Below are 112,002 nucleotides of genomic sequence, written 5' to 3' on the forward strand. Positions count from 1 at the left end.
GCGTCCGAAGCTCTGGCCCGATGGGCGCGGCGCCAGGGTGACCTGATCGTCAAGGGCGGCGGCATGATCGGCCAGGGTGCCGGCCAAGTATGGCAGGGCATGAAGGGGGCCGGCAAGGTCGCCGCCGGCGTCGCGACCGGGGCGGGTGTGCTGGGCATTGCTGGCGGCATGCTGATGAGCCAGCTCGTCGCGCCGGCGGGTGAATTCGAGCGGTTTGCGACGATCCTCACCACGTTGCAGGGGTCGGCCCAGGCGGCCCAGGCGGCACTGGCATGGATCTCCGACTTCGCCGCCAAGACACCCTATGACATGGCCGGCGTGACGGATGCCTTCGTGAAGCTGCGCGCCTATGGTCTCGATCCCATGAGCGGCCTGCTCAAGACGCTCGGCAACACCTCGGCAGCGATGGGCAAGCCGCTCATCCAGGCCGTAGAAGCGATCGCCGATGCGGTCACGGGCGAGTTCGAGCGCCTCAAGGAATTCGGCATCAAGGGCGCGGTCGATGGAGCCTATGCGGTGTTCGCGTTCACCGCCAAGGATGGCTCACAAAAGACCATCAAAGCCTTGAAGAACGACCGCAAAGCTATCGAGCAGGCCCTGGCGTTCATTTGGAACAATAAGTACGCCGGCGCGATGGACGCTCTCTCGGCGACGTGGGAGGGCATGGTCTCCAATCTCGCCGACCAGTGGTCGCGCATCCGGCTGATGATCATGAATGCCGGCCTTTTCGACTGGATGAAAGGCCGGCTCGGCGACATCCTCTCGACGATTGACCGCATGACGGCCGACGGATCGCTCCAAGCTTGGGCGAAGGATATCTCCACTACCTTGATCGCAACCCTGTCGAAAGGCTGGGAGGTGGCGAAAGGCTTGGGCGCCGCGCTCGGGACGCTGGCCAAGGGCGCCGAGCAGGTCGCCACCGCCATCGGTGGCTGGGAGAACTTCTCCTATCTGCTGATCGCCGCCGCCTTCGCCGGGCCGATCCTCAACATCGCCTCGGGCCTGTTCCTGATCGCACGCGGGGCGTGGGTCGCAGGCTTCGCGCTGATGCGCGTGATGGCCGTACTGTCGCTGTCGTCGACGCTATGGGCATTCTCGGCCGCGTTGCGCGGCGTGGCATTGGCCATGTCGCTCGCATCACGGGGCGCTCTCTTCCTCGGCGCGAGTCTGATGGCGACGCCGATCGGCTGGATCATTGCCGGTCTCGCGGCGGTCGCGGCGGCGGCTTATCTGATCTATGCCAACTGGGACAGCATCGGCCCCTGGCTGGCTGAGAAGTGGGAACAGATCAGGCAGGTGTTTTCCGACGCCTGGAACTGGCTCGCGGCGCTGGACTGGCCAAGCCTGATGCCGGATTGGGACTGGTCCGCGATCATCCCGGATATCAGCCTGCCCAGCTTCTCCTGGTCGAGCCTGCTGCCGGACTGGGACTGGTCGAGCATCATCCCCTCGCTGCCGGATTTCGGGTCGTGGTTCGGCGGCTCGAAGGATACCAGCGCCGTCACGAACGCGCAGGACATGGCGCAGCTCGCCCGGCAGGCGGAGGCGGCGAACAAGCTGATCGCCGGCATCGGCCCGGCGGCTCAGGCGGCGGTGCAGGCGGCATCTTCGGCCCTCTCGGCCGCGTCGTTCCATTCGCACGGCGTCGCGTTGATGGAAACGCTCGCGGCCGGCATCCGCGCTGGCGCCGGCGCGGCGGTCGGCGCGGTCCAGGGCGTCACGCAGCAGATGCGCGATTACCTGCCTCATTCGCCGGCCAAGGTTGGGCCGCTGTCCGATCTCGACCGCGTGCGGTTTTCCGAGACGCTGGCCTCGGCCATCCGGCCCGGTCCAGCGGCTGCGGCGGCGCGCTCAGTTGCGGCCGGCATGCGTGGCGCGCTTTCGGATATCGCCCCGCGTTCGGCCGGCCTGCCGATCGGGACGGCCGGCGCCGGCGCGGGCGGCGGTGTCACCGTGAGCGTGCAGTACAGCCCGAGCGTCACGGTGCCAGCCGGCACCACCCAGCAGCAGGCAGCGAGTTTCGCGCAGCAGCTCCGGGATCATGCGGACGAGCTGGCTCGCATGGTGGATGAGGCTGTGCGCCGTCAGAAACGACTGGAGTATTGAGACATGATGTTGTGGCTTGGCGATATCGCGCTGGGTGTCGGGACCGGAAACGGCGCCCTGACCGGGCCGACCGCGCTCAGCGAGGAATACGCCAATTCCTATGCACGCCACGACGTGCTGCGGGGCAAGCCGGTGTTGCAGTACATCGGGCAGGAGCTGGACACGCGCGAGTTCACCTTCTTTTTCGACGAGGGGTTCTGCAATCCGCTCACCCAGTGGGCACTGCTCCAGTCGGCCTATCTGGCGCGTACGAGCCTGCCGCTGATCGCCGCCGGCGGCTTCGACGGCCGCCATTTCGTGGTCGAAAAGCTCGGCCGCGAGGTGCTCAAGACGACGCGAGCCGGGCGCGTGGTGCGACTGGAATCCACCCTCTCGCTGATCGAAGCGCCTATCCCGAGCCTGCTGTCCTCCGCGCTGTCTAGCGCTGCGCGCACGGCCTCGGCGCTCGGCACAGTCGCGACAAAGGCGCTGGCGCTGAGGTGATGGGAGGTCCGCATGGCCGAATATCTTGAGCACCGCACGAGCGATGGCGAGCGCTGGGACCTGCTGGCGTTTCGCTACTATGCGGACGTGTCGCGCCAGGGCGAACTGATCGCGGCCAACCGCGACCTGTTCATGGACGATATGCGGATCCCGGCCATCCTGTCGGCCGGGCTGGTTCTGCGGATCCCGATCCGCGAGGCGACGGGCTCGGCCGAGGCGACCACCGGCCAGCTCCCGCCCTGGAAGAGGTGACCCATGGAGCCGCGCGCGCCCCTGTTCCGCCTGACCTATGCCGGGCGCGATATCACGTCCGAGTTTTCCCAGTGGCCGGTCGAGATCACCTATACGGACAACCACCACGGCAAGGCCGACGAGTGCACCGTAAAGGTCCACAATTCCAACGGCGCCTGGCTGGACATCTGGGAACCGCAGAACGGCGACGTGTTCTCGCTCGACTACGGATACGAGGATGGCGCGCCGGTTCCGGCCGGCGAGTTCACGGTCGACGAGAGTGGTGCGGATGGCGATGCCGGCGGCGACACGGTCGATTTCAAAGGGCTCGCGGCACCCAAGACCAAGGAACTACGCACCGAGAAGCACAGGGCCTTCGAGCAGCAGTCGCTTTCCGAGATCGTCGCTAAGATCGCCAGCGAGCATGGTTTCCAGCTCGAAGGCGAGATCGAGGATCTAGACTATGAGCGGGTCGACCAGAACGGCGAGCGTGACCTCGCCTTTCTGACGCGGCTTGCCGAAGAGACCGGCCATTTCTTCACGGTGAAGGGCAAAAGGCTCGTGTTCACCTCGCGCAACGCGCTGCGCTCGACCGAGCCGGTAAAGACTTTCGATCGAGTGCGCGATTTTCGCCAGACGCTGCTGCGATACAGCCTGCGCGACGCCGATCACGTGGCGGCGGCCAGAGCCGAGGTTCGCTACCAGCATCCCCGACGCAAGAAGGTGATTTCGGGATCGGCATCCTCGGCCGACGATCTGGGTCTCATGACCAATTCCGGCGACGTGGTGAAGCTGGACGTGCGCGTCGAGAACGAACAGCAGGCCGAGCGGCTCGCCAAATCCAAGCTCGACCAGAAAAACAGCCCGAAATACTCCGGCTCCCTCGATATGGTCGGGGACCCACCGATTGTCGCCGGCGTCGTGATCGGCCTGACCGGTTTTGGCAACAAATCCGGCAAGTACCTTGTCACAAGCGCGAAACACAGGAAGGCACGGAGCGGCTACACCACTTCGGTGGAGATCGAGGGGCTGACGGACAAGCAGGCGTCGGACGGCAAGGCGGCGAGCGCCTCGCCGAAAACCAAGAAGAGCGGCGCCTCGGCGGTCGGCTCGACGTCCAGCACCGGCACAAGCCTCGGCGTGATGGGCGCCGATGGCGTGATCCGGCAGGAGTGACACCATGTATCGAACGGGGATCGTTACCGAGGTTGACGGCAAGAAAGGGCTGGCGCGGGTCGAATTCCGTGACCGCGACCAGGTCGTGAGCTGGTGGCTCAACGTCAACCAGCCGCACGCTTCGGCCGGCAAGAGCCGCGTCTATTCGATGCCGGATTTGGGCGCGCAGGTGAACTGCCTGGTCGATGCGGGTGGACAGGAGGGCACCATCCTCGGTGCGTTTTATTCCGACGAGGATCGGCCACCGATCGAGGATGCGAAGCACATGCATGCGGCGCTGGAGGGCGGGCTCGTATTCGACTACGACCGGGCCACCGGCAAGCTCACGCTCAGCGCGCCGGGCGGGATCGAGCTGGTGGCGGGCGACTGCTTGATCAAGCTGAAGCCCGGCGAGGAGATCGAGGTCCGCTCGCCCAAGCTCACCGGCGGGCCTTCCTGATGCCGGGTATCGCGGTCAAGTCGCTCGACAGCGCCGGCGGCGCGCACCTCGCCGGCGGGCAGGATTGGATGACGGTCGAGGACCAGCTCGTCGTGGTGCTGGGCGATCCGGTCACGCCACACGGCGACCCGCCGCACTCGCCGCTGCCGATCATGGTCGAGGGATCGGAGTGGTTCTTGATCGACGGGGTGCCGGTTTGTCGTGCCGGGCACCGCGCCTCCTGTGGCCACGCCTCATCGGGCCGTGACTGGTTCCTGATCGACGAGTAGCGCTGCGACGTTGTCGCGTCACCCGATCGCGCGCGCGCGGGCATTGTCGCGCCATGCTCGACCGCTCAACCATCCGCCATGTGCATTGGCAGCTCGCCCTCGGCCAGACCGAGCCGGCGGGCGGCGGCATCGTGACCGGGTACGGTGACATCGAGCAGGAGATGCTGACCATCATCCTGACGCCGATCGGGAGCGTGCCATGTAATCCGCTCAAGGGCTGCAACCTCCTCGCCTATATCGACCGCCCGCCGGCAGAAGCGCTGCCGCTGATCTCACGCGAGATCTGGCTCGCGGTCACGACCTGGGTGGCGCGCGTCGAGATCCAGCCGGTGGAGACGCGCGCCATCGCCTTCGAGCATTTCGGGATCACCGTCCCGTGGCACGTGAAGGGCGATGTCGCCGCCGAGATCCGGCGCACCGAGGTCGGCGTCAGCTACTCCGGCGGCGCACTCACGGGGGCGCTGCTGTGAGCCTCGATCCCCGCTTCGTCTACGACCTGGACACGCTGGTCGCCGCCGGCGAGCCGCAGTTCTTCTCGTCCGACCCGCTTTACTACAAGGGACTGCTGGTCTCGAAGGCCGAAGCGATCATGAACCGGACCCTCTATGAGGGGCAGGTTGAGATGTACATGATCGAGGTGATGGCCTACGCACTCCAGGTGCGCGGGGCCGAGCAGCAGCTCGCCGTCATCCAGCGGCTGCTGCCCTTCGCACGAGGTCGATATCTCGACCTGCTCGGCGCGCGGCTCAAGACGTTCCGTCTCGCTGCATCCACCGCCCGCCTGATTTTGCGCTTTACCCTTTCCGCTCCGCGCCCCTCGACCACCATTATCCCCGCCGGTTCGCGCGTCAGAGCCGGCGGCGCCGGCGGACTGTTTCTGACGGACGGTGATCTGCTGATCGCGCCGGGGGCGCTCTCCGGCGATGTCCACGCCACGGCGGCGGTTGCCGGTATCGCCGGCAATGGCGTGCCGCCGGGCTCGACGCTCGGCATGCTCGATCCCGTCGCCGGCGTCGAGGCTGCAACGGCGGTCACCCTCTCTGATGGAGGTTCCGATCAGGAGCGGGACGACCCGCTGCGCGCCCGTATCGCCGAGGCGTGGGAGCGCATCTCGCGCGGCGGGCCGCGAGCGGGTTACCGCCAGCTCGCCCTGGGCGCGCATCCCGACATCCTTGATGTCGCAATCATCCGGCCGCAGCCCTGCGACATCGACATTTATGTGCTGACCGAAGAGCTGCCGTTGCCGGCCGCCGTATCGGCCGCCGTGCTTGCCGCCTGCGATCCGCTGGAGGGCCGGCCCGAGGGCGATGAGGTGACGGTCTACCCTGCCACCGCCGTTTCGTTCGAGCCGACCCTGCGACTCTGGGTTGATGGTGACAGCGCCGCGCTCGCTGCTCAGGCCGAGGCAACGGCGCGCGGCGTGTTCGCCGCCTGGCGCCGCATGCTCGGCGCGCGTGTCTCCACCGCTGCGGTCACGTCGCCTGCAAAGCAGATCGCCGGCATCGTCGAGGCCGAAATCGACGGTTACAGCTACAGCGCGCTCGGTGAGGACGAGTTTGCCGTGCTGACCTCCCTGACCGTCGTGGTCGAGGAGGCGTGACATGGAGCGCGTCTCGATCCTCAAATTGATACCGCCGCCGCTCGCGCGCGATGAGCGCGTGCGCGCGTTGCTATTGGCCTTCGAGCAGGCGCTCGACGAACTGGACGCCACCGACCTCATGTTGATGGATCCAGCGACCGTGCGTGAGGGCGCGCTGCCTTATCTCGCCTACGAGCACAGCCTTGACGAGTTCGTCGGGCCGGGCCTGCCACCGCCGATCATCCGTCAGATGATCGAGCGCGCATGGGATCTGCATGAGCCCAAGGGCTACGGCGCCGGCATCCTCAGTGGCATTGCCATGCTCGGCTATGAGGCCGACCTCACCCAGTGGTGGCAGGAGAGCCCGCCCGGCGTTCGCGGAACCCACCGGATCGAGGTCGATGTCGACCAGCCCCTGTGGCCGGACCAGCCCCTCGACGGCATCGAGGCCGTGCGCGCCATCTGGCGGATGATCCACGCGATGCAGCGCTGGAGCCAAGATCATGGTCTGCGCGTCGTCAGCGAGATTGCCGCCCCGCGCCCCATCGGTGTGGCGGTGCTCACCGCCGCGCACGTTCAGATCGAACCTTTCGAGCCGTCTACGCCCGAGATCCTGACAACATCCTGTTCGGGTGTCGGGATCGTCATGGGCTTGTCGCTGTCCGTCGACCCGCATCAGGGAGCGCTCTCGTGAGCCAGCTTTATTACGGCCTCGTCACCAATACCGGCCTGGCCAAACTTGCCGCCAGCGCTGCCGGCGGGCCGTCGTTGACGCTTTCCGCCATGGCCTTCGGCGATGGAGGCGGAGCTGAAACCGCGCCAACTCCGGCGGCAACAGGGCTCGTCAACGAACGATACCGCGCACTCCTGGTCGAGAAATATCCGCACCCCACCAACCCCAGCATTCTCTACGTCGAAGGCATCATCCCGCCGGGCGTCGGCGGCTGGACACTTCGCGAGGCCGGCATCTATGACGCCGATGGCGACCTGATCGTCATCGCCAAGATGCCCGCGCTCAACGTGGCGCTGATTTCGGAGGGCGCCAGCACCGAAGGCGTGGTGCGCCTGCCGATCGTGTTCGATTCCGCGTCATCGGTGCAGATCCTGATCGACCCGACCGTGCTGCTGGCGACGCAGGGTTGGGTGCTGGAGCGCGTGCTCGCACGGCCCTTCATCACGGTCGACAGCGCGACGATCACCGTGCCGCCAGCCACGCCGTCCGCGCACGCGCTCTATCTTGTGCCGGCAGGTGCCACGGGAGCCTGGGCGGGGCAGGGCCACACGCTCGCCTATTACCTTGGAGGGTGGCGGTTCCATGCCGCGCCCATCGGAAAACGGGTGGCGGCGAGCGATACGGGCAAGGTCTACCGGCGCACGGCGGCGGGGTGGGAGGCACTGTGGGTAGAGGCCGAAGTCTCGACCCTGTTGACGGCGGCCGGCCGGGCCGCGCCTCACAGCGCCGATGCGCGACTGGTGGAGGTTATCCGCGCCCAATCGCTGAACTACCGGGTGGCGGGCGGATCGGCCAATGCCCTTACGGTTGCTTTGGCGCCCGCGCCTGTGCCGGCACTCAATCCAGCGCTGACCGGGATGCCGCTCCGTCTCAGGATCGGCTCGAACAATACAGGACCGGCGACGCTGAATGCAGGTCCCGGAGCATTGCCGATCGTCACGCCGCGTGGCGTGCCGATCGCCCAGGGCGACCTCATCGCCGACGCCATCGTCACGCTGATTTGTACCGGTACGTCGTGGATGCTGGTTGGCCCGGCCTACAGCGAATTTCCGCTGCGCCAGAGCGTGAGCCCGGTGCTCTGGGTGAGACCGGATGGCAACGACGCGAATAACGGATCGGCAAACACCGCTGCAAAAGCGTTCCAGACGATCGCGGCCGCGGTGCGCTACGGCGCGAGTAACTTCTATCTGCCGCCTGGCGTCTCCCTGATCGTGCGCCTCGGCGTGCCCGGCACCTACGCCGCGCCGGGTGAAACCGGCTTCAATGGCGGAACGCTGGCCATCATCGGCGATCCAGCGAACCCCTCCGCCTACCTTATCGCAGGCGCAGGATCGACTGATTATGCGGGCGTCTTGACGGCGGCGCACGGAGATGTGCTGCTGCAAGGCGTGCTGGTGCAGAATACTGCCGCGATCTGCAGCGCACTGGCATCGGTCATAAATCGCAACCTCGACATACAGAACGTCGTGGTCACGGCAGCCGTCGGTGCGTCACCCAGCCTTCTGCTGGCGTCCGGCGGCACCGTAAACATCCGGGAAGGCTGCTCGGCAGTCGGCTCGGCGCAGAGCCTGTTCACGGCTGCGAACTCCGGCGCGATCAATCTGCTTCATAACTTCACGATCACGGGCGTGCAGAGCTACGTCGGCGCTCTGTGCGTGGCGACCGATCTCGGGCGTTTCTCGGTGCGGACCGGGTCGGTCGCGGTGCTTGGCTCGACGGTCAGCACGCCCCGCTATTACGCCAATCTCAACGGCATCATCAACGTCGCTGGCAACGGCCCGAACTATTTCCCCGGCACCATCGCTGGCGCGGTGAACGAAGGAGGTCGTTATGTCTGACTATGATCCACGTCGTTGGTTCTGGACGGCCGAGGATGGCCGTGTCTATTCGAGCGCGGCCGGCGGGCTGGTGGCGAGCGATGATGTCGCCTATGAGGCAGCCGTCGCGGCCGGGTTGTGGACGCCCTGGCCGCGCGACGACGCCGGCAAGCAGACAGAGGCCGCCCTCCAAGAGGTACTGGCACCTTATGGCCTGTACCTCGATCTGGCCGCACTCAAAGCCGCGCTGCTCGCCGGCATTGACGAGGCCGCCGAGCACGAGCGCATGCGGTACGTGACTGCCGGTGCCGGTCAGGCGATGGAGTACCAGCAGGCCGCTGCCGAAGCCGAAAGCCTGCTCGCGGCCATTGCGGCCGACCCGGAGCATGAGCCGGCCTCTGCCGCTTATCCGATGCTTGCCGCGTCGATCGGGATAGACGGCGAAACGCTCGCAGCGGTCGCCATCACCGTGGCGGCCATGCATGCGCAGTGGCGAGCGATCGGGTCCGCCATCCGGGCCGCGCGCCTCGCCGCCAAGGCGGCCGTCATGTCGGCCGACACGGCCAACGCCGCGCGCGCGGCGGCCGTTGTCGCGTGGCCGGGCGTCGGGGTCTGATCCATGGGCGTCGAACTGCTGGTCGTCCTGGGAGAAGTCGGCCGCGAGGTGCGCTGGCCGCTGGGTATCACCGTCGCCCCCGGCGAGGTGGTCGAGATGGAGGTGCGGCTCGCCAGCGGGGCGGTCCGGCTCTATTCGACCGCGCGGGACGAAATCCGCGTCGAGTTCGATCCGACCACGATCGTGGTCCCGATCGACGCGGCCCTGCAAGCCGGTGTCGGATCGAATTCGGTTGTCGATCTGTACTGCTGGGTCGGCGACACTCGGAGCAAGCTCGACGCTGGCCGCGTGCGCATCGTGCCGGCCGGCGTCGCCGCAACCTATCGACCAATGGTGGCGGGCGAGTCGGCCATGAGAGGGCCGCCGGGTTACATCCATCGTGGGCCGTGGACGGCGGGCTCCTTCACGCCGCCTGAAGCTGTGAGCCATCTCGGCTCGACCTGGTACGCGCTGCGGGCCACGACCCAGGAGCCGGGCCCGGAGGCCACCGACTGGAGCATGCTGCTCGATGGCACTGGCGCGGCGGCGGACCGGCAGGCGGCGCAGGACGCGGCGGAGGCTGCTGCGGCTGCTGCTAATGTCGCCGGTCCGGCGGGTGCTGCGGCCGTAGCGGCGGCGGAGATCATCCAGCCGCTCGCGGTGCAGGTGGGCGCGGATGCGACGGCCGTTGAGGTGGCTCGTGGCGAGGTGGCCGGGAATGCGGCGGCGGTTGCGAGCAACAAGGCCGCGACAGACGCGGCCCGCGACGATGCGGTGACCGCAGCGGCCAACACGAACGCCAATCTCGACGGCGGGCCGGTGTTTATAACCGAGGCCGAACTGCTCGCCTATGTGCCGGCGGATCGCAAACCGGCGACTCTCGCGGTCAATAGCGGCTCGCGGCGGCGCGGCGTCTATCGCCGCACGGCCGGGGCATGGCCCTCGACGCCCGAGAGCGACACGCTGCCGGCGGTCGATGGCCGCACAGCCGTGCTTGAGACGGCCGTGCGGGTGGATGCCGAGATCCCCGGCATCATGGCTGCTCTCTCAGGCCCCAACGGCGAAGCGACGTGGATCGAGGCTAACGATCAGGACGGTGGCCCGACCGACGAGTCGGCACAGATGATGGCGCCGCCGTTACTTGCGACGGGTCTTTTCCCCGCCGATCAGGAGTACGAGGGCGCCGAGGATCGCTCCATGGTTATGGGGTGGGCGAACCCGGTGACGAAACGCATCGAAGTCATCTCGCCGCATTTCGATCTCGGTAGTGACGGCCGGTTCACCGAGGCGGCGCTCCGCGACATCGCCGCGTCAATGAGCGCTCTCGGGTTGAGCGGCGGGACGGATATCCGTTCCGATGGGACGTGGCGCCATCCCGACACGCTCGACTTGGTGCCGACGCTGGCGAACCCTCTGCAATGGGTCGGCTGGGGCTCCAGCACCATGGACGGCCTGCACTCGTCTCTCACAACGCTGGCGGCGGCTTGGGGTGCTGCATTCTACGGCGGCGGTCGAGGTGGCGAGCTGAATGATCAGATTCTCGCGCGCATGGGCGCCGTCCCGCTCACTCTGTCGGCCGTCACGATCCCGGCATCGGGACCGGTCGCGGTCGCAGCGAACATCGGCGACGGCTATGCCGGGCCGGCCACTTACAGCGGGTACCTCGCGCTTGCGGGCGGCGCGCAGCTCGCCGGCACGCTTGGCAATGACGGCTCGGGCGGGCGTATCTTCACACGCGCACTAGCCGGTGACGCCGTGACCATTCCGAACGGCACGCCCTTTGTCCCCGATGCGGCGCGGCTGTACCGGGATTCCACGGTCCTGCTGAACCTGGGCAAGAACAACCTCAACGACGGCTACGCGCTTGAGAGCATCGTTCGGGGCAATCGCATCGCCTATGCGTGGCTCTCTCCGCTGGTCAAGCGCGTCCTGGTCATCGGCCATCCGCCGAAGCGTGACGACACGGCAGGGTCTGAAGGGATGCTGCTCTATCAGGCCGTGCGCGACTATGAGATGGCGCGATACCGTCAAGATTACATCGACGTCGGCGGCTATCTGTTCAGCGAGCTGATCTGGTCTCACCTCGGCTGGATCAAGACCGAAACTGACATTGCTGAGCTGGCGGCCGGCAAGCTGCCCTCCCGTTTTTTCGCTGACTATTTGCATCTTCAGCCGTCGGTGCGATCCGCCATCGTCACCTATCTCATCAAGCCGCGCATGATCGCTCTCGGCTGGTACGGAGCCTGACATGACCTTCATCCTTCAAGCCAAGAACCCGCCTGCAAACCCCGTTCGTTTCCTCCCTGATCTCGGTCGCGGTCTGCTGTTCGACTTCGACGCGCGAACTATCGATGACGCCGAGGACGGCGAACCAGTCTCAGCCTGGGAATCCGCGCGCGGTGACGCTACGGGCATCAAGACGCTGGTGGCCGCTGACTCGCCCCCCACCTACAAGGCGGACGCCATCAATGGCCTGCCGGCCCTGCGCTTCGGCAAGTCGGCTGGCGACGACACTATGACGGCGGTCGGGGACACGGACTATCCCGACTTCACGGTCTCGATGCTCTTTCGGTTCGACGAAATCGGGGCCTTCATCAATACCAATGGGACGCAGGTGCTCAATGGCACCTCGTCGGGTCGCTACCTGGTGATCCGACCCTCGTCAGGCGGCGCGCTCTATGTCGGCGCAGGCCAAAGTGGAATCAGCATGGGCTCCGTGCTCTCGGGCACCGAGACCGCATGGCACCTGCTCACCTACTCGTTCAGTAACACCGAAGGTGGCACGCTGCGCCGCAAGCTCGATGCCCGGCCGATCGCATCGTCGACTGGCCACACATCGACCGGAACGTCGGGCATCCTGCGCCACCTGCGGATCGGGGCGCCAGGCGCGCTGTCGGCTACCGAGATCGCGCGGTTCCGCGGCTCCAGCCGCATCTGGCGTGACGACGAATTCGAGGCCTGGCACGCCAAGGCGCTCGCCGAATACGGGTTGGCCTGACCGATCGGTGGCGAGGTCCGGCTTTCGCCGGCGCGGGGCTGTTTTGCCGACGAAACCCGCGAGCAGTGCAGACGCATAACTGCCACCCCGCCCCGTGCTCTGGTGAGCGGTGACGAGGTGCAGCATGTGGGTTTAATTTCGAGTGAAGGATATAAGATGCCGATGTGGCGCGCTGCTTTTTCGCGCCGATGCCGGCGCCCTGAAGGGCGCTGTCGAGATCAAGTGCCGCCGCTGCGGCACGCTCAACTCATTGAGGCCGATCGAGCCCACCACCGAGCGCCCCGAGCGTCAGTCCAATGGAGACGACGCATGCGGTTTCGTTGTGAGAAAATAGGTCGGGCTACTCTCTATCTAGGCGATGCTCTGGAGATCCTGCGCGAGCTGCAGCCGGGCTTCGGCGGCGTGCTTTCCGACCCACCTTACTCAAGCGGCGGCGCGAGCCTGTCCGCCCGAACGCAAGTGACCTCGGCTAAGTACCAGTCCAGCGCGCATCGTGGCCTTTACCCTGAGTTCGTCGGCGACACGCGTGACCAGCGCTCCTATCTGGCCTGGTCAACTCTTTGGCTCGGCCGAGCGCGTGATCTGGTCCAGCCCGGCGGGATCTGCGCGACCTTCACCGACTGGCGCCAGCTCCCCGTGACCACCGACGCGATCCAGTGCGCCGGCTGGATTTGGCGAGGCGTGGTGCCGTGGGACAAAACGGAGCGCGGCCGGCCTCAGCAAGGCCGCTATCGAGCGCAGGCGGAGTACGTGGTGTGGGGATCCAACGGTGCGCGACCGTTGTCAGGGCCGGTCGCTCCAGGCGTGTTTCGCATGCCCGTGCCGGCGCAAAAGCACCATATCGCTGGCAAGCCGGTCGAGCTGATGACCGGACTCCTGTCGATCATGAAGGGCGCGGTGCTGGATCCGTTCATGGGTTCCGGCACGGTCGGCATTGCATGCGCCCAACTGGGACTGGACTACGTTGGTATCGAGATGAGCGAGGAGTATTTTGAGATCGCGTGCCGGCGGCTGCGGGCTGTGGGTGGTGCCTGAGTGACGTTGACTCCCGAGTGCGTTTGTTCTGTTTATGTTCTCATGACAGACGGCGCACTCGGGATCATCTGCATTGAATGTACCTGCGGCCGCCGCACATGGGCGCACGCGTCCGAGCTGGGCTTTCGTAGCGACCAAGAGCTTAAGGGCCGGCTTAGCTGCCGGAGTTGCGGATCTCGGGACGTGATGATCACGCGCCCCGCGCAGGTGCTATGTGAACCGAAATTCGAGGTTCATTTGGGCTTCAGGATCGAAGAGTGGGACCACGCGGCGGATCGCCCGAAGCACCTTATGGCGCTTGCTGAGAATATCTCGGTTGCGCACGCGGCTTTCGAGGCCGCTCGCAAGGATCGTCCCGAGCGCTATGTTCTGCTGAGGCAAGGCACGCGTGTAGTTACGGATAGCTTCAGGGACGAAGAGGCTCAGATGTGCGGACGGTTCTCTCAGCATTATACGTGGCAGCAAATCCACGCTTTCAGCCAGCCTCTTACGCTCTCCGGCCCGCCGCTCAATCTTGAGCCTCGTTACAATATCAGCCCGACCCAACAAGTCGGTGCTTTGGTCCCTCAGTCCGATGGATCATTGGCCTATGAGCGGAAGCGCTGGTGGCTCGTGCCTGGATGGTGGAGCAAGACACTGCGCGAGGTGCCCGCTACCTTCAACGCGCGGGCCGAAGGCATCGAGGCTAAGCCCATGTTTCGCGACGCTTGGAAGCGTCGGCGATGCATTATTCCGGCGAGCGGTTTTTTCGAGTGGAGCGGCCCTAAAGCCGCGCGCCTGCCCTGGTATATTTCGGCGGCTGATGGCGGGCTGCTCGGCATGGCGGGGCTGCATGACACCTGGACGGATCGTGAGACCGGGGATGAGGTGCAAAGCTGCACGATCATCACCTGTGCGGCTAACGCATTTATGAGCGAGATCCATGATCGGATGCCCGTCTTCCTCGCCCCGGCGACCTGGGAAAGCTATTTGGCTCAGCCTGATCTGGATACGCTAAAGCCGGCGCCGGAGGGACTGCTCCAGCGCTGGCGCGTTACGTCAGAGATGAACAGCAATCGTTTTGAGGCGCCGGCGGCCATTCAGCCCCTCTAAGGTGGCGGCCGGCTATGAGGATTGCTGCAAAAGGCAGCGGCGATCACTGCAAAAGATGCCGGCGCGCTATACCCGCCTGGGCCCGAAGGCGAAAACCCTCCCGGTCCATCGGCCCGAACGGCGCCCAGGCCGCGCCGGCCCAGCCGTAAGACGTGTCTCGCGCGACATCGACGCCGGAATAGAAATAGAAGTGCGATGGCGGGGTTTGGTCGCTCAGCTCATCGGCGACGGCAGGCATCGCAAAACCGCCCGCCGCAAGCAGGCCGATAACCAGCGCATCCTTCGCACGCCGGCGCGCCCGACGCATCGCGGTACCGCCTTGTGCTTCGCGGGTGAATAACTCGATACCTCAGCGGAACACAGGCAGACGGTTGTACTCAATCAACCCGTGATTGAGCGCCTTGCGCCAGACCGTGCAGAAGCTACACATTTCGTCGCAGTCGGGGCCAAAACGGCACTCAGACCGGCGCGGCGGCGAGATGTTCGACAGGAATGCCGACCCGCTCGCAGATGATGCCGGCGATCATCTGCCGGTGGCAGTGCTCCGGATGGCGCTCATAGCACAGAAGGCAGACCCGCCGGCCCGCGCTCACCAGCGCGGCCAGTTCGTCCATCTGCGCCCGTGCCGTCGGCGTTTCCAGATGCGCGCTATAGATACGGTGCAACTCGCCAAAATGTCCGGTACGCGCCGCCTGCCGGCCCTCGGCCGGCGTGCCGAGCCCGCGCAGATGCAGATAGCCGATGCCGATATTGGACACGCCCGCCGCCAGCAGGCTCTTGGAGAAGCCGGCGCGCCGCGAGGCGGCCACGGCGCGGACATCCACCAGCAGGTCCACGCCAGCGCCCGTGAGCGCATCGAGAACCGAGGAGGACGAGACCTGCTCATAGCCGATGGTGAAAAGCGGGCCGGGGACTGACATGGCTCAGATGTGGCAGAGCCCGCCGCCCTTGTCGAGCCGCAAGCCCCTTGCGGGAATCGCGCGAATCTGTGGACGTTTCACCGCGCCACCACCATCACCCCTTCACACGGTGCTAGAGGCTTGAGGCTGCCGGCCGCCGGGCTGGTGACGCGAGCGACAGGGACGTTTTGAGCGGCATGAAGATCGGCATCGATCTGGGGACCAACACCACCGGCCAGCCGGTGCGGCTCGATCTCGAAGAACTGCTGTCCACGCGCCTGCTGGTGCAGGGCAATTCCGGCTCGGGCAAATCCCACCTGCTGCGCCGCCTGCTGGAACAGAGCGCCGGCCATGTGCAGCAGGCGATCATCGACCCGGAGGGCGACTTCGTCGGGCTCGCCGAGCGCTACGGCCATGTGGTGATCGACGCCGAGCGCACCGCCGGGGAAATTCAGCGCATCGCCGCGCGCATTCGCCGCCATCGCGCCTCCGTGGTGTTCAATCTGGAGGGCCTCGACGCCGACGCCCAGATGCGCTCGGCCGCCGCCTTCCTCAACGGGCTGTTCGACGCCGAGCGGGAATACTGGTTTCCGATGCTGGTCATCGTCGACGAAGCCCAGCTTTTCGCGCCCTCGGGCGCGGGCGAGATTTCAGACGAGGCACGCCGCATCTCGCTCAGCGCCATGACCAATCTGATGTGCCGCGGCCGCAAGCGCGGGCTCGCCGGCGTGATCGCGACCCAGCGCCTCGCCAAGCTCGCCAAGAACGTCGCGGCGGAAGCCTCCAACTTTTTGATGGGCCGCACCTTCCTCGACATCGACATGGCGCGCGCCGCCGACCTGCTCGGCATGGAGAAGCGGCAGGCAGAGAGCTTCCGCGACCTCAATACGGGTTCCTTCGTGGCGCTCGGCCCCGCGCTGTCGCGCCGTCCGCTGCCGGTGAAGATCGGTGTGGTCGAGACCGCCAGCCGCAACGGACGCCCCGAATTGATGCCGCCGCCGGAAATGGGCACGGCGGAGCTTCAGGACCTGATCTTCGACGATCTGGGCGGCGAGCCGGCGCCGATGCCCGCGCCGCGCCTGCAGCCGCGCGCCACCGACGACATTCTCGACACGCTCGAAGTGACGCCCGCGCCGGTTCCGGTACCGGTCGACCCGGAAGCCGTCGCCGCCTTCGAGGCTGAACGGGAAGCGCTGATCGAGGAGATCATCCGCCAGTTCGTCGCCGACCCGGAGGCACCGTTCCGCTCCGCCGCCGCGCTCTACCCGGACTTCCTCGTGCATTGCCGGGTGCGGCGCATCGGCTCGCGCGTGCCCGACCTCGCCGATTTCACCCGCCGTCTCGCCATTGCCCGTGCCGGAATGGACGGGCGGATGGAGGATGAGGGCTGGCAACGTGCGGTGGAACAGGCCTCGCGCTTGCCGGAGGAGATGCAGGGCGTGTTCCTGCTGCTGGCGCGCGCCGGCATGGAGGGCGCGCCGTCCCCGGCGGACGAAGCGCTGGCCCGCGCCTATGGCAGCCGTTCGCCCTCGCGCGGGCGCTGGCTGCTGACCTATATGGAAGAGCGCGGCCATCTGGTGTGCGAGGCCGATTTCCGCGGCCGGCGCGTGGTGCGCTTCCCCACGCTCGGCTGGAAGACCGCGCCGGGCGACCCCAAGGCCGCCGCCGGCCTCGCTTCCTGATCACATGCCCTTGAACGACGATGCCCGGCACGGGGCCGGGCATCGCGCATATGTGCCGCGTCCTCAGCCGCCGTAGAGATAGTTCGGCAGCCAGAGGGCGAAGCCCGGGAAGATGTAGAGCAGCGCCATCGCGAAGACGACGATGAAGATGAACGGCATGACGCCCGAGAAAATCTCGTCGATCGAGACATGCTTGGGCGCCACGCCTTTCAGGTAGAATGGCGCCATCGCCACAGGTGGCGACAGGAACGAGGTCTGAAGGTTCAGCGCGACCAGGACACCGAAGAAGATCGGGTCGATGCCGAAATGGTCGAGCAGCGGCAGGAAGATGGGCAGGAAGATCACGATGATCTCGGTCCACTCCAGCGGCCAGCCCAGCACGAAGATGATGATCTGCGTGAGGATGAGGAAGCCGACCGGACCAAGGTCCAGCCCCATGATGAACTCTTCCACCACACGCTGACCACCCAGCAGCGCGAACACCGCCGAGAACACCGCCGAGCCGACGAACAGCCAGCACACCATCGCCGAGGCGCGGGCGGTGAGGAACACCGAATCCTTCAGCTTCTCAAGGCTGAAGGTCCGGTAGGCCAGCGCCAGCAGGATCGCGCCCGCCGCGCCGATCGCCGCCGCCTCCGAAGGCGTGGCCAGGCCGAAGATGATGCAGCCCAGCACCGAAGTGATCAACGCAACCAGCGGGAAGAACGAGGTGAGCAGCGCCCAGATGATGGTCGAGGTCGGCACGTTGCGTTCCTCGACCGGCAGCTTCGGCGCCAGCGAGGGATTGATCATTGCGCGGATGATGACGTAGGCGATGTACATCAGCGCGAGGCTGATGCCGGGGATGAAGGCGGCGGCGTAGAGCTTGACCACCGAGACGCCCGCCGTCGCGCCATAGAGGATGAGCATGACGCTCGGCGGGATCAGGATGCCCAGACACCCGCCGGCGCACACCACGCCCGAGGCGATCTTGGTGTTGTAGCCGGCCCGCAGCATGGCGGGAAAGGCGAGCAGGCCCATCAGCGTCACCACGGCGCCGACGATGCCGGTCGCGGTGGCGAACAAGGCGCAGGTAATCAGTGTGGCGACGGCGAGTGAGCCGGGAATCCACCCGGCCGCAAGCTGGATCGCCTTGAACAGCCGGTCGAGGATGTTGGCGCGCTCGATCACATAGCCCATGAACAGGAACAGCGGGATCGAAATGAGCACATCGTTCGCCATCACCGAATAGGTGCGCTGCACGAACAGGTTGAAGATGCTGTCGCCCTGGGTGAAGTAGCCGAAGCCCACGCCCAGCGCCATCAGCGTGAAGGCGATCGGGAAGCCGAGCATCAGGAAGATCAGGAACAGCACCAGCATCAGGATGCCGAGTGCGGGATCGGACAGGAACATCACAGCGCCCCCCGCGTGGTGCCTTCGCGGTCGGCGGCGTTGGTGATCGCCTCCTGCCGGGCCGCCGCCTCTTCAAGAATGACCTTCTCCATCTCCTCCACGTCGTGCAGCCGTTGCGGCCAGTCCCCGTCGCGGATGCAGATCCAGCAGCGCACGACCTCGACCACGCCCTGCGCCAGCATCATCACGCCGGTGATCGGGATGATCGCCTTGAACGGCCAGATCACTGGCCCGTCCGGGCTGAAGGACGAGTGCTCATTGAGCAGCCAGGAGAGATAGAAATAGCCCCAGCCGGAATAGATCAGCGCCAGGATGCCGGGAAAGTAGAACAGGAAATACAGCACCAGGTCGCACTTGGCCTGGGTCGGCGGCGCCCAGTTGCGATAGAGGAAGTCGCCGCGTACATGGCCGTTGCGCGACAGCGTGTAGGCGCCCGCCATCATGAACAGCGCGCCATACAGCATCAGGCTGACATCGTAAGCCCAGGTGGTGGGGTCGCGAAGAACGTAGCGGCGGAACACCTCGTAGCAGATCGCCAGCATCAGAATAACGATGCACCAGGCGAAAAGCTTGCCGATGAAGGCATTTATCCTGTCGACGGCGAGCAGGAGTGATTGCATGGGGGCCTCGGAATGGGGTCGCCTCGAAAGGGCGGCAGGGCGAAGGCACATATCGGAGCGCGCGGCTCGGCGCAGTACCGCTCCATCTGCTCCGCCGCCCTTTCCGTCACGCCGGTCCATGCCGACGACGCACAGGGCAGGGGCGCGGACACGGAACGCGCGCGGGCGTTTCCGACGGCGGCTCTCCGGCGAGGAAGGGTCGGCTCCTGCGACGCGGGAAGACGCGACACCTGTGCATGGATGATACGCGGCGGCGGGCGTCCGGGGATGAAACGCCCGCCGCCGGGTACTCAGGCGGTCTTGAAGAAGTGGTCGTAGGCGAACTTCGAGTCCGGCTCATATTCGAGGCGGAAGCCGACGATGCGCTTGGCCCATTCCTTCTGGCTTTCGACTACCTTCTTGAAGATCGGATCGGCCGAGAGATTGGCGATCACGGTATCCCAGGCCTTCAACTGGGCTTCCAGCACCGGGCGCGGGGTCTGGAGGACCTTGACGCCGCGAGCCTTGATGGCCTCGAGGTCCTTGGAGTAGCGGTCCTGCGCCTTCCACATCATGGTGGAGGAGGTGGCGTCGGACGCGCCCTTCAGGATTTCCTGAACGTCCTTGGGCAGGCCCTCGAACTTGGTCTTGTTGAACAGGATCTCGAAGCATTCGAGCGCCTGATGGTAGCTGCCGAGCATGTAGACCTTGGCGACGTCCGGGAAGCCGAGCACGAGGTCCGAGGACGGGTTGTTGAACTCGGCGCCGTCGAGCAGGCCGCGATCGATGGCCGGCACGATTTCGCCGCCGGGTACGATGGTCACCGCCGCGCCGAACTCCTTGAACAGGTCCGCGCCAAGGCCGACGGTGCGGTACTTCATGCCCTTCATGTCGTCGGCGCTGGTGATTTCCTTCTTGAACCAGCCGAGCGGCTGGCCGGGCATCGGGCCGGTGAGCATGCCGACCACATTCAGCTTCAGCGTGTTCTGAACGAGGTCGTCGTAGAGTTCCTGGCCGCCGCCATAGCGGATCCAGCCCAGCAGTTCGTCAGCGTCCCAGCCGAAGGCCGGCGCGGTGCCGAACAGCGAGAACGCCTTGTTCTTGCCGTACCAGTAGGCGGCGACGCCATGGCCGCCGTCGAGAATGCCGGACGATACCGCGTCGAGCATCTGGAAGGCCGGGACCACCGAGCCGGCGGGCAGGATTTCCAGTTCGACGCGGCCGCCGGTCATGGCGTTGACGCGCTTCACATAGTCGCCGGCGAACTCGTGGAAGATGTCCTTGTTCGGCCAGGTCGACTGGAATTTGAGCTTGATGGGCGCCTGCGCGTGGACGGCAGGCGCGGCGACCACCGAGGCCCCCGCCGCGACGGCAGCGGTGGCGATGAAGCGGCGGCGGCTGGTGACGGTGGCGTCGGCGCGCGCGCCAACGTTCTTCCCTGACGTCTCGGTCATGGGCGGTTCCTCCTGTGGCGTTTTCCTCTGCGGGCTTGTGGCCCGCCGGGCGGCGCTTTGCGCGCCTTGTCCCGATGCTGAAATCAGACGATGCCGGTACGGCAAGCGCAAGCGCTAAATCGCTCTGAATTCTGAATTCTTATGAGACGAAAGTCGTATCTAGCCTGAAAACCATGGGGAACAAGCAGGCGATCGTCATGTCGTTGTCACCCACTGCGCCTTGAAGTGCGCGCGAGCGGGCTCGGCCCGATATGATGATGGGAGAAATCATGCGCGCGATTCTCATGGCCGGCGTCTCGCTGGCCGTATTCGGTCTGGCTGCCTCGTCAGCGATCGCCCAGTCCGCTCCGCCGGTGTTCAACCGCGCCGCGACCTTCGACGTCGTCGCGAACCTGCCCCAGGGCGCCGACCCGGCGAAGTCCACCTCCGCCGAGATCATCACCGTCACCGAGGACGGCAATACGCTGATCTACAGCGACAGCCCCGGCCAGCGGATCGGCTTCATCGACATCACCGACCCCAAGGCGCCGAAGCCCGCGGGCATCGTCGCGCTCGACGGTGAGCCGACCACGACGGTGGTGATCGGCGGCAAGGCCTATGTCGGCGTCAACACCTCCGAATCGAAGGCTAAGCCGTCGGGTCATCTCGCGGTGGTCGACCTCGCGACCCGCAAGGTCGAGGACAAGATCGACCTCGGCGGCCAGCCCGACTCCATCACCAAGAGCCCGGATGGCTCCTATCTCGCCGTCGCGATCGAGAACGAGCGCGATGAAGAGGTGAATGACGGCGCCATCCCGCAGATGCCGGCCGGCAACCTGACCTATTTCGAGGTCAAGAACGGCCGCGTGGTGGACGAGTCCAAGAAGGTGGTCGACCTCACCGGCCTCGCCGCCGTCGCACCGGAAGACCCGGAGCCGGAATATCTCGACATCAACTCGAAGAACGAAGTGATCCTGACGCTTCAGGAGAACAACCACATCGTGCTGATCGACCTGCCCACGGGCAAGGTCACCAACCACTTTTCCGCCGGCACCGTCGACCTCGACAAGATCGACACCAAGAAGGACGGCGTCATCGATCTTTCCGGCTCGATGAAGGCCGTGCCGCGGGAACCCGATACCGTGCAGTGGATCGACGACGATCGCTTCGTGATCGCCAATGAAGGCGACTGGAAGGGCGGCACGCGCGGCTTCAGCGTGTTCGACAAAACCGGCAAGCTGCTGTTCGAATCCGGCACCGCGCCCGAGCACATGGCGGTGCGCCTTGGCCACTATCCGGACAAGCGCAACAAGAAGGGCATCGAGATGGAGGGCGCGGAAGTCGCGACCTTCGGCGATCACCGTCTGATCTTCGTCGCTTCCGAGCGCGGCTCGATCGTCTTCGTCTACCGCGACAAGGGTGCGGGCGAGGCCCCCGAATTCCTCCAGGTGCTGCCGGGCGGCATCGGGCCGGAGGGCCTGCTCGCCATCCCTTCGCGCAACCTGTTCGTCACCGCCGCCGAGACCGACCTGCGCGAGGATGGCGGCATCGGCTCGGTGGTGACGGTCTATGAGGGCGGCCAGGAAAAGCCGGCCTACCCGACCATCGTCTCGGAGAACGGCCCGGACGGCCTGCCGATCTGGTGGAGCGCGCTTTCCGGCTTCGCCGCCGACGCCACGACGCCGAACAAGCTCTACGCCGTGACCGACAGCGCCTATTCGCAGGCGCGCATCCTCACCGTCGACGCCTCCAGCCTGCCGGCCAAGATCACCGCGGCGACCCTGCTCACCCGCGACGGCAAGCCGGCCAAGGGCCTCGACCTCGAAGGCATCGCGGTCCGTCCCGAGGGCGGCTTCTGGGTCGCTTCTGAAGGCAACCCGGAAAAGAAGGAAAACCCGACCCAGAACCTGCTCCTGCGCGTGAATGCCGATGGCTCGATCGCCGAGGAGATCGCGCTGCCGGAAGCGCTCGCCGCGCAGGCCACGCGCTACGGCTTCGAAGGCGTGACCGTCACCGGCTCGGGCGCCGACGAGACCGTGTGGATCGCCGTGCAGCGCGAGTGGAAGGACGACCCGAAGGGCTTCGTCAAGCTGCTCGCCTACAAGCCCGCCGCCAAGAGCTGGGGCTATGTCCGCTACCCGCTGGACAAGGCCGCGAAGGGCTGGGTCGGCCTTTCCGAGCTGACCGCCTACAAGGACGGCCTGATCGTGATCGAGCGCGACAACCAGATCGGCGACGCGGCGAAGCTGAAGAAGCTGACCTTCGTCTCGCTCAAGGACGTCACCCCGGCGGCGCTCGGCAGCGAGCAGGCGCCGCCCGTGCTCACCAAGACCGAGATGAAGGATCTGCTGCCGCTCCTGCGGGCGCCGCACGGTTACGTGCTGGACAAGGTAGAAAGCTTCGCCATCGACACCGCCGGCAATGCCTTCATCGTCACCGACAATGACGGCGTGGACGGCTCCTCCGGCGAGACCCAGTTCATCCCGCTCGGCACGTTCAACTGAGCGGGATCGACGAGCCAAATTTGAACGGGCGCCCCATCGGGCGCCCGTTTCATTTGCGCCGGCGGATGGGCGGCATCGGGTGGCGCTCGAATAAGCCCGGTGATATGACTGACCGTCCAGTCACTATCAGATGCACCCAACCGTGAGCGACGACGACCAACCTGAACACAAGCGCCCCCGGCGCCGCGCCGAACGCGCCGATCCGGCGCAGCGCCGGCGCGCCATACTGGACGCGGCGCTTGAGGTGTTTGCCGAATCCGGTTTCGCCGCCGCGCGCATGCAGGACGTCGCCACGCGCGCCGGCGTCGCGAAAGGCACGCTTTATCTCTATTTCGAGGACAAGGCCGCGCTGTTCGAGGGGCTGGTCCACGAGGCGCTCGACCCGGTGCTCGGCACCATGGAGGGCCGGCTCGCGGCGTTCGAGGGCTCCACTCGGGATTTCCTGCGGCTGCTGTTCGCCCATTTCATCAGCGAGGCCGTGCATTCGCCGCGCCGGCATATGGTGCGGCTGATGATCGGGGAGGGGGAGCGCTTCCCGGAGCTGGCGGCGCTCTATCATCGCGAGGTGGTCTCACGGGGACTGAGCCTGCTTCGTGCCGTCAACGAGCGGGCGCTGGCGCGGGGTGAGATCACCAGCGATGCCGGCGCGCGCTACCCGCAGCTACTCGTTGCGCCATTGCTGATCGCGGTCCTGTGGGAGGGGACGTTTCAGCGCCTCGATCCACTGGATACCGAAGACATGCTCGCCGCCCATATCGACATCCTGTTGCGCGGCCTCGGCTGGACCGACCGCGAGGGAGACGCAACATGATGCGCATGATCGGTGTGCTGGTCTGCGTTCTGATACTCACGGGTTGCGGCGAGCGCGGCGCGCCGCAGTTTCAGGGTTACGCCGAGAGCGACCTGATCTTCGTCGGCCCCGACGAGGCCGGGCGCCTGCTCACCCTCAAGGTTGATGAAGGCGATCGGGTCACGCCGGGCCAGCCCTTGTTCGAGGTCGACCCGGTGCTCCAGCAGGCCGACGTCGATGCCGCGCGCGGCCAGCTCGCGCAGGCGCAGGCAAATCTCGACAACCTCAAGGCCAGCGCGCAGCGGCCCGAGGAGATCGCCGTGCTGGAAGCGAGCCGGCGCAGGGCTCAGGCCGCCCTCGACCTCTCGCAGATCGAACTGGACCGGCAGAAGGACCTCTATGAGAAGAAGGTTGGCTCCAAGGCCGCCTATGACACCGCGCAGGCGACCTACAACCAGAACCAGGCGGCGCTGAACGAGGTCGAGCGGCAGATCGAGGTCGGCCGGATGGCGTCGCGCGACCAGCAGGTCGCCGCGGCGGAACAGGCGGTTGCCGCCGCGAAGGCCAGCCTCGACGCCGCGCAGACCCGCCTCGACCGCCGCGCTCTCGCCTCGACGCATGCCGGCTCGGTCGAGACCGTGTATTTCCGCCCCGGCGAGTTGGTGCCGGTCGGACGGCCGGTGATTTCCGTCCTGCCGCCGGAGTTGATCAAGGTACGTTTCTTCGTGCCGGAGCCCGACCTGCCGCGCTTCCGGCTCGGCGCGTCGGTAGAGGTGACCTGCGATGGCTGCGCGGTGCCGATCCCGGCGAAGGTGAGCTTCATCTCCGCGAGTGCGGAATACACCCCGCCGGTGATCTACAGCCTCGACGAACGTTCCAAGCTGGTGTTCCTGCTGGAGGCGAAGCCCGACGATCCCCTGTCGCTGCGTCCGGGCCAGCCGGTCAGCGTCGGGCTTTCGCCATGAGCGAGGGGCCGGGCGGGGCACCCGATTACGCGATCGAGGTCGAGGGGCTGAGCAAGACGTTCGGCGACCGCGTGGTGGTGCACGATCTTTCCATGAAGGTGCGGCGCGGCCAGATCTACGGCTTTCTCGGCCCGAACGGTTCCGGCAAAACCACCACGATCCGCATGCTGTGCGGCCTGCTGACCCCCGATAGCGGGCGGGGCACCTGTCTCGGCATGAATATCCTGACCGAGTCCCGCGAAATCCGGCGCCATGTCGGCTACATGACGCAGCGATTCAGCCTCTATGCCGACCTCTCGGTGCGCGAGAACCTTGAATTCGTCGCCCGTATCTATGGCATGGCCGATCCCGCCGGCGCCGCGCGCGCGGCCGTCGATCGGCTGGGCCTCACCGGCCGCGACCGGCAACTCGCCGGCTCGCTCTCCGGCGGCTGGAAGCAGCGGCTCGCGCTCGGCGTCTGTATCCTGCCCGCGCCCCAACTGCTTCTGCTGGACGAGCCCACCGCCGGCGTCGACCCGAAGGCCCGCCGCGAGTTCTGGGCGCAGATTCACGAGCTCGCCGCCGAGGGGCTCACCGTACTGGTCTCGACCCACTACATGGACGAGGCCGAGCGCTGCCATGAGATCGCGTATATCGCCTATGGCGACCTGCTGGCGCAGGGCACGGTCGACGAGGTGATCGCCGGCGCCGGGCTGGTGACCTGGAGCGTGACCGGCGGCGACCCGGCGCGGCTGGCGCGCGAACTGGAAGCGACGCCCGGCATCGAGATGGTGGCGCCGTTCGGCGCCTCGGTCCATGTCGGCAGCCACGACGCCGCGGCGCTGGAGGCGGCGATCGCCCCGTTCCGCGCCCGCCCCGAACTCGACTGGCATCGCGACGCGCCGACGCTGGAAGACGTGTTCATCGACCTGATGAGCCGCTCGAAGGATAATTTCCGATGAGCGGGCCGGCGGGAATGTTCAGCCGCCTGACCGGGTTCCTCACCCGCGTCGACGCCATGGTGCGCAAGGAATTCCTCCAGCTCATGCGCGACCGCGTGTCGTTCGCCAGCATGATCACCATACCGCTGCTGCAACTGGTGCTGTTCGGCTACGCCATCAACACCACGCCGCGCCATCTGCCGACCGCGGTGCTGGCGCATGAGAACACCTCGCTGACGCGCTCCATCATGTCGGCGATCCAGAACACTAAATACTTCACGCTGAGCCACCTGCCGAAAAGCGAGGCCGAGGCCGAGGAGTTGATGCGCTCAGGCGCCGTGCTGTTCGTGGTGGAAATCCCCGCCGGCTTCGAGCGACGCGCGAGGCGCGGCGAGAACCCGGCCATGCTGGTCGCCGCCGACGCCACCGACCCCGTTGCCTCAGGCAGCGCGATCGCCACTTTGCAGAGCCTCGTCGAGACGTCGGTGCGCCGCGAGCGCTTCGCGGAGGAGGGCGGGCCGGCGGGAAGCGGGCTGGAGCCGGCACCGCCGCCGTTCCAGATCATCACCCATGCCCGCTACAACCCGGCGGCGGTGACGCAGCTCAACATCGTGCCCGGCCTGCTCGGTACCATCCTCACCATGACCATGCTGATCTTCACCGCGCTGTCAGTGACGCGCGAGATCGAGCGCGGGACCATGGAAACGCTGCTGGCGATGCCGATCCGCCCGGTCGAGATCATGCTCGGCAAGATCGCGCCCTATGTGATGGTGGGTGCGCTGCAGGCGACGATGATCGTGACGGCCGGCGTGTTCCTGTTCCATGTGCCGATGATCGGCTCGCTGGGGCTGCTGGTGGTGCTCACCGTGCTGTTCATCCTCGCCAATCTCGCCATCGGCTACACCTTCTCGACGCTGGCGCAGAACCAGCTCCAGGCGGTGCAGATGGCGTTCATGTATTTCCTGCCGAGCATCCTGCTCTCAGGCTTCATGTTTCCCTTCGCCGGCATGCCGGTCTGGGCGCAATGGCTCGGCGAGACCCTGCCACTGACGCACTATCTGCGCATCGTGCGCGGCATCCTGCTGAAGGGCTCGACCGCGACCGACCTGTCCCACGACATCGCGGCGCTGGCGGCCATCATGCTGGTCGCGATGTTCATCGCGGTGAGGCGGTTCCGGCAGACGCTGGATTAGAGCGGCGCCCATCTTGGCCGCCGGGTGAACATCGTTGCCATTTCAAACGAAAAAGGCGCGGCTTTCGCCGCGCCTTTCCGTCGTTCCCTGAGGCAATAGCCTTCGATCAGAAGTCCATGCCGCCCATGCCGCCACCCGGCATGGCCGGGGCCGCGGCGCCGGCCTTCTTGGGAATGTCGGCGATCATCGCTTCCGTGGTGATCAGCAGCGAGGCCACGGAGGCCGCGTTCTGGATCGAGGAGCGCAGCACCTTGGCCGGATCGATCACGCCCGCCTTGAACATGTCGACATATTCGCCGCTCTGGGCGTTGAAGCCGAAGGAGTAGCTGTCCTTCTCCAGGATGCGGCCGACGATCAGCGAGCCGTCTTCGCCGGCGTTCGAGGCGATCTGGCGGGCCGGGGTCTGGATCGCCTTGCGGACGATCTCGACGCCGGTCTTCTGGTCGGCATTGGCGGTCTTGACGCCTTCCAGCGCCTTGATGGCGCGCAGGAACGCGACGCCGCCGCCCGGAAGGATGCCCTCTTCGACGGCCGCGCGGGTGGCGTGCAGCGCGTCGTCAACGCGGTCCTTCTTCTCCTTCACCTCGACCTCGGTCGCGCCGCCGACGCGGATCACCGCGACGCCGCCCGCGAGCTTGGCCAGGCGCTCCTGGAGCTTCTCGCGGTCGTAGTCCGAGGTGGTCTCCTCGATCTGCGCCTTGATCTGCGCCACGCGGGCTTCGATGTCGCCCTTCGCGCCGTTACCGTCGACGATGGTGGTGTTTTCCTTCTCGATCACGACCTTCTTGGCGCGGCCGAGCATCGGAAGGGTCACGCTGTCGAGCTTGATGCCGAGATCGTCGGAGATCGCGGTGCCGCCGGTCAGGATCGCGATGTCCTGCAGCATGGCCTTGCGGCGGTCGCCGAAGCCCGGAGCCTTCACGGCCGCAACCTTCAGGCCGCCGCGCAGCTTGTTGACGACGAGGGTGGCCAGAGCCTCGCCCTCAATGTCCTCGGCGATGATCAGGAGCGGCTTGGAGGTCTGCACCACGGCTTCGAGAACCGGCAGCAGTTCCTGGAGACCCGAGAGCTTCTTCTCGTGGATGAGGATGTAGGGGTCCTCGAACTCCACGCGCATCTTCTCGGCGTTGGTGATGAAGTAGGGCGAGAGGTAGCCGCGGTCGAACTGCATGCCCTCGACCACGTCGAGCTCGGTCTCGGCGGTCTTGGCTTCCTCGACGGTGATGACACCCTCGTTGCCGACCTTCTGCATGGCCTCGGCGAGGAACTTGCCGATCTCGGAATCGCCGTTGGCGGAGATGGTGCCGACCTGAGCGATCTCGTCGTTCGAGGTGACCTTCTTCGCGTTCTTCTTGAGGTCGGAGACGATGGCTTCCACCGCGAGGTCGATGCCGCGCTTGAGGTCCATCGGGTTCATGCCGGCGGCAACGGACTTCGCGCCTTCACGAACGATCGCCTGGGCGAGCACGGTGGCGGTGGTGGTGCCGTCACCGGCGAGGTCGTTGGACTTCGAGGCCACTTCGCGCACCATCTGGGCGCCCATGTTCTCGAAACGATCCTCGAGCTCAATTTCCTTCGCGACGGTGACGCCGTCCTTGGTGATGCGGGGAGCGCCGAAGCTCTTCTCGATCACGACGTTGCGGCCCTTCGGACCGAGGGTGACCTTCACCGCATTGGCGAGGATGTCGACGCCGCGCAGCATCTTGTCGCGCGCTTCGACGGAGAATTTTACTTCCTTGGCAGACATTTGGCTTAACTCCGGTAAGTCGTTTCGAGCGTCGTGCGAAACCGCGCGTCAGGCGGCCTTCTTGGCCGAGGAAGCGTCTTCGACAACGCCGAGGATGTCGGATTCCTTCATGATCAGGTACTCGACACCGTCGAGCTTGACCTCGGTGCCGGACCATTTGCCGAACAGCACCCGGTCACCCGCCTTCACGTCGAGCGGGACCAGCTTGCCGGCCTCGTCGCGCGAGCCGGGACCGACCGCCACGACTTCACCCTGCGAGGGCTTTTCCTTGGCGCTGTCGGGGATGATGATGCCGCCGGCGGACTTGGTCTCCGCGTCGATGCGCTTGACCACCACGCGGTCATGCAAAGGACGGAACTTCATCGCGTTTCTCCAGAAATTCATGGACAATCATTGACATGATGTACGGCAGCTCCCGCCCGAAGGAGGTGGCCGCCGGGGGGACATCTAGGCGGCGTGGGGAGGGGGCGCAAGGGCAGGGGACGAAAAAACTGGCAGTCAGCATGAGAGAGTGCCAACGCAATGCCGCCCCTTTTGTCAGCACTCCGAGATATATGCTGCCAATGCATTGATATTGAACACGAAATTTAGAATTTAACCTTGCAGCCGCCTCGAAGCAGCCGCAGAATCGGAATCACCGCGAAAGGAGGTTCCGCATGACTGCGATTTCCGACGACTTCGTGAAGCAGCTCTCCGGCTATGGCCTGACGACCGCCCAGATTCTGTATCGCATGCCGGACCACCCGTCCTTCCTGCAAACCTATCTCTGGCAGCATTATGATCTGTGCCCGCATTTTCCCGAGCTGAACCGCTTCCTGGAGTTCTGGAAGCGCGAGCTGGAGGGCCCGCTCCATTCGGTGACGGTCGCGCATTCGCGCCTGATCCGGCCCGCCGAGTTGCGGGCCGTCGACGGGGTTTTCCGGTTCAACTGACCCTGCCTGCGCGAAAGAACTGCCCGCCTTTTGGCAACCATGCCCTCTCCTTGCCTTGATCGCCGTGCTATGAGGGCGGCGAACCCGGCCTTTCCGGGGGGCATCAAAGGGTATCTTGGTCAGTTCCGTGGATCATCGTTCGCCGCGCACGTCCGAACTCTTGTCGGCGATCGTCACCGCCCATTCGGCGGAACGCATCGGCGTGGGCGAGGTGGTGCACGCCCTGCGCAACCGCGCTTTTGGTCTCTCGATCCTGCTGCTCGGACTGCCGAACGCGCTGCCCATGCCGCCCGGCATTCCGGTGATCTGCGGCATCCTGCTGTGCCTCGTCGGCGTGCAGATGGTGATGGGGCGCGATGAGTTGTGGCTGCCGCGCTGGCTGGCCGCGCGCACCTTCTCGCGCGCGCTGCTGGATCGCATCGTCAATGGCGCGCTGCCCTGGATCCGCCGCTTCGAGCGCTATTCGCGCCCGCGACTGGAGCAGCTTTCCAGCCCGGTCGCGCGCTATGTGCTCGGCGGGCTGGTCGTGGTGCTGGGCCTGCTGCTGCTGCTGCCGATTCCGATCTTCGGCAATCTGCCGCCCGGCATCGCGGTGTGCATCCTCGGCCTTGGGCTGGTGGAACGCGACGGCGCCTTCATTTGCGCCGGCATCGTCGCGACCCTGATCAGCTTCGGCGTGATGGGGTTCCTGAGTTGGATGCTCTATCAGGGCGCGCTGGCCTTCATCTGAGCCGGGCTCAGCCGCGCCCGATGAACGGGGCGGCGGTGGCCATGATGGTCATGTTCAGCACATTGGCATCGAGCGGCAGGCTGGCCATATAGGCGACCGCCCGGCCGGCATCGGCCGGATCGAAGGTTGGCTCGACCATGATCTGGCCGTTGGGCTGGAGAATACCGGTCTTCATCTTCGTCGCCATGTCGGTATCGGCGTTGCCGATGTCGATCTGCCCGCAGGCGATGTTGTGCCAGCGGCCCTCCAGCGCCACCTGTTTGGTCAGCCCGGTCACGGCGTGCTTGGTCGCGGTGTAGGGTCCAGTGTTCGGCCGCGGCGCGTGGGCGGAGATCGAGCCGTTATTGATGATCCGGCCGCCCTTGGGGTCCTGCGCCTTCATGATGCGGATCGCCGCTTGGGTGCACAGGAACACGCCGGTGAGGTTCACATTCACCACGCGCTGCCAGTCCTCCAGCGGAATGTCCTCGATCGGCATGGCGGCGGACCAGCCGCCGGCATTGTTGAACAGCACATCGAGACGGCCGAACCGCGCCTGCACCTCGCCGAACAGCGCGGTGACCGAGGCCGGATCGGAAATATCGGACGGAATCACCTGCGCGCGGTCGCCGATGCCGGCGGCAACCGACTCCAGCGGCTCGCGGCGCCGGCCGGTCATCACCACGGTGAACCCGTCATGGGCGAGGGCGACGGCGGCGGCCTTCCCGATGCCGGTGCCGGCGCCGGTGACGAGGGCGATGCGCTTGGTTGTCATGTTCTTGTTCCTCCCGATGGGGCCGCACGATGGCCGAGGCGCATGCCATCGGCAAGACCGGCCCCGATCGATAGCGCGGCGCGCTCACAGGCTAATGCCGGCACCACCACGTTCCTGACAAAGATGCTCCAGCGTTCTTTAGCGCCGGGAACCGGATCGTCGGACCGGCGTTATCCAGACAGTCAAGCATCACGGAAGAAGACTGGAGGACAATATCATGCCTGCTATTCTGATGTGGCTTATCGGCATCCCGATCCCGATCATCATTCTTCTTTATCTCATTACGTAATGAGACCGTTTCCGGCGATATTCGTCGGTTTCTCCCCAAACTAAAGCCGCCGCCTCCCTTAACGGGCTGGCGGCTTTTCTTTGCGCGGGTCAGGTGCGCCCGTAAGGCGGACGGGGGATTGAATTATGCGCGGCCCGCAGCGCGGCGGACCAGCGCTCGCGCAAATCGTGGAAATAGGGTTCGCCGAACTCGATCCGGTAGTTCAGTTCCGACTGTCCGGCATCGCGGCGCGCGACCAGCACATCGATCGGCATGCCGACCCCGAGATTCGAGCGCATGGTCGAATCCATCGAGATCAGGCCGGATTTCAGCGCGTCATAGAGGTCGATGTCATAGGTGATAGAACGGTCAAGCACCGGCTTGCCGTATTTATGCTCGCCGATCTGCAGGAACGGGGTGTCGTTGGTGCATTCGATGAAATTACCGGCCGAATAGATCATGAAAAGCCGCAGCCGGCCGCCATTGACCTGCCCGCCGAACAGAAACGACACCTCGAAGCGCAGATCCGCCTCGCGCAGCCCCTCATTGTAGAGGCCGTGGACGTGACGGATGGCGCGGCCCACCAGCTGCGTCGCCCGGAACATGCTGGAGGCGCCGGCGAGCGTTTCCTTTTCCCCGGTCTCGGGGTTCTTCAGCCCTTCCTGCAGCGTCGAGATGACCGCCTGCGAGATCGACAGATTGCCTGCCGTGGCGAGGGCCATCACATGACGGCCCGGCTGCTCGAACACGTGCAGCTTGCGGAAGGTCGAAATGTTGTCGAGACCCGCATTGGTGCGGGTGTCGGCGATCATGACGAGACCGTCACGCACCAAGATACCACAGCAATATGTCATGAAGGCACTTCCCCACGGGCCGCATGCGGCTGGTTTCAGGCGCCCTTATAGCCGGACGCTTCGCAGATGGACAATGATCAACCCTGAATCTGGCGGCTTGATTGATCGACGGTCAGCGCGACGGAGAGATTCTCGTCGCCTCCGCCATAACGGTTGCCGCGCACCGGCGCGGCGTTCAGATAATCCAGCCCCACGGCTACCCGCACATAGGTCTCGATCGGACACATCTGGTTGGTCGCGTCGAAGCCGACCCAGCCCAGCCCCTCGATATGGGCTTCCGCCCAGGCATGGCCGGCTTGATGGCCGGCGCCCTGCGCCCGGGTCGAGCCGTCGCCGACCAAATACCCGCTGACATAGCGGGCGGGAATTCCGAGATGGCGCGCGCAGGCGATGAAGATATGCGCATAGTCCTGGCACACGCCGCGCTTCAGCTCGAACGCCTCGATCGCGCTGGTGGAGGCGTGGGTGGGGTCGGGGTCATAGGTCATGGCGGCGCCGATGCCGTCCATCAGCGTGTGCAGCTTCGCCAGCCGGTCGGGATCGGACCCGACCGAATCCAGCGCGAATTCGCGCAGCGACGCGTTCGGCGCGGTGAGGTCGGTCTCGCGCATGTACAGCGTCGGCGGAAAGCGCTCGCTGATGCCGCGGATCACGCCGGCCGTGTCCTGTGTCTCGACCTCGCCCTCGACCAGCACCCGCAATTCGCTGATCGGTCCGTCCACCGCGAAAGTGTGGGTGAGGTTGCCGAAGGCGTCCTGATGCGCCTGGAGCCGGCAACTCTCCGAAACGTCGATGCGCCATGACACGACATACTGGCCGTCATGGTTGCGGGGCGTCAGCCGCAGAATCTGGATCGCGCCATTGGCGGGCGGATCATAGGTGTAGATGGTGGCGTGGTTTACATGGATACGCATGACACGATGACCGGTTTCGGTTCAGAGCAGATACTGGTCCGTAACGGTTGCGCCCAGCCGATTGTTCTCGACAACGAAGCCGTCGATGAACTCGTGCAGGCCCGTCTGGAAAATGTCGTCCATGCGGCTGTTGCCCAGCCGCGTCAGCGTGGTGCGCGCGATGCGCTGCGCGGAACCCTGACGGCCGTAATAGGCCGCGATGTCGTCGAGATAGCGCGTGATGTTCTGGTAGCAGCTGGTGAGCGAGCGCGGCATCTGGGCGTTGAGGATCAGCAGATCGGCCACAAGCCACGGCTTCACGCTCTGGCGGTACACCCAATGGAACGAGGTGAGTGCCGAGACCGAGCGCAGGATCGAGGCCCACTGGAAATAATCCAGCGGCCCGCCGACATGCTCGGTGTCCGGCAGCAGCACATGGTATTTCACGTCGAGAATGCGGGCCGTATTGTCGGCGCGCTCGACATACATGCCCACGCGCGAGAACCAGAAGGCGTCGTTGCGCAGCATGGTGCGATAGGCGGCGCCGTCGAAGCGCAGCGACGTCTCCTTCACGAAGGAGAGGAAGCGCGCCAGTTCCTCGCGGGTCATGCTCTTGGTGGAATAGCGCTTCAGCTCCAGCCAGGCGGAGTTGATGGTCTCCCACATTTCCATGGTCAGCGCCGTGCGCACCGAGCGGGCATTGGTGCGCGCGATCTCGAAGCAGTTGCGGATCGAGGAGGGGTTCTCCGGCGCGAAGGCGAGGAAGGAGACCACGTTCTGCTCGTTGGTCTCGTCGCCATGGACCTGCTTGAAAAGGTCGGCGCAACCGGCCGTCAGCAGGGCCGAGCGCCACTCATTGGTCGAGCCGCCATAGGCCGTGGGCAATTGCGCCAGCCGCTGGGTGACGTCGAGGATCCGGGCGAGGCAATCCGCCCGTTCCATGTAGCGGGCCAGCCAGTAGAGATTGTCTGCAGTGCGTGAAAGCATGGTGTCCGCTTATCTATTTGGCGTTGCGCCAGACGAGCGTGGCGACGCCCGCCCCGATCAGGAGGGTGCCACCAACCCGGTTGATGGCGCTGATGATGCTGGAATGGTGGATCACCGAGCGGAGCCGCCCGGCGATCAGCGCGTAGCCGAAGGCATTGACGGCCGCGAGGACGAGGAAGGTGGTCTCGAAGATCACCATCTGGCCGACGAAGCTGCGGGACGGATCGAGAAACTGCGGGAGGAACGCCACGAAGAAGGTGATGCTCTTCGGGTTCAGCGCGGTGACGATCCAGGCATGAACCAGCATGCGCAGCGGCGATCCCTCGCCCCGCGCCGGCCCGAACTGCGCCGCGCTCCCCGCCCGCCACAGCTTGATGCCGAGCCAGATGAGGTACAGGGCGCCGATCCATTTCAGCGCGGTGAACAGCATCGCGGAGGTGGCGAGCAGCGCGCCGACGCCGAGCATGGAAAGCGTCATCGCCGTGAAGTCGCCGAGCGCGACGCCGGTGGCGACGGGGAACGCGACCTTGCGGCCCTGCCCGAGCGCGTAGGACACGACAAGGAGGATGGTCGGCCCTGGAATCACCAGCAGCACCGACGATGCGGCGGCGAACGCCAGCCATGTCTCCAGCGACATTGCTCCTGCGAGCGTGGCGCCGCCGAACATGGCCTCCATCGTCATCGTGTCCATTGCCATGCCGCCTCCTCAGTTCGCCCTTTCCCGGCTATTCGTCGAGCACCCACGTATCCTTGGTGCCGCCTCCCTGGCTGGAATTGACCACCAGCGAGCCGGCCTGCAGCGCCACGCGGGTCAGGCCGCCCGGCACGATCCGCACGCGGTCCGAACCGGTGAGCACGAAGGGGCGCAGATCGACATGGCGCGGAGCGATGCCTTCCTCGACGAAGGTCGGGCAGGTGGAAAGCGCCAGCGTCGGCTGGGCGATGAAGTTGGTCGGGTCCTGCTTCAGCTTGTTGCGGAACAGCTCGATCTGCGCCTTGTCCGCGCGTGGACCGATGAGCATCCCGTAACCGCCCGAACCGTGCACTTCCTTCACCACCAGTTCGTGGAGATGGTCGAGCACGTATTTCAGGTGCTCCGGCTCGCGGCAGCGCCATGTCGGCACGTTCTTGAGCAGCGGCTCTTCGCCGAGATAGAAGCGGATGATCTCCGGCATGTAGCTGTAGACCGCCTTGTCGTCGGCGACGCCCGTGCCGACCGCATTGGTCAGCGTGACATTGCCGGCATTGTAGGCGCTCATCAGCCCCGGCACGCCGAGCGCGCTGTCCGGGCGGAAGGCGAGGGGATCGAGGAAGTCGTCATCGAGCCGGCGATAGATCACGTCGACGCGCTTGGGCCCCTCGGTGGTGCGCATGAACACGATGTCGTTCTTGATGAAGAGGTCGCGCCCCTCCACCAGCTCGACGCCCAGCTTGTCGGCAAGGAACGAGTGCTCGTAATAGGCCGAATTGTAGATGCCGGGAGTGAGCACGACGACGTTCGGATCGCTGGTCGCCGTGGTCGGAGCGAGCGACTTCAGCGTGGCCAGCAGTTCGTCGGTGTAGTTCTCCACCGGCGCGACCCGGTTCTCCGCGAACAGCTCGGGGAACAGCCGCATCATGATCTCGCGGTTCTCCAGCATGTAGGAGACGCCGGAAGGCGTGCGGGCATTGTCTTCGAGCACATAGAAGGTGTCGGCGTCCACGCGCACCACATCGATGCCGGCGATGTGGACATAGAGGTCGTGCGGCACCTTCTGGCCGTTCATTTCCGGGCGGAACACCGGGTTCTGGTAGACCAGATCCTCGGGCACGATCCCGGCCTTGAGGATGTCCCGCTTGGAATAGACATCCTTGATGTAGAGGTTGAGTGCCTTGGTGCGCTGTTCCAGCCCCTTTGAGAGCCGCGACCATTCCCCGCCGGTCAGGATGCGGGGGATGATGTCGAACGGGATCAGGCGTTCCTGGGCATCGCTGTCGCCATAGACGGCGAAAGTGATGCCGATTCGGCGGAAAATGAACTCGGCTTCGCGGCGGCGGAAGTCCAGCACGTCGGGCGGAACGTCACTCAGCCAGCGGGCGAGGGCGGCATAGGCGGAGCGGATCGAGCCGTCCGCATTGGTCATTTCGTCGAACGCGACGGTCATCGGTGCAAATCTACTCCCCAACTCAAACAAGTTAGCTACAAACGCCGTGCCAGCGGAAGAGGCGGAACATCACCGATGCTGATAATCCTGCGAATGGCCGCATTTTGCCCAAAACGCAGGCGCCGTGCCTTTGGTTGCGGCGCGACCTGCGTTGAATTGCGGCGAAACCGGATGATCGGACGGCGGAACGGGAGAAGAATCGGATGACAAGGACCAGTGAGGCCGTCACGGCCGGTATTATGGTAATCGGCGACGAGATATTGTCCGGCCGGACCAAGGACCGGAACATCGGCTATATCGCGGAATACCTTACCGCGATCGGTATCGATGTGTCCGAAGTCCGGGTGGTTCCCGACATCGAGGAGGAGATCGTGGCCGCGCTGAACGCGCTGCGCGCGCGCTACACCTATGTGTTCACCACCGGCGGCATCGGGCCGACCCATGACGACATCACCGCCGACGCGGTCGCCAAGGCGTTCGGGGTGACGATCGACATTGATCCCCGCGCGCGCGCTCTACTGGCGGCCCATGTCGGCGAGGCGAATCTCAACGAAGCGCGCCTGCGCATGGCGCGCATTCCGGCTGGCGCGGAACTCGTGGCGAACCCGGTTTCCAAGGCGCCGGGCTTCTGGATCGGCAACGTCATCGTCATGGCGGGGGTTCCGACCATCATGCAGGCCATGTTGGACGACGTGGCGCCCAAGCTGCGGACCGGCAAGGTCATGCTCTCGCAGACCCTGCCCGCCAATGCGCGCGAGGGTGACGTGGGCGGTCCACTCGCGCTCATCGCCAAGGCGCACCCCGGCGTGACCATCGGCAGCTATCCGTTCATCGAGGAGAGCGGGCGGCCGAACACCAATCTCGTGGTGCGCTCGCGCGATCCCGACCACCTCGCCGCCGCCGTGGCGGACGTCCGTCGCATGATCGAGGAAGTCGCGGCCGCACGCGCGGCGGGGGCCTGAACCGGCAGAGCGGACGGCGTGCGCTGGGGACAGCGCACGCATCAGGCGCAATTGCGCCGTGGAGCCACTGGAGCGCAGCGCCCGGTAAGGCTAATGATCGCGGACCAAGCGTCATGTCCGGCCGCACGCCCGTGACGCTCGCGCGCCATTGCCTGCCCGAGGTTTCCGCTTATGTCCGACGATCGCCAGAAGAAGGCCTTTCCCGTCTCCTGGGACCAGTTCCACCGTGACGCCCGCGCGCTGGCGTGGCGCCTTGCCGGCGCCGGCCCGTTCACCGGGCTGGTGTGCATCACGCGCGGCGGCCTCGTGCCGGCTGCCATCGTGGCGCGCGAGCTCGGCATCCGGCTCATCGAATCCGTGTGCATCGCGAGCTATCACGACTACAACAACCAGGGCGAGATGCAGGTCATCAAGCCGATCGCCGATGCGGTGTTCGCCGCGGCGGGCGAGGGCGGGCAGGGGCTTCTCGTGATCGACGATCTGGTCGATACCGGCTCGACCGCGCGCGTGGTGCGCGAGATGCTGCCCAAGGCGCATTTCGCCACCGTCTATGCCAAGCCGCTGGGGCGCCCGCTGATCGATACCTTCATCACCGAGGTCAGCCAGGATACGTGGATCTATTTTCCGTGGGACATGGGCCTGTCGTTCCAGCCGCCGATCCGCGACGGCGTGGCCTGAGGGAGAACAGCAATGGGATATGACGACGAGCAACTGCCGGGCGACGAGATGTCCGACGACGCGTATGAGGCCGCCTATGAGCAGCACCGCAACGCGCTCTACGAGATGCTGATCGCCTATGCCGACCAGGAGGATCTCAGCGACGGCTTCATGGCGCAGCTGGCCTCCGATCTCGGCCTGTCGCTGCGCATGATCGCCTATGCCTCGGAGACCGAGAAACCGTCGGTCGGCGGTTTGCGGCTCGACCTCGACCGCTTCGCCCGCGAACTCGGCGAGAGCGTGCGCGAGGCCAAGAAGGGTGCCGCCGAATTCATCGCGGAGGCCAAGGCCGCGCGCGAAGAGGATGAGCGCGCGGCAGCCGATACTAAGGGCGACGCGCCCGGCACGCCGCGCCAGTGACGCCACGACGCGAGTTGCGCAGCCCGCGACGTGCCGTGCCTCGCCTTTCAGCCGCGCCTGCGCTACGAGACCACGATGTCAACGCGATCGGTTGCTTTTGGGGGAGATGCTCCGATGACGCCTGGCCTGATTTCCATGATCCTGCGTTCGCCCATCACGGCGTTCGTCGCTCGCTTTCTGCTGATTTTCATGTTTCTCGGCAGTGGGATAAGCAAGATTGTTGATTTTGCGGGTGCGCAGGCCGAGATGGCCTTCTTCGGTCTCAACCCGCCCTGGCTGTTCGCGGTGCTCACCATCATCACCCAACTCGCCGGCTCGTTGCTGATCCTGTTCAACCGCGCTACCTGGCTGGCGGCGGGAGCACTGGGTATTTTCACGGTATTGACCATTCCCATCGCTCACGCCTTCTGGACCATGGAAGGCGAGCGCGCCCAGATCGAGTTCTACTTCTTCGTCGAGCATCTGGCGGTCATCGGCGGCATGCTGCTGGTGGCCATTCATGCCGAGCGCTCGCGCGCCGGCCAAGCCGTATAAGGATAAGGCCCCGCGGTGGCTTGGCCGTGGGAGTGGAGGACGTTCAGATGACTTTCGCGGCCCGGACCATCGACCCGAACAGCGATGCCGCCATCGCCGCCTCGGTGCCGCTTACGCCGATCGAGGAGATCGGCGCGCGGCTGGGCCTGCCCGCCTCCTCGCTCTACCGCTACGGCCCCTTCAAGGCGAAGATATCGCCCGAAGTGGCGAGAGCCGCGCAGGCCAGGCTCGGGGGCAAGCTGATCCTCGTCACCGCGATCAACCCGACGCCGGCCGGCGAAGGCAAGACCACCACCACGATCGGGCTCGGCGACGCGCTGGCGCGGGCGGGCGCTAAGGTGGCGATCGCGCTGCGCGAGCCGAGCCTTGGCCCGGTTTTCGGCTCCAAGGGTGGCGCCACCGGCGGTGGGCGCGCGCAGATCGTGCCGATGCAGGAGATCAACCTGCATTTCACCGGCGATTTCCACGCCATCAGCGCCGCGCACAATCTGCTGGCTGCCGCCATCGACAACCACATCTACTGGGGCAACGCGCTCGACATCGACCCGCGCCGCATCAACTGGCGACGGGTGATCGACCTGAACGACCGCGCGCTGCGCAGCGTCGTGGTCGGCCTCGGTGGCGCGGCCAATGGTTACCCGCGCGAGGACGGTTTCGACATCACGGTCGCGAGCGAGATCATGGCGATCTTCTGCCTCGCCCGCTCACTTCCCGACCTTGAGGAGCGCCTCGGCCGCATGGTGATCGCGCAGACGCGCGCCCGCACGCCGGTCACCGCCGCCGACCTCAAGATCACCGGCGCCATGACCGCGCTGCTGCGCGATGCGTTCCAGCCCAATCTGGTGCAGACGCTGGAGGGCACGCCGGCCCTCGTCCATGGCGGCCCGTTCGCGAACATCGCCCATGGCTGCAATTCGGTGATCGCCACCCGCACCGCGCTCGGCCTCGCCGATTACGTGGTGACGGAAGCCGGCTTCGGCGCGGACCTTGGCGCCGAGAAGTTCCTCGACATCAAGTGCCGGCAGGCCGGCCTTGCGCCGTCCGCCATCGTCATCGTGGCCACCGTGCGCGCGCTGAAGATGCATGGCGGCGTCGCGCAGAAGGACCTTGGGCCGGAGAATGTCGCGGCGGTGACGGCCGGGACCGGGAATCTGGTGCGCCACATCGAGAACATGAAGGCCTATGGCGTGCCGGTGGTGGTCGCGATCAACCGCTTCACCAGCGATACCCCGGCCGAGATCGCCGCCGTGGAATCGGCCTGCAACGCGGTCGGCGCCGGCGTCCATCTGTGCGCGCACTGGGCCGAGGGTTCGGCCGGCGCCACCGGGCTCGCGGCCGAGGTGATGCAGCTCGCCGCCGAGCCGTCCAGCTTCCGGCCGCTCTATGACAGCGCGCTGCCGCTGGTGCAGAAGATCGAGACCATCGCCCACCGCATCTACCGGGCCGGCTCGATTTCGGTCGAGGCGAGCGCGCTCAAAAAGCTCGCCGAATACGAGGCCATGGGGTATGGCGACCTGCCGGTCTGCATGGCCAAGACGCAGTACAGTTTCTCGGCCGACCCGGCCCAGCGCGGCACGCCGCAAGGCTTCGTGCTGCCGATCCGCGACGTGCGGCTCTCGGCGGGCGCCGGTTTCGTGGTAGCGCTGTGCGGCGACGTGATGACCATGCCGGGCCTCCCCTCCCGGCCGGCGGCGGAGCACATCTTCGTCGACGAGACCGGCTTCATCGGGGGCCTGAGCTGACCCATCAGACTTGGCGGACGTGGCGAAACTGGTAGACGCACGAGACTTAAAATCTTGCGCCCTTAAAGGCTTACGGGTTCGAGTCCCGTCGTCCGCACCATTCTGATATCCGACTTACCGACGATCCCCACGTCGACGCACTTCGGGCCGTCGAGCGCTCGCGCATGCTCCTCGCGCTTACTGGTCGGCGGTCCTGCCGGGTCCTCCCCACGCGCGCGCCGATTGTCGGATTTAACGACCTTTACCGCTTGCGGGCGCCCCTGCGCGGATTATCTTTGAGGGAACATGCGCGACCGAATCCGGCGCGTTTCGGAAAGGCGGATGGCGTCATGCCCAGGCACGTTCTTTTCCTTCTGCGTCACGCCCTCATCGGGTGCGCGCTGGCTGTTCTGTTCGTCGGCGGGCTCATCGCGTTCGACGTGGCCCGGCTCGGCGAGCTGGTGCTGCACTCTTCCAACGGCCTTCTTGCGGCTCTGGTGCTCACGGTTGCCCTCGCCATTACCTTCGGCAGCGTCCAGATGGGCTTTGCCGTGATGCTGCTCGGCGAAGACGATGAGACCGGGGGGCGCCGACAGATGACGGCGCGTCCCGCGCTGGTCCCGGTGCGCGTGCGCAGCCGCGACACCATGATACGCCGCACTCCGCGCCGGATCGACTGAGCCGCCGCGCTCCTTACCCACGCAGAAACCGACCGCCGCCCCGGGATCGCCACTTCCGGGGCGGCGTTGTCGTGTCTGGCTCTCCCCCACGGAGGGCGCAACTCCCGGTGCCTTGATCGAGCGCGCGCACCATGCAAATGATACATTGTATCATTATGCAAGTGGAGCGCGCATAGATGTCAGATTCACGCCTTCCGGTAACGGTTCTTTCCGGCTTTCTCGGCGCCGGCAAGACCACGCTGCTCAACCATGTCCTCGCCAATCGCGAGGGGCTGCGCGTCGCCGTGATCGTCAATGACATGTCTGAGGTGAACATCGACGCCGAGCTGGTGCGCTCAGGCGGGGCCAACCTCTCCCAGACCGAAGAGAAGCTGGTGGAGATGACCAATGGTTGCATCTGCTGCACGCTGCGCGACGACCTGCTTGCCGAGGTGAAGCGCCTCGCGGGTGAGGGGCGCTTCGATTATCTGCTGATCGAATCCACCGGCATCGCCGAGCCGCTTCCCGTGGCCGCCACCTTCGAGTTCCGCGACGAGGATGGTTTCTCGCTGTCCGACCTCGCCCGGCTCGACACCATGGTGACGGTGGTCGACGCGGCCAATCTGCTGCGCGATTTCGGCTCGCGCGATTTCCTGCGCGACCGGGGCGAGACGGCGGGCGAGGGCGATGAGCGTACCCTTGTCGATCTGCTGACCGAGCAGATCGAATTCGCCGATGTCATCGTGCTGAACAAGGTGTCGGACGTCGCCCATGAGCGACGGCGTGAGGTGCGGGCGGTGGTGAAGGCGCTCAATCCCGACGCCCTGATCATCGAAGCCGACCACGCGAACGTGCCGCTGAGGGACATTCTGGGCACCGGCCGCTTCGATTTCGAAGCGGCGCATGAGCACCCGACCTGGTTCAAGGAGCTGAACGGCTTCAAGGACCATGTGCCGGAGACCGAGGAATACGGCGTCTCCAGCTTCGTCTACCGCGCGCGCCGCCCGTTCCATCCCGAAACGTTCAGCGCCTTCCTGTCCCGGACCTGGCCGGGCCTCGTCCGCGCCAAAGGTCTGTTCTGGCTGGCGACCCGCCCGCGCCGGGTCGGCGAGATGTCGCTCGCCGGCTCCATCTGCCGCACCGGCTCGATCGGCCAGTGGTGGGCCGCGATCCCGACCGAGCGCTGGCCGACGCAGCCGGACTGGCGCTCGTGGCTGCGCTCGCACTGGACGCCGGGCTATGGCGACCGGCGGCAGGAGCTGGTGTTCATCGGCGTGAACATGGATGAGGCGGCCATCCGCGCCGCGCTGGATGAGTGCCTCGTCGGCCCACTCGCGCCAAGCTTGTTCGATCCGACCGAGCTGAAGCACCTGCCGGACCCGTTTCCCTCCTGGGAGCCAGAGCCGGCTTAGACCGCGCAACCCCGGTTGAGCGGCCCCGGCGGCGCCTTCCTCTCCGTTATTCTCCCAAGTTGAAAAGACCTCCTGTTCTTGCGATCAGAATAACGTCGGCGTGTTCGTGCCGTGTTATGATCCATGCAGGTGTCGATCACTTGCGAACGGACGATAAGAACAGGGGCGTCTGCACGCCGCCGGGACGAACCTGCGGCGGACATGCCTCGAAAGGGAGAAGGTCCATGAGCAGCAAGGCCGAGAAGCCCTCCAAGGACGACAAGCTTTCCCGCAAGAACTATGAATCGGAGCTCAAGCGGCTTCATGGCGAGCTGGTCAACCTGCAGGAATGGGCCAAGCACAGCGGCGCCAAGGTCTGCGTCGTGTTCGAGGGGCGCGACACCGCCGGCAAGGGCGGCGTCATCAAGGCGATCACCGAACGTGTCAGCCCGCGCGTGTTCCGTGTGGTCGCCCTGCCGCCGCCCAGCGACCGCGAGAAGTCGCAGATGTACGCCCAGCGTTACCTGCCGCACCTGCCGGCGGCAGGCGAGGTCGTGATCTTCGACCGCAGCTGGTACAACCGCGCCGGGGTCGAGCGCGTCATGGGCTTCTGCAGCGACGAGCAGGCGAAGAAGTTCCTCGACACCATCTCGGCGGTCGAGAAGGCGATGATCGATTCCGGCGTGCTGCTGCTGAAATACTGGCTGGAAGTCAGCCAGGAGGAGCAGACCCGCCGCATCGAAAGCCGTATCACCGACCCGCGCAAGGTCTGGAAGCTCTCGCCCATGGACCTCAAATCCTATAGCCGCTGGTACGATTATTCCCGCGCGCGCGACGACATGTTCATGGCCTCGGATTCGGCCTGGGCGCCCTGGTACGTGGTCGATTCCAACGACAAGCGGCGCGCCCGGCTCAACATCATCGCCCACCTGCTCTCCAAGGTGCCCTATGAGGCGCCGAAGCGGGACAAGATCAAGCTGCCCAAGCGCCAGAAGGCGAACGGCTACCAGCCGCCGGAAGACACGCGCCACCACGTCCCCGCCGTGTATTGACCGGGCGGATGTCAGTTTCCGCTCCCTAGTTCCAAGACGATCTGTCAGTTCGGTATGGAGTCCGACGATGAGTGATGCCAGCAAGATTTCCGAGCCCCATCAGCGCCCGCTCGGCGATGAATCCTTCATGACGGCCGACGACCTGCGCAACTATATGGATCAGGTGGCCCTCGCCCGCGCCAATGAGGCGGTGGAGGCGATGGACAAGGCGGACAAGGCCAAGCAGGAACTGGCCAAGACGCTCTCCGAGCCGCTCGACCTCACCCCGGCCAAGATCGCCGAGATCGAGGAAAACGTGCTGGTGAAGCTCCGCGCCGCCGCCGGGCGCGGCGAAACCGAGATGATGGTCATGCGCTTTCCCAACACGCTGTGCACGGATAATGGCCGGGCCATCAACAATGCGCTCGAAGGCTGGCCGGAGACGCTGACCGGTCGTCCCCGGCAGGCCTATGAATTGTGGCGCGACCAGCTGAAGCCGAAGGGCTTCGGCCTCGCCGCGATGATCGTGGAATGGCCGCGCGGCATGCCCGGCGATGTCGGCTTCTTTCTCACCTGGGGCCGCGGCTGAACCGGACGTCCAAGGGGGCACAACCGACGCTTGCTTTCATGCGGGCATCGGTGCACCACATCGCGGGTGAGACATGACCGGCCGATGGCGGCCGGTGCCCTGGAGTTTGCGCAGAGATGGCGCCCCTGAACCCTTCAGCCCCCCACGACCTGCCCTTCTTCATCACCGCGCCGGGTGACACCGATGTGCTGATGGTGATCGCGGGCGTCACCGTCATCGCCGCCGCTCTGCTGGCCGGCGTGTTCTTCCTGCATGTTCACTCGCTGCCCGAGCGCTTGGCCCATAAGGGCCAGAAGCTTCAGTTCGAGCTGGTGGCGGTGATGTGCCTTCTGGCGCTGTTTACCCATGCTCATGTGCTGTGGGTCGCGGCCTTGCTGCTGGCCTTCATCGACCTGCCGGACTTCCTCTCCCCGTTGAACCGCATCGCGCGTTCGCAGGAGAAGCTCGCCGGCTTGCCCTCGCCGCCGCAGCCGTCCGAGGACGAGAAGCTGAAGGAGGGCGGTCATGCTTGAACTGTTTCTCTGCTCGCTTCTCACCATCCTGCCGGACTACCTCTACCGGCGTTACGCTCAGGGCAAGCGGCTGGGTCGCGAGATCACGCTCTATTCGGTGTGGTTCGAGCTGCGGTGGGGCATCACCACCTGCCTCATGCTGACCATCGGGCTGATCACGGTGATCTTCTATAATCACCCGTCGAGTTCCAACGTCACGGCCTATTTCCGCACGGTCTCGATCCTGCCCGAGACCATCGGCCGGGTGTCGCAGGTCCATGTCGGCGTCAGCGATCATGTCGCCAGGGGCCAGCCGATCTTCACCCTCGACGACACGGCCCAACGCGCCGCGGCCGAGACCGCCCGCCGCCGCATCGTGGAAACCGACGCGGCGATGGTGGTGGCGCGCTCGGACATCGCGGCGGCGGATGGCCAGATGCGGCAGGCCGAACAGGCGCTGCAGCAGGCGAAGGACGAGTTGCAGACCAAGCAGCTCTTGAATGACCGCAACGCCAATGTCGTAAGCCAGCGCGAAATCGAACGCCTTCAGGTGGTGGTCGACGGGCGCGAGGGCGCACTCGCTGCCGCCGCGGCGGCGAAGGAGGGCGCTCTGGCGCGGCTCGACACGCTGCTGCCGGCCCAGAAGGCCAGCGCCGAGGCCGCGCTGGCCGAGGCCGAGGCCGAGCTTGCAAAGACCGTGGTGCGCGCCGGCGTCGATGGTCGGGTCGAGCAGTTCACGCTTCGGGTCGGCGACATCGTGAACCCGATGATCCGCTCGGCGGGCGTTCTGATTCCCGATGACACCGGCCGCGAGCGCCTTATGGCCGGCTTCGGCCAGATTGAGGCGCAGATCATGAAGCCGGGCATGGTCGCGGAGGCGACCTGCCTGTCCAAGCCGTTCACCATCATTCCCATGGTGGTCACCAACGTGCAGGAATTCATTGCTGCCGGCCAGTTCCGCTCCACCGAGCAACTCATCGATGCCCAGCAGTTGCAGAAGCCGGGCACGATCACCGTGATACTGGAACCGCTGTATCCGGATGGCCTCGATGGCGTGCCCCCGGGGTCGAGCTGCTTCGCCAATGCCTATTCCAGCAATCACGAAAAGCTGGCGGCCGGCGGGCTCGGCGTCGGCACCGCGCTCTATCTGCATGTGGTGGATACGGTCGCCCTGGTCCACGCGCTGCTGCTGCGCATCCAGGCACTCATCCTGCCGATCCAGACGCTGGTATTCTCCGGCGGCCATTGAGGCTTGAAAAGGACAGGAAGCCGGCGCGGGATCGTCCACGCTGGCCTCCTGTCGTCTGGCCCATGCCTCGTCTGGCCCATGCCTCATCTGGCGACGTCTCGTCCGCCAATGTCTCTCGCCCGGCCGCGAGGACGTCCAGTTCAGTCGATGATGTGGTAGCCGCCATCGATATAGAGCACCTGCCCGGTAATCAGCCGGGCGGCATCATGGGCGAGGAAGGCCGTCGTGGTGCCGACATCGGCGATCCCGACAAGTTCGCGCGCCGGCGCCTTGCGCCGCGCCTTCTCCAGCAGCGCGTCGAATTCGGGGATGCCGGAGGCTGCGCGCGTCGCCAGCGGGCCGGGCGAGATCGCATGCACGCGGATGCCCTTCGGCCCCAGCTCGGCCGCCATGTAGCGCACCGCGCTCTCCAGCGCCGCCTTGGCCACGCCCATGATGTTGTAGTTCTCCACCACCATCTGCGAGCCGTAATAGGTCATGGTGAACAGCGTGCCGCCATTCGTCATCAGCGGCTCGGCGAGCTGCGCCATGCGCATGAACGACCAGCAGGAAATCTCCATGGTCTTCAGGAAACCGTCCAGCGGCGCGTCGGTCACCCGGCCCGCCAGCGTGTCGCGTGGAGCAAATGCGATGGAGTGGATGACGAAATCCAGCTCGCCCCATTGCTCGGCGATGGTCTCGAACACCGCCTCGACCTGCCCGGGCACGTTCATGTCCAGCGGCAGGAAGATCGCCGCCTCGACCTCGCGGGCCAGCGGCTCGACATGGGGCTTCGCCTTGTCGTTGAGATAGGTGAGGGCGAGTTTGGCCCCGAAGCCGTGAAAGGCCCGCGCGCAGCCCCAGGCGATCGACTGGTCGTTGGCCACGCCCACGATGAGCCCCTTCTTGCCGTCGAGCAGATTGGCCATGGCGGAAGGTATGGACATCGCGCGTCTCCGATGCGGTCAGGAGGCCAGGGGCGGGAACGGCAGCTAGACCGCCGGCACGGCGGCGGCAGTGCGGCGCGCGGCGGCATAGAGCGTCGCCACCGCGCAGGAGGCAAGGCGCGTGCGCACCGAATCCGCCCGCGATGTCAGGATGATCGGCACGCGCGCACCCAGCACGATGCCGGCGGCGTCGGCATGGGCGAGGAAGGTGAGGTTCTTCGCCAGCATGTTCCCGGCCTCAAGGTCCGGCACCACGAGGATCTGCGCCCGGCCGGCCACCGGCGAGACGATCCCCTTGATCGCGGCGGCCTCCGGCGAAATCGCATTGTCGAACGCCAGCGGCCCGTCCACCAGCCCGCCGGTGATCTGCCCGCGATCGGCCATCTTGCACAAGGCGGCCGCGTCGATGGTGGAGGGGATCTTCGTCGTCACCGTCTCGACCGCCGAAAGGACCGCCACGCGCGGCGTGCCCATCCCGATGCCAACCCACAGGTCGATCGCGTTCTGGATGATGTCGCGCTTGGCGTCGAGATCCGGAAAGATGTTGATCGCCGCGTCGGTGATGAACAGTGTTTCGGCATGGCCGGGCACGTCCATCACGAAAACATGGCTCAGGCGCCGCTCGGTGCGCAGGCCGGTGGCCGAGGAGGTAACGGCCTTCATCAACTCGTCGGTGTGCAGGCTACCCTTCATCAGCAGTTCGCCGCGCCCCTCGCGCACCAGTTCCACCGCCTTGGCCGCGGCGGCGTGGCTGTGGGGCGCGTCGATCATCTCGATGCCGGTGAGATCGAGGCCGTGCTCGGCGGCGACCGATCCGATCTTGGCCTCGGGCCCAACGAGGATCGGCACGATCAGACCGGCCTCCGCCGCCTCCAGCGCGCCGCGCAGCGAGGTCTCGTCACAGGGGTGCGCGACCATGGTAGGCGCGGCCTCACAAGCGCGGGCAGCGGCGATCAGCCGGTCATATTTCGATGTCTTGGGCAGGGCATCGGCAGCGTCGAGCATATCCGCCATTCTCGTTCAGCCTTCCTTTCGCGCCGCGACCGCGAGCCGGGCGCGGCCGCCGCCAGCCCGCGCCGGGGTGTCGAACAGTGTCCGGATTTCCTCGAAGCGCTCGGCGGCCGTACCCGTCAGCGGGCCGCGCGCCGTCAGCACCTTTTCCAGCAGCGCCAGCACCTCGGCCCGCGTCTCGGCGTCGTCCGGCAACAGAGCGGGGATCGCCTCCAGCGCGGCGGAGCGATCGATCAGCAGCATGAAATACTGCTCGCGCACCACGGCCTTGAAATGCTCCAGCGTGAGCTGGCGGGCGCGGGCGCCGGTACGGCGCAGCTGACGGATCGCCTCGAAGCCGCGCTCGTCGGCACTGCCGCGCGCCATGCCGACATAAACCAGAGCCCGCACCGCGCCTTCCAGCGTGCCGCCATGGGTAAAGCCCGCGCGCAGTTCGGCGATCCGCTTGGCGAGCAATTCGGCATGCAGCCGGCTTTTGGCCGCGCGGCGCGGCCCACGCGCGCCGGCCGGGTCGACGCCCAGCGCCGCCTGCAGCACCGGCAAGCCGTAGAGGGTGCGGAAGGTCAGTTCCGCCTGATGCTCGGCCGCCTTGCGGTAGCCCTCCAGCATCTCGACCACCTGCCGCGAGACCTGTTCCTGTGCCTTCACGAAGCGGTTGTCCGGCGCGACCGGCCGGCGCTCCTCGCGCACGCGCTGCGCGGCGTCGTCGAGCCATCCGAGGAACGGGTTGCGCGAGCTGAACATCTCATAGGACAGGCGCAGCGGGTGGAGCTTGCGCCCGACCTCCGCCATAGCCGGGTTCACCATCGCCCGGACCATTGGCTGGAGATAGGCGCGATAAAGCGCGAGGTTGATCTCCGACATCCGGGCCGCGGTGGCAAAGCGCCGCTCATCGGCGAGATCGTTGCCGCCAAAGGCACGGATATCGTCGAGGTCGCGCACCTCGCAGCGCATGATCCATTCGGTCGCCGGGTGGTCCGGGTCCTGCCCCGCCTTGGGCTCGAAGATCGCCTCATAGAGCCCGGGCGGCAGCACGTCGATGAAATCGATGTTCGACGCGAATTCGTGGTGCTCCTTCCGCGCCACGCTGGCCGATACGAAGATGCCGAGATGGCCGATCTTGTCGTGCACCGTGTAGACGATGGTCTGCCCGTAGGTGCGGATCTCGTCCACGCTGTCATACAGGTCGAGGATCCAGTCCAGCGCCTGCTGCGGCGGGGTGATGTTGTCGCCGCGCGAGCAGAACACCACAATGGGCGAGCGAATGTTGCGCAGGTCGATCGCGGTGCCGTCCGAGGTCCGGATATCGCCGCAGGCGAGATGATTGCCCACGAACAGCTCATCGACGATGAACTGGATTTCCTCGCCGTTCAGCGTGACATGGCCGCCCCACCATTTCTCGAAGCCGAGATAGCGCTCCAGCTCGGTATCGATCTGCGAATAGAGGTTGTACTGTTTGGTCCAGAGCGTGTTGGCCGGGTTCTGGTTCTCGAAATTCTGCACCAGCCACGCGCCGTCAAACACGCCGGCGCCGAGGTCGCTGGTGAGCTGCGTGAGCCAGCTTCCGCCCAGCAGGCCGCCGGAATAGCGCATGGGATTCACGCCCCGCACACCCGCCCAGTAGGACAGCGGCGCGCCCGCGATGATGATCGGGCCGAACAGCTCGGGGCGCACGGCGGCGAGCATCATCACCGCCCAGCCGGCCTGGCAATTGCCGACGACGCACGGCTTGCCCTCCGCATGGGGATGCCGGGCCGCGACCGTTTCCAGAAACACCGCCTCGGCGCGGGCGACATCCTCGATGGTCTGGCCGGGAACCGGCTCGGGAAGAAAGCCGACGAAATAGCAGGGATGGCCGGCATTCATCGCCACGCCGATCTCGCTGTCAGCCTTGAAGCCGGCAATGCCCGGCCCATGGCCGGCGCGCGGATCGACGATGACGAAGGGCCGCTTGGCCTCGTCCACCACGAAGCCCTCCGGCGGCACGATGCGCACCAGCAGATAGTTCGCGGGGCGGGGCAGCGTGCGCCCGTCGACCACCAGTTCGGCCTTGTAGTCCAGCACATTAGGTGCGGGCTCGGCCATGTGGGCCTCGTACTGCAGGCCGCGCTGGTGCATGGCGTCGAGAAACAGCGTCCAGCGCTGGCCGGCGTCGGTCCAATAGGACAAGGCATCCTGGAAGATGTTTGCTGAGCTGAATGTCACCGTTCTGCTCCCGGTTCTCGCCCCGCCATCGCCCGCGATTGTGCACCTGCACACTGGTTTATCCAAGGCCCGGACAAACCCTTACAGGATGGGCGAAACGATGCTATCGGCACCGGCAGCAGAGCCGCGACGCAGGAGGCGGTGGCCGGCACCACCCCCACGCACGCCGTCTCAGCCGATGCTCATCAGGCTGGCATTGCCCCCGGCGGCGGCGGTGTTGGTGCTGGTGGAACGTTCCAGCATCAGCATCTCCAGCGGGTAGGTCTCGCCGCGCGCCAGCGCCTCGGGGGTAAGCCCATGCACCATGATGATCGGGCCCTCGCGTCCCGCCATCGCCTCGTTGAGGCTGCGCAGCGCGTCGACGTCGCCCTCGAACAGCACCGCGTCGAACCGTGCCGCGTCGATATCGGTGGTCAGGCTGACAAGCGGCGAGATCGCGGCCGGGAGGGGGGGCAGGGTGGAGCCCTCCAGCAGCACGCGGTTGCCGGTCGCCAGCGTCACCGCGATCTGCGCAGCCAGACCCGCCTCGGTCGCGGCCAGGCACAGCACCGTGCCGCGGGGGCTCAACTCATAGACGTTGCGCTCACCCACCGGGCCAGCCAGCTCGGTGCGGTAACCGAAGCGACTGTCGCCGACCAGCCGACCGCACAAGTCACGCAGCGCCGGATCGGTGAGCGAATCCACCCAGAGTCGCGCCGCCTCCGGCACGTCAGCCATGGGGGCGAGGGCAGGGGCGCTTGGCCGCTGCGCCAGAAGACGGCGCAGATAAAGCGGCCCGCCGGCCTTGGGGCCCGTGCCCGAAAGCCCGTGGCCGCCGAAAGGCTGAACACCGACGACCGCGCCGATAATGTTGCGGTTGACGTAGATATTACCGGCGCCGACCCGCTCGGTCACATGAGCGATGGTCTCGTCGATGCGGGTATGCAGGCCGAAGGTCAGCCCGTAGCCGGTATCGTTGATCGCCTTCAGCACCTTGTCGAGGTCCTCGCGGGCGTAGCGCACCACATGCAGCACCGGGCCGAACACCTCGCGCGTCAGCTCGCTGATATCGCCAATCTCGATGAGGGTCGGCGGCACGAAGGTGCCGTGAGCGCACTCCTCCGGCAGTGGCAATTGTTCGACCGCGTGACCAGCCTCCCGCATGCGCTGGATATGCCCCTCGATATTGGCCTTGGCCTCGGCGGAGATCACCGGCCCGATATCGGTCGACAGGTGCACCGGGTTGCCGACGCGCAGTTCCGCCAATGCGCCCTTCAGCATGGTCAGCATTCGGTCGGCGACATCCTCCTGCACACACAGGATGCGCAGCGCCGAACAGCGCTGGCCGGCGCTGTCAAAAGCCGAGGCCAGCACGTCCGCCACCACCTGCTCGGCCAGCGCGGACGAATCCACCACCATGGCATTCTGTCCGCCGGTCTCGGCGATCAGCGGAATCGTCCGTCCCTCGGGGCTCAGCCGACCGGCGAGCTGGCGCTGGATCAGCCGCGCCACTTCCGTGGAGCCGGTGAACATGACGCCGCGCGTGCGGGGATCGCCCACCAGCGCCGCGCCGACATCGCCCGCGCCGGGAAGAAGCTGCACCGCCCCGGCCGGAATGCCAGCCTCGCGCAGAATTCGCACCGCGGCCGCCGCGATCAGCGGGGTTTCCTCCGCCGGTTTGGCCAGCACCGGATTGCCGGCCGCCAGCGCGGCCGCCACCTGCCCGGTGAAGATTGCCAGCGGGAAATTCCACGGGCTGATGCACACCACCGGGCCGAGCGGGCGGTGGGTATCGGCGGAGAAGTCGCGCAGTTGGGAGGCGTAATAGCGCAGGAAATCGACCGCCTCCCGCACCTCGCCGACCGCGTTCGCGAACGACTTTCCAGCCTCGCGCACCACGATGCCGATCAGCGAGGGCAACCGCGCCTCCATCAGCTCGGCGGCGCGGTTAAGACAGGTTGCACGTTCCTCGGGCGGGGTCGACTGCCAGATCGGCGCCGCAGCCGCCGCAGCCTCCATGGCGAGTTGCACCTGCTCGGTTGCAGCATCGGTTACACCGCCGATCCTGTCACGTTGATCGGCGGGGTTGGTTACGATCCTATTTGTGCCATCAACTGCCAGATCGGCGCTATGGGCGCCGCCGCGAACGGCGAGATCGGCGATCATCGGCGCGGCGCTGATTGGTGCCGAGCTACCGGCTAGGAGAGAGGCGGCGAGGGAGGCGAGGCGCTGTTCGTTCGACAGGTCCAGCCCCGCCGAATTGCGCCGATCCGCGCCGAAAATGTCCACCGGCGCGCCGATTTTGGGGTGCGGCGCGCCGATCGGCGCGATGCGACGGGCCACGTCGACCGGGTTCTCGATCAACTCGTCGATCGGCACGCTCTCATCCGCGATGCGGTTGACGAAGGACGAGTTGGCGCCGTTCTCCAGCAGGCGGCGGACGAGATAGGCGAGCAGCGTCTCATGGGTGCCGACGGGGGCGTAGATGCGGCAGGGCCGGCCCATCTTCTCCTTGCCGACCACCTCCTCATAGAGCGGTTCGCCCATGCCGTGCAGGCACTGGAACTCGTATTGCCCGGCATAATAATTCTGCCCGGCCATCTCCATCACGGTGGCGAGCGTCTGGGCGTTGTGGGTGGCGAATTGCGGGAACACCGCATCCGGCGCGGCCAGCAGCTTGCGGGCGCAGGCGAGGTAGGAGACGTCGGTGTGCACCTTGCGGGTGAACACCGGAAAGCCCTCCAGCCCGTCCACCTGCGCGCGCTTGATCTCGCTGTCCCAATAGGCGCCCTTCACCAGACGCACCATCAGCCGGTGGCCGGAGCGGCGGGCGAGGTCGATCAGATAGTCGAGCACATAGGGGCAACGCTTCTGGTAGGCCTGCACCACGAAGCCAATGCCGTTCCACCCCGCCAGCGCCTCGTCGAAACACAGCGCCTCCAGCAGGTCGAGCGAGACTTCCAGCCGGTCGGCTTCCTCGGCGTCGATGTTGAGGCCGATGTCATAGTGGCGCGCGAGCTTCGCCAGTTTCAGAACACGCGGCAGCAACTCATTGATCACGCGATCATATTGCGCACGCGAATAGCGCGGGTGCAGGGCCGACAGCTTGATCGAGATGCCCGGCCCTTCATAGATGCCGCGCCCGGCGGAGGCCTTGCCGATGGCATGGATCGCCTGCTCGTAATCGGCCAGATAGCGCTGCGCGTCGGCCTCGGTGGTGGCGGCCTCGCCCAGCATGTCGAAGGAATAGCGGAAGCCCTTCGCCTCCATGGCGCGCGAATTGGCCAGCGCCTCGGAGATGGTCTGCCCGGTGACGAACTGCTCGCCCATCATCCGCATCGCCACGTCCACGCCCTTGCGGATCAAGGGTTCGCCGCCGCGTCCGATCAGCCGGGTCAGCGCGCCGGAAAGCCCGGTCTCGCTGGAGGTGGAAGTCAGCTTGCCGGTGAGCACCAGCCCCCAGGTCGCGGCATTGACGAACAGCGACGGGCTCTGCCCGACATGGGCGTGCCAGTCGCCATGGCCGATCTTGTCGCGGATCAGCGCGTCGCGGGTGGCGCGGTCGGGGATGCGCAGCAGCGCCTCGGCGAGGCACATCAGCGCCACGCCCTCCTGGCTGGAGAGGGCGTATTCATGGATCAAGCCTTCGACCGGCCCCTTCTGCCCCTTGGCCCGCAGCGCGGCCACCAGCCCCCGCGCCCGCTCCTTCGCCGCCTCCTCTCGCGCGGCCGGAAGCACCGCCTCGGAAATCAAAAGCGGAACGCATTCCGGCTCCGGCGCACGATAGGCCCCGGTGATGCGCGCACGCAGAACACTCTGGGGCTGGACCCCACGCGCGAAGGCGACGAACGGCCCCTCGTGAAGGGCGCCGATGACCCCAGAATCGGCCATTTCGGACGCCGATCCGGCGGTTTTTGCGCCAGAATCGGCGGAATCGGCGGCGCCGGACACTGTGCGACCGGCGCCGAAATCCATCGCGCGCGACACAGCGCCGGAGGCGCCGGTAGCGGCGATATGCGGCGGGAGATCGGCGGGCGAACCGGCGCCGGATTCGGCGCTTTCCACGAGTTGCACCGCGTCGATCAGAGCCTGCTTCATCAGCGCATGCGGGGTGCGACCCTGCCGCTCCGCCGCCGCCTTGAGCCGCGCGCGGAGCTCCTCGTCGATCTTCACGCCAATGGTCGTGGTCGCCATGACCGCCTCCCTGTGGACTACCGTCTATCCGCCATGGGTAACACCCATAGGTGAAACCTCTTTGCTCCGCAAGGTATCACCCGCCCCGTCCGTCGATGATGCCGGACCATCGCGCGCGACGTATTGCGATGCAGCGTACCAGCCCCCACCTGTGGGCGATGACACAGCATGCCCCGCTTGCGCTCTCCGTTCTCGACCTCTCCTTCGTCACCTCCGGCGGCAGCGGGCCGCAGGCGCTGCGGGAGACCATCGAACTCGCGCGCCATGTCGACGCGCTCGGCTTCCGCCGCTTCTGGGTGGCGGAGCATCATAACCTGCCCTCGGTGGCGAGCGGCGCGCCCGATGTGATGGCAGGCCAGATTCTGGCGGCGACCGAGAATATTCGCGTCGGCTCCGGCGGCGTCATGCTGCCGAACCATGCCCCGCTTATGGTGGCGGAGCGCTTCAAGGTGCTGGAAGGGCTCTATCCGGGCCGGGTCGATCTCGGGCTCGGCCGTGCGCCCGGCACCGACCAGCTCACCGCCATGGCGCTGCGGCGCCGTCAGGACATGGAGCCCGGCGACGACTTCCTTGACCGGCTCAAGGAACTGATGATGTGGGACAGCGGCGACTGGCCGGCGGATCATCCGTTCCGCTCGATCCGGGTGATGCCGGTCGACGTGAAGCTGCCGCCGATCTGGCTGCTCGGCTCCTCGGGCTATAGCGCCCGGCTCGCTGCCCAGCTCGGCATGGGCTTCGCCTTCGCGCACCATTTCGCCACCCATGACGTGATGGACGCGATGCTGAGCTATCGCAACGGCTTCCGCCCTTCGGCAGACCGGCTCGACGCGCCCCACGCCATTCTCGCGCTCTCCGTGGTGTGCGCACCGACCGATGAGGAGGCCGAATGGCTGGCCGGCAGTGTGGACCTGTCGCATCTGCGCCGGGCGCGCGGCGACTACCAGCCGATCCCCTCGCCGGAAGAGGCGGCCGCGCAGCACTACAGCGAGAGCGATCGCGCCTTCATGCGGCGCAATCGCGAAAAGGTGCTGGTGGGCGGACCGGAGCGGGTGCGCGAGGGGCTGGCGCGTTTCATAGACACGACGCGGGCGGACGAGGTGATGATCACCACCCCGGTTCACGACCTCGCGGCCAAGAAGCGCTCCTATGAGCTGGTGGCACAGATGGAAATCGCGCCGGTAGCGGTCTAGGCCCGCGACGGCCGCGTCACCAGCCAGATGCCGAGCGCGATCGGGACGATGCCGACGAAATCGAGCGGCGGCACCGCCTCGCCCAGCAGCAGCCAGCCAAAGAACAGGCCGAGCGGCGGCATGAGGAAGTGCAGGCTGGAAGCCGCCGTCGCGCCGGACCGGGTCAGCAGATAGAACCAGAGGCCGTAGCCACCGATCGACACGCCAACCACCAGATAGGCGAAGCCGATGAGGAGCTGGGGCGTGAGGCTGATGTCGGAGACCCGCTCGGTGGCGAAGGCAACGGGCGCCACAGCGAGCGCGCCGGCAAGGCACTGGATGGCGTTGCCGGTCCAGATTCCGCCCTGAGGCTTGAGATATTTGAAAGCCAGCGTCCCGGCGGCGAAGGCGATGACGCCGCAGGCGACCAGAAGCGTGCCGGTCAGGCTCTCGTGACCGCCCTCCAGCCGCGAGCGCAGCACGATCACCACGCCGACCACGCCGAGCCCGATGCCGCCCCATTTCACTGCGCTCATGCGCTCGCCGAGCAGCGGCCCGGCGAACAGCGCCACCACCAGCGGCAGGCAGCTGGTGAGCACCGCGACATAGGCGGAGGAGGCGAGGGTGAGCGCGCTCCAGTTGAAGCCGAGATAGACCGCGTTGTTGAGCACGCCGCACAGCACCAGAGCCGCCACGTCGCGCGCCCTCATCCGCGGGCGTCCGTCCACCAGCCACGCCAGCGCCAGCATGATCACCCCCGCCAGCGCGAAGCGCATGGTGAGCAGGGTCAGCGGCGGGCAGTAGCCGAGCGCGAGCTTGGCCCCGGCAAAGGCCGAGGACCACAGCACGCAGAACAGCGCGATCAGCAATGGCAGCGAGGCGAGCCCGCGTGCGGGCTTGCGCGCGGGCTCCACGGGAAGGCTGGATGAAAGGCCCGGCATGGCACGGCTCCGAGGTCAGGAGCCGGGGAAGCTAAACGCAGAGTCCGTGATCAGGAAACGCGATCTTCTCATGGGGGCCATCAGCCGGGACGATCGATGTCGCCCCGGCCGGGGGCCGTCAGCGGTTCCAGATATTGGGGTCGATCTGGTCCTTGAGCTCGGGCATCGAGCTGGCAACGAAGCGTGGCTTCTTGCCGGCCTTGCGCTGGGCGAGGTAATCGGCGGTGAGCCGCGCCACGAGGCCGGAGAGCAGCATGATGGCGATCAGGTTGATGGTCGCCATCAGCCCCATCGAGGCATCGGCGGCGTCGAACACGGTCGCGACGGTCTCATAGGCGCCCCAGATCACCATCCCCATCACCGCGACGCGCAGCACGCCCTTGCCGAGATGGCTGCCGATGCCGAGGAAGGCCAGCGCGTTCTCGGCATAGGAATAGTTGCCGATGATCGAGGTGAAGGCGAAGAAGAAGATCGAGATCGCCACGAAATAGGGACCGGCCACACCGATGTGATGCTGCATCGCCGCCTGGGTGAGCTGGGTGCCGGTGAGGCCCGAGCCGGGAACCAGCGCGCCGGAGAGCAGGATCAGCAGCGCGGTGGCGGTGCAGATCAGCAGCGTGTCGATGAACACGCCGAGCGCCTGCACGAAGCCCTGGCTGACCGGGTGATGCGGATCGGGGGTCGCCACCGCCGCGATGTTCGGCGCCGAGCCCATGCCGGCCTCGTTGGAGAACAGGCCGCGCTTCACGCCGTTCAGCATCGCCGCCGCCATGGCGCCGGACACGCCGCCCACCGCCGGCTCCAGCCCGAAGGCGCTGCGGAAGATCAGCCCGAACATGGCCGGGACCTCCGAGATGTTCATCGCCACCGCGAACAGCGCGACGCCGAGATAACCGGCCGCCATGAACGGCACGACGATCTCGGCCACCCGCGCGATCATCGGGATGCCACCGAAGATGATGAGGCCGGAGAGCAGGGCCAGCACGATGCCGGTGACGAGCTTGGGCGCGCCGAACGCGCCTTCCATGGCGTCGGCGATGGAATTGGCCTGAACCGCGTTGAAGACCAGGCCGAAGGAGATGATGAGGCACACCGAGAACAGGGTGCCGGCCCACGGGGCCTTGAGCCCCTTGGCGATGTAGAAGGCCGGGCCGCCGACATAGCGGCCTTCCTCGTCCTTCTGCTTGTAGAGCTGGGCGAGGGTGCTCTCGGCGAGCGCGGTCGCCATGCCGATGGCGGCGACCACCCACATCCAGAAGATCGCGCCCGGCCCGCCGAGATAGAGCGCCACCGCGACGCCGGCGATGTTGCCGGTGCCGACCCGCGAGGCGAGGCTGGTGCACAGCGCCTGGAACGGCGTGATGCCGGCATGGTCGGTCTCGGACGAGCCGAGCACCGAGCGGATCATCTCGGGAAAATGCAGGATCTGGATCAGCTTGAGGCGGATCGTGAAATAGATGCCGACGGCCAGAAGGCCATAGATCAGCACATAGCTCCAGAAGATCGTATTGAGAAAATCAATCACTGCGCTCATCGCCACCTGCCACCCAGCCAGAGGACCCTTGCCGGCTGCGGAGCGAGGAGGAATCGGCCGCAGGCCCGGAACAGTTGCGAGAGTGAGCCCTGCAATTGGCTACCGCAACCGGCAAGAGCGCCGGATTCCGTGGCGCGACGGCAAATCGTCAGGGCGTGGCCGTTCCGGAGACGGCCGCGGCCGCGGTCACCGGCGACTCGCCACCCTCTTCGGGCACGGCGATCACCTTCGGCGCGCCGGCGGTCTGCGTGGTGCCTTGATTGGCCTTGGCACCGGCGGCCGGGAAGATCTTGTCGACGCCGAAGAAGGCAATGTTGTCGATCATGACCTTATTGTTGTTGGCGCCCGCGCCACGGCGCGCGTCGGCGATCGCCTGCAGCTCCGGCGCCATGGCCGCGAGCTGAGCGAATTTGCCGTGGTTGAAATCGTCCTGCGCCTTCACCTTGGTCATGTCGATGACCACCGCGCCGAGCTCGACCAGTTCCTCGTCATTGGTATAGGCGCCGAGCCGGTTCTCGCCGCCGGCAATGAAGCGGGAGAAGGCCAGCGCCTTGTCGTCGCCCGAGACGATGACGATGAACGGCTTTGCCGGCTTGCCGAAGCGCTTGAGCTGGCTCTTGAACACGTCGACATCGATATCGGGCGCGGCGAGGATGATGTTGTCGATCTTGTCGGCCGGCAGCGCATTGCCGGAAATCTTGATCTGGCGGAGCGCCTCCACCGTCACCCAGTTGCCCATCGAGTGGGCGAGGATGGTCACCTTCTCCGCGCCGGAATTGAACACCAGCCGGATGGTCTCCTCCAGATTGTCGCGGGCGGAGGTGGCGCTGTTGGTGTCGTAGACGTAATCGGTGGTCTCGCCGCGCGAGGCCCAGGTGAACAGCACCGGCACGCCCGGCGCGCGGGAATCCTCGGCGAGCTGCGCCATGCGGTACAGCGCTTCGTTGAACTGCGTGTTGTAGCCGTGGACGAAGATCGCGACCTTCTTCTGGCCGGGCGGACGCTTGGCGAGCTCGGCCTTGAGCTCGGCGTCGAACTCCTTCGGGGTCTCGCGAAATTCCGCGCGGCGCACCACCATGTCGGTCGCGGGATTGCCCGGCACGGTCTTCGGCCATTCGACATGGCCGGCGCGGTGATTGGGCGGCACGGTCATGTCGATGCGGGCGAAGCTGAGCGTCGAGGAACGCTCGCCGCTGTAGATCGCGCCGGGGCGGGGATCACGCGCGCGGGTCGAGGCGACCAGAATGACATGCTCGCGCGTGCCGGGGACGCTGGCATCCGTCGCCGTCAGCGACTCCGCGCCGGGGCGGTCCGCGCAGCCGGCCAGCAGCGCCGCTCCGACCACCAGTACCGCGACGCGCGACGCGGGTCGTGCCAGGCCACGCATGATCCACAACACCGACACTCGACGCCCCCAAACGCAACCCGAACGCGAAACGCATAGCATACGGCCTGCGCCGCCGATAGGACGGCCGCCGCTCCGCAGCCGGGAGGGTTAATCCGCGCCGGCAATCTTCAGCAGGATGTCGGCGACGGCCTTCGGCGCGCTAAAAAATGGCGAATGGCCGGTCTTGAGCTGGTGCACGGTCGCGCCCGGCACCGCCGCCTGCATCTCGCGCTGCACGCCGAGCGGCAGGCCGCGATCCTCCAGACACTCGATGTAATGGCGCGGCAGCGTTCCATAGCGCTCCGGCGTGATCTTCGACACCGCCGTGAACGGGGCGTGCGGGGTGATCTTCGACAGGCTCGGCAGTGCCGCCTCGACATGCTCGGGCGACACGTCGGAGTAGAGCGAGCGGGCGATCAGGTCGCGCTTGTTCAGATCGAGGCCAAGCCCTTCCTTGGTCAGGCGCAGCATGCCCTGGCTCTCGATGATCGCAATATCCTTGAGATAGGTCTGCGTCATGACGAAATCGCGGGCACTCTTGCCATTCGGCGCCATGAAGCCGGTGAGATAGACCAGCGCGGCGATCTTTGAAGGCATCTCCTCGCCGAGCCAGGTGCAGGTCGCCCCGCCGACCGAATGGCCGACCAGGATCGCCTTGCCCTTCACCGCCTCCAGCGCGGCCCGCGCCGGGGCGGCGTAGATCGAGATATCGGTCACATTCGCTGCCGGCATCGGATTGAAGCCATGACCGGCGAGGTCGGGCGCGATCACGGCGTGGCCATGGGTGGCGAGGATGTTGGAGACCGGCAGGAAGCACCCGCCCCAGTGCCAGGAGCCGTGAATGAGAATGAACGTCGCCATGCTTCCTCGCCTCGTGCTGAGCCTTTCGGCGTGGTTAGCCTCCCACGCGCGCCTCGTCCATACGTCGCATTGCCGCCCTGCGAACCGCCGCGCCGCTTCCCCAATGCCACGCCGCGCATTATGTTTTTTGAACACGCCGCCGAATTGGGCAGCGCGCCGCATGTGAGGAGCTGTGATGCCGTATCGCCATGTCGTGGGACCGCGCGCCTATGTGTTCGCCGACCTGAAGGACCTGATGGCAAAGGCAACGCCGCTGCGCTCCGGCGACATGCTGGCCGGCATCGCGGCGGCAAGCGCGGAAGAGAACGTCGCCGCGCGCATGTGCCTCGCAGAGGTGCCGCTGACCGCCTTCCTGAGCGAGGCGCTGGTGCCCTATGAAACCGACGAGGTGACGCGGCTTATCCTCGATACCCATGACCTGCCCGCCTTCCGGCCGATCAGCCACATGACGGTGGGCGACTTCCGCGACTTCCTGCTCTCGGCGACGGCCACCAGCGAGGCTCTGGCGGCGCTGGCGCCCGCCATCACGCCGGAAATGGCGGCGGCGGTGTCCAAGATCATGCGCAATCAGGATTTGATCGCGGTGGCGAAGAAGTGCCGCGTGGTCACGAAATTCCGCAACACCATCGGCCTGCCGGGCACCATGGCGGTGCGGCTCCAGCCCAACCACCCGACCGACGAGGTGGCCGGCGTCACCGCCTCGATCCTCGACGGGCTGCTCTATGGCTGCGGCGACGCGGTGATCGGCATCAACCCGGCCTCCGACAGCGTGCCGGTGCTGAGCGAACTGCTGAAACTGATCGACGGCATCATCCAGCGCTTCGACATCCCGACGCAGGCCTGCGTGCTGACCCATGTCACCACCTCGACCGAGGTGATCAATCGCGGCGTGCCGGTCGACCTCGTGTTCCAGTCGGTGGCGGGGACAGAAGGGGCGAACGCCTCGTTCGGCATTTCGCTGGCGACGCTGAAGGAGGGTCACGAGGCGGCGCTTTCCCTCAAGCGCGGCACGCTCGGCGACAATGTGATGTATTTCGAGACCGGGCAGGGCTCCGCGCTCTCGGCCGGCGCGCATCACGGCGTCGACCAGCAGACGCTGGAAGCGCGCGCCTATGCGGTGTGCCGCCCATTCAAGCCGCTGCTGGTGAACACCGTGGTCGGCTTCATCGGGCCGGAATATCTCTATGACGGCAAGCAGATCATCCGCGCCGGGCTGGAAGACCATTTCTGCGGCAAGCTGATGGGCGTGCCGCTCGGCTGCGACGTCTGCTACACCAACCACGCCGAGGCCGACCAGGACGACATGGACACGCTGATGACGCTGCTCGGCGCGGCGGGCGTGACCTACATCATGGGCATTCCGGGCTCGGACGACGTGATGCTGAACTACCAGTCCACCTCGTTCCACGATCAGCTCTATCTGCGCGAGGTGCTGGGGCTGAAGCGGGCCCCGGAATTCGAGGCGTGGCTGCAGACCATGGGCATCACCGGGCCGGATGGGCGCCTGAAGCCGCAGGGCGGCGGCAACGCGCTACTGACCGTCGCCAAGGGCCTCGACGCCGGGCTCGCGGCATGAGCGCGGATGAGATGAGCAAGGACGGCGCGCCCTATGTGATCGAGGACGCCTGGGTGCGGCTCGCCGCCACCACGCCGGCACGCATCGCGCTGGGCAGGGCAGGGACGGGCATGCCGACCCGCGAGGTGCTGCGCTTCGCGCTGGCCCATGCGCAGGCGCGCGACGCGGTTCACACGCCGTTTCAGGCGGAAGAGGTGGCGCGCGATGTCGCCGCGCTCGGCTTCGAGACCATCCGCCTCGCCTCAGCCGCACCGGCGCGCGACGCCTATCTGCGCCGGCCCGATCTCGGGCGCCGGCTCTCGGATGACAGCCGCGCCGCGCTGCGGGAGCGGGCGGCGCAGGATGGCGCGCCGCCGGACCTCGCAATCGTAGTGGCGGACGGTTTGTCCTCCACCGCCATCCACGCCCAGACCGTGCCGTTCTTCACCGAATTCAAGGCGCGGATCGCGGAGAATGGCTGGAGCACCGGGCCGGTGGCGATCGTGGAACAGGCGCGGGTGGCGCTGGGCGACGAGGTGGGCGAGGTGCTGCGCGCGCGGGCCTGCCTCGTGCTGATCGGCGAGCGGCCGGGCCTGTCCTCGCCGGACAGTCTCGGGCTCTACCTCACCTTCGCGCCGAAGGTCGGGCGATCGGATGCCGAGCGCAATTGCATCTCCAATGTGCGCGGGGAGGGGCTGTCGCATCCCCATGCGGCGTTCAAGCTGGCCTGGCTGCTCAAGGAGGCGCTGGCGCGGCAGATCACCGGCGTGACGCTGAAGGACGAGAGCGACCTGCTGCTGGTCGCCGGCCAGCCGCCCGCGGCTCGGATCGCGGGGGCGTAAGGCTCAGCCGGTCGGGCCTTCATCGGCGCGCAGCGGCGGGCCGAGGAATTCGACCTGCCATTTCACCCCGAAGGCGTTGAGCGCGGCGGTGTCGGGCAGGCCGTCGCGCATGGTGGCGGCCAGTTCGGTGAAGAAGGCGACGGCATCGAGCGCCGGAGCGATGACGATGTACTGGCGGGCGGGTGCGTCCGTCACATTGACGAAGCCGTGCTCCACGCCGCCGGGAATGCTCACCACGTCACCGACCTCGGCATAGAACCGCCGGCCGTCCATCTCGTAGAGATAGCGCCCCTCCAGCACGCGGAAGATCTCCGCCTCGGGGTGACGGTGGCGGGGCGGCCCCTTGCCGGGGGCGTTGATGGTCTCGACGATGCTGAACGCGCCCCCGCTCGCGGCCGGCGGCAGGCGCACGAACAGGTCGAGCCCGATGGCGGGGATGGCGATCGGCGGCTCGGCGCCATGCGAATGCAGGAAGGTGACGCTCATCATGCTCTCCCCAGACGGTGCAGATAGTCCACCACCGGCTCCCATTCGCCGTCCGTGACCGACAAAGCCAGATAGCCGTCCGGCCGCACCAGCTCGATGCCGCCCGCGACGGGGTTGGTCCGCCGTAGCGGATCGACCAGCGCGAACGGCAGCGCCAGTGGGGGATCGCCTACCGCGGCGCCGGTACGCAGTGCGAAGCGCGGCGTGTCGCCAGCGCCATAGGGCGCCTCGCCGGCGCGGGGCACCATGCGCTCGCCGGCGCGCGGGCCGGCCTGCCAGCTCACGCCGTTGAGCGGGCTGTCTTCATAGCCGATCGAGGTCTCGGTCAGCGTGCCTTCGAGCTGGTGCTGCACCGGGGCGAGGCCGAGCAGGAAATGCAGCACGCCATTGCGGATCTGCCGGGCGAGCGGGTTCTCCATCGTGGCGAGGCGGGTGAGGCGGCCCGACGCGGCGATGACCTGCGCCCCGACGGCGTGGCGCTCGGGGTGGTAGCTGCCGAGCAGCGCCGGGGCGGTCGCGATGTCCCGCGCTACCAAGGCGAGCTTCCAGGCGAGATTCACCGCGTCCTGCATGCCGGTGTTCATGCCCTGCCCGCCGGCCGGGCTGTGGACATGGGCGGCGTCGCCGGCGAGGAACACCCGACCGACCCGATAGCGCTCGACCTGCCGCTCATTGATACGGAAGGCCGAGGACCAGATCGTGTCGTGCAGCACCATGCCGCCCGGCCCGCGCCGGTCCAGAATGGCCTGAAACGTCTCGATCGATGGCACGGCGGGCGCGGCGCCACTCGACGCGCCGAGTCCGACGATCACCCGGTAGCGGCCCGGTGCCATCGGAAACAGCACCGCCGGCCCTTCCTCGTGCCAGTAGGTGACGAATTCGTTGACCGGATAGGGCACGCCGGACATGTGGAAATCACCCTGCGCCCAGTCGTCGCCGCGCGTGTCGCCCTCGAAGGCGAGGTCGAGGCCATGGCGGACCGGGCTGTGCGCACCGTCGCAGGCGATAAGGAAGCCGTGGCGCGCCGTCTCCTCGCGGCCATCGGCATGGCGCAGCGTCGCTGTGACGCCGGCTTCGTCCTGGGTGAAGCCGGCAAGTTCGATGCCCAGCTCCGCCTGCACGCCATGGTCGGCGAGATGGCGCGCCAGCACGGTCTCGGTCTCGCTCTGCGGCAGCATCAGGACGAAGGGGTAGGGCGTCTCGATGTCCTTCAGCTCGACCCGCGCGATCGGCGCGCTGCCGGCGACGATGTTCGCCACCGTGACCGGATTGCCGAGCGCCACCAGTTCGTCGCTGAGACCGCCCCCGGCGCGGGCGAGAAGCTCCAGCGTGCGCGGCCAGAGCGCGACCGCGCGCGAGGTCTCCTCCCGCTTCGTCATGCGGTCGACGAGGCGCACCGGCACGCCGTAGCGCGCGAGTTCGAGCGCCATGGTCAGGCCGACCGGACCTGCGCCGACAATGAGAACGGTGTCGGTCATGATGATGATTCCCCGCCGTCAGGCGAAGCCGGTCGCCACGGCACGATGCCGTAAATTACCTGCGACCGCCGCCGAGGAACAGGGAGAAATCGCAAGGCGCCGGGCCGATAGGGAGAGCTATCCGGCAAAGCCGCCTTCTTCCAGGAACCGCGCCTCTTCCGGCGTGGTGTCCCGCCCGAGCAGCGGGTTGCGGTGCGGGAAGCGGCCGAAGCGGGCGATGATGTCGCGGTGGCCGAGCGCGTGCTTGAGCGAGTCCGGGTCGTTCGCCCGGTTCAGCTCCACCGCGATGTCCTGATCGGCAAGGTTTTCCGAATGCGACAACGGCAGGAAGAAGAACACCCGCAGCGCCATCTCAAGCTGTCCCGGATAGCCCCGCTCCACCGCCAGCCGCGCGAAATGGCGAGCCAGCGGATCGGTGGCGTACATATGCGCGGTGCCGCGGAAGCAGTTGCGGGGGAACTGGTCGAGCAGCAGGATCAGCGCCAGCGCGCCCTCCGCGCTCGCCATGAAGCCGTCGCGCTGACGGGCGGCGGCGGCAAAATGCAGTTCGCGGAAACGGTCATGGAAGGCGGCGTCGAAAGCGGGGTTCTTCTCGAACCAGCGCTCCGGCCCGGCGTCGCGCCAGAAGCCGGCGACCGCCGCGATTTCGGCGTCCTGCATTTCATTATTCATGGCTGCCACTCGTAAATCCAGCGGTAGCGCTCCAGCATCGCCTCACCGGAACGCGCCCGCATAACCAGATCGCGCGCCAGCCGGGCCGGGCCGGCGAGATGATAGATGCGCGCCATGCCGCGCGCGGCGGTCTGCACGCGGGCGGTGCGGCCCATGCGCCGCGCCTCGTAGCGCCGCAGCGCCGCGGGGATGTCGTCCTCGCGGCCGGTCAGTTCGGCGGCGAGCACCGCGCTGTCCTCGATCGCCTGCGCCGCACCCTGCGCGAGAAAAGGCAACATGGCATGGGCGGCGTCGCCCAGCAGCGTGACGCGGCCGGTGCCCCAGCTCTCCATCGGATCGAGATCGTAGAGCGCCCAGCGCAGCCAGTGCGCCGGGGCGGCGAGCAGGGCGCGGGCCGGGGCGCTCCAGCCGGCATAATGGCGCATCAACTCGGCGGGATCGGCGTCGAGCCCCCAGCCATGCACGCCGCGCTTGTCCGGCGTGACGGCGACGAGGTTCACCTCGCGCCCCGCGCGTACCGGATAGCTGACGAGATGGGCGCCCGGCCCCAGCCAGAGCCGGGTCACGGGGTCGGCAAGCGCAGCGGGCAGCGCCTCGACCGGCACCGTCGCCCGCCACGCGGCGCGCTGCTGGAACACGGGAAGCGCGCGCGGCTGGAGCTGACGGCGCACCACGGAGCGCACCCCGTCGGCGCCGATCAAGGCAAGGCCGCTATGGGTTTCCAGCCGGCCGCTGCCCGACGCGTCGACCGCCACACCGCCGGGCTCCTCCTCGAAGCCCTCGATGGTGCGGCCGAGCAGCAGGCGGATCTGCGGCTCACGCCGAACCGCCTCCAGCAGCACCTGCTGGAGATCGGCACGATGAATGACGAGGAAGGGGCCGTTGAAACGCGCCGCGACGGCGTCCGCCATCTCCGCCTGCGCCAGCGCCACGCCCTTGCGCCCGTCCATCACCATGAAGGCGCGCGGACGGACCGCGACCTCGCGCACGCGGCCGAGCACGCCGAGCGCGTCGAGGCAGCGTGTGGCATTGGCGGCGAGTTGGACACCGGCGCCGGCCTCCTCGAGCACCAGCGCGCGCTCAAGGACGGTAACGGAGTAGCCATTCCGGGCCAGAGCGAGGGCGGCCGACAGCCCGCCTATGCCGGCACCGGCGACGACGATCTGCGGACGCGCCATGATCGCGGCGTTCAGGCAGCTACCGGCGTCTCGTAGAGGCAGCCGGCGGGAATGGATTCGGTGCCGTGCAGGGTCGCGGAGAAGGTGTAGAGCGTCGAGCAATAGGGGCAGATGATCTCGTCATCCGACCCCATGTCGAGGAAGACGTGGGGATGGTCGTAAGGCGGCAGGGCGCCGACGCACATGAACTCGCGCGCCGCCACCGCGATCTTCGCGACGCCGGCTGAATTGTGGAAGTGGGGAACGACGTGGCCCGCCATGGTGTTCGCCTGCCTGAACAATCGTGTTGAACTGGCCGGACCATAGCCGCTGATCGCCGGCGGGCAAAGGGGCGGGCAGGGGACGTGCGGTCGCATTCCATGGTTTTCGCCTTCCCGCTTCCCTTGGGTTCGCCACAATGAACCGGCATCAAGGCGCCGGGTTCGCACGGCCGGCGACCCGTGCACCTTCAGGCCGCGCGCCGCTATCATGTTCCGCCTTCTCGCCGCTCTCGGCTTCTTCCTCGCCTTCGCCGGCGCGGCCCACTGGGTCGTGCCGCTGGGCCATGAGGCCTTCGCGCTGATCCGCGCGCAGGACGACGCCGCGCGAATCGCCGAGCTGCAGCTCGACCGCACGCTCGACGGCGCGCGGGTGCGGGCGGAAATCGAACAAGCGCTGGCGGCGGATGACGGCGAATTGGCGGAGAGCTTCGTCGCGCTGGCGGATGCGCGGGGGATCGCGGTCGATGCGGCGCTGCGGGCGAAGGTGGTGCTCGCCAATCATGCGGTGGCCGGCGCGGTGCGCGGGGCGGCGCGCTTCGGGCAGGGCTTCGTCACCGGCGAGGCGGAGGACCTCACGGGGCTGGCCGGCGCAGCGGCGGGCGATCTCACCGTCTGGGGCGATCTGCGCGATGGCGGGCGCGAGGTGCTGCACTGGGTGCGCGGCGAGAATGTCGACCCGCTGATGCTCGGGCTCGCCGGTGCCGGCATCGCCGCCACGGGGGCGACCTATGCCGCCTTCGGCACGCCGCTGGCGCTGCGCGCCGGGCTGACCGCGCTCAAGGGTGCGCGGCGCACCGGTGCGATGAGCGCGCGGCTCGCGGGCCAGGTCACCGACGCGCTGCGCGGCGGCAAGCGGGTGAAGCTGGCGGCGCTGGTCGGCGATCTCGGCACGTCGGCCTCCAAGGCCGGCACGCGCGCCACCTTCGCCGGGCTGCGCCATGTCGACGACGCGGCGGGCGCGGCGCGGCTGCGCCGTCTTGCTGAGGTGAAGGGCGGGCAGACGCTGGCGGTGGTGAAGACGCTGGGACGCGGCGCACTGTTCCTGACCGAGACGCTGACGCGGCTCGCTTACCGCGTCATTGCGCTGGTGCTGGACGTGATCGGGCTGATCGCCTCGTTCAACGCCATGGTGGTGGCGATGGTGCGCCCGCTGTGGCGGCGGAAGAAGCGGGCGGGGTGGTTCACTGGCCCGAGATTCGCCGCTCGAACAGCGCCCTGAGGCGCGTATCGAGCGCGGGCAGCTCGGTCACCGGCCCGCCCTCGCCGCCATCGGCGAGATTGAAGCGGATGGTGCCGTCGCGCGCCTCGATGATGTCCATCAGCCGGCCCTTGCGCTCCTGCACGTAGAACACCGCCATCTTCCCCTGATAGTCGCGATAAGCGACCCTGCCGATAGCCTCGAACAGGTCGTCGCGGCCGGCGGCGAGATAGGCGAGGCGGCGGCGTACCGCCTCGAAGGCTCGCAACTCGGCCTCGGTCGTCACCGCCTCCTTCTCGCCGGCGGCCGGCTCGACCGGCACCGCCGGTTCGACCTCGGCGCGCGGGGAGGCCTTGGGCGGGGCGGTGGTGATATCGAGCCGCTTCAGCACATTGCTGGTGAACACGTCGTCGAAGGCGGACTTGGCGATGGCGCGGTAGCCGTCGAGCGCGTTCAGGCGCACATGCTTGATGTCGTTCTCCTTCAGCAGGAAGCGCGTGAACTCGACGCTCGGCGCCAGAAACTGCTCGGACAGATAGTCGAAGAACGCGCGGTGGGTAATGGACCGCCGGGCGTGCTCGGAAATGGTGTCGGGATCGAAGCGCGACTTGGTGAAGTCGTACAGCCCGGCGATGACGGTCTCGGTGATCTGGGCCTTCGCCACCTTCTCGAAGTCGACGACCAGGAACGGGTCGTCGTCCATCATGTTCGGCTCCTGCGAATCCACGAAGAACTCGTAGACGATGCCGTCGGTCAGCACGCCGAGCTTCACGGTCTTCGAGGCGTTGAAATAGGATTTGAGCTGGCCGCGATCGTCCTTCTTGCCGTTGCCGAGCGACTTGCACTCGACCGCGATTACCGGCTGGAGATCGCGCAGCACGGCATAGTCGACGCGGTTGCGGTACTTCTCCGAGAAGTCGGCGGCGTGTTCGGCCGCAACCTCGGTGGGATCGCGGTCGTCATAGCCGAGAATGCCGATGAACGGCAGCACCAGCGCGACCTTGGTCGCCTCCTCGTTGTGAATATGCGCACGCACGCGCTGCACGCGCTCGGCGAAGGTGATCAATGCTGCGCGAAACTCATCGATGGTCTGTGCCATGCCACTATCGTCCTGACGGAATCCGTCACTCACTCTAGGTAACATTCTCTGCATTTTGCAATCATAAGTAGATTTGGCGACAACGGGGCCGCTCCCGCTTGGCAGGGCGGCGGCGGCTGACTAGGTATCGTGGACGCTTTTCGGAGACCGCCATGCCCAGCTTCCACCACGATGGCATCGACTTCGCGTTTCTCGACGAGGGGGAGGGCGAGCCGGTCGTGCTGATCCACGGCTTCGCCTCCACCAAGGAAATCAACTGGGTCGGCCCCGGCTGGGTCTCGACGCTCGTGCGGGCAGGCCGCCGGGTCGTTGCGCTCGACAATCGCGGCCATGGCGCCTCCGGCAAGGTTTACGAGGCCGCGCTCTACGATCCCGCGATCATGGCGGGCGACGCGCGGGCGCTGATGGACCATCTCGGCCTCTCCCGCGCCGACGTCATGGGCTACTCCATGGGCGGGCGGATCGGCGCGTGTCTGGCGCTGGAAGCGCCGGAGCGGGTGCGCTCGCTCGTTCTCGGCGGCATCGGCATCCATCTGGTGGAAGGGGCGGGACTGCCCGCCACCGTCGCCGAGGCGCTGCTGGCGCCGAGCCTTTCCGATGTCACCGATCCGGTCGGGCGCACCTTCCGCGCCTTCGCCGAGCAGACCGGCAGCGACCGCAAGGCGCTCGCCGCCTGCATCTACGGCTCGCGCCGCACGCTTACCCGCGAGGAGGTGGCGGACATCGCCGTGCCCACGCTGATCGGGGTCGGCACAAAGGACCCGATTGCGGGCGCGGCGGCCCCGCTGGCGGCGCTGATTCCGGGGGCGCGAGCCTTCGATATCGAGGGCCGCGACCACATGCTGGCGGTGGGCGACAAGAGCTTCAAGGAGGCGGTGCTCGCCTTCCTCGACGAACGCCCGTGACGCGGGGCTGGACGGCATAGGCTGGCCACCCCAGCTATGCTAAGAAGGCCTCAACAGGAGCCGTTATCGGGCGGCTCCACGGGCAACGACCCTAGGAATGCTGTCATGGCGAATAATTCCCTCCAGCTTGTCGATGCGCACAAGCGCGTGCTGGACAAGATCGATCCGGTCTGGTCGCGCATCCGCGCGGAGGCCGAGGCGATCACCCAGAACGAGCCCGCCATGGCGAGCTTCATCTTCTCCACCGTGCTGTACCACCCCACGCTGGAGAAGGCGGTCGCGCACCGCATCGCCCAGCGGCTCGACCATGTGGACATGCCCGGCGAACTGATCCGCCACGCCTTCGACGACGCGGTGGCGGAAGACCCCTCGCTCGGCGTCGCCATCCGCGCCGACATCCTCGCCGTGTGCGACCGCGACCCGGCGACCGAGCGGGCGATCGAGCCGCTGCTCTATTACAAGGGCTTCCACGCCATCCAGACCCACCGTCTCGCGCACTGGCTGTGGAAGAACGGGCGCCGCGACTTCGCGCTCTATCTGCAGAGCCGCTCCTCCTCGGTGAACCAGGTCGACATCAACCCGGCCGCCCCGTTCGGGCGCGGCATCTTCTTCGACCATGCCACCGGCATCGTGGTCGGGGAGACCGCGGTGATCGAGGACGACGTTTCGGTGCTCCAGGGCGTGACGCTCGGCGGCACCGGCAAGGAGCATGGCGACCGCCACCCGAAGATCCGGCGCGGCGTGCTGCTGGGCGCCGGCGCCAAGGTGCTCGGCAATATCGAGATCGGCCATTGCGCCCGCGTGGCGGCCGGCTCGGTGGTGCTCAAGCCCGTGCCCCCGCGCACCACCGTGGCCGGCGTTCCGGCCCGCGTGATCGGGGAGGCCGGCTGTTCGGAACCCTCGCGCAGCATGGACCAGATGTTCGACCGCACCTATTCGGGCGAGTCGATCTGACGCCACGGCGCCAGCAGCCGGGCCGGCCGCACGGCCGGCTTTTCCACCCTTTGCACCATTGGCGGACCCGCGCTCGGTTGCGCCCGGGGCTGTGCCATGGCAAGCCTGCGCCCTGGCAAGACTGCCGCCGTTCACACATCCACCGCGGGAGCACGGACAGTGGAAAAGAAAGACAATGAACGGGTGCAGACCTATCTGCGCCGCCTGTTCGGCAATGCGAACATCCGGGTCGTCGCCCGCCCGAAGAAGAAGGATTCGGCCGAGGTCTATATCGGCGACGAGTTCATCGGCGTGATGTTCGAGGACAAGGAAGACGGCGATCTGTCCTATAATTTCCAGATGGCGATCCTCGGCGACGATCTGGAGGACTGAGCGGCCATGCCGATCTATGCACTCGACGGAATCGCGCCGGACCTGCCGGCGCTCGGTCGCTGGTGGCTGGCACCCGATGCCAGCGTGATCGGCAATGTGCAGATCAGCGACGAGGCCAGCGTGTGGTTCGGCTCGGTGATCCGGGGCGACAATGAGCGCATCCTGATCGGCGAGCGGGTCAACATCCAGGAACTGTGCTGCCTGCACACCGACCCGGGCTTTCCGATGACGATCGGCGCCGACTGCACCATCGGCCACAAGGCGATGCTGCATGGCTGCACGATCGGCCCGAACAGCCTCATCGGCATGGGCGCCACCGTGCTGAACGGCGCGAAGATCGGGCGCAACTGCCTGGTCGGCGCCGGCGCGCTGGTGACCGAGGGTAAGGAATTCCCGGACAATTCGCTCATCGTCGGCACGCCCGCCAAGGCGATCCGCGTGCTGGACGAGGCGATGGCCGCGCGCATCCACGGCACGGCGGCGCATTATGTGCGCAACTGGCGTCGCTTCGCGCAGGGGTTGGAAAAGATCGGCTGAAGGGACGGCCGCTCAGTTGCGGCCGACCGTGACCGGGGCCAGCACGTCGCCCAGCGAGACCCACTGGTCGGGCGTGCCCTGCGCCTGACGCTTCACGAAACGGTAGCCGGTCTCGTGCCAGAGCACGATGTCCGGCTCCTGATTGTCGAGCACCAGATCGCCGCGATCGGTGACGACGGTGAGCACCGAATGGCCGTCGCCATTGCGGTCGCGCACCACGGTGATCAGCAGCGTCTCGGCCGGCCAGCCGAGGCCGATCAGCGTGCGGCGCTTCTCCAGCACATAATCCTCGCAATCGCCGAACCCGTCATCGGGATAGGTCCAGCGCTCGACCTCGCCGAAATGCTCGAGATCGGTGAGCGGCTTGATGCGGGTGTTGATCTCGTCATTGACCTGGCGGAGCTGGGCGAAGCCGGCGGCATCGAGCGCCACACGTCCGCCGCGGCCGTTGCCGGGGCCGCACTCCGCGGGCGTCTCCGCGCAGAAGCGAGCATAGCCGATCGGCGTCGAGGTGGCCGCGCCCGCCGCGATGTTGGCGGCGAAGGGCGAGAGCATCGCCACCTGGTCGTTCGCCACCTGGTCGTTCGCCGCGCGGGCCTCCTGCGCCTGCGTCGGCTGCCCGGAGAAGATGGCGCCCGAGAGCACCACCGCCGCCGCGAGAAGGGCCCGTTCAAGCCTCTTTTTCATCGCGCACCTCAATCCCTGTCATGGGGAGAGATACTGCCAGAGAGATTTTTATCTTGATCTAAGCCGTCGCGCGAATTCGCCACTACGCTGGATATGGAAAATTAATAACTTTTCTACTGTCGTTAACCATTACAATATCGATTTTATTCATCACGCCGTTTAAGCGACCGGCAAGGCTTTCGCGCCAGTCGCGCGCCGTCACATGGCCGCGTGCATTCGTCACGCGCGCTTGCCGCGACGCGGGCCTGAGCCTATGTGATCAAGGTGCTCGATCGAACCCATTATACGGCCCCCATGCGCCAGCCCATACTGAACGTGCCGACGGTCATCACCGTGCTGGCGGCGGCGATGCTGGCCATCCATCTGCTGCGCGTCTCGGTCGGCGTGGATACCGGCATCGAGATACTGGCGCTGTTCGCCTTCATTCCCGCGCGCTTCGATCCCGCTTTTCTGGGGGAGGGCGTGCTGCCGGGCGGGGCGGCGGCGAATGTGTGGACCTTCGTGTCCTACGCCTTCCTGCACGGCGACTGGGCGCATGTCGGCATCAACCTGCTCTGGATGCTGGCCTTCGGCAGCCCGGTGGCGCGGCGCTTCGGCGCGGTACGCTTCCTCGCCTTCTTCGCGGTGACGGCGGCGGCGGGGGCGGGGCTGCACCTGTTCACCCATGAGGACGACCTCGCGCCGATGATCGGCGCCTCGGCGGCGGTGTCGGGCTGCATGGCGGCGGCGATCCGCTTCATGTTCGCCTCCGAAGGCTTCGTGCCTTGGCGGCAGAGCGCGCTGGAGGCATCGGTACGCTACCCGGCGGCGCCGCTGCTCACCGTGCTGCGCGACCGGCGGGTGATCGCCTTCGTCGTGGTGTGGTTCGCGATCAACCTCGCCTTCGGAATCGGCGCGCCGGCCGGCATCGTCGAGGGCTCGATCGCCTGGCAGGCGCATATTGGCGGATTCGTCGCGGGTCTGCTGCTGTTCCCGCTGTTCGATCCGGTGCGGGGCTTTCCCGACGACAACCCGCTGACGCGCCAGCGCAACAGCTGATCCGGCGGGCGTCGGGTGCCCGGCCCGGCCGGGCCGAGAAAACCTATTGCCCTCCGTAGCGTTAGGTCCGATCATTCCCGCCTTAAAGAGCGCGCGCCGACATGATGGCGACTCGCCGGGGACAAAGCGGGCGTGGAGCTGTGGCTGAACCGCCCGCCACAAGGGACAGGAGACAGGCCATGACAGTGCGCATGATACTGGATGAGAAGGGCTACGACGTCGCGACGATCGGGCCGACGGCGACGTTGCGCGAAGCGGTGGAACTGCTGGCCGAGAAGCGCATCGGCGCGATCGTGGTCATCGATTCCGAGCGGCATGTCGTCGGCATCCTCTCGGAACGCGACATCGTGCGCGTGATCGGGCTCGACGGCCCGGGCCGGCTCGACGATGCGGTGTCCACCGTGATGACCGCCAAGGTGGAGACCGCCGACGGCAACGAGACCATTCCGCAGATCATGGAACAGATGACCGCCGGGCGCTTCCGCCACGTTCCGGTGGTGCGGGCGGGCAAGCTCGTGGGCATCATCTCGATCGGCGACGTGGTGAAGCACCGCCTCGCCGAGATGGAGCGCGAGAGCCACGCCATGCGCGAATACATCATGTCGACCTGAGCGGTCGAACGCCGTCAGAAGCGCGGTACGTCGGTCTTGGCCGGCGTGCCGTAGACGTGCGACGGGTCGAACAGCTTGCCGCCGTCATTCACCGTGAGCTGGGTCTGCGGGGAGGGCGCGGCGCCGAGCGGCACCGAGCGGAAGAAGCAGGAGCGGTGCCCGGTGTGGCAGGCGGCGCCGGGACCCGCCATACGCACCCGCAGCACCACGGCGTCCTGGTCGCAATCGACGCGCAATTCGACCAGCGTCTGGACGTGGCCGCTTTCCTCGCCCTTCTTCCACAGGCGATTGCGCGAGCGGCTGAAATAATGGGCCTGCCCGGTCTCGATGGTCCGCGCCAGCGCCTGCGCGTTCATATGCGCGACCATCAGCACCTCGCCGCTCTCGGCATCGGTGGCCACGGCGGTAACCAGCCCGTTGGCGTCGAATTTCGGCGACAGGCGGTCGCCTTCCTCGATCTCGGCCGCGCTGCCGCGCGGCGCGAACAGTTCAGCGCTCACGGGCGCATCCCGCGCAGCAGGCTCATGAAGCGCACCTGTTCCTGCGGGTCGTCGCGGAACACGCCGGTGAACTGCGAGGTCACGGTCGAGGCGCCCTGCTTGCGCACGCCGCGCATGGCCATGCACATGTGCTCGGCCTCGATCAGCACCGCGACGCCGCGCGGCTTCAGGATCTCGTCCATCGCCGTGATGATCTGCGAGGTGAGGTGCTCCTGCGTCTGCAGGCGGCGGGCGAAGATGTCGACGATGCGCGCGATCTTGGACAGCCCGACCACGCGCTCCACCGGGAAATAGGCGACATGGGCCTTGCCGACGAACGGCACCATGTGGTGCTCGCAGTGCGAATGGAACTCGATGTCCCGCACCAGCACCATGTCGTCGAAATTGCCGATCTCGCCGAAGGTGCGGTCGAGCGTTGCGGCAGCCTGGGCGCTGTAGCCGCTATAGAGCTCCTCATAGGCCCGAACCACGCGCTTGGGCGTGTCGAGCAGGCCTTCCCGGCTCGGGTCATCCCCGGCCCAGGCGATCAGCGTGCGCACCGCCGCTTCGGCTTCCTCGCGCGACGGCCGGTTGCCGGTCGCAGCCTCGTTCCTCGCGCTACGCATCAGGGTCTCAAGCACGGCATCCATGACGAACTCCGTTCGACGGCGCTTTTAGGTACCGGGCGCCGGGTGTCACCGGTTGAACTCGTCACATACGCGCCGTCTCGATCGCTCCGACCGGCAGCATACCCTGACCCGACGAAGCGCAAATACCGAAAACGCATGACGGACATTCTTTCGCGCCCCAGACGTCGCTCCTATATAAGCGACGACAATCCCACTGCAATGTTACGTTTGATACGAGACTCGCACCGGAATGGATCAGCCATGCTGAACGAGGTCTATAACCGCCGCATACTCGAGCTGGCTGCCGACATACCACGGCTCGGCCGGCTTGCCTCGCCCGATGCCAGTGCAACGGCGCATTCCAGGCTTTGCGGTTCCACCGTCACCATCGACCTGGCGATGAAGGATGGCGCGGTCACCGATTTCGCCCATGAAGTGCGCGCCTGCGCTCTCGGGCAGGCATCGTCCTCGATCATGGCGGGGCTGGTGGTCGGCTCCACCGCGAGCGAGCTGCGCGCGGTGCGCGAGGCGGTGCAGCGCATGCTCAAGGAAAATGGCCCGGTGCCGGAGGGGCGCTGGGCGGAACTCGCGGTGCTGGAGCCGGTGCGTGACTACAAGCCGCGCCACGCCTCGACGCTGCTGACCTTCGATGCCGTGGTGGACGCGGTGAACCAGATCGAGGCGCGCGATGCCGCCCGCGCGGCGGCGCAGGCAGCCGAGTGAGCGCGGCTCAGCGCTCGGTGAAGAAGGTGAAGAGCACCTCGCCCTTCGGCCCGGTGAGGCACAGGAAGCGGTTGGCGGTGTCGGAGCGGTCGCGCTGGATATAGGCCTCGCCCATGATCACGCCCTTGACGTCGGTGTCGCCAAGCCGGGCCTCGGCAGTGGCGATGGTGAGCCCGTCAATGTCGATATAGATGTCCTCGATGGTCGGCGAGCGCTGCTTGAGCTTCTCCAGCGCCTGCGCCTTGCAGGCCGCGACGCGCTGCATGTCCGGGTCGACCTCGGGCGAGGTCGCCGCGGACGGGTCGGGCTGGGTGCCACCGGCCGGGGAGGGCGCGACGGGTGCCGGCGGCTGGGCAGCGGGCGCGGGCGGAGTTGCAGTGCCCTGGGTTGCGGCCCCCTTGGTTGCAGCGCCTTGGGCCGCCGCGGGAAGGGTGAACAGCAGGGCCGTCACCACCGCCAGTGCACCGACCAGCGTGACCGAGACGATGGTGGCGCTGGCAATGGCGGCCGGCGCACGTTCCCGCGCCACACGGCCAGACGGGCGCCGGGTCACAGGTTGAACGCGCAGGCTGGAGACCGGATCGTGCATGGACAACTCCCACCGACATCTTGCCAACTTCCTCAATGGCTTAACGGGGTAGCTGCCGTTTTGTTCCCCATTCCGGCACCATGCGTCACCCGGGAGCGCCGGCGATGATCGGCTGGCATCTGGCCCGGCTGCCGCGCCTGATGCTGCGCGCGCCGATTCTGGTCTACCGCTACAGCCTCTCCGCCTTCATGGGCCGGCAGTGCCGCTTCCTGCCGACCTGCTCGGAATTCGCCGACAACGCGATCGACCGGCACGGCGCCTGGGCCGGCGGCTGGATGGCGGCGGGGCGCATCTGCCGCTGCCATCCGTGGGGTGGTTCCGGCTTCGAGGCGGTGCCCGTCGAATTGCCGCCAAAAGCGGTGTGGTATATGCCGTGGCGCTATGCGAGGTGGCGTAGCCCCCCGCATGACTGACCAACAAGCCTACCTGCGTGGTTCGCAGGAGTGGGCAGGAGAAAAGCCATGCTGCATCTGACCTTTCCCGACGGCGCCGTGCGCGAGTTCCCGGTCGGGGCCACCGGCGCCGATGTCGCCGCCGCCATCGCCAAGTCGCTCGCCAAGAAGTCGCTGGCCGTCAAGCTCGACGGCGTGCTGACCGACCTGTCGGAGCCGATCGAGGCCGACGCGAAGATCGAGATCGTCACCCGCGAGAGCCCCGAGGCGCTGGAACTGATCCGCCACGACGCCGCCCATGTGCTGGCTGAGGCGGTGCAGGCGCTGTGGCCGGGCACCCAGGTGACCATCGGCCCGGTGATCGAGAACGGCTTCTATTACGACTTCTTCCGCAACGAGCCGTTCACCCCGGACGATTTCGCCGCCATCGAGAAGAAGATGCGCGAGATCATCGCGCGCGACGCGCCCTTCACCCGCGAGGTGTGGGACCGCGAGGAGACCAAGCGCGTCTTCAAAGACAAGGGCGAGGCGTTCAAGGTCGAGCTGGTGGACGCGATCCCCGCCGACCAGAAGATCAAGATCTACAAGCAGGGCGAGTGGTTCGACCTGTGCCGCGGCCCGCATATGCCGAGCACCGGCAAGGTGGGCGACGCCTTCAAGCTGATGAAGGTGGCCGGCGCCTATTGGCGCGGCGACGCCAGCAACCCGATGCTCACCCGCATCTACGGCACCGCCTGGCGCACGAAGGACGAACTCGACAACTACCTCCACCAGCTGGAAGAGGCCGAGAAGCGCGACCACCGCCGGCTGGGCCGGGAGATGGACCTGTTCCATTTCCAGGAGGAAGGGCCGGGCGTGGTGTTCTGGCACCCCAAGGGTTGGACCCTGTTCCAGGAGCTGGTGGCCTATATGCGCCGCCGCCTCAAGGCCGACTATGACGAGGTAAACGCCCCGCAGGTGCTCGACAAGTCGCTGTGGGAGACCTCCGGTCACTGGGGCTGGTACAAGGACAACATGTTCAAGGTGCAGCCCGCCGGCGAGGTGGAGGAAGGCGACCGCGTCTACGCGCTGAAGCCGATGAACTGCCCCGGCCACGTGCAGATCTTCAAGCACGGCTTGAAGAGCTACCGCGATCTGCCTATGCGGCTTGCGGAATTCGGCGCCGTGCATCGCTATGAGCCTTCCGGCGCGCTGCACGGGCTGATGCGCGTGCGCGGCTTCACGCAGGACGACGCGCATGTGTTCTGCACCGAGGAGCAGCTCGCCGAGGAATGCCTCGCCATCAATGAGCTGATCCTCTCCACCTATGCCGATTTCGGCTTCGGCGAGATCGTGGTGAAGCTCTCCACGCGGCCCGAGAAGCGGGTCGGCTCGGACGCGGTGTGGGACCACGCCGAGGATGTGATGGAGAAGGTGCTCACCCAGATCGCCGCCGAATCCGGCGGGCGGATCAAGACCGGCATCCTGCCGGGTGAGGGCGCGTTCTACGGGCCGAAGTTCGAGTACACGCTGCGCGACGCGATCGGCCGCGAATGGCAGTGCGGCACCACGCAGGTCGACTTCAACCTGCCGGAGCGCTTCGGCGCGTTCTATGTCGATGCCGACGGCAGCAAGAAGGCCCCGGTGATGATCCACCGCGCCATCTGCGGCTCGATGGAGCGCTTCACCGGCATCCTGATCGAGCACTTCGCCGGGCATTTCCCGCTCTGGCTGGCGCCGACGCAGGCGGTGGTGGCGACCATCACCTCCGAGGGCGACGACTATGCCCGCGAGATCGTGGCGCTGGCGAAGAAGGCCGGGCTGCGCGTCGACAGCGATCTTCGCAACGAGAAGATCAACTACAAGGTGCGCGAGCACTCGCTGGCCAAGGTGCCGGCGCTGATCGTGGTCGGGCGCAAGGAGGCGGCCGAGCGCACCGTCTCCATCCGCCGACTGGGCAGCCCGAACCAGACCACGATGAGCCTCGACGAGGCGCTCGCCAGCCTGGTCGGGGAAGCACGCGCGCCGGATGTGGTGCGCGCGGCGGAGTAGAGCCCCGCCACTCGGACGGTCCTACCGAAAAGAACGCCCCGGACCCGTTTCCGGGGCGTTTTTCTAAGCGGTTGTCGGATGCGCTTAAAAAAAGCCATCCGGCCTGACCGCGATGTGCGCCATCGTACCCCCTAACAAACATGAATCGATTCCTGGGGGGATGGTATAATGATGAAGCAAAATCACAGGCTTGGCGCGAAGGCCGCGATACTTGTCGCGATGCTGGGTAGCGGTATTGCCGGCCTGACGCCGGGAGGCGCGCAGGCGGCGGACGTCGCGGGGGCTGCGCCTGCCGCCGCCGCGCCACCGACCTCCACCAGCCTCGTGCCCGACAGCGCCTTCTTCATCGGCGCCGGCGCGAGCTTCAACGCCACGCGGTTTTCCGACCAGAACCTGTACGCGCAAGGGGTCTCCACGATCTCCCAGAACGGCGTCCCGATCGGGGCGGGTTATGCCGGGGGTAACGTTGATCCCGGTTTCGGCACGGAATACAGCATCGCGGGAGCGGTCCAGCTGGGTTATTTCCAGCATTTCCAGGCCTCGGACTGGCTGTGGGGTGTCAAGCTCACCTATAATTACCTCGGGACGGAAGCCGAGACCGGGCCGATCGCGGTGCCGCAGTCCGGCGCGTTCACCGGCCCGTCTTCCGCCAGCTTCACCGGGAACGTGGTAGGCGGCTCCTATTCCAGCCGCGTCGACAACCAGTTCTCACTGGTGCCGTTCTTGGGTAGGTCGTTCGACTGGGGCTTCGTCTATCTCGGAGCGGGCCCGACGCTGTCGCGCGTGCGCTACGACTTCAACAATGTCGTCGGCTTTGCCGATATCAACGGGGTCCATTACGACATTACCGGAAGGCCGGACGATTCCTCCAGCAAGGACTGGGTGGTGGGCGGCGAAGTCATTGTCGGCGCGACCTATTTTCTCTCGGAGAGCTGGTTCGTCGATCTGAGCTACAGCTACACCGTGACCGGCAACACCAGTAAGGGCTATTCTGGCCCGTTCTCGACCACGGCGCGCGGCGGCTTCGAGGATGTCGGCATACTGAGCGGCACCTTCTCCGGCGCCTCCAGCACGCAGTCGATCATGGTGTCGATCAACCGGGTGTTCTGAGGACACATTAGAGCATTTTCGGTGAATTCACGTTCACCGAAAATGCTCTAGTTGTTTGTTTTTTCGCATTTTCTTCACGCGAACCGGTACCCACTTCGCTCGAAAATGCTCTAGGGGACAGGCTTGCCCGGGACCGGCGCGGGAACCGGGCGGTCGAACGGGTTGTTCTCGCGCTGCACCGGGTTGGCGTCGGCATTGGGCACGTTGAGCCGGCGCTGCTCATTGGTCCAGTAGGACGGGCCTTCCATCAGGTTCTGGCTGTTGGGCCGAACCGTGTTCTGGCGCTGCGGGATCTTCAGAGGGGGCATTTTGGGCTGCATCGGCTTTGGCGGCGATATCTGCGCCGAGGCGCCTGCGACCGTGAGCAAGACGGCGCCTATCGCCCCGACAATCCTGTACATCACATGTTTCCTGACCTGTCCGCACAGATATAGGGCCTCGCGCCGCCAAAGCGAGGCCTGTCGGGATTTCAGCGGCGTGAGGTGTTCCAGGCATAGGCGAGGGCGAGCAAGGTGAGGGCGGCGGCCGACGCCGTGATGCCCATGGCCACGATGCCGGCCGGCGTCATCCGCGCGCTGCCCTGAATCGAGATCGACTTGCCGATCCGCATATCGAACACCGCCTTCATCTCCTCCGGGTGCGTGGGCACCGGCTCCGGTGCGGGCAAGGGCAGAGGCAGGGGCAGGCTGCGAGGCTCGCTCATCGCTGGTTTCCCTCATCACTGGCTTTCGCTGCCGGCCGGCGCCGGCTTGCCCGCCAAGCGTAGTCCTGCTTCGCTCCCCAGGCCATCCATCGTCGACCTAGCCGGCCGGGTTGCGGATAGGCTAGAAGGCGGCCAACGGGCACCCCGCGCCCGCCGGAGAGTGCCGCCCATGACCCTCATCAATGTCGAGGACGCCCGACGGGCCGCGCGCCGGCGGCTGCCGCGCATCTTCTTCGACTATCTCGACGGCGGCGCCTTCGGCGAGCAGACCATGGCGGCCAACACGGGCGATTTCGCGCGCTGGACGCTGCGCCAGCGCGTGCTGGTCGACGCCTCGATGCGGGATTTATCGACCACCTTCCTCGGGCGCCGCCATGCCGTGCCGTTCATGCTCGGCCCGGTCGGCTTTCTCGGCCTCTATGCCGGCCATGGCGAAGTGCAGGCCGCGCAGGCCGCCCATGACGCCGGCACCGCGCTGTGCCTGTCCACCTTCTCCATCGCCTCGATCGGCGAATTGCGGGAAAAGACCACGGGCGCGCTCGATTTCCAGCTCTATGTGCTGAACGATCGCGGTCTGAGCGAGGAGATTATTGCGCAGGCGCAGGCGGCGGGGGTGGAGAACCTCTACCTCACCGTCGACACCGCCATCACCTCGGTGCGCGAGCGCGACGTGCGCAACGGATTCCGCTCGCTCACCAGAGTGGGGCCGGGCCTGCTGGCGAAGCTCGCCTTGCACCCGCGCTGGTGCGTCGACATGAGCCGGGCCGGCACGCCGCGCGTCGGCGCGATCGCCCATCGCCCGGAATTCGGCGCCGGCCTTTTGGAACAGGCGAGCCACCTCTCGCGTGGCATCGACACGTCGCTGTCGTGGCGCGACGTGGAGTGGCTGCGCGCGCGCTGGCCGGGCCGGCTGGTGCTCAAGGGTCTGCTCGACCCCGAGGACGCGCGGCTGGCCAAGGCGGCCGGAGTCGACGCCATCGTGGTCTCGAACCATGGCGGGCGCCAGCTCGACGGCGCCTCCTCGACCATCGCGGCGCTGCCGGCCATCGTCGACGCCCTGGAAGGCGGGATGGAGATTCTGGTGGATGGCGGCTTCCGGCGCGGGGCGGACATCGTGAAGGCGCTTGCGCTCGGCGCCTCCGGCGTGCTGCTTGGCCGTGCCTATGTCTACGGCCTCGGCGCCGCCGGCGGGGCAGGGGTGGCGCGAGTGATCGCCCATCTGACTGAGGAGGTCGACATAACGCTGGCGCTGATGGGCTTGACCTCGGTCGCCGAGCTGAAAAATGTCGGCCGTGTGGCGCTGCGCCCGGCATGACGGAGCGGCAGCGCGAAATCGCCCGATACCGCCATACTTTACCCTTCGTTCACCACGTTGGCGCGGACGCCGCATTTTCGCCCCACTCAAACAGCCTTCTGTGACATAAGGAGTGGGATCGGGGGGTGTTTGCACCCGTCGGTGTCGATGCAGTTGCGTGCGAGCCGTGAGAAGGCGCCGGGTACAGGCGTCGCGACGGGGTAGGGCGCATAGCAAGCGGTCGGGGTGTATGACGACGTATCGAGCTCTCGTACGAGCTGCCGGCCAGTTGCCGGCTCAGGTGACGGTTGGCCGCGTCGGTCGCGTTGCGGCGCTGCTGGGTATCGGCCTTCTGGCCGCCAATTGCACCGGCGACAACAAGCTCACCAGCAAGATCGATCCGAAATACGGCGTTTCCGCCAGCCCGCGCGTCGTGGCCATGGGTGATCCGGTTCCCAAGGGTGGCGGCGCCTATCGCGTCGGCAAGCCCTACAAGGTCGCCGGCAAGACCTACGTGCCCAAGGAAATGAACAAGGGCGAGAAGTTCGAAGGCCTCGCCTCCTGGTATGGCGACGATTTCCACGGTCGCATGACCGCCAATGGCGAAGTGTTCGACATGCACTCGATCGCCGCCGCCCATCCCACCCTGCCGATGCCGAGCTATGTCCGCGTGACCAACAAGGACAATGGCCGCTCCATGGTGGTGCGCGTGAACGATCGCGGGCCGTATCACGGCAACCGCGTGATCGACGTCTCCCAGCGGGCGGCGGACATGCTCGGCTTCAAGAGCCGCGGCACCGCGCGCGTGAAGGTGGAGTATATCGGCCCGGCCCGCCTTGAGGGCTCCGACGACATCCAGCTCGCCGCCACCTTGCGCACCAATACGCCGGCGCCGGAGCCGACCGTCATGGTGGCCTCCGCGTCGTCGTCCACGCTGATGGTTGCCTCCAATGGCCCGATCACCGCCGTGCGGGCCACCCGCACCACCGTGATCGCCGCCGCCAACGTGCCGCTGCCGCCGAGCCGTCCCTTCGACCTCGGCGAGGGCATGGAAGAGACCGTCGCGTCCGCCGCGCCGATGGCGCCGACCTATGTGGCTCCCCGCGCCAAGCCCGTCGCGGTCGCCAGCGCCCCGGCGCCGCGTCCCGTGATCAACCCCGCGAGCGCGCCGCGTCCGGTGCAGGCCGCCGCGCTCGCGCAGCCGCGCCGCACCCCGGTCGAGCCGCCGCCGCCGGTCATCGCCTCGGCGCCGGAAGCCAGTGGCTGGATGGTCGGCGCCCAGCCCGCCATGGGCTATGCCGCCACCGGCGTGCTGACCCCGGTCGGCACCGGACGCGGGCTGTACTGAGCGCTCGATCGGCCGGACGCGCCAGCCGGGCGGGCCACGCCCGGCATTAAGCATCAAACCTCCACCGCATTGCAGCAGCGGGTTCGGGCTGATAATCCTTGCCCCATGCCGGGGACGGCCTGCACAGCGCTGCGGAGCGAACGGCACGAGGCTGAATGATGCGGATTTTCGTGTGTCTGGTGCTCGCCCTGCTTGCCGCGCCCGGCGCGGCGCACGCGCAGCAGCCCCAGACGCCGACCATCGCCTCGCCCCAGGCCCTTCTGCTCGACTTTGAAAGCGGCACGGTGCTGTTCGAGCGCAATGCCGACACGCAGAACTTTCCCGGCTCGCTGGCCAAGCTGATGACCATGGCCGTCGTGTTCCGCGAGATCGCCGAAAAGCGCCTCTCGCCGGACACCGAGTTTCAGGTGAGCGAATATGCCTGGCGGCGGGGTGGGGCGCCCTCGGGGGGCGCGACCATGTTCGCGGCGCTGAAAAGCTCGATCAAGGTCAGCGACCTGATCCGCGGCACGATCATCCCGAACGGCAACGACGCCACCATCATCCTGGCCGAGGGCATCGCCGGCAACGAACTCGGCTTCTCGGGAATGATGAACCAGGAGGCCAAGCGGCTCGGCCTCGACAATTCGCGCTTCACCAACACCAATGGCCTGTCCGACCCGGACCAGAAGACCACGGCGCGCGATCTCGCCACGCTGGCGGCGCATATCATTCGCAGCTACCCGGACGAGTACAAGGTCTATAGCGAACCGGACTTCCTCTGGAGCAAGATCCGCCAGAACAACCGCAACCCGCTGCTCGGCATGAGCCTGGGCGCCGACGGGTTCCAGACCGGCTATCTCAAGGAAGCCGGCTTCAATCTCGTCGGCTCGGCAGTGCAGGGCGACCAGCGGCTGATCGTCGTGATCATGGGCGCCAAGACCGACCGCGAGCGCTCCGATGACGCCCGCAAGCTGCTGGAATGGGGCTTCCGCTCCTTCGAATCGCGCGTGCTGTTCGAGAAGGGGCAGGAGGTCGGCGAGGCCGTGCTCTATGGCGGGAATCGCGGCGGCGCACCGCTGACCGGGGTCGACACCATCCGCATTCTGGTGCCGCGCAATGGCGACCAGCGCATCACCGCCCGCATCCAGTATGAGGGGCCGGTCATGGCGCCGGTGGAGAAGGGAACGGAACTCGCCCGTCTCCGGGTGTTCCGCGGCGAGCAGGTCGCGCTCGACGTGCCGCTGGTGGCGGCCGAATCCGTGGCGGAAGGCCCGCTGTGGCGCCGCGCCATGGATGGCGCCTATGAGTTGGTCGTCGGCCTGCTGCGGCAGGGCTACACCAAGCTGGCAACGGTCAAGCTGACAGGCTGAACCATGGCCCCCCCCCGCCGTTTCAGCAGCAAGCCTGCCAGCGCCGCAACCGAGCCCACGGTGCGGCGCGGGCGCTTCATCACCTTCGAGGGCGGCGAGGGCGCCGGCAAGTCGACGCAGGTACGCCTGTTGAGCGAGCGCCTGCGCCAAAGCGGCATCCACGCCGCCACCACGCGCGAGCCCGGCGGTTCGCCCGGGGCGGAAATCATGCGCCATGTCGTGCTCTCCGGCGCCGCCAAGCCGCTCGGCCCGTTCGCCGAGGCCGCGCTGTTCGCGGCGGCACGGGCGGACCATCTCGACGTCACCATCCGCCCGACGCTGGCAAGCGGAAGCTGGGTGATCTGCGACCGCTTCGCCGATTCCACCCGCGCCTATCAGGGCGTGCTGGGCGATCTCGACCCGCGGCTGATCGCGGCGCTGGAATCGGTCACCGTCGGCGACACGCGGCCGGACCTGACTCTCATTCTCGACCTGCCGGCCGCCGAGGGCCTCGCCCGCGCCGCCGCGCGTTCCGGCAGCAATGCCGACCGCTTCGAGAGCGAGGATCTGAACTTCCACCTGCGGCTGCGCGAGGCGTTTCGCGACATCGCGACCCGCGAGCCGGCGCGCTGCGTGCTGATCGACGCCTCGGGCACGCCGGATGCGGTCGCGGATGCGGTGTGGCAGGTGGTGACCACGCGCCTCGGCGACTACCTGCCAAAGCGCCCCGGCCCGCCGCCCGCGCCGCAGCGCGTCGTGGCACGCCGGGCATGAGGGCGCGATGAGCGACGCCAAATGAGCGATACCCTCCCGGAAGCCGACCGCTTTGGCACCGCCCCCTCGCCGCGTGAGCGGCACGAGCTGTTCGGCCATGGCGAGGCCGAAGCGATGGTGCGCGAGGCCTGGAACGCCGGGCGCCTGCCCCATGCCCTGCTGATTGGCGGGCGTGAGGGCATCGGCAAGGCGACCTTTGCCTATCGCGTCGCGCGCTTCGTACTTGCGAACGGCGCGGCGCCCGCGGGCTCGATCGCGGTCGATCCGACCCATTCCGCCGCCCGGCAGGTCGATGCGCTCTCGCACCCCGATCTTCTGGTGCTGCGCCGCACGCCGAACGACAGCGGCAAGCTGCCCTCGATGATCCCGGCCGAACAGGTCCGCAAGGTGCGCTCCTTCTTCGGCTCCACGGCGGCGCTGGGTGGCTGGCGGGTGTGCATCGTCGACACGCTGGACGAGATGAACGCGCAAGGCGCGAACGCGCTGCTGAAAACGCTGGAGGAGCCGCCGACGCGCGCGCTGTTCCTGCTGGTGAGCCACGCGCCGGGCCGGCTGCTGCCGACCATCCGCTCGCGCTGCCGGGCCGTATCGCTGCGCCCGCTCGCCACCGGCGAGGTGGTCACCGCGCTGGAGAGCCTCGCAGGCGCGATGACCGACCTCGACGCCGCGCGCTTCCCCGAGGCGGCGGAGGCGAGCGAGGGCAGCGTGCGCGAGGCGCTGGCGCTGTTGACCGGCGACGGGCTGGCCGTGCGCAAGGCAACGCACGACCTGCTCGACCGCCTGCCCGATGTCGACCGCAAGGGCCTGCACGCGCTGGGCGAAAAACTGCAGGGCGACCGGGGAGGGGCGCTCGACAGCTTCGTCGCGACGGTCGAGAACTGGATTTCCGACCACGCCACCGGACGGCGGCAAAGCCCCTCGCTTCGCCTTGCACGCCTGCCGGAGGTGTGGGAGAAGGTTCGCCGCGCGGCGATCGACGCGGATACCTACAATCTCGACCGCAAGACGCTCGTCTTCAGGATCTTCGCGTCGCTTGACGAGGCCGTGCGTCGCTAACGCACCCGCCTCCCGGCGACGGGCCCTGACGGCACCCGGTCGCGGCGCTGACAGCTCAGGAAGTTCTCGCGTGAAACCCGCCTACTACATCACCACCGCCATCGACTACCCGAACGGCTTTCCTCATATCGGCCACGCCTATGAGAAGATCGCCTCCGACGCGCTCGCGCGCTTCAAGAAGCTGGACGGCTATGACGTCTACTTCCTGACCGGCACCGACGAGCACGGGCTGAAAATGGCGCAGACGGCGGAAAAGCAGGGGCTTACGCCGCTGGAATGGGCGACGAAGAACGCCACGCGCTTCAAGGAGATGGATGCGCTGCTGGGCGTCGACTACGACCGCTTCATCCGCACCACCGACCGGGACCATATCGTCTCGACGCAGGCGATCTGGGAGAAGATGGTCGCCAAGGGCGACATCTATCTCGGCGCGTATTCCGGCTGGTATTCGGTGCGTGACGAGGCCTATTACGCCGAGGACGAGACCAGCGTGAACGCCGACGGCGTGCGGCTCGGCCCGCAGGGTACGCCGGTGGAATGGACCGAGGAGAAGAGCTATTTCTTCCGCCTCTCGGCGTATCAGAACACGCTGCTCGCCTATTATGACGCGCACCCGGACTTCATCCGCCCCGATGTGCGGCGCAATGAGGTGACGAGCTTCGTCAAAAGCGGGCTGCAGGACCTCTCGATCAGCCGCACCACCTTCAGCTGGGGCATTCCGGTGCCCGGCGACGAGGCGCATGTGATGTATGTCTGGGTCGACGCCCTGACCAACTACATCACCGGCGTCGGCTATCCCGACACCGAGGGCGCGTCGTTCAAGCGGTTCTGGCCGGCGGACCTGCACGTCATCGGCAAGGACATCATCCGCTTCCACGCGGTGTACTGGCCCGCCTTCCTGCTCTCCGCCGGCCTTGAGCCGCCGAAGACCGTGTTCGCCCACGGCTTCATCCATAATCGCGGGGAGAAGATGTCGAAGTCGGTCGGCAATGTGATCGACCCGTTCGACCTTGCGAAGGCCTATGGCGTCGACGCGCTGCGCTATTTCCTGCTGCGCGAGATTCCGTTCGGGCAGGATGGCTCCTACAGCCACGAGGCCATCGTCGCGCGCACCAATGCCGACCTTGCCAACGACCTCGGCAACCTCGCCCAGCGCTCGCTCTCGATGATCGCCAAGAACCTCGGTGGCACGCTCCCCGAGCCCGGCCCGCTCTCGGCGGAAGACGCCGCCATCCTCGCCGGCGCCGACGCCATGGGCGCCAAGGTGCGCGAGGCGATGGAGGGCCAGCAGATTCACAACGCGCTGGCGGCGATCTGGGCCGTGGTTGCGGACGCCAACCGCTATTTCGCCGCCTCCGCGCCCTGGGAACTGCGCAAGAACGACCCGGAGCGCTTCGGCACCGTGCTGTGGACCACGGCCGAGGTGATCCGGCAGGTCGCGATTCTCGCCCAGCCCTTCGTGCCGGTGAGCGCGGGCAAGCTGCTCGACCTGATCGCCGTGCCGGCCGAGGGCCGCGACTTCGCCACGCTCGGCGAGGCCGGGCGGCTGAAGGGCGGCACGGTGCTGCCGGCCCCGGCGCCGGTGTTCCCGCGCTATGTCGAGCCCGAGGCGGCGGCGGGCGCATGATCGTCGACAGCCATTGCCATCTCGACTTCCCGGATTTTTCCGCCGAGCTCGACGCCGTGGTCGAGCGGGCGAGGGCGGCCGGGGTGGGGCGCCTGGTCACCATCGGCACCCGCATCCGCCGCGCGGGCGAGGTCAAGGCGATCGCCGAGCGTTTCGACGACGTGTTCTGCTCGGTCGGCACGCACCCGCACAATGCCGGCGAGGAAGTCGACGTGACGCTGGACGAACTGCTGCGCGAGGCCGACCATCCCAAGGTGGTGGCGATCGGCGAGGCGGGGCTCGACTATCATTACGATACCGCGCCACGCGAGGCGCAGGCCGCCGGCTTCCGCATGCACATCGCCGCCGCGCGGCAGACCGGGCTGCCGCTGGTGATCCACGCCCGCGACGCCGACGAGGACACCGCCGCGATCCTTGAGGAAGAGAGCGCCAAGGGCGCCTTTCCCTTCGTGCTGCACTGCTTCACCGCCGGGCCCGATCTTGCGCGTCGCGCCGTCGCGCTGGGCGGCTATGTGTCGTTCTCCGGCATATTGACCTTCAAGACCGGCGCGCCGCTGCGCGAGATCGCGGCCTCGCTGCCGGAGGACCGGCTGCTGGTGGAGACCGACGCGCCGTATCTCGCGCCGAATCCGTGGCGGGGAAAGCGCAACGAGCCTTCCTATGTGGTGGAGACCGCCCGTATATTGGGCGAGACACGCGGTCTGTCGCGCGAGGACATCGCCGCCGTGACCACGCGCAATTTCTTCCGCCTGTTCTCCAAGGCCAGCTGACACAGGACGCATCCCCGGCATGGCTTTCCACTTCACCATTCTCGGCTGCGGCTCCTCGGGCGGGGTGCCGCGAGTCGGGCAGGGGTGGGGGGCCTGCGACCCCACGGAACCGAAGAACCGCCGCCGCCGCTGCTCGATGCTGGCCGAGCGCTACGCGGAAGGCGAGGGGCGCCCTACCCGTGTTCTGATCGACACCTCGCCGGACCTGCGCGAACAATTGCTCGACGCGCACGTCGACCGGCTCGACGCGGTGCTGTTCACCCACGAGCACGCCGACCACACCCACGGCATCGACGATCTGCGCCCGCTCACCATCCAGCACCGGCGGCGCATCGACGTGCATGTCGACGCCGAGACCTCGGCCGTGCTGCACCAGCGCTTCGGCTACTGCTTCCAGACGCCGCCGGGCAGCGACTATCCGCCAATCCTCACCGAGCATCGGTTCGGCGACGGGGACGCCATCCGCATTCCCGGACCCGGCGGGACGCTGGAGGCGCTGGCGTTCCGGCAGTTCCACGGCAACATCTCGTCCTATGGCTTCCGCATTGGCGGGCTGGCTTATTCCAGCGACCTGCACGACCTGCCGCCGTCGAGCCTGCCTTATCTGGAAGACCTCGACGTCTGGGTGATCGACGCGCTGCGCTACACGCCGCACCCGACGCATTTCTCGCTGAGCGAGGCGCTGGGCTGGATCGAGCGCATGAAGCCGCGCCGGGCCGTGCTGACCAACCTGCACACCGATCTGGATTACGAGACGCTGCGCCGAGAACTGCCGGCGCACATCATCCCGGCCTATGACGGCCTGAAAATCGAGACCTGACAGCAGGTTGCCGCCAATTTCGCAAGCAGCTCCCATGTCGTCATATCCGTTTGTTTTCCATAATATGTCTTCTGCGAATCATATCTGGCGCAGAAACCAGCCGGTGGAGATGCCGTCTTGAAGCCCTCTCGCGATATTGGCCGGCTCCTTGAAATCATGGCCGCGCTGCGCACGCCGGAGACCGGCTGCCCGTGGGACCTGGAACAGGACTTCGCCTCGATCGCGCCCTACACCATCGAGGAGGCCTATGAGGTGGCCGATGCCATAATGCGCGGCGACCTCGACGATCTGTGCGACGAGCTGGGCGACCTGCTGCTTCAGGTGGTGTTCCACGCGAGGATGGCTCAGGAGCGCGGCGCCTTCGATTTCGGCGACGTGGTGACGGCGGTGACCACCAAGATGATACGCCGCCATCCTCACGTCTTCGGCGAAGCGCGCGGGCGCGGTGTCGCCGCGGTGAACGCGGCGTGGGAAGAGATCAAGGCGGACGAGAAACGGCTGAAGGCCGAGCGGCGGGCCGCACGGGGACTGCCGGGCGAGGCGAAGGCGCGCACGCTGGATGGGGTGGCGGTGGGGGCGCCTGCCCTCACCCGCGCGGTGAAGCTGCAGGCCAAGGCCGCGCGCGTCGGCTTCGACTGGCCGGACACGGTTCAGGTGATCGACAAGATCCGCGAGGAAATCGTCGAGGTCGAGGCCGAAATCGCCAGCGGCGACCGCGCGGCGGCGGCTGGCGAGGTCGGCGACCTGCTGTTCGCGCTCGCCAATCTGGCGCGCCATCTCGGCGTCGATCCGGAGGCGGCGCTGCGCGGCACCAATGAGAAGTTCACCCGCCGCTTCGGCCATATCGAGGACGCGCTGGAGGCGCAGGGCCGCGCCCCGCAGGACGCCAGCCTCGATGAGATGGAAGCGCTCTGGCAGCAGGCCAAGGGGCGGGAGTAGGACGGCGAAAGCCTCCGCTTGGCAGAGGATCGGGCAGGGACGCCCTGCCCTGCGCGCCGCATTCGCCGGCACCGGGACTGTTTCACGGAATGCCGTTCGGTTTGACGGACGGCGCGGCGGCGGTTTGGCAAGGCGTTGGCGCGACAGCATAAATCACGGAATCTTGCCGTCCTGTTACGAGCGGCGCGGATGACGCGGTGCTGTGGCGCACGGATCGCTCGCGACGGGACACGTTTCGCGTCGCGCGATTCCGAGAGTGTCGCACGCCCGTCCCGAAAGGATGATTGAAGGCGAAGGGGCGGACGGCATTGTGCGAGGGTGCGGTGGTAGCCGGCCTGCGTGCTTCGAGGCTGCCCCGTGCCCCCACCTCGGCATCACGGAGCGAGCTTGCCACCTTGAAGAAAGGGGCCTCGCCCGCACGACGGGCATTCCGGGCGTCGTCGGTTCCGGCGGCAGCAGCCTGCGCGCTTCGGCACCGGCTGGTTAGCGCTTCGGCAGACGGATCGAGGTTTCCCGGCTCCGAAGCCCGTTGATACTGACCCGCCGGCGCCAATGCGTTTCGACGGATGCGCGGGAAGGCCGAGCCCGCTCAGTGCGCGCTCGGCGCTTTCGAGCGTCGCGCCTGGAACCGCCGCTCGATGTGCTCGGCGCGCTCGGGGGGCACGCGCACCGCGAGATTGACGCGCCCATCCACGGCGTCGCGGCGCTCCAGAACCTCGGTGTTGCGGTAGAGCCAGCTCAGGCCCTCGCCGTCGGACGGGTCGAGGTCGAGGGTGAGTGTGATGCGCTCGCGGGCGAGGCGCTCGCGGATGGCATCGCGCAGGGTGTCGAGCCCCTCCCCGGTCAGCGCCGAGACCGGAATCGGCCGTGCATCGCCGGTGCGGCGCTCCGCCGTGTTGAAGATGCGGGTGCGACCGTCCTCGTCCATCAGGTCGATCTTGTTCCACACCTCGATCAGGCGGTGGTCGTCGGTCGGGTCGATGTCGAGATCGGCCAGCACGCTTTCGACGTCATGCGCCTGCGCCTCGGCGTCCTCATGGGCCATGTCGCGGACATGGAGGATGAGATCGGCCTCGATGACCTCTTCCAGCGTGGCGCGGAAGGCGGCGACAAGCTGGGTCGGCAGGTCGGAGATGAAGCCGACCGTATCGGAAAGGATCACCCGCTCGCCGCTGCCGAGCTCGATGGCGCGCAGGGTCGGGTCGAGCGTGGCGAACAGGAGGTCCTTGGCCATCACGTCGGCGCGGGTCAGCCGGTTGAACAGCGTCGACTTGCCGGCATTGGTGTAGCCGACCAGCGCCACGACCGGATAGGGCACCTTCTTGCGGCTGGCGCGGTGCAGGGCGCGGGTGCGCTTCACCTGCTCCAGTTCGCGCTCGATCTTGGTGATGCGCTCGCCGATGATGCGCCGGTCGGCCTCGATCTGGGTCTCGCCCGGGCCGCCGAGAAAGCCGAAGCCGCCGCGCTGGCGTTCCAGATGGGTCCAGGAGCGCACCAGACGGCTTTTCTGGTAGTTGAGGTGGGCAAGCTCCACCTGAAGCACGCCTTCCTTGGTGCGCGCCCGCTGGCCGAAGATTTCGAGGATCAGCGCCGTGCGGTCGATGACCTTGGCCGACCACGCCTTTTCGAGGTTGCGCTGCTGCACCGGGCTGAGCGGGGCGTCGACGAAGACGAGACCCGCCTCCTCCGCCTTCACGATACCGGCGATCTCCTCGACCTTGCCGGTGCCGAGATAGGTGGCGGGGCGCACCTGCGAGAGGCCGACCAGCGTCGCGGCGACGACATCAAGGTCGATGGCCATGGCGAGGCCGACCGCCTCGTCGAGCCGGGCCTCAGGTGAGCGCAAGCGTTCCTCGCCCTCGACCGCCTTGCGGGTGAGGTGAGGGACGAGGACCACCACGCGCGTGGCGTCCCCTGCCCCTTCGAGGCTCGGCGGCAGACCGGCGTCGGACGGTGCCCCGCCCGGCCGCCTGCGGCTTCTGATTTCCAAGTCGCCCTTCCAGATCAGCTCTTCTCGGGCGTCTCGTCCGGCTCGAAGAGCTGAACGGGATGACCGGGCATGATGGTCGAAATGGCATGCTTGTAGACAAGCTGCGAATGACCGTCCCGCCGCAGCAGGACGCAGAAATTATCGAACCACGTCACGACCCCCTGGAGTTTCACTCCATTGACGAGGAAGATCGTGAGCGGCGTCTTGTTCTTGCGGACGTGGTTGAGAAAGGTGTCCTGGAGGTTCTGCGAACGTTCCGCGGCCATGGTTTTTTTGATCCGTTGTTTGTTGTTGGTACTTCGTCGGCGCGGTCGTTTTCATCGGCCGGCAGGGACCCGTCCGGGGGCCCTAAGCGTCTGAAAACGTGCAGTACAAGCATCGCACACCATGCTTATCGCGCAAGACGCTTTCGCGATAGCTCGCGGAAGCTGCTGTCAGCGTGCGATTTCCGCCACGGAATGGAACAGCTCCCGCAGCTTGCGCACCACCGGGCCGGGGCTTCCCCCGCCGATCGGCTGCCCGTCGATTCGCACCACCGGCATCGCGATGGTGGTCGCCGACGACAGGAACGCCTCGCGCGCCGCCAGCGCCTCGGCGACGGTGAAGGCCCGCTCCTCGATGCGAAGCTGCAATTGCTCGGCGACCTCGAACATCACGGTGCGGGTGATGCCGCGCAGGATGCCGTGCTCGGCCGGCCGTGTGCGCAGCACGCCATCCTGCGTGACGATCCACGCATTGGTGGAGCCGCCTTCCGTCACATGGCCGTCGGCGTCGACGAACCACGCCTCCCGCGCCCCGGCTTCGCGCGCGGCCTGCTTGGCGAGCACGTTCGGCAGCAGGCCGACGGTCTTGATGTCCACCCGGTCCCAGCGGTTCTCCGGCACGGTGATGACCGCGACGCCCTCGATGGCCAGCGCCTCGTTCTTCGCGGCATCGACCCGGCGCGCGGTGACCACCACGGAGGGCGGCACCTCCGGTACCGGGAAATAATGGTCGCGCCGCGCCACGCCGCGCGTGACCTGAAGATAGACGAAGCCGTCGCGTACCCGGTTGCGGCGGACGGTTTCGCGCAGCACCACGCCGAGCGCGTGGAGCGGCATGGGCAGGCGGATCCGCAATTCGCGCAGCGAGCGCACCAGGCGCTCCATGTGCCGGCGCTCGTCCACCATGCGGCCGGCGCGCACCTCACAGACCTCGTAGACGCCATCGCCGAACTGGTAGCCGCGATCCTCCACATGCACGCCGGCATCGGCATGCACCACGTAGAGGCCGTTCACATAGGCGACGCGCGACATGTTCCCCAATCCTCAATCCCGTCAGCGACGCCACAGGGCGAAATTCACCAGCCCAAGCACCACGAGGATCTCCAGCCGGCCCAGAATCATCGTGATCGCTAGTATAAGCTGGGCATAGGCCGGTAGCGTGCCCCAGTCGGGCCAAATCTGCCCGGTTTCCCAGCCGGCGGCATAGACCGGGCCGGCATTGCTCAGCGCCGCCATCGCCGCGACGAACGCCGCCTCGAAGCTCGGCATGACCGGAGCAAGCGCCACGGTCACGGTCACGATGGTGGTGCAGGCGACGCCGAAGCTGATCCAGATCGCCTTCATCATCTGCAGCGAGACGTTCTGCTGGCCCAGCCGACGCGGGCGCACCGCATTGGGATGCACCAGCCGGTCCACCTCGCGGCGGCCCTGCAGGATCATGACGCCGACGCGGTACATCTTGATGCCGCCGGAGGTCGAGAAGGTCGCCCCGCCAATGAACACGGCCAGCAGCACCAGCGTGATCGGTAGAGCGGTGAAGGCGCCGGCATGCGGCTCGACGCCCATGGTGGTCACCAGCGCGATCGCCGTGAACAGCCCGTCCTCCAGCGCCAGCGGCAGCGAGCGCCCGCCCAGCGGGGTGTTGAACCAGGTGGCGGCTGCGATGATGCCGAGCAGCAGGCTCACGCCCAGCACCGCCGTGTTCTCTTGCTGGCCGAAGGCGAGGCGGAAGCGCCGCGTCAACAGCAGGCGGTGCCACAGCACGCTGGTGCCACCCACCAGCATGAACACCATCATCACCAGCTTCACGCTGAAATGCCCATAGGCGGCCATGCCATCGGCGTCGGGCAGCAGCCCGCCGGTGGACAGCGCCGCGCCGGCGAGGCCGAGCGCATCGAACATCCGCACGCCGCAGGCGAACAGCAGCAGCGTGCACAGCACCGTGGCGCCGAGATAGACCGGCAGCACCTGCCGCACCGCATCGTCCAGCGCCATCGCCTCGGTCGCGCCGGTGAGGTTGGCGCGGGCCGAACGGTCCGGCAGGCCGCCAATGCCGGCGGGCGCCAGCACCGCGACCACGCCGACCAGAGTCAGCAGGCCACCGCTCCATTGCAGCGTCAGCAGCCAGGCAATGGTGGCGCGGGGCACGTCCTCCAGCTCGTGGATCTGGATCGATCCGGAGGTGGTGAAGGCCGAGACCGCCTCCATCCACGCCTGAAGCGGGCCAAGCGACGTGGTCGCCGCGATGGGAAAGGCCGCGATCACCGGCGTGCCGAGCCACAGCGCGACCAGCAGCACATAGGACGACAGGCGGTCGATCCGCTCCCGGCGATTGCGCACCGCGAGGTACATGGCACCGGCACCGAACACGGTCAGCAGCGCGGTCATGAGGAACACGCCGGCGCCCGCCTCCTGACGCAGCACCGCGATGATCGACGACACCAGCAGGAAGCCGGCCATGACCGCGGCGACCAGCGCGCTGTTCCGGGCAACCGCGATCATGGCGCCAAAACTCTCACCGGATGCCTCTCAGAAGAATTCGAGGCTGACGCGGAACAATTGCTCGACGCGCTTCACCCGGTCCGCCAGCGCGAACATCACCACCCGGTCGCGGGCCTGGATCACCGTGTCGCCACGCGGCAGCAGCACCCGGCCGCCGCGCACCACGGCGCCGATGCGCATGCCGTCGAACAGATCGAGGCTCTTGAGCGGCTGGCCGACCAGCGGCGAGGTTTCCAGCGCCTCGGCCTCGATCACCTCCCCTGCCCCGTTCAGCAGCGAATGCACGCCCCGGATGCGGCCCTTGCGGACATATTGCAGGATCTTGGAGACGGTGATCTGGCGCGGATTCACATAGGCGTCGATGCCCAGCCCGCGCGCGAAGGCCGGGTAGTTGGAATCGTTCAGCAGCGACAGCATGCGCCGCGCGCCGAGTTCGCGCGACAACAGGCAGGACAGGATGTTGACGCGGTCGTCATTGGTCACCGCGATCATGGTATCGGCATCGCCGACATTGGCCTCGTCGAGGATCAGCCGATCCAGCGCGCTGCCGCGCAGCACGACGGTCTTGCCCAGTTCCTGCGCGATGGCCTCGGCGCGCTCGGGATTGTCCTCGATCAGCTTGACCCGCGCACGCGGATTGCGCGCCTCAAGCTCGCGCGCAACATAGAGCCCGATATTGCCGCCGCCGCCGATGACGATGCGGTGGGCCGGCGGCTCGTCATGGCCGAAGATCGACAGGGCGCGCGTCACCTGATCGCTTTGCGCGACAAAATAAGCGAGGTCGCCGGCAATGAGCTGATCGCTGGAGCGCGGCACGAACACCTTGCCCTTGCGGTTCACCGCGACCACCACGGCCCGCAAATCCGGGAACAGGTCGGTGAGCTGGCGCAGCGGCGTGTCGAGGACCGGGCATTCCTCCTCGCAACGCACGCCGACCACCACCACCTCGCCATCGGCGAAGCTGACCGTATCCACGGCGCCCGGCAGCGAGAGCCGGCGCAGCACCATCTCGCCGACCTCGATCTCCGGCGAAATGACGACATCGATCGGCAGATGGTCGCGCGAGAACAGATCGCGCCAGTGGCCCTGCAGGTAGCTCTGGGCGCGCACGCGGGCGATCTTGGTCGGCACGTCGAACAGAGCATGACCGACCTGGCAGGCGATCATGTTCACCTCGTCGTGCAGCGTCACGGCGATGAGCATGTCGGCCGCTTCCAGCCCGGCGCGGGCCAGCACGTCCGGGTGCGAGCCGTGGCCGACGAAGCCGCGCACGTCCAGCGTGTCGGTCACCGCCTGGATGAGGCGCGGCGACGTGTCGATGATGGAGACGTCGTTCTGCTCGGCCGCCAGTCGCTCCGCAATGCCGAAGCCGACCTGACCCGCGCCGCAGATGACGACCTTCATGGCGATCCCCTATGCACGGTCCGCAACGACCCTGCCCCGCTCCCGCGTGAGTCCGCGGAAGGCACAAGGTCTACACGAGTTGAGGCCGCACTCAACCGATGCCGAGCGCTTTGAGCTTGCGATGCAGCGCCGAGCGCTCCATCCCCACGAATTCGGCGGTGCGCGAGATATTGCCGCCGAACCGGCTGATCTGGGCCACCAGATATTCGCGCTCGAACACCTCGCGGGCATCGCGCAGCGGCAGGCCCATCAGGTGCTCGCCGCCACTGCCATTGGGCAGGCTGGGGACCAGCGAGCCCACATCGGGCGGCAGCATGTCGGCGGTGACCGCCGCATCGGCATCGCCGGTCGCGAGGATCAGCAGGCGCTCGATATTGTTGCGCAACTGGCGGACATTGCCGGGCCAGTCATGGGACTGAAGAACCGCGAGCGCATCGTCGGCGATGCGCCGGCGCGGCAGGCCGGTGCCCTGCGAAATCTGGTCGAGGAAGAACTCCACCAGCTCCGGCACATCCTCGCGCCGCTCGGCGAGCGGGGGGACGCGGATCGGCACCACGCCCAGCCGGTGGTAGAGGTCTTCGCGGAAGCGGCCCTCGACGATCTCGTTCTCCAGATTGCGCGCGGTAGACGAGATGATGCGCACATCCACCGAGACGCGGGTGGCCCCGCCCACGCGCAGGAAGTTCTGGTCCACTAGCACGCGCAGGATGCGGTTCTGGGTCTCGCGCGGCATGTCGGCCACTTCGTCGATGAACAGGGTGCCGCCATGGGCCTCCTCCAGCGCGCCGACCTGCCGGCCCTGCCCGCCCGCGCTCTCGACGCCGAACAGCTCGACCTCCATGCGCTCGGGCGTGATCGCGGCGGCATTGATCACCACGAACGGCCCCTTGGCGCGGGCCGAGGCGGCATGGAGCATGCGCGCGGTCAGCTCCTTGCCGGCGCCCGACGGGCCGACGATCATGATGCGGCTATTGGTGGGCGCGACGCGCTCGATGGTCTGGCGCAGCTGGTTGATCACCGAAGACCGCCCGACGAGCTGCTGTGTCATCGGCGCGCGCTGCTTGAGGTCGCGCACCTCGCGCTTCAGCCGCAGCGTTTCCAGCGCGCGGTTGGCGACGAGGATCAGCCGGTCGGAGTTGAACGGCTTCTCGATGAAGTCGTAGGCGCCCTGCTTGATGGCGGCGACGGCGGTCTCGATGGTGCCGTGGCCGGAGATCATCACCACCGGAAGCTCCGGGTGGTTCTGCCGGATCACTTCGAGCAGCTGCAACCCGTCGAGCTTGGAGCGTTCGATCCAGATGTCGAGGAAGATGAGATGCGGCCGGCGCGCCTCGATGGCGGCCAGCGCCTCGTCGCTGTCCTTGGCGGTGCGGGTGGCATAGCCCTCGTCTTCGAGAATGCCGGCCACCAGCCCGCGAATGTCGGCCTCGTCGTCGACGATCAGAATGTCGGTCGCCATGAGCCCAATCTCCCTTAGCCGGCAGCGATGCCGGACGCGGCATGTCCGCCGGTCTTGTTGTCGAGGATGGGAGCCGCACCGCCGCCGTCGCGCGCGAGGGTGAGGCGGATCCAGGCGCCGCGTCCCTCGGGCGCATCGTCGAGCTCGATGCCGCCGCCGTGTTCTTCCATGATCTTGCCGACGATGGCGAGGCCAAGGCCGGTGCCCTTCTCGCGCGTCGTCACATAGGGTTCCAGCAGGCGCGCCCGGTTCTCGGTGGGCAGGCCCTTGCCGTTATCGATGACGTCGATCGTCACCATGCGCTCATCCGCATGCACCGCCACCTTGATGCGCGGCGGCGAATTGCGCTCCTCAGGCTCAACACCTGCAAGGGCTTCGGTGGCGTTCTTCACAATATTGGTGAGCGCCTGAGAGATCAGCCGGCGGTCGAACCGGGCGATCACGGGGCTCTCCGGCAGGGTGAGGTCGATGGCGATGTCGGGATTGCCCACCCGCATCAGGAACACGACCTGCCGCGCCGTCTCGCCGATATCCTGCGCCTCGGCCACCGGCTTGGGCATGCGGGCGAAGGAGGAGAACTCGTCCACCATGCGCCCGATATCGCCGACCTGCCGGATGATGGTCTCGGTGCACTGGTCGAACACCTCGCGGTCCTCGCCGATCACCTTGCCGTAGCGCCGGCGCAGCCGCTCGGCAGAGAGCTGGATCGGGGTCAGCGGGTTCTTGATCTCATGGGCGATGCGCCGGGCCACATCCGCCCAGGCGGAGGAGCGCTGCGCCACCACCAGCTCGGTGATGTCGTCCAGCGTCACCACCCAGCCGCGATCGGCCTCGCGCGACCGCTCGGTGGTGAAGCGCACCGCGATCACCCGGTCGCGACCATTGCGGGTGAGCGTGGTGTTGGCCTGCACGCTGAGCTGGTTGGAGCCCATCGCTTCGGTCAGCAGCGCATCGATCTCCGGGATCACCTCGCGCAGGCTCTTGCCCAGCACCTCGCCCTCGGTGACGCCGAGCAGCTTTTCGGCCGGGCGGTTGATGATCGAGATGCTGCCGTGGGAATCAAGGCCGATCACGCCCGCGCCGACGCCGGAGAGCACCGCCTCGGTGAAGCGGCGGCGGGTGTCGATCTGGTCGCGCGCCTGCACCAGGTCGTCGCGCTGGGTGCGCAGTTCCTGCGTCATCTTGTTGAAGGTCTCGGCAAGGCTCGACAGGTCGCCTTCGGCGCGGTGGACCGGCACCTCGACATAAAGGTTGCCCGCCGCCACCAGGTCGGCCGCGCCGATCAGCCGGCGGATTGGCGCCACCAGCCGGTTGGCGAAATGGATGCCCAGCCAGACCGCGCACAGCAGCACCGTGAGCGAGATCACCGCATAAAGCAGCGCGAACGCCACCTGCACGCCGATGCGCTGCTGTTCGAGGTTGCGATAATCGGCGACCGCCGCCTGCGTCTCTTTGAGGTATTCAATAACCTTCGGGTCGACAGGGCGGGCGACATAGAGGAACAGGTCGTCGAAGTCCTTCAGCGGGATCACTGCCCCGACGAAATCGGCGTCGTTGGGCAGGTAGATCAGCGGCTGTTCCTCGGTGGCGTCCTGCACCGCGAGGTTGGACGGCACGAGGAACTCTCGGCCGACGCGGATGGTGGCACGGTCGACGATCGACAGGTCGCGCTGGATCACCATCGCGGCGGGCAGGCCGCGCACCACGGCTTGCGCGGTCATGGCCTGACGGAAGCGGCTGCGGTCCTGATCCCAGAGCGGGCGTATGCGCTGGAGATCGCGCGCCATGCCCATGACGTCGCCGCGGATCGAATAGGCGTGCTCGCGCACATAGGTCTGCGCCACCGACACCGCATTGTCGACGATGGCGCGGGTGCGCACCGAGAACCAGCGGTCGAGGCCGCGGTCCAGCGTGATCGAGGCCAGCAGGGCGACGAGGATGGCCGGCACCACGGCGACGATGCCGAACAGGCCGACGATGCGCACATGCAGCCGCGCCGCCGCCCTGCCCCGCCGCCGGGCCTTCACGATGCGCCACACCTCGCGGCCGATGATGCCAAGCAGCACCAGCGACATGAAGCCGTTGAGGCACAGGACGACGATGACGATTTCCTGCGAGGGCACCAGCGGGGTGATGCCGATCAGGATGATGAAGCTCACCAGCGCGGTGACGAGCGCCGCCAGCACGGCGAGCGGCGGCAGGCCCCACAGCGAAAAGCGGAAGCCCATGGCGCCGAAATCGAGCGTGTCGCCTTTCTCGGGTCCGTGGGTCGGGGTGTCGCTCATTCATCACCACTGTGACGGGGAGTGAATCGCCCCGTCAGGTGTGATGCAGTGTAACTACACTGGTGCAAAAATGTGACAGAAACCGCGCATGCCCGATTTTATTCACCGAAAGCGCGGCCCCGTCATCGGCTCGTGCGGATTATCTGGATGTCGAGATCCCGGATCTTCTTGCGCAGCGTGTTGCGATTAAGCCCCAGCAATTCGGCCGCCTTGATCTGGTTTCCGCGCGTCGCCGCCAGCGCGGCGGAGAGCAGCGGATACTCCACATCCTTGAGAATGCGGTGATAGAGGCCGGGCGGGGGAAGATTGTCACCGAACTCACCGAAATAGGTGTTCATGTGGCGCTCGACCGAGGAGGACAGCGTCTCGTCCTGCCCGCCCTCCTCCGGCGAGGAATTGGCGATCGGCGTCGCCAGTTCCGCCTCGATGATCGAGGCGGTGATGATCTCCTGCGGGTAGAGCGCGGCGAGGCGACGGATCAGGTTTTCCAGCTCGCGCACATTGCCCGGCCAGCGGTAGCGCTTGAGCCGGTCGAGCGCGGCGGCATCGATCTGCTTGCGCGGCAGGCCCTCGCGCTCGGCCTGGAGGAAGAAGTGGCGGGCGAGGTCCGGCACGTCCTCGGCACGCTCGCGCAGCGGCGGCAGGCGCAGCGGCACGACGTTGAGGCGGAAGAACAGGTCCTCGCGGAACAAGCCCTGCTGGATGAGGATCCGCAGGTCCTTGTTGGTGGCGGCGACGATGCGCACATCGGTCTTGATCGCGGTGCGCCCGCCAACCGTGGTGTATTCGCCCTGCTGGAGCACGCGCAGCAGCCGGGTCTGTGCCTCCATCGGCATGTCGCCGATCTCGTCGAGGAACAGGGTGCCGCCCTCGGCCTGCTCGAAGCGGCCGGCGGAGCGGGCATTGGCGCCGGTGAACGCCCCCTTCTCATGGCCGAACAGCTCGGATTCGATGAGGTCGCGCGGGATCGCCGCCATGTTGATGGCGACGAACGGCCCGTTGCGGCGCTTGCCGTAATCGTGGAGCGCGCGCGCCACCAGCTCCTTGCCGGTGCCGCTCTCGCCCGCGATCATCACGGTGAGGTCGGTCTGCATCAGCCGGGCGAGGACGCGGTAGATGTCCTGCATCGCCGGCGAGCGGCCGACCAGCGGGATGTTGTCGGTCTCGTCGCCGCCGGAGCGCAGGGCGGCTTCCGGCTTCTTCGGCTCCGACAGCGCGCGGCCGACGATGGCGATCAGCTCCTTCAGGTCGAAGGGCTTGGGCAGATATTCATAGGCGCCGCGCTCGGAGGCGCGGATCGCGGTCATGAAGGTGTTCTGCGCGCTCATGACGATGACCGGCAGATCCGGGCGAACCTTCTTGATGCGCGGCAGCAGGTCGAAGGCGTTCTCGTCCGGCATCACCACATCGGTGATCACGAGGTCGCCGTCGCCCTGGCTGACCCAGCGCCACAGCGTGGCGGCGTTGCCGCAGGAGCGCACTTCATATCCCGCCCGCGACAATGCCTGATTGAGCACCGTGCGGATCGCGGCGTCATCATCGGCTACAAGGATGCTTCCCGTCGGCATAGGCGCTCTCAACTCTTTTCGGTAGCGCGGCCACCGCGATACATGGGCATGAGGACACGGAAGGTGGTGCGGCGCGGCTGGCTTTCGCACTCGATGATGCCGCCGTGGTCGCCAACGATCTTGGCGACCAGCGCAAGGCCAAGGCCGGTTCCGGTCGGCTTGGTGGTCACGAACGGGTCGAACAGATGGGGCATCAGGTCGTCGGGCACCCCCGGCCCATTGTCCCGCACGCAGAACTCCAGCGGCAGGCTCACCCGCGCCGGCCCGCCCGGCACCATCAGCCGGACGCCGGGGCGGAAGGCGGTGGTGAGCTGGATCTCGCCATCGGTGGAGTCGCCGATCGCCTCGGCGGCGTTCTTCACCAGATTGAGGAACACCTGAATCAGTTGATCGCGATTGGCCAGCACGGGCGGCAGCGAGGGATCGTATTCCTCGATGAAGCGGATGTGGCGGGCAAAGCCCGACGCCGCCAGCGTGCGCACATGCTCCAGCACGGCATGGATGTTCACCGGCTCGCGCTCGATCGGGCGCTCGTCGGAGAACACCTCCATGCGGTCGACCAGCTTGACGATGCGGTCGGCCTCATCGGTGATCAGCCGCGTCAGCGAGCGGTCGTCGTCGCTGGCGTTCAGCTCAAGAAGCTGGGCGGCGCCGCGAATGCCGGAGAGCGGGTTCTTGATCTCGTGCGCGAGCATGGAGGCCAGCGCGGTGACCGAGCGCGCCGCGCCGCGATGGGTGAGCTGGCGGTCCATCTTGTCGGCGATGGTGCGCTCCTGGAGCATGATCACCACATGGCCCTCCGCCTCGTTCAGCGGCGCGACATGGATGTCCACGATGCGCTCGCCGCCATTGCGCGGCGTGCCGAGATCGACGCGATATTCGTTCACCGCCGAGCCGCGGGTGCGCACCTGATCGACCAGCGACAGCAGCGGCGAGCCGAAGGGCACGAATTCCTGCAAACGGTGACGCACCAGAACGGCAAGGCTCGCCTCGAAGAACGCCTCGGCCGCGACATTGGCGCCGACCAGCTTGTCGTCGCCATCCACCGTGAAAACGGGGTGTGGGAGCGCGTTGACGATGGCTTCCGAGGTCGCGCCGCTCGGCAGGCCGGCAGGACGTTCGGGTTTGGCGGATTTCATGCCGCGGCACTCCAGGAGAAATCGTCAAAGGCGTCATGGATGCCGGAACGCACGGCGGCGGGATCGTCGAGGGTCAGCAGGCGCTTGCGCCAGAGCTTGGCGGCGTCTTCGGCGCGGCCGGCGCTCGCCGCCGCCGCTTCCAGCGCCCAGCCGACATGCTTGCGGGCCTGCCGGCGGCCGAGTTCCAGCCCGTAATGCGAGAGCCAGCCATCATAAAGCTCCAGCAGCACGTCGCGCTGCTCGTCGAGGCCGGGGTCGGACGGGGTGACGCCGGTGGCTAGGCGCGCGGCGACCTGGCCGGGGAACCACGGCCGGCCCTGCGCCCCGCGCCCGATCATCACGCCATCGGCGCCGGAGGCCGCGAGCATGGCGGGTGCATCCTCGGCCGCGACCAGATCGCCATTGGCAAGCACGGGAATGGAAACCGCCTGCTTGATCGCGCGGATAGCCGTCCAGTCGGCACGGCCGGTATAGAACTGGCAGCGGGTGCGGCCATGGATGGTGATCAGCGCGATGCCGATCGATTCGGCGCGGCGGGCGAGCTCGGGGGCGACCAGCGCCGCCTCGTCCCAGCCGAGCCGGGTCTTCAGCGTCACCGGCACACTCACCGCGCCGACCACCGATTCGATGATGGCGGTGGCGAGATCGAGGTCGCGCAGCAGGGCGGAGCCGGCGAGGCCCGTGGTCACGCGCTTGGCGGGGCAGCCCATGTTGATGTCGATGAGGCCAGCGCCGGCGGCCTCCGCCATGGCGGCGGCGCGGCCCATCGAGGCAGGCTCGTTGCCGGCAAGCTGGACGGCGTGAAGCGAGACGCCCTCGCCTTCCGCGCGCAGAACGGTCTCGACATGGCCGGCGGCCAGCGCCTCGGATGCGACCATTTCCGACACGACGAGACCGGCGCCATAACGCAGCGCCATGCGTCGGAACGGTGCATCGGTAATGCCCGCCATCGGCGCAAGCGCGACGCGATTGGGCACCGAGAGCGTCCCGATCTTCAGACTGACGTTCGCAGCAGCAATAGGGATCAAGCCGTGATCACTCGATGCACATTTAATGAGCCGGAATGGCCGTGCCTATACAATAGCCACCCCGCGCCCGTCATCAAGCCTTCTGAATGCGATATGTCAAAACTTTTGCATTTATGCTCCGGTTTTGCGCTAAACCGATCGGGGGAGCAAGGCTTCCCTGCTGAAGCGGCAGTCAAAGGGTACGGGGTACGCCTTTCCGATGCGGACGGACGTGATCGTGGTCGCGGCAGGTAGCGGCCAAAGGGCGGGCGAGGGTCTGCCCAAGCAGTTTCGCGACCTCGGCGGACACAGCGTGCTGCGCCGGACGCTGACCCGCTTCATCGGCCAGCCCGGCATCCGCCATGTCCAGATCGTGGTCCATCCTGATCACGCCGCGCTCTATGAGCAGGCAGTGGCGGGGCTGCCGGGGATACGCCCGCCGGTGGCTGGCGGCGCCACGCGGCAGGCTTCGGTGCGCGCCGGGCTTGAGGCACTGGCCGCCGATCCGCCCGAGCTGGTGCTGATCCACGATGCCGCCCGTCCCTTCGTCCAACCGCGCCTGATCGCCGATGGCATCGCCGCCGCCGCCCGCTACGGTGCCGCGGTTCCGGGGCTGGTGCTGGTCGACACCATCAAGTCGGTCGCCGAGCACGGCTATGTGGGAACCGGGCCGGACCGCACGGGGCTGCGCAGCGTGCAGACGCCGCAGGGCTTCCGCTACGACCTCATCCTTGCCGCCCACCGCGCGCTGGCCGCCAAGGGCGACCTGACCGACGACGCCGCCGTCGCCGAGGCCGCCGGGCACCGGGTCGCGCTGTTTCCGGGCGATCCCGCCAACACCAAGCTCACCCTGCCCGAGGATTTCGTGACCGCCGAGAACAAGCTGCTCGCCGAACTTGCCGATGTGCGCACCGCCACCGGCTTCGATGTCCACGCCTTCGCGCCGGGCGACCATGTGATGCTGGGCGGCGTCGCCATTCCCCATGAATTCGGCCTCACCGGCCATTCCGACGCCGATGTGGTGCTTCACGCCCTGACCGACGCGCTGCTCGGCACCATCGGCGACGGCGATATCGGCCATCATTTCCCGCCCTCCGATCCGCAATGGAAGGGCGCGTCCTCCGACCGCTTCCTCGCCCATGCGGTGGAGCGGGTGCGCGCGCAAGGCGGGCGCATCGCCCATCTCGACGCCACCATCATCTGTGAGGCGCCCAAGGTCGGGCCGCACCGCGAGGCGATGCGCGAGGCAATCGCACGGATTGCCGGCGTGTCGGTCTCCCGCGTCGGCGTAAAGGCCACGACCAGCGAGAAGCTCGGCTTCGCGGGGCGGCGCGAGGGTATTGCCTGTATGGCCGCCGCCACGGTGCGCCTGCCCTGGAGGGACGACGAATGAGCGGGAGCGCCACCCGGCAGGACGCGATCACCCTGGAGGCGGTGCGCGTGCTCGATCTGTGCCGCGCCGCCGGGCTCACGGTCTCGACCGCCGAATCCTGCACCGGCGGGCTGGTGAGCGGGGCGCTGACCGAAATCGCCGGCTCGTCCGACGTGGTGGACCGCGCCTTCGTCACCTATTCCAACACCGCCAAACGGCAGGTGCTCGGCGTGTCCGCCGCGACGCTCGACGTTCATGGCGCGGTGAGCGAGGAGACGGCGCGGGAGATGGTGGCGGGGCTGCTCAAGGCCAGCGGCACGTCGCTCGGCGTCGCGGTCACCGGCATTGCCGGGCCCGGTGGCGGCTCGGCGGAAAAGCCCGTTGGTCTCGTGCATTTCGCTGCCGCGCGGGCCGGCGGACGCACCCTCGTGCGCCGCGAGGTGTTCGCGGGCGAGGATCGCGCCGGCGTGCGCCAGCTCTCGGTGCTGACCGCGCTCGCCATGCTGGCGGAGCTGGCGGGCGATCAGGCGCGGGGAAGCGCGGCGCCGTCGACGCCGTAAACCTCGTCCGCCCGCTTCTCGAACGCCTCGGCGAAGCGGCGGAAGGCGGCGTCGAACATCGCGCCCATCAGCAGGCCAAGCGTGCGCGAGCGAAAATCGTAATCGATGAAGAATTCGACCTCGCAGCTCGCTTCGCCGGTGGGCTTGAAGTTCCAGCGATTCTCCAGACGGCTGAACGGGCCGTCCAGATATTCGACGAGGATGGTGAGGCGCGGCCGGTCCAGCGTGACGCGGCTGGTGAAGCTCTCGCGGAACACCTTATAGGCGACGGTCATATCGGCGACGAGGATGTCAATCCCCTCCCCGCTCGCCACACGCCGGCGCACGCGCAGGCTCTCGCACAGCGGCACGAATTGAGGGTAGCGCTCGACATCGGCCACAAGGTCGAACATGTCGGCCGCCGAGTGCCGGACCTGCCGCTTGCTGCGGAACGAGGGCATGGCTCAGACGGGGGCCAGCGCGGGCGAGACGCCGCCGCCCAGCTTCGCCTCGCGCGCGGCGCGCAGCCGGGCGAAATCCTCGCCGGCATGGTGCGAGGAGCGCGTCAGCGGGCTCGACGACACCATGAGGAAGCCCTTGGTATAGGCGATGGTCTCGTAGGACTTGAACTCGTCCGGCGTCACGAATCCCATCACCGGGTGGTGCTTGCGGGTCGGCTGGAGATACTGGCCGATGGTCATGAAGTCGATGTCGGCAGAGCGCAGGTCGTCCATGAGCTGGAGCACCTCGTTTCGCACCTCGCCAAGGCCGACCATGATGCCGGACTTGGTGAAGATGGACGGGTCGAGCTCCTTCACCCGCTGCAGGAGGCGCAGCGAATGGAAATAGCGCGCGCCGGGGCGGACCTTGAGGTAGAGCGAGGGCACGCATTCCAGATTGTGGTTGAACACGTCGGGCCGCGCCGCGACCACCACCTCCAGCGCGCCGTCCTTGCGCAGGAAATCCGGGGTGAGGATTTCGATTGTGGTCTTCGGGCTGACCGCGCGAATGGCGCGGATGGTGCGGGCGAAATGCTCGGCGCCGCCATCGTCGAGGTCGTCGCGGTCGACCGACGTCACCACCACATGCTCCAGCCCCAGCCGGGCGACGGCATCGGCCACCTTCTGCGGCTCGTCCTGGTCGAGCGCGCCGGGCATGCCGGTGCGGACATTGCAGAAGGCGCAGGCGCGGGTGCAGGTGTCACCCATGATCATGAAGGTAGCGTGCTTCTTCTGCCAGCACTCGCCGATATTCGGGCAGCTCGCCTCCTCGCACACGGTGACGAGGCCATTGGCGCGCACGATGTTCGCCGTCTCCTGCCAGCCCGGCGTGCCGGGCGCGCGCACGCGGATCCAGTCCGGCTTCTTGAGCACCGGCGTCTCGGCGCGCTTCACCTTTTCCGGGTGACGCGGCTTCTCAAGCTGGCGGTTCAGGGTGTTGACGACGGTGACCATTGACTGCCCGATGCCCGTTCGCGATGTGGCTTCACACTTAATCGTTGCGTGACGCTCGGAAAACCCCGTCTTGCGGGCAGGTGCCACGAAGCCGACGCAACGCTCGGCCGCGCGCCGGCCGGCCCGGGAAACAGAACATTACCGCGCGCGCAGCTTGCGCCACAGGAACAGCACGATGATCGCGCCGACGACGGCGGCGATCAGGGTGCGGAAGAAGCCGAACACCGGGATTTCGGCGAATTCGGCCAGCTTGGCCCCGACGAAGGCGCCGATCAGGCCGAACAGCAGATTGGCGAACAGCCCGTGATCGCTGTCCGTGACCCGCTCGGCGATCCAGCCCGCGAGCAGGCCGATGATGATCATGGTGAACCAGCCGACACCCGGCTGGTTCAACGCCGAATAGACTTCACCGTCCATGATTCAGGTCCCCTGCCCGCGAACGGGCTGCCTCACATGTGGATCGCGCGCCCATAGGCGGCAAGCACGCTCTCATGCATCGTCTCAGAAACCGTCGGATGCGGGAAGACGGCGTTGATCAGCTCTTCTTCCGTGGTCTCGAGGTTCATCGCCAGCACGAAGCCCTGGATCATCTCCGTCACTTCCGCGCCGACGAGATGGGCGCCCAGAAGCTGCCCGGTCTTGGCGTCGAAGATGGTCTTGACCAGACCTTCCGATTCACCCAGCGCCACGGCCTTGCCATTGCCGATGAAGGGGAAGCGGCCGACCTTGATCTCGTAGCCGGCTTCCTTGGCCTTCTTCTCGGTGAGGCCGACGGAGGCGACCTGCGGCATGCAATAGGTGCAGCCGGGGATCATCAGCTTGTCCATCGGGTGGGCATGCTTGCCCGCGATGCCCTCCACGCAGATCACGCCCTCATGCTCGGCCTTGTGGGCCAGCATGGGCGGGCCGGCGACGTCGCCGATGGCAAAGATGCCGGGCACATTGGTGCGGCACAGGCCGTCGATCACCACACAGCCGCGTTCGGTCTTCACGCCGAGCTTCTCAAGGCCGAGATTCTCGATGTTGCCGACCACGCCGACCGCCGAAATCAGCCGGTCCGCGGTGAGGGTCTGGACCTTGCCGTCGGCGGTCTCGACGGTGGCTGTCACATTGTCCGCGCCCTTGACCACCTTCGACACCTTCGCGCCGGTGAGAATCTTGATGCCCTGCTTCTCGAAGCGCTTCTTCGCGTGCTCGGCGATCTCCTCGTCCTCGACGGGCAGAATCTGCGGCAGCAGCTCGACGATGGTCACATCCGATCCCATCGCCTTGTAGAAGCTCGCGAATTCGACGCCGATGGCGCCCGAGCCCATGATCAGCAGCGACTTCGGCACCGCCGCCGGCGCCAGCGCCTCGAAATAGGTCCACACCAGCTTCTTGTCGGGCTCGATGCCCGGCAGCGCGCGCGGGCGGGCGCCGGTGGCGATGATGATGTTCTTGGCGGTGTACTCGCCGGCACCCTGCGCGCCCTTCGGCGCGCCGTCGGTTGCGGTGACGGAGACCTTGCCCGGCGCCGTGATGGTCGCCTGGCCCCAGATCATCTCCACCTTGTTCTTCTTGAGCAGGAAGCCGACGCCGTTGCTCATCTGGGCCGCGATGCCGCGCGAGCGCTTCACCACGCCGGCAATGTCGACGCCGAACTTCTCGGCGACGAGGCCGTAATCCTTGGCGTGCTCGATATAGTGGTAGATCTCCGCCGAGCGCAGCAGCGCCTTGGCCGGAATACAGCCCCAGTTCGGGCAGATGCCGCCGACATATTGCCGCTCGACCACGCCGACCTTGAGGCCGAGCTGAGCGGCGCGGATGGCGGCGACATAGCCGCCGGGGCCGGAGCCGATGATGAGGATGTCGTAGGAGGTTGCGGCCATCTAAAATGTTCCGTCATGCCGGGCTCAAACCGGGACCCGGCCCGGCGCGCCTTCCGAAAGACGAGGATGGCCGGGGCGCTGCCCCGGCCATGGCGACTGGATCAGACCAGCATGCTCATCGGCTTTTCGATGATCTTCTTGAAGGCATCGAGAAGCATGGCGCCCATGGCGCCGTCCATCACCCGGTGGTCGCAGGAGATCGTCACCGTCATCACGGTGGCCACCGCCAGTTCGCCCTTCTTCACCACCGCCCGCTGCTCGCTGGCGCCGACCGCGAGGATGGTGGCGTGCGGCGGGTTGATGATGGCGGTGAAGTGCTTCATCCCGAACATGCCGAGATTGGAGATCGCCGAGGAGCCGCCCTGGTACTCGTTGGGCGCCAGCTTCTTGTTGCGGGCGCGGGTGGCGAGTTCGCGGGTCTCGTTGGAGATCGCGGAGAGCGTCTTGGTCTCGGCCTTGCGGATGATCGGGGTCAGCAGGCCCTTGCCGCCGTCGATCGCGACCGCGACGCCGATGTCGGAATGCTTCAGCTTGAGGTAGCGGTCGCCGCCCCACACCATGTTGGCATCCGGCACCTGCTGGAAGGCGAGCGCGTAGGCCTTGATGACGAAGTCGTTCACCGAGAGCTTGTAGGCCGGCTTGCCGTCCTTCTCGGGGGCGGACTTGTTGAGCGTCTCGCGCAGCTTGAGCAGCTCATCCATGTCGCAGTCGACGGTGAGGTAGAAGGTCGGCACCGTCTGCCTTGCCTCGGTCATGCGCTGGGCGATGACGCGGCGCATGCCGTCGAGCGGGATTTCCTCATAGGTGCCCGGCTCGTAATAGGCCTTGGCCTGTTCGAGCACCGCGCTCGCCGAGGGAGCCGCCGGAGCCGGAGCGGAGGCGGGGGCGGCGGCAGCCGCTGCCGGAGCAGCGGCGGGCTTGGCAGCGCCGGGGGTCGCGGAGGCGACGTCGGCGGCGACCACACGGCCATGCGGGCCGGAGCCCTTCACCGATGAGAGATCGACGCCCTTCTCCTTGGCGAGGCGACGCGCCAAAGGGGACGCGAAGACGCGGGAGCCGGAGGCGGCCGGAGCGGGTGCAGAGGCCGGAGCCGGAGCGGCGGCGGGGGCCGGCTCGGCCGGCTTCGGCGCTTCAGCCTTGGGGGCCTCGGCCGCCTTGGGGGCTTCAGCAGGCTTGGGGGCATCAGCCTTGGGGGCATCAGCCTTGGGGGCTTCCGCCTTCGGGGCGGAACCGGCACCGGCCGCAGCCGCGCCGACATCCTCGCCGTCGGCCGCAAGCACGGCGATGAGCTGGTTCACCGGCACGTCCTGGGAGCCTTCCGGCACCACGATCCTGGCGAGCGTGCCCTCGTCGATGGCCTCGACTTCCATCGTGGCCTTGTCGGTCTCGATTTCAGCGATGACGTCGCCGGGGGCGACCTTGTCGCCCTCTTTCTTGAGCCATTTGGCGAGGTTGCCCTTCTCCATGGTCGGAGACAGGGCCGGCATGAGAATCTCGATGGGCATGACGCTCTCCGATCAGCGATAGGTGACCGCCCGCGCGGCGTCGATGACATCCTGCACGGAGGGAAGCGCGAGCTTTTCGAGATTGGCGGCGTAGGGCATCGGCACATCCTTGCCAAAGACCCGCAGCACCGGCGCATCGAGATAGTCGAAGGCCCGCTCCATCACCCGCGCGGCGATTTCCGCGCCGACGCCGGACTGGCCCCAGCCCTCTTCCACCGTCACGAGGCGCCCGGTCTTCTGCACCGAGGCGAGGATGGTGTCGGTGTCCATCGGGCGGATGGTGCGCAGGTCGATTACCTCGGCATCAATGCCGAGCTTGGCCAGCTCTTCCGCCGCCTTGAGCGCGTAATTCATCCCGATGGACCAGGCCACCAGCGTAACGTCCTTGCCGGCGCGCGCGATGCGGGCCTTGCCGAGCGGGACGATGAAATCGTCGAGCTTGGGCACCGGAGAGGAGTGACCGTAGAGAATCTCGTTCTCAAGGAAGATCACCGGGTTGGGATCGCGGATCGCCGCCTTGAGCAGGCCCTTGGCGTCGGCCGCCGTATAGGGCGCGACGACCTTGAGGCCGGGAATGTGCGAGTACCAGGAGGTGTAGTCCTGGCTGTGCTGGGCCGCCACGCGCGCCGCCGCGCCGTTCGGGCCGCGGAACACGATCGAGGACTGCACCTGGCCGCCGGACATATAGAGCGTCTTGGCCGCCGAGTTGATGATCTGGTCGATCGCCTGCATGGCGAAGTTGAAGGTCATGAACTCGATGATAGGCTTCAGGCCCGCCATGGCCGCGCCGACGCCGACGCCGGCGAAGCCGTGCTCGGTGATCGGGGTGTCGATCACGCGCTTGGGGCCGAACTCCTGCAGCAGGCCCTGCGTGATCTTGTAGGCGCCCTGATACTCGGCGACTTCCTCGCCCATGACGAAGACGTCGCCGTCGCGGCGCATCTCCTCGGCCATGGCGTCACGCAGCGCCTCGCGCATGGTCTGGGTGACGAACTCGGTGCCTTCCGGCA

At 67.0% G+C, this 112,002-nt stretch carries 109 protein-coding genes and 1 tRNA gene (2 of these 110 running past the window's edge); 61 read left to right on the plus strand and 49 right to left on the minus strand.

Translation table 11 applies throughout. The annotated features are described in order from the left end of the window. The 16 genes from MKI84_RS08580 to MKI84_RS08650 form a co-directional block, all read left to right on the plus strand. Nucleotides 1–2,106, plus strand: partial view of a tape measure protein gene (locus tag MKI84_RS08580; protein WP_241618546.1) — the 3' portion only. 345 nt of this gene lie to the left of the window's left edge; the window shows 2,106 of its 2,451 coding nt (coding positions 346–2,451); its start codon lies off the left edge, out of view; the stop codon is at nucleotides 2,104–2,106. 3 nt (nucleotides 2,107–2,109) lie between these two features. Continuing rightward, the gene (locus tag MKI84_RS08585; RefSeq protein WP_241618548.1) at nucleotides 2,110–2,589 is read left to right on the plus strand and encodes a phage tail protein; all 480 of its coding nucleotides are present in this window, start codon (nucleotides 2,110–2,112) and stop codon (nucleotides 2,587–2,589) included. Nucleotides 2,590–2,601: 12 nt separating this feature from the next. Next, entirely contained in the window at nucleotides 2,602–2,841 is a 240-nt protein-coding gene (locus MKI84_RS08590; RefSeq protein WP_241618549.1) for a tail protein X, read from the plus strand. A gap of 3 nt (nucleotides 2,842–2,844) precedes the next feature. Then, the gene (locus MKI84_RS08595; RefSeq protein ID WP_241618551.1) at nucleotides 2,845–3,996 is read left to right on the plus strand and encodes a phage late control D family protein; all 1,152 of its coding nucleotides are present in this window, start codon (nucleotides 2,845–2,847) and stop codon (nucleotides 3,994–3,996) included. Between the two features lie 4 nt (nucleotides 3,997–4,000). Further along, nucleotides 4,001–4,435: a phage baseplate assembly protein V gene (locus MKI84_RS08600; RefSeq protein ID WP_241618554.1), complete on the plus strand. Its 435-nt coding sequence runs from the start codon at nucleotides 4,001–4,003 to the stop codon at nucleotides 4,433–4,435. Continuing rightward, a complete protein-coding gene (locus MKI84_RS08605) occupies nucleotides 4,435–4,704 on the plus strand; it encodes a PAAR domain-containing protein (protein WP_241618557.1) in 270 nt (89 codons plus the stop codon). The genes MKI84_RS08600 and MKI84_RS08605 overlap by 1 nt, the downstream gene beginning before the upstream one ends. 53 nt (nucleotides 4,705–4,757) lie before the next feature. Further along, entirely contained in the window at nucleotides 4,758–5,174 is a 417-nt protein-coding gene (locus MKI84_RS08610; RefSeq protein ID WP_241618559.1) for a phage baseplate protein, read from the plus strand. Beyond that, nucleotides 5,171–6,304, plus strand: coding sequence for a baseplate J/gp47 family protein (locus MKI84_RS08615; RefSeq protein ID WP_241618561.1), 1,134 nt, complete (start codon nucleotides 5,171–5,173; stop codon nucleotides 6,302–6,304). The genes MKI84_RS08610 and MKI84_RS08615 overlap by 4 nt, the downstream gene beginning before the upstream one ends. Nucleotide 6,305: 1 nt before the next feature. Then, the gene (locus MKI84_RS08620) at nucleotides 6,306–6,977 is read left to right on the plus strand and encodes a phage tail protein I (protein ID WP_241618563.1); all 672 of its coding nucleotides are present in this window, start codon (nucleotides 6,306–6,308) and stop codon (nucleotides 6,975–6,977) included. Further along, nucleotides 6,974–8,854 (plus strand): phage tail-collar fiber domain-containing protein, encoded by a 1,881-nt coding sequence (locus MKI84_RS08625; RefSeq protein ID WP_241618565.1) that lies wholly within the window; start codon nucleotides 6,974–6,976, stop codon nucleotides 8,852–8,854. The genes MKI84_RS08620 and MKI84_RS08625 overlap by 4 nt, the downstream gene beginning before the upstream one ends. Then, nucleotides 8,847–9,449: a hypothetical protein gene (locus tag MKI84_RS08630; RefSeq protein WP_241618567.1), complete on the plus strand. Its 603-nt coding sequence runs from the start codon at nucleotides 8,847–8,849 to the stop codon at nucleotides 9,447–9,449. The genes MKI84_RS08625 and MKI84_RS08630 overlap by 8 nt, the downstream gene beginning before the upstream one ends. A 3-nt stretch (nucleotides 9,450–9,452) precedes the next feature. After that, nucleotides 9,453–11,675, plus strand: a complete 2,223-nt coding sequence (locus MKI84_RS08635) for a hypothetical protein (RefSeq protein ID WP_241618569.1) — start codon at nucleotides 9,453–9,455, stop codon at nucleotides 11,673–11,675. Between the two features lies 1 nt (nucleotide 11,676). Beyond that, entirely contained in the window at nucleotides 11,677–12,426 is a 750-nt protein-coding gene (locus MKI84_RS08640) for a hypothetical protein (protein ID WP_241618570.1), read from the plus strand. A 142-nt stretch (nucleotides 12,427–12,568) separates the two neighbouring features. Next, nucleotides 12,569–12,760 carry a Com family DNA-binding transcriptional regulator gene (locus tag MKI84_RS20810; RefSeq protein WP_425353815.1) on the plus strand — a complete coding sequence of 64 codons (192 nt, stop codon included), beginning with the start codon at nucleotides 12,569–12,571 and terminating at the stop codon, nucleotides 12,758–12,760. Beyond that, on the plus strand, nucleotides 12,736–13,461 hold the full coding sequence (locus MKI84_RS08645) for a DNA-methyltransferase (protein WP_241618572.1): 726 nt from the start codon (nucleotides 12,736–12,738) through the stop codon (nucleotides 13,459–13,461). The genes MKI84_RS20810 and MKI84_RS08645 overlap by 25 nt, the downstream gene beginning before the upstream one ends. Nucleotides 13,462–13,647: 186 nt before the next feature. Beyond that, a complete protein-coding gene (locus tag MKI84_RS08650; RefSeq protein ID WP_241619199.1) occupies nucleotides 13,648–14,553 on the plus strand; it encodes an SOS response-associated peptidase in 906 nt (301 codons plus the stop codon). Between the two features lie 43 nt (nucleotides 14,554–14,596). Here the strand turns inward: MKI84_RS08650 and bcsS are convergent, their stop codons facing one another. Continuing rightward, complete coding sequence (gene bcsS / locus MKI84_RS08655) at nucleotides 14,597–14,860, minus strand: cellulose biosynthesis protein BcsS (protein ID WP_241618574.1); 264 nt, start codon at nucleotides 14,858–14,860, stop codon at nucleotides 14,597–14,599. A 151-nt stretch (nucleotides 14,861–15,011) separates the two neighbouring features. After that, entirely contained in the window at nucleotides 15,012–15,473 is a 462-nt protein-coding gene (locus MKI84_RS08660) for a DUF488 domain-containing protein (RefSeq protein WP_241618576.1), read from the minus strand. Between the two features lie 176 nt (nucleotides 15,474–15,649). On the opposite strand from MKI84_RS08660, the gene MKI84_RS08665 reads away from it, so the two are divergent. Then, complete coding sequence (locus tag MKI84_RS08665; protein ID WP_241618578.1) at nucleotides 15,650–17,134, plus strand: helicase HerA domain-containing protein; 1,485 nt, start codon at nucleotides 15,650–15,652, stop codon at nucleotides 17,132–17,134. Between the two features lie 63 nt (nucleotides 17,135–17,197). Here the strand turns inward: MKI84_RS08665 and MKI84_RS08670 are convergent, their stop codons facing one another. From MKI84_RS08670 to MKI84_RS08680, 3 genes are all read right to left on the minus strand, one after another. Continuing rightward, nucleotides 17,198–18,526, minus strand: coding sequence for a TRAP transporter large permease (locus tag MKI84_RS08670; protein ID WP_241618580.1), 1,329 nt, complete (start codon nucleotides 18,524–18,526; stop codon nucleotides 17,198–17,200). After that, nucleotides 18,526–19,146: a TRAP transporter small permease subunit gene (locus tag MKI84_RS08675; RefSeq protein ID WP_241618583.1), complete on the minus strand. Its 621-nt coding sequence runs from the start codon at nucleotides 19,144–19,146 to the stop codon at nucleotides 18,526–18,528. The genes MKI84_RS08670 and MKI84_RS08675 overlap by 1 nt, the downstream gene beginning before the upstream one ends. 290 nt (nucleotides 19,147–19,436) lie before the next feature. Continuing rightward, nucleotides 19,437–20,579, minus strand: coding sequence for a TRAP transporter substrate-binding protein (locus MKI84_RS08680; protein WP_241618585.1), 1,143 nt, complete (start codon nucleotides 20,577–20,579; stop codon nucleotides 19,437–19,439). A gap of 269 nt (nucleotides 20,580–20,848) precedes the next feature. Here MKI84_RS08680 and MKI84_RS08685 point away from each other — a divergent pair, with 269 nt between their 5' ends. From MKI84_RS08685 to MKI84_RS08705, 5 genes are all read left to right on the plus strand, one after another. Further along, on the plus strand, nucleotides 20,849–23,062 hold the full coding sequence (locus MKI84_RS08685) for an esterase-like activity of phytase family protein (RefSeq protein ID WP_241618587.1): 2,214 nt from the start codon (nucleotides 20,849–20,851) through the stop codon (nucleotides 23,060–23,062). A gap of 142 nt (nucleotides 23,063–23,204) precedes the next feature. Beyond that, complete coding sequence (locus MKI84_RS08690) at nucleotides 23,205–23,873, plus strand: TetR/AcrR family transcriptional regulator (RefSeq protein WP_241618589.1); 669 nt, start codon at nucleotides 23,205–23,207, stop codon at nucleotides 23,871–23,873. Then, complete coding sequence (locus MKI84_RS08695) at nucleotides 23,870–24,817, plus strand: HlyD family secretion protein (protein WP_241618591.1); 948 nt, start codon at nucleotides 23,870–23,872, stop codon at nucleotides 24,815–24,817. Before MKI84_RS08690 ends, MKI84_RS08695 begins: the two co-directional genes overlap by 4 nt. After that, a complete protein-coding gene (locus tag MKI84_RS08700; protein ID WP_241618593.1) occupies nucleotides 24,814–25,758 on the plus strand; it encodes an ABC transporter ATP-binding protein in 945 nt (314 codons plus the stop codon). Before MKI84_RS08695 ends, MKI84_RS08700 begins: the two co-directional genes overlap by 4 nt. Beyond that, nucleotides 25,755–26,930 carry an ABC transporter permease gene (locus tag MKI84_RS08705; protein ID WP_241618595.1) on the plus strand — a complete coding sequence of 392 codons (1,176 nt, stop codon included), beginning with the start codon at nucleotides 25,755–25,757 and terminating at the stop codon, nucleotides 26,928–26,930. The genes MKI84_RS08700 and MKI84_RS08705 overlap by 4 nt, the downstream gene beginning before the upstream one ends. Before the next feature lie 106 nt (nucleotides 26,931–27,036). On the opposite strand, the gene groL is transcribed toward MKI84_RS08705, so the two are convergent. Then, nucleotides 27,037–28,677, minus strand: coding sequence for a chaperonin GroEL (gene groL / locus MKI84_RS08710; protein ID WP_241618597.1), 1,641 nt, complete (start codon nucleotides 28,675–28,677; stop codon nucleotides 27,037–27,039). Nucleotides 28,678–28,725: 48 nt separating this feature from the next. Further along, complete coding sequence (groES, locus tag MKI84_RS08715; RefSeq protein WP_241618598.1) at nucleotides 28,726–29,040, minus strand: co-chaperone GroES; 315 nt, start codon at nucleotides 29,038–29,040, stop codon at nucleotides 28,726–28,728. A 293-nt stretch (nucleotides 29,041–29,333) separates the two neighbouring features. On the opposite strand from groES, the gene MKI84_RS08720 reads away from it, so the two are divergent. Then, entirely contained in the window at nucleotides 29,334–29,609 is a 276-nt protein-coding gene (locus tag MKI84_RS08720) for an usg protein (protein WP_241618602.1), read from the plus strand. A gap of 127 nt (nucleotides 29,610–29,736) precedes the next feature. Beyond that, a complete protein-coding gene (locus MKI84_RS08725) occupies nucleotides 29,737–30,339 on the plus strand; it encodes an exopolysaccharide biosynthesis protein (protein ID WP_241618606.1) in 603 nt (200 codons plus the stop codon). Between the two features lie 7 nt (nucleotides 30,340–30,346). Here MKI84_RS08725 and MKI84_RS08730 read toward each other — a convergent pair whose 3' ends face one another. From MKI84_RS08730 to MKI84_RS08755, 6 genes are all read right to left on the minus strand, one after another. Continuing rightward, nucleotides 30,347–31,093 (minus strand): SDR family oxidoreductase, encoded by a 747-nt coding sequence (locus tag MKI84_RS08730; RefSeq protein WP_241618608.1) that lies wholly within the window; start codon nucleotides 31,091–31,093, stop codon nucleotides 30,347–30,349. Between the two features lie 378 nt (nucleotides 31,094–31,471). Then, on the minus strand, nucleotides 31,472–32,215 hold the full coding sequence (locus MKI84_RS08735; protein ID WP_241618610.1) for a proteasome-type protease: 744 nt from the start codon (nucleotides 32,213–32,215) through the stop codon (nucleotides 31,472–31,474). Nucleotides 32,216–32,292: 77 nt separating this feature from the next. Continuing rightward, on the minus strand, nucleotides 32,293–33,129 hold the full coding sequence (locus MKI84_RS08740; protein ID WP_241618612.1) for a transglutaminase family protein: 837 nt from the start codon (nucleotides 33,127–33,129) through the stop codon (nucleotides 32,293–32,295). A 21-nt stretch (nucleotides 33,130–33,150) separates the two neighbouring features. Next, entirely contained in the window at nucleotides 33,151–34,095 is a 945-nt protein-coding gene (locus tag MKI84_RS08745) for an alpha-E domain-containing protein (protein WP_241618614.1), read from the minus strand. Nucleotides 34,096–34,108: 13 nt separating this feature from the next. Beyond that, complete coding sequence (locus MKI84_RS08750; protein WP_241619201.1) at nucleotides 34,109–34,732, minus strand: LysE family translocator; 624 nt, start codon at nucleotides 34,730–34,732, stop codon at nucleotides 34,109–34,111. A gap of 88 nt (nucleotides 34,733–34,820) precedes the next feature. Beyond that, a complete protein-coding gene (locus tag MKI84_RS08755) occupies nucleotides 34,821–36,239 on the minus strand; it encodes a circularly permuted type 2 ATP-grasp protein (RefSeq protein WP_241618616.1) in 1,419 nt (472 codons plus the stop codon). A 203-nt stretch (nucleotides 36,240–36,442) separates the two neighbouring features. Between MKI84_RS08755 and MKI84_RS08760 the strand changes: the two genes are divergently transcribed. From MKI84_RS08760 to MKI84_RS08815, 12 genes are all read left to right on the plus strand, one after another. Then, nucleotides 36,443–37,201: a competence/damage-inducible protein A gene (locus MKI84_RS08760; protein ID WP_241618618.1), complete on the plus strand. Its 759-nt coding sequence runs from the start codon at nucleotides 36,443–36,445 to the stop codon at nucleotides 37,199–37,201. Nucleotides 37,202–37,372: 171 nt separating this feature from the next. Next, on the plus strand, nucleotides 37,373–37,879 hold the full coding sequence (gene gpt, locus MKI84_RS08765) for a xanthine phosphoribosyltransferase (RefSeq protein WP_241618621.1): 507 nt from the start codon (nucleotides 37,373–37,375) through the stop codon (nucleotides 37,877–37,879). Nucleotides 37,880–37,891: 12 nt separating this feature from the next. Continuing rightward, the gene (locus tag MKI84_RS08770) at nucleotides 37,892–38,278 is read left to right on the plus strand and encodes a hypothetical protein (protein WP_241618623.1); all 387 of its coding nucleotides are present in this window, start codon (nucleotides 37,892–37,894) and stop codon (nucleotides 38,276–38,278) included. A gap of 114 nt (nucleotides 38,279–38,392) precedes the next feature. Further along, the gene (locus MKI84_RS08775; protein WP_241618625.1) at nucleotides 38,393–38,812 is read left to right on the plus strand and encodes a DoxX family protein; all 420 of its coding nucleotides are present in this window, start codon (nucleotides 38,393–38,395) and stop codon (nucleotides 38,810–38,812) included. 47 nt (nucleotides 38,813–38,859) lie between these two features. Further along, the gene (locus MKI84_RS08780) at nucleotides 38,860–40,554 is read left to right on the plus strand and encodes a formate--tetrahydrofolate ligase (RefSeq protein ID WP_241618628.1); all 1,695 of its coding nucleotides are present in this window, start codon (nucleotides 38,860–38,862) and stop codon (nucleotides 40,552–40,554) included. Between the two features lie 13 nt (nucleotides 40,555–40,567). Beyond that, nucleotides 40,568–40,654: transfer RNA gene (locus MKI84_RS08785), tRNA-Leu, on the plus strand. Between the two features lie 229 nt (nucleotides 40,655–40,883). Beyond that, entirely contained in the window at nucleotides 40,884–41,213 is a 330-nt protein-coding gene (locus MKI84_RS08790) for a hypothetical protein (RefSeq protein ID WP_241618629.1), read from the plus strand. 176 nt (nucleotides 41,214–41,389) lie between these two features. Then, a complete protein-coding gene (gene zigA / locus MKI84_RS08795) occupies nucleotides 41,390–42,604 on the plus strand; it encodes a zinc metallochaperone GTPase ZigA (protein ID WP_241618630.1) in 1,215 nt (404 codons plus the stop codon). Nucleotides 42,605–42,828: 224 nt separating this feature from the next. Next, complete coding sequence (ppk2, locus tag MKI84_RS08800) at nucleotides 42,829–43,635, plus strand: polyphosphate kinase 2 (protein WP_241618632.1); 807 nt, start codon at nucleotides 42,829–42,831, stop codon at nucleotides 43,633–43,635. A gap of 67 nt (nucleotides 43,636–43,702) precedes the next feature. Then, entirely contained in the window at nucleotides 43,703–44,203 is a 501-nt protein-coding gene (locus MKI84_RS08805) for a hypothetical protein (protein ID WP_241618634.1), read from the plus strand. 116 nt (nucleotides 44,204–44,319) lie between these two features. Continuing rightward, the gene (locus MKI84_RS08810; protein ID WP_241618636.1) at nucleotides 44,320–44,715 is read left to right on the plus strand and encodes a hypothetical protein; all 396 of its coding nucleotides are present in this window, start codon (nucleotides 44,320–44,322) and stop codon (nucleotides 44,713–44,715) included. Continuing rightward, nucleotides 44,708–45,943 carry an HlyD family secretion protein gene (locus tag MKI84_RS08815; protein WP_241618639.1) on the plus strand — a complete coding sequence of 412 codons (1,236 nt, stop codon included), beginning with the start codon at nucleotides 44,708–44,710 and terminating at the stop codon, nucleotides 45,941–45,943. Before MKI84_RS08810 ends, MKI84_RS08815 begins: the two co-directional genes overlap by 8 nt. Before the next feature lie 140 nt (nucleotides 45,944–46,083). Here the strand turns inward: MKI84_RS08815 and fabI are convergent, their stop codons facing one another. The 4 genes from fabI to putA all read right to left on the minus strand — a co-directional run bounded on the left by fabI (nucleotide 46,084) and on the right by putA (nucleotide 54,258). Then, nucleotides 46,084–46,869: an enoyl-ACP reductase FabI gene (fabI, locus tag MKI84_RS08820; RefSeq protein WP_241618641.1), complete on the minus strand. Its 786-nt coding sequence runs from the start codon at nucleotides 46,867–46,869 to the stop codon at nucleotides 46,084–46,086. A 45-nt stretch (nucleotides 46,870–46,914) separates the two neighbouring features. After that, nucleotides 46,915–47,874 (minus strand): phosphate acetyltransferase, encoded by a 960-nt coding sequence (locus tag MKI84_RS08825; protein WP_425353825.1) that lies wholly within the window; start codon nucleotides 47,872–47,874, stop codon nucleotides 46,915–46,917. Between the two features lie 15 nt (nucleotides 47,875–47,889). Continuing rightward, a complete protein-coding gene (locus MKI84_RS08830; protein ID WP_241618644.1) occupies nucleotides 47,890–50,085 on the minus strand; it encodes a DUF3141 domain-containing protein in 2,196 nt (731 codons plus the stop codon). 171 nt (nucleotides 50,086–50,256) lie between these two features. Beyond that, on the minus strand, nucleotides 50,257–54,258 hold the full coding sequence (putA, locus tag MKI84_RS08835; RefSeq protein ID WP_281063211.1) for a trifunctional transcriptional regulator/proline dehydrogenase/L-glutamate gamma-semialdehyde dehydrogenase: 4,002 nt from the start codon (nucleotides 54,256–54,258) through the stop codon (nucleotides 50,257–50,259). Between the two features lie 128 nt (nucleotides 54,259–54,386). On the opposite strand from putA, the gene MKI84_RS08840 reads away from it, so the two are divergent. Continuing rightward, nucleotides 54,387–55,448 (plus strand): LLM class flavin-dependent oxidoreductase, encoded by a 1,062-nt coding sequence (locus MKI84_RS08840; protein ID WP_425353816.1) that lies wholly within the window; start codon nucleotides 54,387–54,389, stop codon nucleotides 55,446–55,448. On the opposite strand, the gene MKI84_RS08845 is transcribed toward MKI84_RS08840, so the two are convergent. The 4 genes from MKI84_RS08845 to MKI84_RS08860 form a co-directional block, all read right to left on the minus strand. Beyond that, nucleotides 55,445–56,368 (minus strand): DMT family transporter, encoded by a 924-nt coding sequence (locus tag MKI84_RS08845; RefSeq protein ID WP_241618646.1) that lies wholly within the window; start codon nucleotides 56,366–56,368, stop codon nucleotides 55,445–55,447. The two genes, MKI84_RS08840 and MKI84_RS08845, sit on opposite strands and share 4 nt — an antisense overlap. 118 nt (nucleotides 56,369–56,486) lie before the next feature. Further along, on the minus strand, nucleotides 56,487–57,902 hold the full coding sequence (locus MKI84_RS08850) for an alanine/glycine:cation symporter family protein (protein ID WP_241618648.1): 1,416 nt from the start codon (nucleotides 57,900–57,902) through the stop codon (nucleotides 56,487–56,489). A gap of 148 nt (nucleotides 57,903–58,050) precedes the next feature. Beyond that, complete coding sequence (locus MKI84_RS08855) at nucleotides 58,051–59,289, minus strand: alpha/beta hydrolase (protein WP_241618650.1); 1,239 nt, start codon at nucleotides 59,287–59,289, stop codon at nucleotides 58,051–58,053. Between the two features lie 108 nt (nucleotides 59,290–59,397). Further along, nucleotides 59,398–60,150, minus strand: coding sequence for an alpha/beta fold hydrolase (locus MKI84_RS08860; protein WP_241618652.1), 753 nt, complete (start codon nucleotides 60,148–60,150; stop codon nucleotides 59,398–59,400). A gap of 175 nt (nucleotides 60,151–60,325) precedes the next feature. On the opposite strand from MKI84_RS08860, the gene MKI84_RS08865 reads away from it, so the two are divergent. Together MKI84_RS08865 and eutC are read left to right on the plus strand one after the other, a co-directional pair. Beyond that, nucleotides 60,326–61,726 carry an ethanolamine ammonia-lyase subunit EutB gene (locus MKI84_RS08865; protein ID WP_241618654.1) on the plus strand — a complete coding sequence of 467 codons (1,401 nt, stop codon included), beginning with the start codon at nucleotides 60,326–60,328 and terminating at the stop codon, nucleotides 61,724–61,726. After that, complete coding sequence (gene eutC / locus MKI84_RS08870; protein ID WP_241618655.1) at nucleotides 61,723–62,547, plus strand: ethanolamine ammonia-lyase subunit EutC; 825 nt, start codon at nucleotides 61,723–61,725, stop codon at nucleotides 62,545–62,547. The genes MKI84_RS08865 and eutC overlap by 4 nt, the downstream gene beginning before the upstream one ends. Nucleotides 62,548–62,550: 3 nt before the next feature. Here eutC and MKI84_RS08875 read toward each other — a convergent pair whose 3' ends face one another. The 5 genes from MKI84_RS08875 to MKI84_RS08895 form a co-directional block, all read right to left on the minus strand. Beyond that, nucleotides 62,551–63,033 (minus strand): cupin domain-containing protein, encoded by a 483-nt coding sequence (locus MKI84_RS08875; protein ID WP_241618658.1) that lies wholly within the window; start codon nucleotides 63,031–63,033, stop codon nucleotides 62,551–62,553. Then, nucleotides 63,033–64,511, minus strand: a complete 1,479-nt coding sequence (locus MKI84_RS08880) for an FAD-dependent monooxygenase (protein ID WP_241618660.1) — start codon at nucleotides 64,509–64,511, stop codon at nucleotides 63,033–63,035. The genes MKI84_RS08875 and MKI84_RS08880 overlap by 1 nt, the downstream gene beginning before the upstream one ends. Nucleotides 64,512–64,628: 117 nt before the next feature. Then, nucleotides 64,629–65,183: a DUF924 family protein gene (locus tag MKI84_RS08885; RefSeq protein WP_241618662.1), complete on the minus strand. Its 555-nt coding sequence runs from the start codon at nucleotides 65,181–65,183 to the stop codon at nucleotides 64,629–64,631. Next, nucleotides 65,180–66,361, minus strand: coding sequence for an FAD-dependent monooxygenase (locus tag MKI84_RS08890; RefSeq protein WP_241618664.1), 1,182 nt, complete (start codon nucleotides 66,359–66,361; stop codon nucleotides 65,180–65,182). Before MKI84_RS08890 ends, MKI84_RS08885 begins: the two co-directional genes overlap by 4 nt. 11 nt (nucleotides 66,362–66,372) lie before the next feature. Continuing rightward, nucleotides 66,373–66,621 carry a zinc-finger domain-containing protein gene (locus MKI84_RS08895; RefSeq protein WP_241618667.1) on the minus strand — a complete coding sequence of 83 codons (249 nt, stop codon included), beginning with the start codon at nucleotides 66,619–66,621 and terminating at the stop codon, nucleotides 66,373–66,375. Nucleotides 66,622–66,829: 208 nt separating this feature from the next. On the opposite strand from MKI84_RS08895, the gene MKI84_RS08900 reads away from it, so the two are divergent. Beyond that, a complete protein-coding gene (locus MKI84_RS08900; RefSeq protein WP_241618669.1) occupies nucleotides 66,830–67,840 on the plus strand; it encodes a hypothetical protein in 1,011 nt (336 codons plus the stop codon). Here the strand turns inward: MKI84_RS08900 and MKI84_RS08905 are convergent. Next, entirely contained in the window at nucleotides 67,803–68,918 is a 1,116-nt protein-coding gene (locus MKI84_RS08905; RefSeq protein ID WP_241618671.1) for a type I restriction enzyme HsdR N-terminal domain-containing protein, read from the minus strand. The two genes, MKI84_RS08900 and MKI84_RS08905, sit on opposite strands and share 38 nt — an antisense overlap. Before the next feature lie 152 nt (nucleotides 68,919–69,070). On the opposite strand from MKI84_RS08905, the gene MKI84_RS08910 reads away from it, so the two are divergent. The 4 genes from MKI84_RS08910 to MKI84_RS08925 all read left to right on the plus strand — a co-directional run bounded on the left by MKI84_RS08910 (nucleotide 69,071) and on the right by MKI84_RS08925 (nucleotide 71,686). Continuing rightward, nucleotides 69,071–69,823, plus strand: coding sequence for an alpha/beta fold hydrolase (locus MKI84_RS08910; RefSeq protein WP_241618673.1), 753 nt, complete (start codon nucleotides 69,071–69,073; stop codon nucleotides 69,821–69,823). A gap of 105 nt (nucleotides 69,824–69,928) precedes the next feature. Beyond that, complete coding sequence (gene cysE, locus MKI84_RS08915; protein WP_241618675.1) at nucleotides 69,929–70,777, plus strand: serine O-acetyltransferase; 849 nt, start codon at nucleotides 69,929–69,931, stop codon at nucleotides 70,775–70,777. A 159-nt stretch (nucleotides 70,778–70,936) separates the two neighbouring features. Then, nucleotides 70,937–71,149 carry a DUF3126 family protein gene (locus tag MKI84_RS08920; protein ID WP_241618677.1) on the plus strand — a complete coding sequence of 71 codons (213 nt, stop codon included), beginning with the start codon at nucleotides 70,937–70,939 and terminating at the stop codon, nucleotides 71,147–71,149. A gap of 6 nt (nucleotides 71,150–71,155) precedes the next feature. Next, on the plus strand, nucleotides 71,156–71,686 hold the full coding sequence (locus MKI84_RS08925) for a gamma carbonic anhydrase family protein (RefSeq protein WP_241618678.1): 531 nt from the start codon (nucleotides 71,156–71,158) through the stop codon (nucleotides 71,684–71,686). A 12-nt stretch (nucleotides 71,687–71,698) separates the two neighbouring features. On the opposite strand, the gene MKI84_RS08930 is transcribed toward MKI84_RS08925, so the two are convergent. Beyond that, nucleotides 71,699–72,373, minus strand: coding sequence for a transglutaminase-like cysteine peptidase (locus MKI84_RS08930; RefSeq protein ID WP_241618680.1), 675 nt, complete (start codon nucleotides 72,371–72,373; stop codon nucleotides 71,699–71,701). Nucleotides 72,374–72,667: 294 nt separating this feature from the next. Between MKI84_RS08930 and MKI84_RS08935 the strand changes: the two genes are divergently transcribed. Continuing rightward, the gene (locus tag MKI84_RS08935; RefSeq protein ID WP_241618683.1) at nucleotides 72,668–73,411 is read left to right on the plus strand and encodes a rhomboid family intramembrane serine protease; all 744 of its coding nucleotides are present in this window, start codon (nucleotides 72,668–72,670) and stop codon (nucleotides 73,409–73,411) included. Nucleotides 73,412–73,590: 179 nt separating this feature from the next. After that, nucleotides 73,591–74,022: a CBS domain-containing protein gene (locus MKI84_RS08940; RefSeq protein ID WP_241618686.1), complete on the plus strand. Its 432-nt coding sequence runs from the start codon at nucleotides 73,591–73,593 to the stop codon at nucleotides 74,020–74,022. Nucleotides 74,023–74,036: 14 nt separating this feature from the next. On the opposite strand, the gene hisI is transcribed toward MKI84_RS08940, so the two are convergent. Together hisI and folE are read right to left on the minus strand one after the other, a co-directional pair. Beyond that, the gene (gene hisI, locus MKI84_RS08945) at nucleotides 74,037–74,522 is read right to left on the minus strand and encodes a phosphoribosyl-AMP cyclohydrolase (protein WP_241618689.1); all 486 of its coding nucleotides are present in this window, start codon (nucleotides 74,520–74,522) and stop codon (nucleotides 74,037–74,039) included. After that, the gene (gene folE / locus MKI84_RS08950; protein WP_241618690.1) at nucleotides 74,519–75,151 is read right to left on the minus strand and encodes a GTP cyclohydrolase I FolE; all 633 of its coding nucleotides are present in this window, start codon (nucleotides 75,149–75,151) and stop codon (nucleotides 74,519–74,521) included. The genes hisI and folE overlap by 4 nt, the downstream gene beginning before the upstream one ends. A 240-nt stretch (nucleotides 75,152–75,391) precedes the next feature. Here folE and MKI84_RS08955 point away from each other — a divergent pair, with 240 nt between their 5' ends. Beyond that, entirely contained in the window at nucleotides 75,392–75,853 is a 462-nt protein-coding gene (locus MKI84_RS08955) for an iron-sulfur cluster assembly scaffold protein (protein ID WP_241618692.1), read from the plus strand. Nucleotides 75,854–75,860: 7 nt separating this feature from the next. Here MKI84_RS08955 and MKI84_RS08960 read toward each other — a convergent pair whose 3' ends face one another. Beyond that, entirely contained in the window at nucleotides 75,861–76,442 is a 582-nt protein-coding gene (locus MKI84_RS08960; protein WP_241618694.1) for a hypothetical protein, read from the minus strand. A 104-nt stretch (nucleotides 76,443–76,546) separates the two neighbouring features. Between MKI84_RS08960 and yidD the strand changes: the two genes are divergently transcribed. The 3 genes from yidD to MKI84_RS08975 all read left to right on the plus strand — a co-directional run bounded on the left by yidD (nucleotide 76,547) and on the right by MKI84_RS08975 (nucleotide 79,975). Then, complete coding sequence (gene yidD, locus MKI84_RS08965; RefSeq protein WP_241618696.1) at nucleotides 76,547–76,855, plus strand: membrane protein insertion efficiency factor YidD; 309 nt, start codon at nucleotides 76,547–76,549, stop codon at nucleotides 76,853–76,855. A gap of 48 nt (nucleotides 76,856–76,903) precedes the next feature. Further along, a complete protein-coding gene (gene thrS, locus MKI84_RS08970; protein WP_241618699.1) occupies nucleotides 76,904–78,865 on the plus strand; it encodes a threonine--tRNA ligase in 1,962 nt (653 codons plus the stop codon). Between the two features lie 168 nt (nucleotides 78,866–79,033). Beyond that, nucleotides 79,034–79,975 carry an outer membrane protein gene (locus MKI84_RS08975; RefSeq protein WP_241618702.1) on the plus strand — a complete coding sequence of 314 codons (942 nt, stop codon included), beginning with the start codon at nucleotides 79,034–79,036 and terminating at the stop codon, nucleotides 79,973–79,975. 110 nt (nucleotides 79,976–80,085) lie between these two features. Here MKI84_RS08975 and MKI84_RS08980 read toward each other — a convergent pair whose 3' ends face one another. After that, complete coding sequence (locus tag MKI84_RS08980) at nucleotides 80,086–80,283, minus strand: hypothetical protein (RefSeq protein ID WP_241618704.1); 198 nt, start codon at nucleotides 80,281–80,283, stop codon at nucleotides 80,086–80,088. A gap of 161 nt (nucleotides 80,284–80,444) precedes the next feature. Beyond that, nucleotides 80,445–80,678: a hypothetical protein gene (locus MKI84_RS08985; RefSeq protein ID WP_241618706.1), complete on the minus strand. Its 234-nt coding sequence runs from the start codon at nucleotides 80,676–80,678 to the stop codon at nucleotides 80,445–80,447. Nucleotides 80,679–80,847: 169 nt separating this feature from the next. Here MKI84_RS08985 and MKI84_RS08990 point away from each other — a divergent pair, with 169 nt between their 5' ends. From MKI84_RS08990 to mazG, 9 genes are all read left to right on the plus strand, one after another. Further along, complete coding sequence (locus MKI84_RS08990) at nucleotides 80,848–81,993, plus strand: alpha-hydroxy acid oxidase (RefSeq protein WP_241618707.1); 1,146 nt, start codon at nucleotides 80,848–80,850, stop codon at nucleotides 81,991–81,993. A gap of 229 nt (nucleotides 81,994–82,222) precedes the next feature. After that, nucleotides 82,223–83,320: a septal ring lytic transglycosylase RlpA family protein gene (locus tag MKI84_RS08995; RefSeq protein ID WP_241618709.1), complete on the plus strand. Its 1,098-nt coding sequence runs from the start codon at nucleotides 82,223–82,225 to the stop codon at nucleotides 83,318–83,320. A gap of 155 nt (nucleotides 83,321–83,475) precedes the next feature. Beyond that, entirely contained in the window at nucleotides 83,476–84,672 is a 1,197-nt protein-coding gene (locus MKI84_RS09000; RefSeq protein WP_241618711.1) for a D-alanyl-D-alanine carboxypeptidase family protein, read from the plus strand. Nucleotides 84,673–84,675: 3 nt separating this feature from the next. Continuing rightward, nucleotides 84,676–85,425: a dTMP kinase gene (tmk, locus tag MKI84_RS09005; protein WP_241618713.1), complete on the plus strand. Its 750-nt coding sequence runs from the start codon at nucleotides 84,676–84,678 to the stop codon at nucleotides 85,423–85,425. A 21-nt stretch (nucleotides 85,426–85,446) separates the two neighbouring features. Continuing rightward, nucleotides 85,447–86,481 (plus strand): DNA polymerase III subunit delta', encoded by a 1,035-nt coding sequence (locus MKI84_RS09010; RefSeq protein WP_241618715.1) that lies wholly within the window; start codon nucleotides 85,447–85,449, stop codon nucleotides 86,479–86,481. A 70-nt stretch (nucleotides 86,482–86,551) separates the two neighbouring features. After that, the gene (gene metG / locus MKI84_RS09015; RefSeq protein ID WP_241618717.1) at nucleotides 86,552–88,108 is read left to right on the plus strand and encodes a methionine--tRNA ligase; all 1,557 of its coding nucleotides are present in this window, start codon (nucleotides 86,552–86,554) and stop codon (nucleotides 88,106–88,108) included. Next, nucleotides 88,105–88,878: a TatD family hydrolase gene (locus MKI84_RS09020; RefSeq protein WP_241618719.1), complete on the plus strand. Its 774-nt coding sequence runs from the start codon at nucleotides 88,105–88,107 to the stop codon at nucleotides 88,876–88,878. The genes metG and MKI84_RS09020 overlap by 4 nt, the downstream gene beginning before the upstream one ends. A 19-nt stretch (nucleotides 88,879–88,897) precedes the next feature. After that, entirely contained in the window at nucleotides 88,898–89,698 is an 801-nt protein-coding gene (locus tag MKI84_RS09025; protein ID WP_241618721.1) for an MBL fold metallo-hydrolase, read from the plus strand. Between the two features lie 117 nt (nucleotides 89,699–89,815). Further along, nucleotides 89,816–90,637: a nucleoside triphosphate pyrophosphohydrolase gene (mazG, locus tag MKI84_RS09030; RefSeq protein WP_241618722.1), complete on the plus strand. Its 822-nt coding sequence runs from the start codon at nucleotides 89,816–89,818 to the stop codon at nucleotides 90,635–90,637. A 589-nt stretch (nucleotides 90,638–91,226) separates the two neighbouring features. Here the strand turns inward: mazG and hflX are convergent. The 10 genes from hflX to dusB form a co-directional block, all read right to left on the minus strand. After that, nucleotides 91,227–92,627: a GTPase HflX gene (gene hflX / locus MKI84_RS09035; protein WP_425353817.1), complete on the minus strand. Its 1,401-nt coding sequence runs from the start codon at nucleotides 92,625–92,627 to the stop codon at nucleotides 91,227–91,229. Between the two features lie 14 nt (nucleotides 92,628–92,641). Next, nucleotides 92,642–92,893 (minus strand): RNA chaperone Hfq, encoded by a 252-nt coding sequence (hfq, locus tag MKI84_RS09040; protein ID WP_241618724.1) that lies wholly within the window; start codon nucleotides 92,891–92,893, stop codon nucleotides 92,642–92,644. Nucleotides 92,894–93,061: 168 nt separating this feature from the next. Further along, nucleotides 93,062–93,922 carry a D-amino-acid transaminase gene (locus MKI84_RS09045; RefSeq protein ID WP_241618726.1) on the minus strand — a complete coding sequence of 287 codons (861 nt, stop codon included), beginning with the start codon at nucleotides 93,920–93,922 and terminating at the stop codon, nucleotides 93,062–93,064. 21 nt (nucleotides 93,923–93,943) lie between these two features. Beyond that, nucleotides 93,944–95,392, minus strand: coding sequence for a TrkH family potassium uptake protein (locus tag MKI84_RS09050; RefSeq protein WP_241618730.1), 1,449 nt, complete (start codon nucleotides 95,390–95,392; stop codon nucleotides 93,944–93,946). A 27-nt stretch (nucleotides 95,393–95,419) separates the two neighbouring features. Continuing rightward, the gene (trkA, locus tag MKI84_RS09055) at nucleotides 95,420–96,796 is read right to left on the minus strand and encodes a Trk system potassium transporter TrkA (protein WP_241618732.1); all 1,377 of its coding nucleotides are present in this window, start codon (nucleotides 96,794–96,796) and stop codon (nucleotides 95,420–95,422) included. Nucleotides 96,797–96,887: 91 nt separating this feature from the next. Then, nucleotides 96,888–98,255, minus strand: a complete 1,368-nt coding sequence (gene ntrX, locus MKI84_RS09060) for a nitrogen assimilation response regulator NtrX (protein WP_241618734.1) — start codon at nucleotides 98,253–98,255, stop codon at nucleotides 96,888–96,890. Between the two features lie 14 nt (nucleotides 98,256–98,269). Next, nucleotides 98,270–100,540, minus strand: coding sequence for a sensor histidine kinase NtrY-like (locus MKI84_RS09065; RefSeq protein ID WP_241618736.1), 2,271 nt, complete (start codon nucleotides 100,538–100,540; stop codon nucleotides 98,270–98,272). Between the two features lie 122 nt (nucleotides 100,541–100,662). Then, nucleotides 100,663–102,108 (minus strand): nitrogen regulation protein NR(I), encoded by a 1,446-nt coding sequence (gene ntrC / locus MKI84_RS09070; protein WP_241618738.1) that lies wholly within the window; start codon nucleotides 102,106–102,108, stop codon nucleotides 100,663–100,665. 8 nt (nucleotides 102,109–102,116) lie between these two features. After that, complete coding sequence (locus MKI84_RS09075; RefSeq protein WP_241618740.1) at nucleotides 102,117–103,247, minus strand: two-component system sensor histidine kinase NtrB; 1,131 nt, start codon at nucleotides 103,245–103,247, stop codon at nucleotides 102,117–102,119. Next, nucleotides 103,244–104,272: a tRNA dihydrouridine synthase DusB gene (gene dusB / locus MKI84_RS09080; protein WP_241619208.1), complete on the minus strand. Its 1,029-nt coding sequence runs from the start codon at nucleotides 104,270–104,272 to the stop codon at nucleotides 103,244–103,246. The genes MKI84_RS09075 and dusB overlap by 4 nt, the downstream gene beginning before the upstream one ends. A 202-nt stretch (nucleotides 104,273–104,474) precedes the next feature. On the opposite strand from dusB, the gene MKI84_RS09085 reads away from it, so the two are divergent. Next, entirely contained in the window at nucleotides 104,475–105,647 is a 1,173-nt protein-coding gene (locus MKI84_RS09085; RefSeq protein ID WP_241618742.1) for a bifunctional 2-C-methyl-D-erythritol 4-phosphate cytidylyltransferase/2-C-methyl-D-erythritol 2,4-cyclodiphosphate synthase, read from the plus strand. Then, nucleotides 105,644–106,186, plus strand: a complete 543-nt coding sequence (locus MKI84_RS09090; RefSeq protein ID WP_241618744.1) for a CinA family protein — start codon at nucleotides 105,644–105,646, stop codon at nucleotides 106,184–106,186. Before MKI84_RS09085 ends, MKI84_RS09090 begins: the two co-directional genes overlap by 4 nt. Here MKI84_RS09090 and MKI84_RS09095 read toward each other — a convergent pair. The 6 genes from MKI84_RS09095 to MKI84_RS09120 all read right to left on the minus strand — a co-directional run. Beyond that, a complete protein-coding gene (locus tag MKI84_RS09095; RefSeq protein ID WP_241618746.1) occupies nucleotides 106,150–106,626 on the minus strand; it encodes a type II toxin-antitoxin system RatA family toxin in 477 nt (158 codons plus the stop codon). The genes MKI84_RS09090 and MKI84_RS09095 overlap by 37 nt on opposite strands. A gap of 3 nt (nucleotides 106,627–106,629) precedes the next feature. Beyond that, nucleotides 106,630–107,619: a lipoyl synthase gene (gene lipA, locus MKI84_RS09100; RefSeq protein WP_241618748.1), complete on the minus strand. Its 990-nt coding sequence runs from the start codon at nucleotides 107,617–107,619 to the stop codon at nucleotides 106,630–106,632. Nucleotides 107,620–107,757: 138 nt separating this feature from the next. Continuing rightward, nucleotides 107,758–108,036, minus strand: coding sequence for a GlsB/YeaQ/YmgE family stress response membrane protein (locus tag MKI84_RS09105; RefSeq protein ID WP_241618750.1), 279 nt, complete (start codon nucleotides 108,034–108,036; stop codon nucleotides 107,758–107,760). A 32-nt stretch (nucleotides 108,037–108,068) separates the two neighbouring features. After that, the gene (lpdA, locus tag MKI84_RS09110) at nucleotides 108,069–109,487 is read right to left on the minus strand and encodes a dihydrolipoyl dehydrogenase (protein WP_241618752.1); all 1,419 of its coding nucleotides are present in this window, start codon (nucleotides 109,485–109,487) and stop codon (nucleotides 108,069–108,071) included. Between the two features lie 101 nt (nucleotides 109,488–109,588). Beyond that, on the minus strand, nucleotides 109,589–110,992 hold the full coding sequence (locus MKI84_RS09115) for a pyruvate dehydrogenase complex dihydrolipoamide acetyltransferase (RefSeq protein WP_241618754.1): 1,404 nt from the start codon (nucleotides 110,990–110,992) through the stop codon (nucleotides 109,589–109,591). A 12-nt stretch (nucleotides 110,993–111,004) separates the two neighbouring features. Next, on the minus strand, nucleotides 111,005–112,002 hold the 3' portion of the coding sequence (locus MKI84_RS09120) for a pyruvate dehydrogenase complex E1 component subunit beta (RefSeq protein WP_241618757.1). The gene runs 418 nt beyond the window's last position; 998 of the gene's 1,416 nt are visible here — the last part of the coding sequence; its start codon lies off the right edge, out of view — the gene reads right to left on this strand; the stop codon is at nucleotides 111,005–111,007.

The sequence above is a fragment of the Ancylobacter gelatini genome (genome assembly GCF_022601675.1).
In the GTDB taxonomy this organism is placed as follows: Bacteria; Pseudomonadota; Alphaproteobacteria; order Rhizobiales; family Xanthobacteraceae; genus Ancylobacter; species Ancylobacter gelatini.

Bases quoted from the DNA above. Each gene is read 5' to 3' on its own strand.
- MKI84_RS08585 (WP_241618548.1), top strand. From the start codon at position 2,110: ATGATGTTGTGGCTTGGCGATATCGCGCTGGGTGTCGGGACCGGAAAC.
- MKI84_RS08590 (WP_241618549.1), top strand. From the start codon at position 2,602: ATGGCCGAATATCTTGAGCACCGCACGAGCGATGGCGAGCGCTGGGAC.
- MKI84_RS08595 (WP_241618551.1), top strand. From the start codon at position 2,845: ATGGAGCCGCGCGCGCCCCTGTTCCGCCTGACCTATGCCGGGCGCGAT.
- MKI84_RS08600 (WP_241618554.1), top strand. From the start codon at position 4,001: ATGTATCGAACGGGGATCGTTACCGAGGTTGACGGCAAGAAAGGGCTG.
- MKI84_RS08605 (WP_241618557.1), top strand. From the start codon at position 4,435: ATGCCGGGTATCGCGGTCAAGTCGCTCGACAGCGCCGGCGGCGCGCAC.
- MKI84_RS08610 (WP_241618559.1), top strand. From the start codon at position 4,758: ATGCTCGACCGCTCAACCATCCGCCATGTGCATTGGCAGCTCGCCCTC.
- MKI84_RS08620 (WP_241618563.1), top strand. From the start codon at position 6,306: ATGGAGCGCGTCTCGATCCTCAAATTGATACCGCCGCCGCTCGCGCGC.
- MKI84_RS08630 (WP_241618567.1), top strand. From the start codon at position 8,847: ATGTCTGACTATGATCCACGTCGTTGGTTCTGGACGGCCGAGGATGGC.
- MKI84_RS08635 (WP_241618569.1), top strand. From the start codon at position 9,453: ATGGGCGTCGAACTGCTGGTCGTCCTGGGAGAAGTCGGCCGCGAGGTG.
- MKI84_RS08640 (WP_241618570.1), top strand. From the start codon at position 11,677: ATGACCTTCATCCTTCAAGCCAAGAACCCGCCTGCAAACCCCGTTCGT.
- MKI84_RS08645 (WP_241618572.1), top strand. From the start codon at position 12,736: ATGCGGTTTCGTTGTGAGAAAATAGGTCGGGCTACTCTCTATCTAGGC.
- MKI84_RS08650 (WP_241619199.1), top strand. From the start codon at position 13,648: ATGATCACGCGCCCCGCGCAGGTGCTATGTGAACCGAAATTCGAGGTT.
- bcsS (WP_241618574.1), bottom strand. From the start codon at position 14,860: ATGCGTCGGGCGCGCCGGCGTGCGAAGGATGCGCTGGTTATCGGCCTG.
- MKI84_RS08660 (WP_241618576.1), bottom strand. From the start codon at position 15,473: ATGTCAGTCCCCGGCCCGCTTTTCACCATCGGCTATGAGCAGGTCTCG.
- MKI84_RS08665 (WP_241618578.1), top strand. From the start codon at position 15,650: ATGAAGATCGGCATCGATCTGGGGACCAACACCACCGGCCAGCCGGTG.
- MKI84_RS08670 (WP_241618580.1), bottom strand. From the start codon at position 18,526: ATGTTCCTGTCCGATCCCGCACTCGGCATCCTGATGCTGGTGCTGTTC.
- MKI84_RS08675 (WP_241618583.1), bottom strand. From the start codon at position 19,146: ATGCAATCACTCCTGCTCGCCGTCGACAGGATAAATGCCTTCATCGGC.
- MKI84_RS08680 (WP_241618585.1), bottom strand. From the start codon at position 20,579: ATGACCGAGACGTCAGGGAAGAACGTTGGCGCGCGCGCCGACGCCACC.
- MKI84_RS08685 (WP_241618587.1), top strand. From the start codon at position 20,849: ATGCGCGCGATTCTCATGGCCGGCGTCTCGCTGGCCGTATTCGGTCTG.
- MKI84_RS08695 (WP_241618591.1), top strand. From the start codon at position 23,870: ATGATGCGCATGATCGGTGTGCTGGTCTGCGTTCTGATACTCACGGGT.
- MKI84_RS08700 (WP_241618593.1), top strand. From the start codon at position 24,814: ATGAGCGAGGGGCCGGGCGGGGCACCCGATTACGCGATCGAGGTCGAG.
- MKI84_RS08705 (WP_241618595.1), top strand. From the start codon at position 25,755: ATGAGCGGGCCGGCGGGAATGTTCAGCCGCCTGACCGGGTTCCTCACC.
- groL (WP_241618597.1), bottom strand. From the start codon at position 28,677: ATGTCTGCCAAGGAAGTAAAATTCTCCGTCGAAGCGCGCGACAAGATG.
- groES (WP_241618598.1), bottom strand. From the start codon at position 29,040: ATGAAGTTCCGTCCTTTGCATGACCGCGTGGTGGTCAAGCGCATCGAC.
- MKI84_RS08720 (WP_241618602.1), top strand. From the start codon at position 29,334: ATGACTGCGATTTCCGACGACTTCGTGAAGCAGCTCTCCGGCTATGGC.
- MKI84_RS08730 (WP_241618608.1), bottom strand. From the start codon at position 31,093: ATGACAACCAAGCGCATCGCCCTCGTCACCGGCGCCGGCACCGGCATC.
- MKI84_RS08735 (WP_241618610.1), bottom strand. From the start codon at position 32,215: ATGACATATTGCTGTGGTATCTTGGTGCGTGACGGTCTCGTCATGATC.
- MKI84_RS08740 (WP_241618612.1), bottom strand. From the start codon at position 33,129: ATGCGTATCCATGTAAACCACGCCACCATCTACACCTATGATCCGCCC.
- MKI84_RS08745 (WP_241618614.1), bottom strand. From the start codon at position 34,095: ATGCTTTCACGCACTGCAGACAATCTCTACTGGCTGGCCCGCTACATG.
- MKI84_RS08750 (WP_241619201.1), bottom strand. From the start codon at position 34,732: ATGTCGCTGGAGACATGGCTGGCGTTCGCCGCCGCATCGTCGGTGCTG.
- MKI84_RS08755 (WP_241618616.1), bottom strand. From the start codon at position 36,239: ATGACCGTCGCGTTCGACGAAATGACCAATGCGGACGGCTCGATCCGC.
- MKI84_RS08760 (WP_241618618.1), top strand. From the start codon at position 36,443: ATGACAAGGACCAGTGAGGCCGTCACGGCCGGTATTATGGTAATCGGC.
- gpt (WP_241618621.1), top strand. From the start codon at position 37,373: ATGTCCGACGATCGCCAGAAGAAGGCCTTTCCCGTCTCCTGGGACCAG.
- MKI84_RS08770 (WP_241618623.1), top strand. From the start codon at position 37,892: ATGGGATATGACGACGAGCAACTGCCGGGCGACGAGATGTCCGACGAC.
- MKI84_RS08775 (WP_241618625.1), top strand. From the start codon at position 38,393: ATGACGCCTGGCCTGATTTCCATGATCCTGCGTTCGCCCATCACGGCG.
- MKI84_RS08780 (WP_241618628.1), top strand. From the start codon at position 38,860: ATGACTTTCGCGGCCCGGACCATCGACCCGAACAGCGATGCCGCCATC.
- MKI84_RS08790 (WP_241618629.1), top strand. From the start codon at position 40,884: ATGCCCAGGCACGTTCTTTTCCTTCTGCGTCACGCCCTCATCGGGTGC.
- zigA (WP_241618630.1), top strand. From the start codon at position 41,390: ATGTCAGATTCACGCCTTCCGGTAACGGTTCTTTCCGGCTTTCTCGGC.
- ppk2 (WP_241618632.1), top strand. From the start codon at position 42,829: ATGAGCAGCAAGGCCGAGAAGCCCTCCAAGGACGACAAGCTTTCCCGC.
- MKI84_RS08805 (WP_241618634.1), top strand. From the start codon at position 43,703: ATGAGTGATGCCAGCAAGATTTCCGAGCCCCATCAGCGCCCGCTCGGC.
- MKI84_RS08810 (WP_241618636.1), top strand. From the start codon at position 44,320: ATGGCGCCCCTGAACCCTTCAGCCCCCCACGACCTGCCCTTCTTCATC.
- MKI84_RS08815 (WP_241618639.1), top strand. From the start codon at position 44,708: ATGCTTGAACTGTTTCTCTGCTCGCTTCTCACCATCCTGCCGGACTAC.
- fabI (WP_241618641.1), bottom strand. From the start codon at position 46,869: ATGTCCATACCTTCCGCCATGGCCAATCTGCTCGACGGCAAGAAGGGG.
- MKI84_RS08825 (WP_425353825.1), bottom strand. From the start codon at position 47,874: ATGCTCGACGCTGCCGATGCCCTGCCCAAGACATCGAAATATGACCGG.
- putA (WP_281063211.1), bottom strand. From the start codon at position 54,258: ATGGCGACCACGACCATTGGCGTGAAGATCGACGAGGAGCTCCGCGCG.
- MKI84_RS08840 (WP_425353816.1), top strand. From the start codon at position 54,387: ATGCAGCGTACCAGCCCCCACCTGTGGGCGATGACACAGCATGCCCCG.
- MKI84_RS08845 (WP_241618646.1), bottom strand. From the start codon at position 56,368: ATGCCGGGCCTTTCATCCAGCCTTCCCGTGGAGCCCGCGCGCAAGCCC.
- MKI84_RS08850 (WP_241618648.1), bottom strand. From the start codon at position 57,902: ATGAGCGCAGTGATTGATTTTCTCAATACGATCTTCTGGAGCTATGTG.
- MKI84_RS08855 (WP_241618650.1), bottom strand. From the start codon at position 59,289: ATGCGTGGCCTGGCACGACCCGCGTCGCGCGTCGCGGTACTGGTGGTC.
- MKI84_RS08860 (WP_241618652.1), bottom strand. From the start codon at position 60,150: ATGGCGACGTTCATTCTCATTCACGGCTCCTGGCACTGGGGCGGGTGC.
- MKI84_RS08865 (WP_241618654.1), top strand. From the start codon at position 60,326: ATGCCGTATCGCCATGTCGTGGGACCGCGCGCCTATGTGTTCGCCGAC.
- eutC (WP_241618655.1), top strand. From the start codon at position 61,723: ATGAGCGCGGATGAGATGAGCAAGGACGGCGCGCCCTATGTGATCGAG.
- MKI84_RS08875 (WP_241618658.1), bottom strand. From the start codon at position 63,033: ATGAGCGTCACCTTCCTGCATTCGCATGGCGCCGAGCCGCCGATCGCC.
- MKI84_RS08880 (WP_241618660.1), bottom strand. From the start codon at position 64,511: ATGACCGACACCGTTCTCATTGTCGGCGCAGGTCCGGTCGGCCTGACC.
- MKI84_RS08885 (WP_241618662.1), bottom strand. From the start codon at position 65,183: ATGAATAATGAAATGCAGGACGCCGAAATCGCGGCGGTCGCCGGCTTC.
- MKI84_RS08890 (WP_241618664.1), bottom strand. From the start codon at position 66,361: ATGGCGCGTCCGCAGATCGTCGTCGCCGGTGCCGGCATAGGCGGGCTG.
- MKI84_RS08895 (WP_241618667.1), bottom strand. From the start codon at position 66,621: ATGGCGGGCCACGTCGTTCCCCACTTCCACAATTCAGCCGGCGTCGCG.
- MKI84_RS08900 (WP_241618669.1), top strand. From the start codon at position 66,830: ATGTTCCGCCTTCTCGCCGCTCTCGGCTTCTTCCTCGCCTTCGCCGGC.
- MKI84_RS08905 (WP_241618671.1), bottom strand. From the start codon at position 68,918: ATGGCACAGACCATCGATGAGTTTCGCGCAGCATTGATCACCTTCGCC.
- MKI84_RS08910 (WP_241618673.1), top strand. From the start codon at position 69,071: ATGCCCAGCTTCCACCACGATGGCATCGACTTCGCGTTTCTCGACGAG.
- cysE (WP_241618675.1), top strand. From the start codon at position 69,929: ATGGCGAATAATTCCCTCCAGCTTGTCGATGCGCACAAGCGCGTGCTG.
- MKI84_RS08925 (WP_241618678.1), top strand. From the start codon at position 71,156: ATGCCGATCTATGCACTCGACGGAATCGCGCCGGACCTGCCGGCGCTC.
- MKI84_RS08930 (WP_241618680.1), bottom strand. From the start codon at position 72,373: ATGAAAAAGAGGCTTGAACGGGCCCTTCTCGCGGCGGCGGTGGTGCTC.
- MKI84_RS08935 (WP_241618683.1), top strand. From the start codon at position 72,668: ATGCGCCAGCCCATACTGAACGTGCCGACGGTCATCACCGTGCTGGCG.
- MKI84_RS08940 (WP_241618686.1), top strand. From the start codon at position 73,591: ATGACAGTGCGCATGATACTGGATGAGAAGGGCTACGACGTCGCGACG.
- folE (WP_241618690.1), bottom strand. From the start codon at position 75,151: ATGGATGCCGTGCTTGAGACCCTGATGCGTAGCGCGAGGAACGAGGCT.
- MKI84_RS08955 (WP_241618692.1), top strand. From the start codon at position 75,392: ATGCTGAACGAGGTCTATAACCGCCGCATACTCGAGCTGGCTGCCGAC.
- MKI84_RS08960 (WP_241618694.1), bottom strand. From the start codon at position 76,442: ATGCACGATCCGGTCTCCAGCCTGCGCGTTCAACCTGTGACCCGGCGC.
- yidD (WP_241618696.1), top strand. From the start codon at position 76,547: ATGATCGGCTGGCATCTGGCCCGGCTGCCGCGCCTGATGCTGCGCGCG.
- thrS (WP_241618699.1), top strand. From the start codon at position 76,904: ATGCTGCATCTGACCTTTCCCGACGGCGCCGTGCGCGAGTTCCCGGTC.
- MKI84_RS08975 (WP_241618702.1), top strand. From the start codon at position 79,034: ATGATGAAGCAAAATCACAGGCTTGGCGCGAAGGCCGCGATACTTGTC.
- MKI84_RS08980 (WP_241618704.1), bottom strand. From the start codon at position 80,283: ATGCCCCCTCTGAAGATCCCGCAGCGCCAGAACACGGTTCGGCCCAAC.
- MKI84_RS08985 (WP_241618706.1), bottom strand. From the start codon at position 80,678: ATGAGCGAGCCTCGCAGCCTGCCCCTGCCTCTGCCCTTGCCCGCACCG.
- MKI84_RS08990 (WP_241618707.1), top strand. From the start codon at position 80,848: ATGACCCTCATCAATGTCGAGGACGCCCGACGGGCCGCGCGCCGGCGG.
- MKI84_RS08995 (WP_241618709.1), top strand. From the start codon at position 82,223: ATGACGACGTATCGAGCTCTCGTACGAGCTGCCGGCCAGTTGCCGGCT.
- MKI84_RS09000 (WP_241618711.1), top strand. From the start codon at position 83,476: ATGATGCGGATTTTCGTGTGTCTGGTGCTCGCCCTGCTTGCCGCGCCC.
- tmk (WP_241618713.1), top strand. From the start codon at position 84,676: ATGGCCCCCCCCCGCCGTTTCAGCAGCAAGCCTGCCAGCGCCGCAACC.
- MKI84_RS09010 (WP_241618715.1), top strand. From the start codon at position 85,447: ATGAGCGATACCCTCCCGGAAGCCGACCGCTTTGGCACCGCCCCCTCG.
- MKI84_RS09020 (WP_241618719.1), top strand. From the start codon at position 88,105: ATGATCGTCGACAGCCATTGCCATCTCGACTTCCCGGATTTTTCCGCC.
- MKI84_RS09025 (WP_241618721.1), top strand. From the start codon at position 88,898: ATGGCTTTCCACTTCACCATTCTCGGCTGCGGCTCCTCGGGCGGGGTG.
- hfq (WP_241618724.1), bottom strand. From the start codon at position 92,893: ATGGCCGCGGAACGTTCGCAGAACCTCCAGGACACCTTTCTCAACCAC.
- MKI84_RS09045 (WP_241618726.1), bottom strand. From the start codon at position 93,922: ATGTCGCGCGTCGCCTATGTGAACGGCCTCTACGTGGTGCATGCCGAT.
- MKI84_RS09050 (WP_241618730.1), bottom strand. From the start codon at position 95,392: ATGATCGCGGTTGCCCGGAACAGCGCGCTGGTCGCCGCGGTCATGGCC.
- trkA (WP_241618732.1), bottom strand. From the start codon at position 96,796: ATGAAGGTCGTCATCTGCGGCGCGGGTCAGGTCGGCTTCGGCATTGCG.
- ntrX (WP_241618734.1), bottom strand. From the start codon at position 98,255: ATGGCGACCGACATTCTGATCGTCGACGACGAGGCCGACATTCGCGGG.
- MKI84_RS09065 (WP_241618736.1), bottom strand. From the start codon at position 100,540: ATGAGCGACACCCCGACCCACGGACCCGAGAAAGGCGACACGCTCGAT.
- ntrC (WP_241618738.1), bottom strand. From the start codon at position 102,108: ATGCCGACGGGAAGCATCCTTGTAGCCGATGATGACGCCGCGATCCGC.
- MKI84_RS09075 (WP_241618740.1), bottom strand. From the start codon at position 103,247: ATGAAATCCGCCAAACCCGAACGTCCTGCCGGCCTGCCGAGCGGCGCG.
- MKI84_RS09085 (WP_241618742.1), top strand. From the start codon at position 104,475: ATGCGGACGGACGTGATCGTGGTCGCGGCAGGTAGCGGCCAAAGGGCG.
- MKI84_RS09090 (WP_241618744.1), top strand. From the start codon at position 105,644: ATGAGCGGGAGCGCCACCCGGCAGGACGCGATCACCCTGGAGGCGGTG.
- MKI84_RS09095 (WP_241618746.1), bottom strand. From the start codon at position 106,626: ATGCCCTCGTTCCGCAGCAAGCGGCAGGTCCGGCACTCGGCGGCCGAC.
- lipA (WP_241618748.1), bottom strand. From the start codon at position 107,619: ATGGTCACCGTCGTCAACACCCTGAACCGCCAGCTTGAGAAGCCGCGT.
- MKI84_RS09105 (WP_241618750.1), bottom strand. From the start codon at position 108,036: ATGGACGGTGAAGTCTATTCGGCGTTGAACCAGCCGGGTGTCGGCTGG.
- lpdA (WP_241618752.1), bottom strand. From the start codon at position 109,487: ATGGCCGCAACCTCCTACGACATCCTCATCATCGGCTCCGGCCCCGGC.
- MKI84_RS09115 (WP_241618754.1), bottom strand. From the start codon at position 110,992: ATGCCCATCGAGATTCTCATGCCGGCCCTGTCTCCGACCATGGAGAAG.